This is a genomic window from Paenibacillus alba (genome assembly GCF_013204855.1).
GTDB classification, from domain to species: domain Bacteria; phylum Bacillota; class Bacilli; order Paenibacillales; family NBRC-103111; genus Paenibacillus_E; species Paenibacillus_E alba.
Map to the genome: position 1 here is coordinate 1 of NZ_JABMKZ010000033.1, position 90,295 is coordinate 90,295.

At 47.3% G+C, this 90,295-nt stretch carries 83 protein-coding genes; 63 read left to right on the forward strand and 20 right to left on the reverse strand.

Features of this window, described 5'->3' with window-relative positions; genetic code table 11:
* Window positions 1-548: 548 nt before the first annotated feature.
* The 6 genes from HQN90_RS28920 (at window position 549) to HQN90_RS28945 (ending at window position 4,845) form a co-directional block, all read left to right on the forward strand.
* A complete protein-coding gene (locus HQN90_RS28920; RefSeq protein WP_173225526.1) occupies window positions 549-995 on the forward strand; it encodes a flavodoxin in 447 nt (148 codons plus the stop codon).
* A gap of 22 nt (window positions 996-1,017) precedes the next feature.
* Window positions 1,018-1,728 (forward strand): hypothetical protein, encoded by a 711-nt coding sequence (locus HQN90_RS28925; RefSeq protein WP_173225529.1) that lies wholly within the window; start codon window positions 1,018-1,020, stop codon window positions 1,726-1,728.
* A 17-nt stretch (window positions 1,729-1,745) separates the two neighbouring features.
* Complete coding sequence (locus tag HQN90_RS28930; protein ID WP_173225532.1) at window positions 1,746-2,579, forward strand: hypothetical protein; 834 nt, start codon at window positions 1,746-1,748, stop codon at window positions 2,577-2,579.
* Between the two features lie 171 nt (window positions 2,580-2,750).
* Window positions 2,751-3,140 (forward strand): MerR family transcriptional regulator, encoded by a 390-nt coding sequence (locus tag HQN90_RS28935; protein WP_216855496.1) that lies wholly within the window; start codon window positions 2,751-2,753, stop codon window positions 3,138-3,140.
* A gap of 26 nt (window positions 3,141-3,166) precedes the next feature.
* Complete coding sequence (locus HQN90_RS28940) at window positions 3,167-4,120, forward strand: aldo/keto reductase (protein ID WP_173225535.1); 954 nt, start codon at window positions 3,167-3,169, stop codon at window positions 4,118-4,120.
* A gap of 65 nt (window positions 4,121-4,185) precedes the next feature.
* Complete coding sequence (locus tag HQN90_RS28945) at window positions 4,186-4,845, forward strand: hypothetical protein (protein WP_246362896.1); 660 nt, start codon at window positions 4,186-4,188, stop codon at window positions 4,843-4,845.
* 47 nt (window positions 4,846-4,892) lie between these two features.
* On the opposite strand, the gene HQN90_RS28950 is transcribed toward HQN90_RS28945, so the two are convergent.
* Together HQN90_RS28950 and HQN90_RS28955 are read right to left on the reverse strand one after the other, a co-directional pair.
* Window positions 4,893-5,417 carry a DUF2812 domain-containing protein gene (locus HQN90_RS28950; protein ID WP_173225541.1) on the reverse strand — a complete coding sequence of 175 codons (525 nt, stop codon included), beginning with the start codon at window positions 5,415-5,417 and terminating at the stop codon, window positions 4,893-4,895.
* Window positions 5,404-5,742 carry a PadR family transcriptional regulator gene (locus tag HQN90_RS28955; RefSeq protein ID WP_173225544.1) on the reverse strand — a complete coding sequence of 113 codons (339 nt, stop codon included), beginning with the start codon at window positions 5,740-5,742 and terminating at the stop codon, window positions 5,404-5,406. The genes HQN90_RS28950 and HQN90_RS28955 overlap by 14 nt, the downstream gene beginning before the upstream one ends.
* A gap of 243 nt (window positions 5,743-5,985) precedes the next feature.
* On the opposite strand from HQN90_RS28955, the gene HQN90_RS28960 reads away from it, so the two are divergent.
* From HQN90_RS28960 to HQN90_RS28975, 4 genes are all read left to right on the forward strand, one after another.
* Window positions 5,986-6,573 carry a hypothetical protein gene (locus HQN90_RS28960; protein ID WP_173225547.1) on the forward strand — a complete coding sequence of 196 codons (588 nt, stop codon included), beginning with the start codon at window positions 5,986-5,988 and terminating at the stop codon, window positions 6,571-6,573.
* A gap of 117 nt (window positions 6,574-6,690) precedes the next feature.
* On the forward strand, window positions 6,691-7,197 hold the full coding sequence (locus HQN90_RS28965; RefSeq protein ID WP_173225550.1) for a GNAT family N-acetyltransferase: 507 nt from the start codon (window positions 6,691-6,693) through the stop codon (window positions 7,195-7,197).
* Between the two features lie 535 nt (window positions 7,198-7,732).
* Complete coding sequence (locus HQN90_RS28970) at window positions 7,733-8,446, forward strand: ABC transporter ATP-binding protein (RefSeq protein ID WP_244208945.1); 714 nt, start codon at window positions 7,733-7,735, stop codon at window positions 8,444-8,446.
* A 16-nt stretch (window positions 8,447-8,462) separates the two neighbouring features.
* Window positions 8,463-9,683: an ABC transporter permease gene (locus HQN90_RS28975; protein ID WP_173225553.1), complete on the forward strand. Its 1,221-nt coding sequence runs from the start codon at window positions 8,463-8,465 to the stop codon at window positions 9,681-9,683.
* Between the two features lie 56 nt (window positions 9,684-9,739).
* On the opposite strand, the gene HQN90_RS28980 is transcribed toward HQN90_RS28975, so the two are convergent.
* Both HQN90_RS28980 and HQN90_RS28985 read right to left on the reverse strand, forming a co-directional pair.
* The gene (locus HQN90_RS28980; RefSeq protein WP_079411412.1) at window positions 9,740-10,717 is read right to left on the reverse strand and encodes an aldo/keto reductase; all 978 of its coding nucleotides are present in this window, start codon (window positions 10,715-10,717) and stop codon (window positions 9,740-9,742) included.
* Window positions 10,718-10,855: 138 nt separating this feature from the next.
* Window positions 10,856-11,563 carry a GntR family transcriptional regulator gene (locus tag HQN90_RS28985; RefSeq protein WP_173225556.1) on the reverse strand — a complete coding sequence of 236 codons (708 nt, stop codon included), beginning with the start codon at window positions 11,561-11,563 and terminating at the stop codon, window positions 10,856-10,858.
* Window positions 11,564-11,936: 373 nt separating this feature from the next.
* Between HQN90_RS28985 and HQN90_RS28990 the strand changes: the two genes are divergently transcribed.
* The 7 genes from HQN90_RS28990 (at window position 11,937) to HQN90_RS29020 (ending at window position 19,584) form a co-directional block, all read left to right on the forward strand.
* Entirely contained in the window at window positions 11,937-13,271 is a 1,335-nt protein-coding gene (locus HQN90_RS28990; protein WP_173225559.1) for a hypothetical protein, read from the forward strand.
* A gap of 41 nt (window positions 13,272-13,312) precedes the next feature.
* Window positions 13,313-14,428 (forward strand): ABC transporter substrate-binding protein, encoded by a 1,116-nt coding sequence (locus HQN90_RS28995; RefSeq protein ID WP_158082047.1) that lies wholly within the window; start codon window positions 13,313-13,315, stop codon window positions 14,426-14,428.
* Between the two features lie 99 nt (window positions 14,429-14,527).
* Complete coding sequence (locus HQN90_RS29000) at window positions 14,528-16,174, forward strand: ABC transporter permease (RefSeq protein WP_173225562.1); 1,647 nt, start codon at window positions 14,528-14,530, stop codon at window positions 16,172-16,174.
* A 12-nt stretch (window positions 16,175-16,186) separates the two neighbouring features.
* The gene (locus HQN90_RS29005; protein ID WP_173225565.1) at window positions 16,187-17,269 is read left to right on the forward strand and encodes an ABC transporter ATP-binding protein; all 1,083 of its coding nucleotides are present in this window, start codon (window positions 16,187-16,189) and stop codon (window positions 17,267-17,269) included.
* A gap of 36 nt (window positions 17,270-17,305) precedes the next feature.
* The gene (locus HQN90_RS29010) at window positions 17,306-18,250 is read left to right on the forward strand and encodes a ComEC/Rec2 family competence protein (protein WP_173225568.1); all 945 of its coding nucleotides are present in this window, start codon (window positions 17,306-17,308) and stop codon (window positions 18,248-18,250) included.
* Between the two features lie 39 nt (window positions 18,251-18,289).
* Entirely contained in the window at window positions 18,290-18,733 is a 444-nt protein-coding gene (locus HQN90_RS29015) for a DMT family transporter (RefSeq protein ID WP_173225571.1), read from the forward strand.
* A 32-nt stretch (window positions 18,734-18,765) separates the two neighbouring features.
* On the forward strand, window positions 18,766-19,584 hold the full coding sequence (locus HQN90_RS29020) for an inositol monophosphatase family protein (RefSeq protein WP_173225574.1): 819 nt from the start codon (window positions 18,766-18,768) through the stop codon (window positions 19,582-19,584).
* A gap of 424 nt (window positions 19,585-20,008) precedes the next feature.
* Here the strand turns inward: HQN90_RS29020 and HQN90_RS29025 are convergent, their stop codons facing one another.
* Window positions 20,009-20,710, reverse strand: a complete 702-nt coding sequence (locus HQN90_RS29025) for an endonuclease domain-containing protein (RefSeq protein ID WP_216855497.1) — start codon at window positions 20,708-20,710, stop codon at window positions 20,009-20,011.
* Between the two features lie 386 nt (window positions 20,711-21,096).
* Here HQN90_RS29025 and HQN90_RS29030 point away from each other — a divergent pair, with 386 nt between their 5' ends.
* The 12 genes from HQN90_RS29030 to HQN90_RS29085 all read left to right on the forward strand — a co-directional run bounded on the left by HQN90_RS29030 (window position 21,097) and on the right by HQN90_RS29085 (window position 33,721).
* Window positions 21,097-22,428, forward strand: coding sequence for a hypothetical protein (locus tag HQN90_RS29030; RefSeq protein ID WP_173225577.1), 1,332 nt, complete (start codon window positions 21,097-21,099; stop codon window positions 22,426-22,428).
* Between the two features lie 167 nt (window positions 22,429-22,595).
* Window positions 22,596-23,612, forward strand: coding sequence for an NAD-dependent epimerase/dehydratase family protein (locus HQN90_RS29035; protein WP_173225759.1), 1,017 nt, complete (start codon window positions 22,596-22,598; stop codon window positions 23,610-23,612).
* 2 nt (window positions 23,613-23,614) lie between these two features.
* A complete protein-coding gene (locus HQN90_RS29040; protein WP_173225580.1) occupies window positions 23,615-24,682 on the forward strand; it encodes a dihydrodipicolinate synthase family protein in 1,068 nt (355 codons plus the stop codon).
* Window positions 24,683-24,695: 13 nt separating this feature from the next.
* The gene (sdaAB, locus tag HQN90_RS29045) at window positions 24,696-25,364 is read left to right on the forward strand and encodes an L-serine ammonia-lyase, iron-sulfur-dependent subunit beta (protein ID WP_173225583.1); all 669 of its coding nucleotides are present in this window, start codon (window positions 24,696-24,698) and stop codon (window positions 25,362-25,364) included.
* 45 nt (window positions 25,365-25,409) lie between these two features.
* The gene (gene sdaAA / locus HQN90_RS29050; protein ID WP_173225586.1) at window positions 25,410-26,354 is read left to right on the forward strand and encodes an L-serine ammonia-lyase, iron-sulfur-dependent, subunit alpha; all 945 of its coding nucleotides are present in this window, start codon (window positions 25,410-25,412) and stop codon (window positions 26,352-26,354) included.
* Window positions 26,351-27,562 carry a M20 metallopeptidase family protein gene (locus tag HQN90_RS29055; protein WP_173225589.1) on the forward strand — a complete coding sequence of 404 codons (1,212 nt, stop codon included), beginning with the start codon at window positions 26,351-26,353 and terminating at the stop codon, window positions 27,560-27,562. The genes sdaAA and HQN90_RS29055 overlap by 4 nt, the downstream gene beginning before the upstream one ends.
* 141 nt (window positions 27,563-27,703) lie before the next feature.
* Window positions 27,704-28,462 carry an SDR family oxidoreductase gene (locus HQN90_RS29060; protein ID WP_173225592.1) on the forward strand — a complete coding sequence of 253 codons (759 nt, stop codon included), beginning with the start codon at window positions 27,704-27,706 and terminating at the stop codon, window positions 28,460-28,462.
* 47 nt (window positions 28,463-28,509) lie between these two features.
* Window positions 28,510-29,229, forward strand: a complete 720-nt coding sequence (locus HQN90_RS29065) for an SDR family NAD(P)-dependent oxidoreductase (RefSeq protein ID WP_173225595.1) — start codon at window positions 28,510-28,512, stop codon at window positions 29,227-29,229.
* Window positions 29,230-29,255: 26 nt separating this feature from the next.
* Complete coding sequence (locus tag HQN90_RS29070; RefSeq protein WP_173225598.1) at window positions 29,256-29,906, forward strand: ThuA domain-containing protein; 651 nt, start codon at window positions 29,256-29,258, stop codon at window positions 29,904-29,906.
* Between the two features lie 592 nt (window positions 29,907-30,498).
* Window positions 30,499-31,152, forward strand: a complete 654-nt coding sequence (locus tag HQN90_RS29075; protein WP_173225601.1) for a FusB/FusC family EF-G-binding protein — start codon at window positions 30,499-30,501, stop codon at window positions 31,150-31,152.
* Between the two features lie 167 nt (window positions 31,153-31,319).
* Window positions 31,320-32,030, forward strand: coding sequence for a hypothetical protein (locus HQN90_RS29080; RefSeq protein ID WP_173225605.1), 711 nt, complete (start codon window positions 31,320-31,322; stop codon window positions 32,028-32,030).
* A 149-nt stretch (window positions 32,031-32,179) separates the two neighbouring features.
* Window positions 32,180-33,721, forward strand: coding sequence for an ADP-ribosylglycohydrolase family protein (locus HQN90_RS29085; RefSeq protein ID WP_173225608.1), 1,542 nt, complete (start codon window positions 32,180-32,182; stop codon window positions 33,719-33,721).
* Window positions 33,722-33,737: 16 nt separating this feature from the next.
* Here the strand turns inward: HQN90_RS29085 and HQN90_RS29090 are convergent, their stop codons facing one another.
* On the reverse strand, window positions 33,738-34,619 hold the full coding sequence (locus HQN90_RS29090) for an AraC family transcriptional regulator (protein ID WP_173225611.1): 882 nt from the start codon (window positions 34,617-34,619) through the stop codon (window positions 33,738-33,740).
* A 303-nt stretch (window positions 34,620-34,922) separates the two neighbouring features.
* Between HQN90_RS29090 and HQN90_RS29095 the strand changes: the two genes are divergently transcribed.
* From HQN90_RS29095 to HQN90_RS29150, 12 genes are all read left to right on the forward strand, one after another.
* On the forward strand, window positions 34,923-35,903 hold the full coding sequence (locus tag HQN90_RS29095) for a formylglycine-generating enzyme family protein (RefSeq protein WP_173225614.1): 981 nt from the start codon (window positions 34,923-34,925) through the stop codon (window positions 35,901-35,903).
* Window positions 35,904-35,927: 24 nt separating this feature from the next.
* Window positions 35,928-36,098 carry a hypothetical protein gene (locus HQN90_RS29100; RefSeq protein ID WP_173225617.1) on the forward strand — a complete coding sequence of 57 codons (171 nt, stop codon included), beginning with the start codon at window positions 35,928-35,930 and terminating at the stop codon, window positions 36,096-36,098.
* 78 nt (window positions 36,099-36,176) lie between these two features.
* Window positions 36,177-37,259: an MraY family glycosyltransferase gene (locus HQN90_RS29105; RefSeq protein WP_173225620.1), complete on the forward strand. Its 1,083-nt coding sequence runs from the start codon at window positions 36,177-36,179 to the stop codon at window positions 37,257-37,259.
* On the forward strand, window positions 37,249-37,677 hold the full coding sequence (locus tag HQN90_RS29110) for a ribosomal maturation YjgA family protein (RefSeq protein WP_173225623.1): 429 nt from the start codon (window positions 37,249-37,251) through the stop codon (window positions 37,675-37,677). The genes HQN90_RS29105 and HQN90_RS29110 overlap by 11 nt, the downstream gene beginning before the upstream one ends.
* Before the next feature lie 568 nt (window positions 37,678-38,245).
* On the forward strand, window positions 38,246-39,358 hold the full coding sequence (locus HQN90_RS29115) for an iron-containing alcohol dehydrogenase family protein (protein ID WP_173225625.1): 1,113 nt from the start codon (window positions 38,246-38,248) through the stop codon (window positions 39,356-39,358).
* A gap of 33 nt (window positions 39,359-39,391) precedes the next feature.
* Window positions 39,392-40,477: an ABC transporter substrate-binding protein gene (locus tag HQN90_RS29120; RefSeq protein WP_173225628.1), complete on the forward strand. Its 1,086-nt coding sequence runs from the start codon at window positions 39,392-39,394 to the stop codon at window positions 40,475-40,477.
* A gap of 34 nt (window positions 40,478-40,511) precedes the next feature.
* The gene (locus HQN90_RS29125; protein WP_173225631.1) at window positions 40,512-41,294 is read left to right on the forward strand and encodes an ABC transporter permease subunit; all 783 of its coding nucleotides are present in this window, start codon (window positions 40,512-40,514) and stop codon (window positions 41,292-41,294) included.
* 25 nt (window positions 41,295-41,319) lie between these two features.
* Entirely contained in the window at window positions 41,320-42,525 is a 1,206-nt protein-coding gene (locus HQN90_RS29130) for an aminotransferase-like domain-containing protein (RefSeq protein ID WP_173225634.1), read from the forward strand.
* A gap of 24 nt (window positions 42,526-42,549) precedes the next feature.
* Window positions 42,550-43,011, forward strand: coding sequence for a GNAT family N-acetyltransferase (locus tag HQN90_RS29135; RefSeq protein ID WP_173225637.1), 462 nt, complete (start codon window positions 42,550-42,552; stop codon window positions 43,009-43,011).
* A 16-nt stretch (window positions 43,012-43,027) separates the two neighbouring features.
* Complete coding sequence (locus HQN90_RS29140) at window positions 43,028-44,092, forward strand: LLM class flavin-dependent oxidoreductase (RefSeq protein WP_173225640.1); 1,065 nt, start codon at window positions 43,028-43,030, stop codon at window positions 44,090-44,092.
* A 502-nt stretch (window positions 44,093-44,594) separates the two neighbouring features.
* Entirely contained in the window at window positions 44,595-45,749 is a 1,155-nt protein-coding gene (locus HQN90_RS29145) for a Gfo/Idh/MocA family protein (protein ID WP_173225643.1), read from the forward strand.
* 26 nt (window positions 45,750-45,775) lie between these two features.
* On the forward strand, window positions 45,776-46,855 hold the full coding sequence (locus HQN90_RS29150; protein WP_173225646.1) for a Gfo/Idh/MocA family protein: 1,080 nt from the start codon (window positions 45,776-45,778) through the stop codon (window positions 46,853-46,855).
* 21 nt (window positions 46,856-46,876) lie between these two features.
* Here the strand turns inward: HQN90_RS29150 and HQN90_RS29155 are convergent, their stop codons facing one another.
* From HQN90_RS29155 to HQN90_RS29165, 3 genes are all read right to left on the reverse strand, one after another.
* Entirely contained in the window at window positions 46,877-47,749 is an 873-nt protein-coding gene (locus HQN90_RS29155; protein WP_173225649.1) for a helix-turn-helix transcriptional regulator, read from the reverse strand.
* 233 nt (window positions 47,750-47,982) lie between these two features.
* Window positions 47,983-48,747 (reverse strand): hypothetical protein, encoded by a 765-nt coding sequence (locus HQN90_RS29160; protein WP_173225652.1) that lies wholly within the window; start codon window positions 48,745-48,747, stop codon window positions 47,983-47,985.
* A 43-nt stretch (window positions 48,748-48,790) separates the two neighbouring features.
* The gene (locus HQN90_RS29165) at window positions 48,791-48,967 is read right to left on the reverse strand and encodes a hypothetical protein (RefSeq protein WP_173225655.1); all 177 of its coding nucleotides are present in this window, start codon (window positions 48,965-48,967) and stop codon (window positions 48,791-48,793) included.
* Between the two features lie 213 nt (window positions 48,968-49,180).
* Here HQN90_RS29165 and HQN90_RS29170 point away from each other — a divergent pair, with 213 nt between their 5' ends.
* The 4 genes from HQN90_RS29170 (at window position 49,181) to trhA (ending at window position 52,170) form a co-directional block, all read left to right on the forward strand.
* A complete protein-coding gene (locus tag HQN90_RS29170) occupies window positions 49,181-49,507 on the forward strand; it encodes a hypothetical protein (protein ID WP_173225658.1) in 327 nt (108 codons plus the stop codon).
* Between the two features lie 211 nt (window positions 49,508-49,718).
* Entirely contained in the window at window positions 49,719-50,819 is a 1,101-nt protein-coding gene (locus HQN90_RS29175) for a glycosyltransferase (protein ID WP_173225661.1), read from the forward strand.
* Window positions 50,816-51,442, forward strand: coding sequence for a glycerol-3-phosphate acyltransferase (locus tag HQN90_RS29180; protein ID WP_173225664.1), 627 nt, complete (start codon window positions 50,816-50,818; stop codon window positions 51,440-51,442). Before HQN90_RS29175 ends, HQN90_RS29180 begins: the two co-directional genes overlap by 4 nt.
* Window positions 51,443-51,525: 83 nt before the next feature.
* On the forward strand, window positions 51,526-52,170 hold the full coding sequence (gene trhA / locus HQN90_RS29185; protein WP_173225667.1) for a PAQR family membrane homeostasis protein TrhA: 645 nt from the start codon (window positions 51,526-51,528) through the stop codon (window positions 52,168-52,170).
* A 188-nt stretch (window positions 52,171-52,358) separates the two neighbouring features.
* On the opposite strand, the gene HQN90_RS29190 is transcribed toward trhA, so the two are convergent.
* Window positions 52,359-53,252 (reverse strand): helix-turn-helix transcriptional regulator, encoded by an 894-nt coding sequence (locus HQN90_RS29190; RefSeq protein ID WP_173225670.1) that lies wholly within the window; start codon window positions 53,250-53,252, stop codon window positions 52,359-52,361.
* 182 nt (window positions 53,253-53,434) lie between these two features.
* Between HQN90_RS29190 and HQN90_RS29195 the strand changes: the two genes are divergently transcribed.
* Window positions 53,435-54,844: a HEAT repeat domain-containing protein gene (locus tag HQN90_RS29195; RefSeq protein WP_173225673.1), complete on the forward strand. Its 1,410-nt coding sequence runs from the start codon at window positions 53,435-53,437 to the stop codon at window positions 54,842-54,844.
* A 900-nt stretch (window positions 54,845-55,744) separates the two neighbouring features.
* Here HQN90_RS29195 and HQN90_RS29200 read toward each other — a convergent pair.
* From HQN90_RS29200 to HQN90_RS29210, 3 genes are all read right to left on the reverse strand, one after another.
* Complete coding sequence (locus HQN90_RS29200; protein WP_173225677.1) at window positions 55,745-55,972, reverse strand: hypothetical protein; 228 nt, start codon at window positions 55,970-55,972, stop codon at window positions 55,745-55,747.
* Between the two features lie 213 nt (window positions 55,973-56,185).
* Window positions 56,186-57,034, reverse strand: coding sequence for an AraC family transcriptional regulator (locus tag HQN90_RS29205; protein ID WP_173225680.1), 849 nt, complete (start codon window positions 57,032-57,034; stop codon window positions 56,186-56,188).
* 4 nt (window positions 57,035-57,038) lie between these two features.
* A complete protein-coding gene (locus tag HQN90_RS29210; protein ID WP_173225683.1) occupies window positions 57,039-57,692 on the reverse strand; it encodes a TetR/AcrR family transcriptional regulator in 654 nt (217 codons plus the stop codon).
* 141 nt (window positions 57,693-57,833) lie between these two features.
* Between HQN90_RS29210 and HQN90_RS29215 the strand changes: the two genes are divergently transcribed.
* The gene (locus HQN90_RS29215) at window positions 57,834-59,336 is read left to right on the forward strand and encodes an MDR family MFS transporter (protein WP_173225687.1); all 1,503 of its coding nucleotides are present in this window, start codon (window positions 57,834-57,836) and stop codon (window positions 59,334-59,336) included.
* A 99-nt stretch (window positions 59,337-59,435) separates the two neighbouring features.
* Here the strand turns inward: HQN90_RS29215 and HQN90_RS29220 are convergent, their stop codons facing one another.
* Window positions 59,436-62,375: a DEAD/DEAH box helicase gene (locus HQN90_RS29220; RefSeq protein ID WP_173225690.1), complete on the reverse strand. Its 2,940-nt coding sequence runs from the start codon at window positions 62,373-62,375 to the stop codon at window positions 59,436-59,438.
* Window positions 62,372-63,928, reverse strand: a complete 1,557-nt coding sequence (locus tag HQN90_RS29225) for an SWIM zinc finger family protein (RefSeq protein ID WP_173225693.1) — start codon at window positions 63,926-63,928, stop codon at window positions 62,372-62,374. The genes HQN90_RS29220 and HQN90_RS29225 overlap by 4 nt, the downstream gene beginning before the upstream one ends.
* A 157-nt stretch (window positions 63,929-64,085) precedes the next feature.
* Between HQN90_RS29225 and HQN90_RS29230 the strand changes: the two genes are divergently transcribed.
* From HQN90_RS29230 to HQN90_RS29250, 5 genes are all read left to right on the forward strand, one after another.
* Entirely contained in the window at window positions 64,086-65,627 is a 1,542-nt protein-coding gene (locus HQN90_RS29230; RefSeq protein ID WP_173225696.1) for a spore germination protein, read from the forward strand.
* Window positions 65,628-65,665: 38 nt separating this feature from the next.
* Window positions 65,666-66,865 carry a Ger(x)C family spore germination protein gene (locus tag HQN90_RS29235; RefSeq protein WP_173225699.1) on the forward strand — a complete coding sequence of 400 codons (1,200 nt, stop codon included), beginning with the start codon at window positions 65,666-65,668 and terminating at the stop codon, window positions 66,863-66,865.
* Window positions 66,866-66,871: 6 nt separating this feature from the next.
* On the forward strand, window positions 66,872-67,114 hold the full coding sequence (locus HQN90_RS29240) for a hypothetical protein (protein ID WP_173225701.1): 243 nt from the start codon (window positions 66,872-66,874) through the stop codon (window positions 67,112-67,114).
* Window positions 67,115-67,133: 19 nt separating this feature from the next.
* Window positions 67,134-68,255 (forward strand): GerAB/ArcD/ProY family transporter, encoded by a 1,122-nt coding sequence (locus HQN90_RS29245; RefSeq protein WP_173225704.1) that lies wholly within the window; start codon window positions 67,134-67,136, stop codon window positions 68,253-68,255.
* Between the two features lie 89 nt (window positions 68,256-68,344).
* On the forward strand, window positions 68,345-68,722 hold the full coding sequence (locus HQN90_RS29250; RefSeq protein WP_173225707.1) for an IDEAL domain-containing protein: 378 nt from the start codon (window positions 68,345-68,347) through the stop codon (window positions 68,720-68,722).
* A gap of 90 nt (window positions 68,723-68,812) precedes the next feature.
* Here the strand turns inward: HQN90_RS29250 and HQN90_RS29255 are convergent, their stop codons facing one another.
* From HQN90_RS29255 to HQN90_RS29265, 3 genes are all read right to left on the reverse strand, one after another.
* Entirely contained in the window at window positions 68,813-69,595 is a 783-nt protein-coding gene (locus HQN90_RS29255; RefSeq protein ID WP_173225710.1) for a 3'-5' exonuclease, read from the reverse strand.
* Window positions 69,596-69,645: 50 nt separating this feature from the next.
* On the reverse strand, window positions 69,646-70,797 hold the full coding sequence (locus HQN90_RS29260) for an MFS transporter (protein WP_173225713.1): 1,152 nt from the start codon (window positions 70,795-70,797) through the stop codon (window positions 69,646-69,648).
* Window positions 70,798-70,892: 95 nt separating this feature from the next.
* The gene (locus tag HQN90_RS29265; protein ID WP_173225716.1) at window positions 70,893-71,687 is read right to left on the reverse strand and encodes a helix-turn-helix transcriptional regulator; all 795 of its coding nucleotides are present in this window, start codon (window positions 71,685-71,687) and stop codon (window positions 70,893-70,895) included.
* A 255-nt stretch (window positions 71,688-71,942) separates the two neighbouring features.
* On the opposite strand from HQN90_RS29265, the gene HQN90_RS29270 reads away from it, so the two are divergent.
* The 9 genes from HQN90_RS29270 to HQN90_RS29310 all read left to right on the forward strand — a co-directional run bounded on the left by HQN90_RS29270 (window position 71,943) and on the right by HQN90_RS29310 (window position 83,963).
* Window positions 71,943-73,568, forward strand: a complete 1,626-nt coding sequence (locus HQN90_RS29270) for an AraC family transcriptional regulator (protein WP_173225718.1) — start codon at window positions 71,943-71,945, stop codon at window positions 73,566-73,568.
* A gap of 135 nt (window positions 73,569-73,703) precedes the next feature.
* Window positions 73,704-74,735 (forward strand): ABC transporter substrate-binding protein, encoded by a 1,032-nt coding sequence (locus HQN90_RS29275; protein ID WP_173225721.1) that lies wholly within the window; start codon window positions 73,704-73,706, stop codon window positions 74,733-74,735.
* A gap of 98 nt (window positions 74,736-74,833) precedes the next feature.
* Complete coding sequence (locus tag HQN90_RS29280; protein WP_173225724.1) at window positions 74,834-76,549, forward strand: ABC transporter ATP-binding protein; 1,716 nt, start codon at window positions 74,834-74,836, stop codon at window positions 76,547-76,549.
* Between the two features lie 94 nt (window positions 76,550-76,643).
* Window positions 76,644-77,528, forward strand: a complete 885-nt coding sequence (locus HQN90_RS29285; protein ID WP_173225727.1) for an SMP-30/gluconolactonase/LRE family protein — start codon at window positions 76,644-76,646, stop codon at window positions 77,526-77,528.
* A gap of 155 nt (window positions 77,529-77,683) precedes the next feature.
* Window positions 77,684-79,942, forward strand: a complete 2,259-nt coding sequence (locus HQN90_RS29290; RefSeq protein WP_173225730.1) for a helix-turn-helix domain-containing protein — start codon at window positions 77,684-77,686, stop codon at window positions 79,940-79,942.
* Window positions 79,943-79,994: 52 nt separating this feature from the next.
* Window positions 79,995-80,192 (forward strand): hypothetical protein, encoded by a 198-nt coding sequence (locus HQN90_RS29295; protein WP_173225733.1) that lies wholly within the window; start codon window positions 79,995-79,997, stop codon window positions 80,190-80,192.
* 420 nt (window positions 80,193-80,612) lie between these two features.
* Window positions 80,613-81,470 carry an ABC transporter permease gene (locus tag HQN90_RS29300; RefSeq protein ID WP_173225762.1) on the forward strand — a complete coding sequence of 286 codons (858 nt, stop codon included), beginning with the start codon at window positions 80,613-80,615 and terminating at the stop codon, window positions 81,468-81,470.
* A gap of 17 nt (window positions 81,471-81,487) precedes the next feature.
* Window positions 81,488-82,366, forward strand: coding sequence for a carbohydrate ABC transporter permease (locus HQN90_RS29305; RefSeq protein WP_173225736.1), 879 nt, complete (start codon window positions 81,488-81,490; stop codon window positions 82,364-82,366).
* Window positions 82,367-82,436: 70 nt separating this feature from the next.
* On the forward strand, window positions 82,437-83,963 hold the full coding sequence (locus HQN90_RS29310) for an extracellular solute-binding protein (RefSeq protein ID WP_173225739.1): 1,527 nt from the start codon (window positions 82,437-82,439) through the stop codon (window positions 83,961-83,963).
* Between the two features lie 82 nt (window positions 83,964-84,045).
* On the opposite strand, the gene HQN90_RS29315 is transcribed toward HQN90_RS29310, so the two are convergent.
* Entirely contained in the window at window positions 84,046-85,251 is a 1,206-nt protein-coding gene (locus HQN90_RS29315; protein ID WP_420851095.1) for a chromate transporter, read from the reverse strand.
* 112 nt (window positions 85,252-85,363) lie between these two features.
* The gene (locus HQN90_RS29320; RefSeq protein ID WP_173225745.1) at window positions 85,364-87,082 is read right to left on the reverse strand and encodes a sigma-54 interaction domain-containing protein; all 1,719 of its coding nucleotides are present in this window, start codon (window positions 87,080-87,082) and stop codon (window positions 85,364-85,366) included.
* 230 nt (window positions 87,083-87,312) lie between these two features.
* On the opposite strand from HQN90_RS29320, the gene HQN90_RS29325 reads away from it, so the two are divergent.
* Together HQN90_RS29325 and pruA are read left to right on the forward strand one after the other, a co-directional pair.
* Window positions 87,313-88,227 carry a proline dehydrogenase family protein gene (locus tag HQN90_RS29325; protein ID WP_173225747.1) on the forward strand — a complete coding sequence of 305 codons (915 nt, stop codon included), beginning with the start codon at window positions 87,313-87,315 and terminating at the stop codon, window positions 88,225-88,227.
* A gap of 54 nt (window positions 88,228-88,281) precedes the next feature.
* Window positions 88,282-89,850, forward strand: a complete 1,569-nt coding sequence (pruA, locus tag HQN90_RS29330; protein WP_173225750.1) for an L-glutamate gamma-semialdehyde dehydrogenase — start codon at window positions 88,282-88,284, stop codon at window positions 89,848-89,850.
* Window positions 89,851-90,295 lie beyond the last annotated feature (445 nt).

Below are 90,295 nucleotides of genomic sequence, written 5' to 3' on the forward strand. Positions count from 1 at the left end.
TTTAATAATCGAAGTCAAGGCAAAGTATCCAATTCAACCTCTTTTAGGTTCTGGATCTATTTGCTTCGAGATAGGGATGGGGCCTAGTTCGCACATGTAAGCTTCAATGCAAAGCTATTGCACTATCGCAGGTTTTTTGAACCAGTAGCGTTTCCGAGCCCATCAAGGTCAGCTGAATACGCTGAGAAACGTGGAACTAAAGGTTATCGCAAAGAGATTTTCAAGAAATTGTGAAAAAAATAAAAGTTTTTGAAGAAAAGTGAGGCCAGCATATTGACATATTAACTGAGAATGGTTATCATTCAAAGTGTTAAATGCAAATGAAAATCATTCTCAATATAATTTCGATAAGAGGAGGGAGTTTTGCAGCATGGGCCTTCTGTATGAACTTGTGAAAAAAAAGGGCTCTGCTCGAAAAGAGCAGCGGAAGGATTCGCAAAAGCCATTACATAGCAAAAATGAACATGAACTACTGACATTATGTGTATTACAAGCGGATGAGTTGCTATTTAAAGAAACTGAAATCATAACCAATAGGGGGAAGTAAGATGAGTAAAGTAATTATCGTATTTGCAAGCATGACAGGTAACACCGAAGAGATGGCGGAGGCAATCGCTGAAGGCGTGAAAGAGGCGGGCATCGAGCCTGTTGTGAAGAATGTTATTGATACGAGTGCTGCTGAGATTACAGGCTATGACGGCATTATTCTAGGCTCTTACACGTGGGGGGATGGAGATTTGGCTGATGATTTCCTCGATTTTTACGATGAGATGGATGATATTCAATTAGACGGGAAAAAGTCAGCGGTTTTCGGATCTTGTGATTCTTCCTATTCCGAATATGGGGCTGCGGTTGATACGTTGATTACGAAGCTGAAAGAGCTGGGCTCGGAAGTGACGCTGGAAGGCTTGAAGGTAGAATTGTCTCCATCGAAGGATGACAAGGAAATTTGTCGACAATTTGGTCAACAATTCGTGCAAACGCTGGGCGTGTAGCCCAAGAAACCGAGAATTCATAATGAACATACATAGAGAAGAGAATCTTGTGACCGCGCCGCTGCTTGCCGATTATCAACTCGAAAGCTGGCTGCACGCCAGCCATTCGCAGCTCAGCCATGCTTCTACGCAGGAAACAGATTGGCAGCAGCTCACTCAATATGCCGCATATCACGTCATTAATGAATGGTATTCGCTGCCTGCCAAGCTGCGAACACAGCAGAAGCTAAACGAACTGTTTGAGCGTCGATGGACGAACAAAGTGCATGTGTTCAGCTCGCCGGAGTTTTATCGGGATGTCAAGCGCATCGTGACAGCTCATCTCTTTGGCTTTCTGTCAGACACCAACAAGTTGGAAACACCGCTGATGCTGTTCGAGAATATGAACGTCTATGTCAAGGAGCTGGATATTAGGCTGTCCATGATCATTCAAGTGATGGAGCCATCCGAGCGCTCCTTCCATATCCATAAATATGTGATGAATCCGTGCCAAGCGGCGTTGGAGTTATTTACCCATATGTCCGTCATATTCTGCTATGAAGCATTCGGGCAGCTTCCGGAACAACTGTACATTTATCGATTAATGAGCGGCGAAAGGCAAAGCCTAGCCGCAAGGGATTACAATCTGAGCCAATCAATGGATTATCTCCGACTTGTGAAAGAGGTCTATATGGAAAGCAGATCTTGTTCGTGCTGTTCACCCGCAGCTAGTTCCGGACGCATTATCATGTAACAAGTAGGAGGAGCTTCATGGATTCAAATCAGTTATGGCATTCCACGAATGATATGCTGCCGCTTCGATTTTCAACCTTAGCTGCTTCGAACGACGGTATTTTATTCGCTGGAACGTGGGGGGCGGGCGTGTATCAATATACCGCCCTTCGCTCTTGGGAGAGCATTTCCCAGGGGCTGCCTGAAGGCATTTTAATTTTGAGGCTGGATTGGGTAGACGCGCAATTATTTGCTTCTACGAATCATGGTCATTTCCGTTTGGAGGATGATGTGTGGCAGTCTACAGCCATGCGTGAACCCTGCTACCGGACGGTAAGTTGGGGAGATCGGTTTGTTTTAACCGAAAGTGGTTTAAAGTGTGGAAGTGATGGGAACTGGATTTCGGTTGCTTATCCGGGTAAGAACACCTTTGATCTTCTGGTTACGCCGAATTTTCTGTTCCTTGGCTACGAGGATGGGATCGCTTATTATGATGTGTTTATGAGCGAATGGTTGGCGATTCCCATCGATCATCCTGTTACCAGCTTGGCGGTATATAATCAAATGCTGCTAGGGACAACAGACGATGGCGGTCTGATTATGGGAAATAAAAAAGGCGGTTTTCAACAGGTATGGTTTGAAGGAAAGTTTATTCATCGTTTAGTCACCCATCAGGGGGATGTTTATGCTTGCGCAAATACTGGCATTTATAAAGTATCTGATTTCAGAGGCAGTATTTGCCTTCGATCCATGGGGATAGAGGCTTCTGTGACGGATTTCCTCATCTGGAACAATATGATGTTTATTGCCACCTTGGATGCTGGAATCCGCTATAGTACGATGAATAGATCAGGGTTTCAAAGCAATTTATGAATGCAATTGGAAGAGCCTATAGGCTTGCTAGTTTCTTGATGAAACGGCAGCTCATAGGTTCTATTTGGCTTTTGATAAAAAAAGACCGCGAGTCCCGCCATGAAATCTTCTTATTGACTTCGAGTGCGCTCTAACATATAAAGTAAGTGATAATAGTGAGGGGGCCTCTTCATGATTGAAATGGAATTAACGATTCAGCAGGTGGCGGCAAAAACGGGACTTAGTGCACATACGCTGCGTTATTATGAAAAGGTTGGCTTAATGGAGCCTATTTGCCGTGCAGCGAATGGTCATCGTTCCTATCAATCTCATGACCTTGAATGGATCAACCTGTTGATGCATTTGCGCACGACTGGCATGCCGATCGCCGATATGCAGCGTTTTGCGGAGATGATGCGCCAAGGGGATCGAGGGATTGGACAACGAAGACAATTGCTGGAAGAACATGAACAAAAGCTGCTTGTTCAGGTCAAGGAGCTGCAGGATACTCTGAGCGTACTGCGGGATAAGATCACCTATTACAGAGCTTGGGAGGATCAGCAGCCTCACTTGGCCGACTAGGAGATATATTGGAGGAGGTTGGTTCCATGCTTCAGCTGCCTTTAGGAATGACAGGCTTGAAAGTAAGTGCAATCGTGCTGGGATGTCTAAACTTTGAATCACGAACAGATAAATCTACATCGTATCGTTTGCTGGATCAATATCAGGATGCTGGCGGAACTTCTTTGGACACGTCGAATAACTATGCTTTCTGGAACGAAGGCTGCCAAGGTGGAGAGAGTGAAAAGCTGCTTGGCCAATGGATGAAGGAACGCGGCAATCGAGACCGTATGTTTGTGGCGACCAAGGTGGGAGCAAAGCCATCTTTTCCAGGCGGAGGATTTGAAAATATGGAAGGCTTAGGCCATAAAACGATTGAAAAAGCGATTGATGAAAGTCTGTTGCGGCTGGGAACGGATTATATTGATTTGTATTACAGCCATATTGATGATGGAGAGACGCCGTTAGAAGAAACGTTAGAGGTTATGAACCGCCTCGTACGAGCGGGTAAGGTTCGGGCGCTCGGTTGCAGCAATCACCGATTGTCTCGTTTGCAAGAAGCAAGGCGCATTAGTCAAGCTCATAATTGGGCGGCCTATTCTTGCATACAACAACGTTATACGTATATTCGTCCGAATTCGGCTGCTGATTTTGGCGTGCAGGTAAGTGTGGATGAAGAGCTGTTAAGCTATTGCCAAAGCACACAGGATGTTTCGCTGCTTGCCTACTCCCCATTGCTGAATGGGGCATATACTCGAAGTGAGGCGCTTCTCCCTGCTCAATACCAAGGACCTCAGACAATAAGTAAACTAAAGGTTTTGAAAGAAGTGGCAAGCGAGACGGAGGGAACTGTGAATCAAATTGTCCTAGCATGGATGCTTCAAGGAGCCCCTACGGCCATTCCGCTAATTGCGGCCAGTAATCCGGGGCAATTGCAGGAGAATTTAGGTTCACTGAACATTCGTTTGACGCAGGATCAGCTGGAACGGCTAAATGCGTGACATAGGTGGAACGTGGAGAAGACTATAGTTCGTTCAATGAAAGGAGCAGTGCGCTTTTGAAAAGAATGATATTTCGGGCACAGTGGAAAGAAGGGCAAGAAGATGCGGGCTTGAAGCAGTTAAAAGATACCTCTGTGGCACAAAAGCTAATTGATGATGGCGATCTCATGACGGTGGCAGCGTTCACCTGGCTTAATCATATTTTCCTTTATTACGAATGCATACAGCAAGAATTGCAACCCGAAGCGCTGTTTGAAACGCTTGGCGCTTGCCTCGAGGACTGGCCTGGGAAGTCCAGCAAAAGAAAATGGATGCCGATGATCGACGTGTTTCATTTCAACGAGCCAGTCAGCTATGAGCATTGGCTTCGTAAAGAGCCTGTGGAACGCAGGGTGGGTAGAGTTGCCCATCTCAATCCGGACATGATTCCAAGTTATATGTATTATCATTATCAGCTGCAGGAAGAGCGGGCATTCTTGGGGGATAAATATGAGATTATTGCGCTGCATGACAATCTCATGTTCGGCTATCAAGAGTTTCCGAAGGTTATCGAACAGCCGCTGACGACGCCCAAATTAACTACGTCGGGGACGCCGGAGAACTGGAACGACTCCCGGATGGATCTTCATTTCCAGCCATGGGCGGACGGACATCTGTATTTCAAGCCTATTGAAGCTGTGTTTGCGCTATATGGCGGCGGGTCCAAGAGACCAGCAGCTTTGTAAACCGCGCATGTTGTTCTACGACGGAACGAGGCTCACGAGTCCTCGTTCTATTTCACACTCTCGCTGCGATCACGCAATTTCCGATTCGTTTTGTTTAATTGAACAATGCCATAGAAGAGAAGTCCGAATAAGAGGGCATACAAGACCATAAAAGTATAATGAATAATATGGTTATTTAAGTTAATGATAAATATCGGAATTTGAGCAGTCATAGCTACAGAAAGTGTGGCAATCTGTCTTTTATTTCGATCAATGAGAGAATCTACATCCGTATAAATCGCAGGACGCTCCGTCGTATAAGGCATGCTCCATATATACCAGCCATTGGCGGATAACTCGCATTTCCAGCCTGTTTCTAGGCAAAGGGCTTCATAGGCTTTATCTTTTTTGCCCTGAAAATCTACACAATACCTTACCTTTCGGGGAACCCCCTTCTTAAAATGCATCCGGTAGCCGTGATATTTGATCTTCACAAGCTGCCAGCCTTGAGCCTCCATGCTCTCCAGCCAATCCTCAATCTTGTCACTGTCCCAGCTTGCCCAGATCTTCGTTATTTTCTTAATGTCCTCCATGTTGGTCATCCTCCATAGATTTGGAATTATGAAACAATTCACTTAATCGTGCTATCTCTTGTGTCAAAATGTTGCGGCCAAGAGCGGTTATTTGGTACACTTTTCGGCGATCTTCTTCGGCAATAACATGAATCAAAGCATCCTTTTCCATCTTCGAAAGACTTCCGTACAAGGTGCCGGGTCCTAGCTTGATTCTACCTTTCGTAATTTCTTCCACATGCTGCATAATCCCATACCCGTGGCGGGTTTCTATAAGGGAAAGCAAAATATAATAGGCAGTTTCTGACATTGGCAAGTAGTTGCGTTGGATCTTATCGTTATTCATGGCGTTTCTCCTTCTAGACGGCCTGATGCTTCAGTCGGTCAGTCACGGCTCGTTGCATCGCGTTGCGATATATCATATAGTGAAGTATATCGCGACGCGATGTAGCTGTCAACACTCAGAAAACACATTTTGTCACAGTAAAGATGCTCTGTACGGCTTGTTCAAGCAATCTGATCTCCTTGTCATAAGTTTGCTAGATTTCGAATACATAGTAATAGAGTGAATAAGGAGGAGCGCTACTGCATGCTAACTTTAAAATCATGGGCAAGTTTTTTTAACAGAGACTCAGTTGATGTTTACCATACGGTTAAAGTTCGCGCGCCTCGTGACTTTTTTAACCGGGCTGAAGTGTTTATTGAAGACATGAAATACACAACCAACGAAGAACTTGTCGGCGTGAATGTAACGTTCATCGTCAAGCTCTTATTTGATAATTTTCTGGATCGCGTCCGCCAAGGAAATGATTTGTACGATTATCTGCTCGATTTGAGAGAAAACTACAGTCACTTTTTACAAACAAACTCTGTATTAGCAGACAAGGATGTACAACCCGTACGCAGTGCTCCTAAGTTTCAATGGACTCTGACTCATCGGATGGGGGATCGAGACTATTTGACTCTCAACATCGGTGTTCATCCTAGAGAAGTGAATCGGATTGCCGTGTTTTTCGCGGATTGGGATTGTAAATATGAGATATCGCTGGACATGGACTTGAATGAGCTGGTCACTTTATTGTTTATTGAATTCATCAGCGAACTGAGAAATGGATTCGAGGAAGAGACGAAAAAGGACATTATGACAACCATCCTTGCCAAATGGGAAGAAGATTAGTATGCTGGACAGCATCGCCAATAAATTGACAGGCAGAAGATGACGATGGTAAAATTGGGTTTATATGCAAGTTTGTCAATCTGAATAGTTAGTAAACGGAAATTTTGGAGGTTCATCATGTTAAACGAGATAGACATCTTAGAAGCCTCCCCCTCGCAAGTAGACGAGGTTCTTTCGTTGTGGCTGGAAGCAGCACATTGGATGCTGGACAACGGAATTGATCAGTGGCGGCCGGAGTATTTTAATCGCGAAACCGTATTGGCCTATTTTCATAACAGGCAAATCTTCCTCGTGAAGATGAACGACGAAATTGTAGGAAGCTTTGCTCTACAATGGTCTGATCCTAGCGTGTGGGGAGATCTGCACAATGAGGAATCAGGCTATTTGCATCGGTTTGTGGTTCGAAGAACACAAGCAGGGCGCAACATTGGCCAATACATGCTGAAATGGATTGAGGAATATGTGAAGACTCAGAACAAAAGATATGTGAGGCTTGATTGCATGGCTACGAATGAGGCGTTGAATGGCTATTATCGCAAACAGAATTTTACATATAGAGGCACATTCCAATTGCAGTCTGGGGAGATTAGCTGGCGAGGCAGTTTATATGAAAAGGAAGTCTAACTAGCTAGGCTTCAGGTCCATCAAAGATGCATATTCCTGCAAATATGCATCCTTTTCCTCTTGGAAATGGGGGAAATCGGGAAAAGCCTGCGATAATGCATCCTTTGGAGAGCTTTTTCCGAATTCAGGAAGGAAAAGCTTTATAAGCCTGCATAATCGCAGGCTTTTTGATGATTCCACACGATTCGAGCGAAAAAGCCTGCACTTTTGCACTTTTGCAGGCTTTAGCTTGAGGGCGCTGGCTGGCTGGAATCTTGCTGAAGCTGGAAGATTGCTCCAAAGGGTGCTTTGTTAGGCTCTGTTAAAGAGTAGCTGCTATTAATGAAGTAGGCTGCATCCGCGGGAAAATCAGCTGAGCCTGCCAAAAAGGATGTCTCTCATTAGTAAAATGGAGGTACTACCAACCCCATAGTTTCTTTTGAAAATGCCTATTTTTTTATCTGACATTCATGTTCCACACGAGCAATTCATGATACGATGTTGGAATGTGAAGGTTCGTGATATATGATGAAGGTAGAAGGGTAGGCGACCATAAGTGTCAGATGAACGATTAGCAGTGCTCAACGTACATATTGATCAAGCCGGCTATGATGAACAGCCGGATACGATTAAGCAGATTCATTTTGATGTGAAGCAAGGAGAATTGGTCGGGCTGCTCGGGCCCAATGGAGCAGGGAAGAGCACGACGATCAAGAGTATCCTTGGCTTATTGAAGGATTTTAAAGGCAAAATATCGTTTATCGGCGAGCGAAAAAGCTATGCTTATATTCCGGAACATCCGATTTTGTATGATGAATTAACACTTTGGGAGCATATGGAATTCGCGGCTTCCGTTTACGATCTGGATCGAGAGGTTTTCCTTGAGCGTGCGGATGATCTTCTGCATCGGTTTAGGCTGCTGGATGAGAAGCATCAATTGCCTGGAAAGTTTTCCAAAGGGATGCAGCAGAAAATTATGCTGATTCTTGGCTTTTTGAACAAGCCGGATGTGTATATCGTGGACGAGCCTTTCATAGGCTTGGATCCCAAAGCGATCAAGGATTTCTTAGGCATGTTAGAGGAAGAACGTAAACGCGGCGCAGGCATTCTGATGAGTACGCATGTGCTCGATACAGCAGAGCGTATATGCAGTTCGTTCGTGCTGCTATCAGGCGGCAGATTGGTAGCAAATGGAACACTGCAGGACATTCAACAGCAGTGCGGTATGCCGGACGCTCCTTTATTCGATTGTTTCCATTCCTTATTATGAGAGGGGGACATCGTAAATGAAGAGCAGCTTTCAGCTATTTAGTCGAAGAGTACGTTCTGATTGGCATTTCCAATATCGCGCCTTGCGAATGGCCGTGGATTGGATCATCGCGATTTATTTTGTAATACCGCTGATGATTGTGGCCGGTTATCAATATATTTCTTGGTGGGGGACTCAGCCATCTTGGTTTAGTTGGATACCGTTAGGTTTGGTTACCGCGGTTTTCTATGTGTTCACGTGGCTTGGAACGATTCGTTACTTTGTTGAGGAGGGAGATCAGCTTTTCCTTCGGCAGAATCAGAAGTGGTTCCAGCATCTCATGCATCTGGGATATCGGTATTCGCTTGTTTTGCAAGGCGTTACTACGTTATTGCTAGTGCTTGTATTCCTACCTCTGCTGGTCCAAGCCGATTCCTTTAACCTGACGCAAGTGATTTGCTTGTGGCTGCTGACCTATCTTTTGAAAATAAACCTTGGTCTGCTACGTCAATTGCTTTCTCTGCGCATTCATGGGATTGTTCAATGGCTGGTACGAATTGTACTATTTGCGGGTCTTTATTTCCTGTATTACACGTTGGTGACGGAATTGACTGCTCAGATCTGGTATAGCTGGGTGGCTAATCTTGTTTTGCTTGTTCTGTTTATTTTCTTAAGCAAAATACGCATGCAAGAGAAGGGGGCTTTCCTGGCGGATATCGCCAGAGAGCGGGATGCGCGGTTTAGAATCGTCTCGCTGATGCTAATTCGTGTCGTCGAAAGAAAACGGAAATCAACGCGGAAATATCCGCTTTTCTTCGGAAGGTCCCAACGCTTGTTCAAGGGCAGGGGGGCGAGCAACGGTATCGCGGATTTGTTAACGAAATCGTTTTTCCGAAACGGTACCCAGTGGAAGCAATCGATCCAATTCGTCGTTGTGATCAGCGGTGTCATGTTTGTCCTGCCAGGACCTCTGAAAATTACGATCTGGATTTTGGCAGCCTGTCTATTAGCTTTTTGGAGAAAATCCTTCTGCAAGGGTGAATTAACAACACCGTTCCTGACCTTGTTCACACTGCCCGATACAGTGAAGCATCAAGCCCTGCAAACGACAATTCCGGTTCTCGTCTTGCCAGCGCTTATCCTCATCAGTTTGTTTACGGGAATTTCCTTCTTCACTTGGTGGGGACCTATCGTGATGGTTGGGGCAGCATTCCCCCTTGCGTACGGGACTTCTAATGTGTTTACAAGCTGGTATTGAGTTCTAACAGAGAAAAAGCCATTTCATCTACGTTCAGATGAGATGGCTTTTTTGTATTACCAAGCGTAAGCTTGCGGCGCTGAACCGGGACCAGGGAAAATCTCGTCTAGCTTTTTCAATGTGGATTCATCCAGTACGATGTCCACTACGCGCAGTGTATTCTGGAACTGTTCAAGGGTTCGAGGGCCGATAATTGGAGCTGTCATCGCTGGGTGGACAAGTGTCCATGCCAAGGCTACATTCGCTTCGTTCTCGCCGAGCTCCTTGCATAACGCCGCGAAGGCTTCCAGCTTTGCACGGTGCTTATTCACATTCTCAGCGTTGCTTGCTCTTCGGGAGCCTGGGACAGGGTTCAAGGCATTGCCGCTTAACAATCCGCCATCCAGAGGGCTCCAAGCAATGACGCCAATGCCGAGTTCTTCCGCGGCTGGCAATACTTCAAGCTCCGGCAGCCTGCAAAGCAAGCTGTATTTGTGCTGCTCCGAAATAAGGCCAAGGAAATGGCGGGCTTTAGCTTCATATTGCGCTTTCACAAGATCGCGGCCAGCGAAATTGCTTGAACCGACATAGCCGATTTTGCCTTGGTTGAGAGGAACTTGGAAGGCTTCCCAGAGCTCATCCCACGAGACATTACGATCCACATGATGCATTTGATACAGCTCAATATGATCCGTTTGAAGACGGCGCAAAGAGGCATCCAAATGGCGGCGAAGCTTATAAGCGGACAGACCGGCATCCCGATTGGGACCGTCGTTCGCATCATGCATATCGCCATAAAACTTGGTGGCTAGAACCGTTTTCTCCCTGCGGTTGCCACCTTGTGCGAACCAGCGGCCGATAATTTCTTCCGTGCGTCCTGCATTCTCGCCCCAACCGTAAATATTAGCGGTATCGAAGAAGTTGATGCCTGCATCTAGTGCGGCATCCATGATGCGAAAAGCTTCCTGTTCATCTGTATCTACACCGAAATTCATCGTTCCTAAACATAATTGGCTGACTTTCAAGCCTGAGCGTCCCAAGTAACTGTACTTCATAGTTATCTCCTCCTGGTACAAGTTTCTATCCATTTAAATATAACCGATAAGAAGGGGCATCAAAAGTACGCACTTTTGATGCAGATAGTATGGAAAGTGTTATCTACTTACCTGGAAGTTAGTAAGCCTACTGGCTATCTATTCACGCTTAATAAAAAATTTAAAGACGCTATTTTTCAAATAGTCCAAAGAATAAAAAATAGGCTTATCGTTATCATCAAAATGGAGCTGTTTCAACAAAATGATCTCGCTGCCAAGCACCTCTATCGCGTTCTGATCCATTTCTTGGGAATTGTTTAATGCACAGATTTCCGTCATGGCATAAGCAATATGAATGCCCATCTTGCTTTGGAGAAAATCAAAAATAGCGCCCGAAAACTCCCCATCCAAATGATCTTGGACCAAGCTTTGTGGAAAGATATTATAATAAAACGCCACTTTGTTGCCATTCGCTGTACGCGAACGCTCCAGAATGACAACGGGTTCGTCAATGAGCAGTTGTTTTTTCCAATCTTCCTCCGGCTCACGCGTGTAGAGCTTGATGTCGGATTCGCTTTCCAGAAAGCCCTGATTTTTGATCATCTGACCGACACTTTGCAGTTTGCTGAGCGGATGGATAATGAATTCAGATCGCGTGTTGACATAGGTTCCAACGCCGTTTTTGCTGATGAGAACCTTTTCACGTTGAAGCATCTTAAGCGCTTCGCGAAGCGTTGGACGGCTTACTGCGAATTTCTTTGCCAGCTCGGGCTCGGAGGGAAGCTTTTCCCCTGGCTTGAGCTCGCCTTCGTTGATGCTTCTTTCGAGTTCCTCTTTGACCTTGAGGTATAGCAATTTCTTTTCCAAATTTCAGCGATTCCTCTCCGTAAATGTGATCGAATTCGGGTAAAGCATGCTCTAAATCTAATGCTGTCTGACAACTCAAGTGTATCACAACCTTGTTTTTTTGAACAACTATTATCTTGTCCTATTGCCCGAATACCTTGATAGACGGCGTTATCTACACAATTATTTAACATTAGATTCATTGACACTGCGAAGCGAAAGTCCCTATAATTTGAGATGTCAGACAGCATGAACGATATGCGGAGATGAGGAAAGGAGGCTTTCGCAAATGATGCGGAAATGATTCTGTACAGTCGATTTTCTGGCAGATGAGGGTAAGCATGACGGCTATTCTGAATTGAAAATAACTTCATTATCGGAGGGACATTATTTTATGAAGAAAATAGTTCTGAGTGTTATGACCGCACTTACATTGGTCGTTCCTTTCTTAAGTGGTGGCACCACGACACAAGCCGCAAGTTATTCGGATTTGGCTGCTCACTGGGCTCCGCAAATTTACCAAGATGTGAATGCCGATCTTGATGTAAGAGCTGACTTTATTACGAATTTCAACTACGACGGTGATTATCTGGCTCGAAACAACTGGGATAATCTGAACAACTACAATGAAAATGCCTATGTTTATTACAAGGTAGCAGAGACAACTACGCACTATTTTATTGAGTATGATTTGTTCCACGCCAGAGATGATGCTTACACAAGACCGCTTGATGCCCATGAAAATGATCTTGAAGGCTTGTTCCTTGTCATCAAAAAAGACGGATCTACCTATGGAACGTTCCAGTTGATGGAGACAATGGCGCATAACCAATGGTACGACTATACGAATGATCCAAGCATTACTTCGGGCTCAGACAACGTGGATGGCGGCGTGCTTTTTGACGGAAGTCACCCCAAAGTTTTCTGCCAGGCGAACGGACAAAGCCCAAGCGGCGGACATGGCGTGAAGGCCTATGATGGATCCAGTGCTCCCGGCGGGGATGGCATCGTCTATGACTACACAGGTACTGCTCAGTTTCCGACAGCGACATCCGGCAGCTATACGAACCACTATGGATATGCCTTAATCGAGTGGGGCGATCTTTGGAGCCGAAGAAATGATCCTAACATTTTTGCTTCATGGGGAACCTTTGCCGGTGATAATCACACACCTAACTCGGCCAACGCACCGTGGGGCTGGGATGATAGCGACGATGGTCCAGCTTTGCAAGGGATGAACTGGTCCGATCCGGCTCACCAAGTCGATGTGCATCTGAACGGTTTAGGCAATTTCTCACATAACTATGTGTTTAATCCCTACTATTCTCATAAAATCGTTCTGACCAACGCACAAAGCTTGGAAGACCGCGATCCGTTCGGCGGGAAAAGCGATATTTTTATCAAAGCCTATGTGAATGGTCAAGGTCAGACGGATGCAAGATTCTGGAAGAAAAATGATGCGCCGAAAAATCAATCATACAACATCATTTTTGGGGCTAACGATGCAGAGTTCGGGCCTAACTTCTCTGAAAGCTACAACACGGTTTATGTAGCCAAACCATCCAACACCAATGTGGAAATTCATGTTTATGATTCAGACGGAACCTCTGGTGATGATGATATGGGCTATGTCTCAGCCGTGATAGCACCGGGTAATACAATGACTTGGAACAATGCCGTGACCAGCAATGGACAGGCCAAAGTAACGGCAACCGTGACAGCTCAATAAATTCAATAAATAAGAGAGATAGATCTAATAGGAGGATGGACATGTTTTTTCAGAAACCAAAAGCGCGCGTTATGAGTTTATCCATGGTCACATTATTCGCAATCACTACCGTCTTATCGGGGTGCGGGACTGCCAAAAACACGCAGACAACGGCAGCATCAGCTGCTCCTGCAAGTGCGGCAAGCAGCGAAGCTGCCAAACCCTCGAAAGCTCCAGAGTCCAAAAAGCTGGTAGTCTATGCGGCATTAAATGAAGATGATATCGTCCAAATTAAAAAGAAGTTTCAAGAAGATACAGGGATTGATATCGAATATATCCGTCTAAATGGCGCAGGTGATGCCAGTACCCGCATTCAAGCTGAAAAAGCGAATCCGCAAGCAGACATTTTCGTCGGAGGGTCCGTTGAGTTTTACGAGCCTTTGGCTCAGCAAGGCTTGCTAGAGAAATACAGCTCCCCGAATGCCAAGGATATCGATGCGAAATTTAATGATCCGAAAGGCTTCTGGCAAGGCTGGTATATGGGCGTTCTGGGTATCGTGCTTAACAAAGATAGATTTCAAAAGGAGCTGGCTCCCAAAGGCGTCAAAGAACCAGCGACTTGGGACGATTTGTTGGATCCTAATTACAAAGGTCTTTTCCTTACATCCAATCCAGCGACAGCGGGTGGCGGCTACATTTTTATAGCGGATCAATTGTTCCGATTGGGTGAGGATAAGGGTTGGGATTATCTCAAGAAACTAAATGCGAATGTGCATCATTATACGCCGGCTGCAGGCGATGGCATTACGCTTACCGCTACAGGAGAATTCGTTGCCGCCATGTCTTGGGCTCATGATATTGTGAAATCCGCCAAAAAAGGTTACCCGATCAAAGTTATCGTTCCTGAGCAAACGGCGTTTGAAATCGGTGGCGTTGGTGTTGTTAAAGGCGGAGCGAACACGGAAAATGCCAAGAAATTCGTTGATTGGCTGTTAACGAAGCCGGTTGGAGAAATGAATACACAAATGTCCAATCGCTACTCTGTTAGAAAAGACGTTGCGCCTCCTGACGGCATGATCAAGATTGAGGATGTAAAGCTTGTTAATTATGACAGAGACAAGGCATCTTCGATGAAAGCCGATGTTGTGAAGAAATTTACAGAAATGACAGGCAAGTAAACCATTAAGTTTAAGTATCCAACAAAACATGACACCTCCTCTTGCCGCAAATCGGCCAGGGGCAGGTGCATGTTGATAACCGAAAGGTGTGGGGAGTGCTTGATTTCAACGACTATCAAAGACACCTGGGCAGAAATGAAGAAGTTAAGAAGCGAGCCTGTCTTAGCTATAGGTGTGGCAATTATCGTTCTAATTGCTTGTTATTTTGTCATTTGGCCTATTGTGAAGGTCATCAGTTTTTCTAGGTTAGAGGATTATTTGAAGCTCATTACGTATCCAAGGTGGTATCGCGCTGCCTGGCATAGTTTATTCATGACCGTGATATCGACGGTTTCCTGTACGATTGTCGCTTTTGTTTTTGCCTATACGATCACAAGATTGAAAGTTCCGTTTAAACCGCTCTTCCGTTTTATCACGCTGCTACCGATCGTGTCACCTCCGTTTATTGTAGCTTTGTCTTACATCCTGCTCTTTGGTGGACAAGGTATTATTTCTAAATATATTTTGCACGTTAAAATTGATATTTACGGCTGGCACGGCTTATGGCTGGTTCAGACGATGACCTTTTTTCCTTATGCGTACGCGGTTATTCATGGCGTGATGAAATCGACCTCCGTCAATTTGGAGTATGCGGCTTATAACATGGGAGCTACCCATTTCCAAGTATTCAAAAATGTTTTTCTGCCTTTGTGCAGACCGGGCTTGGCAGGCGGAGCACTGATTGCAGCAATGAACGTGCTGGCTGATTTTGGGAATCCAATGATTATTGCCGGCAATTTCAATGTCCTGCCAACGGAGGCTTATATGCAGATGTCCGGGTTATTTGATTTGAATTCGGCTGCCGTTCTTTCAACCGCTCTTTTGCTGCCGGCATTAGGCTTGTTCGTATGGAACCGAGTATGGGTTGGCCAACGATCCTACGTTACCGTAACGGGGAAGGATACATCTTTGGAGCATTATCCAATACCATCTGCGGTTAAATGGGGATTGTTTGCATGCTGCATGCTGATTACACTCATCGTACTTGCTGTTTACGGCGTGTTGTTTTATGGCGCATTTACGAAGACGTGGGGTTACGACTGGTCCTTCACCTTACAAAATATCCATTACGTTGAAGCGAAGGGCAGAGAGATTTGGAATAGCTTAAAATATGCTCTGCTCGCTTCATTGGCAGCTGGATTGTTTGCCCTTCCGCTTGCTTATATTGTTCAAAGAAAACGTATTGGCATCAACCGTTTGCTTGATTTTCTGGCTATCTTGCCTGGCGCTGTTCCGGGAATCTTTTTAGGACTTGGCTTCGCCATGGCTTTTAATGAGAAACCGTTCCTGCTTACGGGTACTTCACTTATCATGATTCTGGCGCTTATGTTCTGGAATTTACCTACCTGCTATAGTGCGAGTCTTGCAGGACTTCAACAGATCAGCGGAGCACTCGAAGAGGCATCGCTTAATCTGGGCATGAACAGCTTGGCAACGCTCAGAAGGATTGTGCTTCCGTTATTGAAAGGACCGTTCATTTCGGGAATCGTAGTGTCGTTTCTTCGATCAGTAACTTGTCTAAGCGTTATCATTTTTATTTATTCAGCGAAAACCTCTGTAGGCACAGTGTCTATACTTGGCTTGGTTCAGAACGGAGAATGGGGGAGTGCCTCGGCATTTACCGTTGTGCTGATTTCCATCGCCTTTGCTGTGTTGTGCATAGCTCAGTATTTTTTCAGGAAACAAGGGAAATCGATAGAACTTTAAGCGGAGGAAATCATGAAGACAGAAGAACCGATGATCCGAATTTCAAATGTATCCAAACGCTTTGGTGATTTCGAGGCGATTAGCCAAGTGTCGCTTGATATTCCTGTCGGCAGCTTCACTACGCTGCTTGGGCCAAGCGGCTGCGGCAAGACTACACTTATGCGTCTAATTGCCGGATTTTATGAGCCGGATGCCGGATCTATTTCGATACAAGGCAAAAACGTGAATGGATTGCCGCCGTTCAAGCGGAATACACCGTTAGTTTTTCAAGAGTATGCGCTTTTTCCGCATATGACCGTTCAAGAAAACATTTCATATGGCTTGAAATTGCAGAAGCTGTCCAAGCAAGAGGCCAAAGAGAAAGTAGAGGCTATGCTCAGCATGTTCGGGCTTCAGGGCTTGCAGGATAGACTGCCGAGAGCACTAAGCGGTGGGCAGCAGCAGCGTGTTGCCTTCGCCAGAGCGCTGATCATGGGGCAGCAGGTCCTGCTAATGGATGAACCCCTCAGCAATTTGGACGCCAAGATGAGAGTCGAAGTCAGGAATGAATTGAGAGAGTTGCAGCAGCGTTTAGGGATAACCGCGATTTTTGTCACACACGATCAGGATGAAGCTTTGTCGATCTCGGACCGGATTGCTGTATTCAACAAAGGCCGTATCGGCCAAGTCGGCGATCCATGGGACATTTATTTCAAGCCGGAAAGCAAGTTTATCGCCGATTTCGTGGGGACCGCCAATTTTATAGATGGTGAAGTAACGGCTTTTGAAGATGAGGATTTGATTGTAAAATGCGGTTCGGACGTGTTCAGGGTGCATCAGAGTCACACTTCCTTTCGCATAGGTGATCAGGTGACCTTAGTGATTAGGCCGGAATGCATCACAATCAGTGAAGATCCGGTTGCTGGGGACAATGTGTGGAGTGGCGAAATACAAAGGAGCAGCTTTTTGGGACGAATGATTCGATATTGGATTAACGCATCACCGCTGCAATGGATTGTAGATGATGCTAGTCCAAGCGTGAGAGGTTATCTGAAAGGGAACGTGTATGTGGGTTTGGATAAATATAAAATTCATTTACTGCCTTTCGAAAAATAGAAACATGCAAACTTACCCAAAAGAGGAGATTGGTAAATGAATAAAGCCAAAGTTCAGTTTCTTAATGTCGGTTGGGGTGACGCTCATCTGATTCAGCATCCTTCAGGCACCGTTTCATTAATCGACGGAGGGGATGGCACATTCTCAGATGAACAGGATCATCCCTTATTATGGATGAACCGGAATAAGAAGGATTGCTTGGAATGGTTGATCCTGACCCATATTCACAATGACCATCTGCAAGGACTCCTGGATATTGCGAAGGTTAAAATAGTCAAAAAGGCGATATTGCCCTACAAACCGTTCCTCCTTCCGCCAAAGCAGCTTGTTCAAGAGCAGGATGACAGCTTCGCAATGAGAGTTTATCTGATGTTAGCTTCCTATTTGGAGTTAATTGAAGTATTAGCCGAGCAAGGGACTGAAATAAAATGGCGTGACGAGTACGGATCTAACGCTGATTCCGTGATATGGTCGGAGGACGGCATTAGGCTTTCGCAGCTTTATCCGTGGAAAGGTGATTCATTGCCGGCTTACGAACGTTTAGCGAGCATTCTTCCTCATTTTAGCGCTGAAGGTAAAGAAGTGTGTGAAACCCTCATTGATTTCTTTGAATTATCGAACCATGATAGCTCGGTATATCGGCTCAGCGATGAGCAAGATTTGAAGTCGAGCGTGCTTTTTGGTGGTGATCTGTTGGAACCAGAGTGGGAGCGCCTCGCTCAGCGGACAGATATCAGCAGCCTGATATGGAAAGTATCGCACCATGGCATGCAGGACGGCTTTAATTCCCGCATTCTAGCCTGGATTAAGCCTGAGCACTGCATCATCCCTATTAGTCTGGAGCGGTCAATCCCTTTGCAAGAAGAGTGGAATGAACTTCGTTTGTGTACGAAGGCTACCCTGTACATGACAGGCAGCTTCGCTTCTGGGGAAAAACGCCAAATACATAGCGAAGGTATCTTAGTTGAAGTTGGTAATTAATTGGTGGGAAATGGAAGCTATGAGACTGGGGCGCAATCTATGCTAGGAAATAAATTCAGCCTTTTGCTTGCTTTTTCAGCGGGCTTGTTAGGTGTTACACAAGGAATGATCAATGCTTATATCGGCAAAATACAGGGCCAATACGGCATGATTATCGGTGTTTCGGCTGCGCAAATTGCGCTTGCCACTTTTTTATTATGGCGGGTCAAATCGGCTCCTCCCTTGCAGCAGCAGGTGATTCCATGGATGGGAATTGCAGGAATTATGGGAGTCTGCATCATGTTTGGGGTTTCCTATGCCGCAGGGAAAATTGGAACCCTTCCGGTTTTTGTTTTGATCATGGCCGGGCAGTTAATTGCTTCAACCGTTATCGATCATTTTGGACTCATGGGCGTCCCTCAAAGCCCTGTTAACTTTGCTAAATTAAGCAGCATACTGCTTATCATGACGGGGGTTTTGTGCTTAATCAAATCATCCCAATAAACCCATTTGACAGCTTGATGAGAGGAGAACATATGAATGAACAACTAGCGTACGAAGATGCTATCATGCAGGACGCAATCCGGTATGTCAAAGCAGCCGGTGGATTAATCATGGAACTCATGAAGAAACCTTTGCAAATTCAGGAAAAAAAGAACCAAGCCGATCTGGTGACCAAAGTGGATATGCATAGTGAACATTTCCTTCGCGATCAAATTTGTCGGGATTACCCGGATCACTGGATTTTATCGGAGGAAACCGATGGGGGGCGGGAGGATTCCCATCACATGCTGCTGGAGCCGCGCCAAGGATACGGATGGATTATTGACCCGATAGACGGCACAATCAATTTTATCCATCATCTGTCCCATTTTGCCATTTCCATAGGCGTCATGAAAGACGGGTGCCCGTTAATCGGAATCGTGTATAATCCAGTGACAGATGAGCTTTACTCGGCTCGGAAACACGGAGGCGCTTTTCTGAATGATCATCCCCTTCATGTCGGGCAGGAACAAGACATCTGCGAAGCCCTGTTGGCAACAGGATTTCAGGCCAAAGACTGGAAACCGAACTCCGTCGTTGTGGAGCAAATCGGACGGATGACAGGCAAGGCTCGGAGCGTGCGCATTTTGGGGGCAGCCAGTCTGGATCTTTGCCTCGTCGCGTCCGGAGGATTAACCGGATTCTGGCATGATGGACTGTATCCGTGGGATGTCGCCGCAGGTCTCGTCATCTTGCAGGAAGCGGGCGGCCAGATAACCAATGCGGCAGGAAAGCCTTTTGAATTAAGCGATACCACCTTGGTGGCATCGAATTCAGTGATTCATGAGGCTTTGATTTCTATTTTGCTTTGAAATGTTGGGGGGCAGCGAGCCGGCTAGAGAGGCAGTCTCACTGGCCAATCCGCCCCGGCGCTGCCCCGAGCGGGCGAAAAAAGCAGTCTCAGCTGCGAAAAGTGGCCTGGGTTGAGGGATAGAAGAGCGAGGCTGCCGAAAAGGCAGTCTCTTTGGCTTGCCTGCCCAGGACCCGCCCCGAGCGGGCGAATAAAGCAGTCTCAGCCACCAAAAGTGGCCTGAGCCGCGAAAAAGAAGAGCGAGCCTGCCGAAAAGGCAGTCTCAGCGGCGAATCCGCCGCCTCCCGGCCCCGAGCCGGCGAAAAAAGCAGTCTCAGCCCCCAAAAGTGTCCTGAGTCGCAAAAAAGAAGAGTGAGCCTGCCGAAAAGGCAGTCTCAGGGCGCAATCCGCCGCGTCCCGGCCCCGAGCCGGCGAAAAAAGCAGTCTCAGCCACCTCTAAACTGATTTTGCTCTTCCCAGATGCCTTGTGTATGCTCATGCAAACGGTAGCTCCTAATACACTTTGTTCCGCTTCCGGCGGGCTTGAGTAATCGTTTTTCAGTCATGGCTTTAAGAATGTCACATGATTTTTTTATACCAAAATGGAGAAGGTGGCTCACATAACTTGGTTTAATTACGCCGTTGCCAGAGAGAGCTAGGCGGATAATCTCGCTCTCAATGTGGTTGATGGTTATATCTGCTAACGTTCGTCCACTAAGGAATCGTCCCATAAATTGCTGCAGGATTTGTTCGCACATTCTGGGACGATCTTTAACGTCGTCGAAGGAAAAACGGAGGATCTTCCAGCCATCGATGATGAGATGGTTTTGGCGAATCCACTGATCAGCAAATTGGGTGCGGGTTATTTGTGTGGAATGAGGACCATAACCATCAATTTCGATAGCTAGCTTTAAAGCATGATGAAAAAAAGCGAAATCTAGAAATCGGGTGCCATCTCGGAAATCCTTGATTTCATACTCAGGATGCAGGTTGTTAAAGTTGCGGAATGCCGGCCACCAAACTTGTTGCAGAAATAGTTTTTCTCCGTGACCTAACCCTTCTTTAAGCTTCCGTAATCGTTCTCCTTTCCGCACAGCGAGATGCTGCACTAAGAAATTTTCAATAGCAAGTTGCCTGGCTTCATTCAACGGACATGCCTCCTTTAGAAATAAATAAGCCGCTCTTCGAGTTAAACAGCGAATGCTGACTCGAAAAGCGGCGTGTACTTCACAGCCGAATGATTCATGATATTCCTTTTGATCCTTAATTGAAAAAAAACATATCACAAGAAACAATTTAAAGATAGGTGCTTTTGTAAAAAATGGATGGATTCCATAGAAAAAAGAAGGTTTATATGGACTGTTTTTATGGAGTCAATAAGTCTCCTTGTAAGTTTTCGCTGCGTTGACAGAAGAACCGCACAACGATCTGGAAAGTTAATCTGGATCAGCTTCGCAAAATGAAGCCCTTGTCCACCAGCCTGACGTGTGGTTATAATGGGTTCACCAAGCCTATAAAGGAGTTACTTGCTGTTATGGATACTGCAAATCGGATCGCGATAGGGATACTCGGGCCAGAAGCGCTGGTGAATAAGGTACTGCATGTCATCACCTCATCATTTCCATCTTTTCATCCTGTAGCTAGAATATGCTCTGTAGAAGAAGCTTCAGCGGCAGCGGAACAGCTGTTAAGAGAAGTAGAGGTGCTCCTGATTACGGGACCGACACTGTATCGCAGGGTGAAGGAGCAGGTGATCACACCGCTGCCCGTGCATGTAATTCCACTGACAGACACCGGGCTGATCAGTGCGCTTTATCGTCTCAAAAGCGAACATTGGCACAGCCCCAGCGGGATTGTGTTCAGCGTTGATTCCTTCACCTCTTCTGCGATTGGGAGAATCGTTGCTGAAATTGGCGAGAAGCCCGCGAGCTTCCTTGTGTATGACGGACAACCTTATCCGCAGGCGGATGAGCTCGTGAAATTTCATGCGGAAGCTTATCGAGGTGGAAGCTCGCAAGCCGCGCTTACAACGGAAAGCGAAGTTGCGGAAGCACTGACCAGAGACGGAATCCCCTGTGAATGGATTAAGCCGACGGACCAGAATATCACCGTTGTGCTCGAGCGGGCCTTGTTGTCTACGGAAACCAGACGAAGCAAGGAAGCACAGATTCTCGTCGGAATGCTTAATGTGGATGATTTTGGCAAACGGCTGCAATTAAAGGGCTCTGAGCACGATATTCAGCGGTTTAAGCTGGATATTCACAGAAAGCTGATTGATTATGTAGAATCGCTGGATGGTTATTTGACACATCTGGGAGCAGATGAGTATTTATTTTTCACGACCCGGGGCATCTTCGAGCGGGAGACGGTTGGCTACAAAACAGTGCCATTAGCCCGAGAGATTTGGAAATCGCTGGGTTTGTCGCTAAGCATGGGGATTGGCTTTGGACGTAGTGCGAATGAAGCGGGCACACATGCGCGTTTGGCTCTTAGACGATGTAAGGAGGCTGGAGGCAACACTTGTTTCATTGTTCGTGAGGATAAAACGCTGATCGGACCGCTGGAAATGGCGGATTCGCTAAGCCGTGACTTGTCGGTAACCGACCCCGAGCTGCTGAAAAAAGCCGAAGATGCAGGAATGACCTCCGCCTATTTAAGCCGGCTGCTCACAACTGTGGCGAGGACAAGCAAGCTGGATTACGAGGTGCATGATTTAGCAGCTATTCTTGGAATTACGGTGAGAAGCACGCACCGCTTGCTGCTGCAATGGATGGATCATGATCTAATTACCATAGCTGGTTCTGTGAAAGTGCCCAAGGGAAGGCCGAAGCAGTTGTTTCATCTCTCTTTTTTGGAAAATGTGTAGCCCCAAAAGCGCAAGTCGATACCGCTAATGTCAAAAGCCCGAGCTAGGACAGAGGCGGTTTTTATGCCACATTTAAAGACGATTAATAGATTTGTCTTTTATATATTTGGCAAGTTATACTTTCATCAGAATCGATTATTTGCAATGGATGAGAGGGGTAACAGATGATGAGAACATTGGCAGATTTGGAACAAGTAATGGCGGAGCCATCGGCCGAGTTAATAGCATTTATGCAGGAATTGGACGGGGATATTATGCTTCTGGGCGTTGGTGGCAAAATGGGACCGAGCCTCGCAAAGCTAGCTATGAATGCAATCTCAGCGGCAGGCGTCAAGAAAACCGTCTATGGGGTGTCACGTTTCTCTGAAGCGGGATTAAAAGACGAGCTTCAGTCCTATGGCATACAAACCATTGCCTGCGATCTGCTTAACGATCAAGCTCTACAAGAGCTTCCTGATGTCAAAAATGTCATTTACATGGCAGGTACGAAGTTCGGTACGACAGGCAAGGAGCATTTTACATGGATTATGAATGCGTATTTGCCAGGGCGGGTAGCGGAGAAGTTTCGCGACTCCCGTATCGTCGTGTTTTCGACAGGCAATGTCTACCCATTCACCCCAGTATCTTATGGCGGAGCGCATGAAGCAATTGCTCCAGCACCAATCGGAGAATATGGTCAATCCTGCTTGGGTCGTGAGAGAGTGTTCGAGCATTATAGTCAAAAGAACGGAACGCCAGTCCTTGTGTACCGCTTGAACTATGCCATTGACCTGCGTTACGGAGTTCTGCTGGAGATTGCAAAGTCCATTAAAGAGGGGCGTGCCATTGATTTATCCATGGGGCATTTCAACTGTATTTGGCAAGGGGATGCGAATGAAATCGCGATTCGTTCCTTGCTTGCGACACAAAGCCCAGCCAATTTCTTGAATGTGACCGGACCTGAGACGGTTTCTGTGAAATATGCAGCACAGCAGCTAGGGCAGCGCTTGGGCATTGAACCGCAGTTCGTTGGCGAGGAATCCGAAACCGCATTATTGAGCAATGCTGCGAAGAGTATGAAGCTGTTTGGCTACCCGCGGATTTCGCTTCTACAAATGTTTGATTGGGTTGCGGAATGGCTTCAGCATGGTGGAAGCATGATCAATAAACCAACACATTTCCAAGAAAGAGAGGGGAAATTCTAAGCATGGCGACACGACGGGAATTAACCACGCAGCAGCACATCGCGCTTCATGACGGGCTTGTTATTCCGGCACATCCCCTTGCTTTGGATGAGAACCGGCAATTGGATGAGCAAAGTCAGCGGGCATTGTCTCGTTATTATACAGCAGCAGGTGCAGGCGGCATCGCAGTAGGTGTGCACTCTACGCAATTCGAGATTCGCGAGCCGCAGCACAACTTGTTCGAAAAGGTGCTGCGCATGGCATCGGAAGAGGTTGATCGTGCTGGACTGACACGTCCTTTTATCAAGGTTGCCGGGATTTGCGGCCCGACAGAACAGGCGCTGCATGAAACGGATATCGCGATTGAGCTGGGGTATGACACAGGGCTGCTTTCGATGGGGGGCCTTGGTCATTGGAGTGAAGCGCAAATATTGGAGCGTACAGTCAAAATTGCAGAAAAAATACCAGTGATCGGCTTTTATTTGCAGCCTTCTGTTGGTGGCAAGGTGTTTAGCTTTGACTTTTGGAAAGAGTTTGCGAACATTCCAGGCATCGTTGCAATAAAAATGGCGCCATTTAACCGCTACCAAACGATTGATGTCGCTCGTGCCGTTTGCTATTCGAGCCGTCGCGATGAAATCGCCCTCTATACAGGTAATGACGATAATATTGTCAATGATCTATTGACCGTATATCGGTTCCAAGTTGCAGGCCAATCCGTGGAGAAACGCATTGTCGGCGGCCTCTTAGGCCATTGGGCGGTTTGGACACACAAAGCGGTTGAACTGCTTGAGGAAGTGAAGAAAGCTAGACAGAACGAGTCCATCTCTTTGGATTGGCTCACTCGGAATGTAGAGGTTACGGATACGAATGCTGCGTTTTTCGATCCGGCGCATGCTTTTGCAGGCTGTATCCCTGGGATTCATGAGGTACTGCGTCGACAAGGGTTAATGAAAGGTACGTGGTGCTTGAATCCGCATGAGCAGCTGTCCCCAGGACAATCCGAGGAAATCGACCTGATGTACCGTGATTATCCGCACTTGCATGATGATGCGTTTGTGAACAAGCATTTGGCTGAATGGTTGGAATAATGGAGGAGATTGCGTGCGGTTTAAAGACGTATTTTCGATCATTGGACCTGATATGATTGGACCTTCCAGCTCGCATACCGCCGGAGCTGTGCGAATCGGATTAGCTGCACGTCAATTGTTCGGCAGGCTGCCGCAGCGCGCTGAGCTTTATCTGTATGGCTCCTTCGCTGAGACTTATCAAGGCCATGGAACAGATGTTGCGCTGGCGGCTGGACTGCTCGGCTGGGGAACGGATAATGAGCGGATTCCGGATGCGTTAGCTGCGGCCGAGGATCTAGGGGTGGAACTGGTTTTTATTCCATCGCAAGGCATTGTCGGACATCCCAATACTGTAAGGATCTGCTTGAAGGCAGAAGGGATAGCAGATTTGAGTGTGCTAGGTACTTCAATCGGTGGCGGAAATATTGAAATTGTCGGAATTGATGATTTCGATGTACGCTTCTCAGCCAGCTTTCCGACTATGGTCATTACACATTCAGACCGTGCGGGAATGCTTGCTGAGATTACCTCCTGTTTTTCTCAAAACGGTGTGAACATAGGCTCTATGGATGTTGACCGCCGAAGCCGCAGCGGTGAAGCGCTGACAGTCATTGAGGCGGACAGCAGCTTTCCTGAGGAGCTAGTGCAAGCGATATTAGAAATAAAAGCGGATCTGTCCATACGTATCCTAGATCTTTCGTGATCGGTTATGACGATTAAAAAGGGATAATCAAGCCCAGGAGGTTATATGAGATTTTCCCATCTGCATGAATTAACTGCGCTTTGTCTGAAAGAAGGGAAGCCTATCCACCAACTGATGACGGAGGAGCAGGCGCAGGAATCCGGGCGTACTCTGAAGCAGGAAACCGATAAAATGCACAGCTATTATCTGGTCATGAAGGATGCCGTGAAACGCGGACTGACGCGGGATACGTTGTCGCGAAGCGGTCTCACGGGCAATGATGCCAAACGTGCGATGGCCCTAATTGAAGTACAATCCAGTCTCTTGGGGCCGATTTCCAGCAAAGCCCTTGCTTATGCGCTTTCCGTATCTGAGGTCAATGCCAGCATGGGCCGGATCATTGCTACACCTACGGCTGGTTCTTGCGGCGTTATTCCTGGTGTTTTTCTTAGTGTTCAAGAGCATTTTGGCTGGAGCGATGACCGCATGACTGAGGGATTGTTCACTGCTGGCGCACTTGGCTATATCATCGCCAATCGTTCGTTTGTGTCCGGAGCCGAAGGCGGGTGCCAAGCGGAAATTGGCTCCGCCGTGGCAATGGCGGCTGGCGCGCTGACTGAATTGCGCGGCGGGACGCCAGAGCAAGCTGTTCACGCTGTAGGCTTGGCGCTGAAGAATTCGCTTGGTTTGATTTGCGATCCTGTAGGCGGACTCGTTGAGATTCCCTGCATCGTCCGCAATGGCTTCGGGGCTGTTTCGGCAATCACCGCTTCGGAGATGGCGATCGCAGGCATTCGCAGCGTCATTCCGTCGGATGAGGTCATTGGCGCGATGCTCGAGGTCGGCGGCAGTATGCCGGACAAATATCGTGAAACCACTAAGGGCGGTTTAGCAGCTACGCCAACAGGAACTCGCATCATGCAGGAGCTATATGGCAAAGGAAAGTCCAGCCGTGAGAAATCGGAGACAGAAACGAAGCAGCCGGTTGCAGGAGAGGGTGATCTCAAATGAACAACAGTGGGAATAAGCAGCAGCAATCCCTTAAATCGCTGCATGCTGAAGCACAAGCCATTAGCTATGATATAGTGGCATTCCGCAGATGTCTGCATGAAGAGCCCGAGCTTAGTTTGGACGAGGGAGAAACAGCCCGGAAAGTAGCGGATCAGCTGCGTTTGTTAGGCCTTTCTCCACGCATGGGGATTGGTGGCCATGGCATTATCGCGGACCTTATTTATAGCGAAGACGGACCAACAATTGCTTTGCGCGCTGATATGGATGCCCTTCCTATCCAAGAAGAGACGGGTCTATCCTTCTCGTCCAAGCGGCCAGGTCGGATGCATGCCTGTGGACACGACGGACATACGGCAATGTTAGTTGGCGCGGCTAAGCTGCTGACGCAGTGGCAGGTTCCGCTTAAGGGGCGCATTCGGTTGTTGTTTCAAGCAGCGGAAGAAATCAATGCTGGAGCCAAAGCCCTGATTGCCGGCGGCGCCTTAGATGGCGTTGACGAAATTTACGGTTTGCATAATTTGCCAACGCTGGCAAACGGAATGGCTGCTACACGCCAAGGGGCGTTGATGGGCTCCGTCGACCGAATTGAGATCGAACTTACCGGCAAGGGGGGCCACGGTGCAATACCAGATCAAAGCATTGATCCGATCGTTGCGGCGTCTGCCATCGTGATGGGCTTGCAAACGGCTGTAAGCCGTGAAATTTCGCCGTTCGAGCCAGCTGTTGTGACGATTGGCAGCCTGCAAGCCGGCGAAGCGAACAACGTAATTCCCCATCGAGCTGTTCTGACGGGAACGGTCCGGACATTCGCCAAATCAACGCAACTGGGTATGGAGATGAGGCTGAGCCGAATTATTCGCTCGATTGCAGAGGCTTATCGCTGTGAAGTGGAGATTCGGTACGTGGAACAAACGCCAGTGCTGACGAACCATGATCAGTGCCTGCGGCATGTGGAATCCGTGATTGATCAAATGCTCCTTCCCGAACAGCGGGTCCAAGCTGAACCGACCATGGCTGGAGAAGATTTCTCCCTTTATCTCGAGAAGATCCCAGGTTGCTTCTTTTGGCTTGGTTCCGGTCCGAAGGAGAATGCCGATCAAGCGTTTGGGCTCCATCACCCCAAATACACACTTCATGAAGAATGCCTGCCTATCGGCGCTGCGCTGCTAGCAGGGATTGCAGTCAGCAGATTGCAAAAAGGTGTCTAGATGACCGTATCGTAAGCGTTCATATCATTCCATGTGCTAGATTGTGCATGGAATTTTTTGCTTTCGGGAAATTCATTGTATGGTAACATGGAAAGTGTTTATAGCACACTATTATAAAAGTACGTAGCTCAGGAGGCACTCATGGAATCAACTGCACGTTTGCAAGGAAAGCTTGCTCTTGTAACAGGAGCTTCAAGAGGACTTGGACGGCATATCGCTGTATCATTGGCCTCCGCGGGGGCTGTCGTCGCAGTAAACTATGCGAATAGCCAGCAAGATGCTGAAGAAACGGTAAGGATGATCACAGTTAACGGCGGCAAAGCCCAAGCCTTTCGCGCTGATGTAACAAGTGAGAAGGAGGTCCTCGAGCTTGTTCGGCAATCCGAGCAATATTTTGGCATCGGGATTGATGTGCTTGTGAATAACGCTACAGGGCCACAGCCAATGCTTTCTATCGAGGATAGTACGTGGCAAACGTACTTGGATCAGCTTGATTTTTTCGTCAAAGCACCGCTGCTTTTAGCTAAAGCGATTCTCCCCGGCATGAAGCAAAGGGGACAAGGGAGCATTATTCATATCGGCAGTGAGGTCGTTCAAATCGGCAATGCCAACTTTTCCAGCTATGTCACAGCCAAGGCAGCAATGGTCGGAATGACCCGATCTTGGGCTAGTGAGCTTGGCCCACAAGGCATACGTGTGAATCTGGTTGCGCCCGGATGGATTCCCGTTGAACGCCATGAAGGCGCTGAAATCAATGACTATCAGGCCGCAGTACCGCTGCAGCGAATGGGGGAACCGACCGATATTGCCAATGCAGTCGTCTTTTTTGCATCGGATGAGTCTAGATTCATCACAGGACAATGCTTGTCGGTAAACGGTGGTAACACGTTCGGCAGCTGACGGATCGAAATCCTATGATAGGGAAGTGCAGAAAGGAGTTGGCGATTATGGCAAGCATCGTATGTGTGACAGGAACGGATCGCGGAGTGGGCTTGGCGTTGACGAAGCTGCTGCTGGAAGCAGGTTGCTGCGTCTATGCAGGGAGTTATTTACCGGCCAATGAAGAACACGAGCGTTTGGCAGAGAAATATCCTGGAAAGCTTCATAGCTTTGTATTGGATATAGGCAGTGATGCGAGTGTAAAAGCTGCTGCAGAGCTTATTATGAAACAAACCGATGGCTTGGATTTGCTGATTAACAACGCGGGAATCCTTGGCGATATTAAGGGAACGATTGAGGATGAATTAGATTTTGAGGACATGCAGCAGGTGTTTAATGTAACTGCCTTAGGTGCTATCCGCATGGCGAATGCATTATTCGAACCGATCATGAAGGGCGGCAAATTCATCGTTAACATCTCCTCCGAAGCAGGGAGCATCGGTCAAAGCTATCGTGAGTCCTGGTATGGTTATTGCATGGCGAAGGCAGCGCTTAACATGGGTTCTTCCATTATTCATAACAAAATGAAAAAGGATGGCGGCCGCGTGCTGCTCATTCATCCGGGATGGGTGCAAAGTTATATGAGTGGCACATTGGACACCTCGGCCAGATTCACAGCGGATGAAGCTGCGGCTCATATCGTGAATCGCATTGAAAGCTGTAAGCACGTAATCCTTGATAAACCGCTCTACGTAGAGGCGCACAGCGGCAATGAAATTCCTTGGTAATCTAAATACGAAGGGAGTAGCGGAGAATGTCTACTAAACCGCAAGTCTTACTAGTAGGAGATCAAACGGATGCTCCATGGCATCCTTTAGAGCCGGCTCAACGGCAGTTAGAATCAATTCTTGGTCAGGAGTACGAGCTTGTTGGTACGGAAGATTATGAGAGTTTTGCTAAGCTGGGTCAGGAGAACCAACTGGAGGCATATAGATTCTGCCTGTCCTATACGGACTGCTGGAATCGCAGTTTAACGCGGGAACAAACGGCGGGAATCCTTCGTTATGTCGCGGGCGGAGGTGGACTGCTGGTTATTCACAACGGCGTTTCCTTGCATAACAACTATGAGCTGCTTCAAGTTATCGGCGCTAAGTTTACAGGACATCCTCCCTATCAATCATTGACCTATTCGGCCTCCATAGCGGACCATCCTTTGCTTGAAGGCGTAGAGAGCTTCACGGTGGACGAGGAGCCGTATATGTTCGAATTCGATCTGTTTACCAAGAAAACAGTCTTTCTTGAATATGAATACGAAGGCCGCAAGTACCCTGCTGCATGGGAAAGCAGCTATGGACTGGGCAAAGTCGTCTATCTTCAGCCAGGCCATCATGCTCCTTCGTTTGAACCAGTTTCGTATCGGAGACTGGTGTTGAATAGTGCTCGTTATGTAGCTGAACGCGGTTAACTCAATAAACGAGCTTATCGAAGCCGTCTCCGAATCAATTGGGGGGGCGGTTTGCGGCAAGCGAATCTACTGAATTCCAAATGAGTTCGGCTGAGAATAACTTCTTTTGAATCTACGAGAGGGAACTCTGTTCCTCTATTCGTGATCCAAACAGCTATTTAGCTAGTCAGACGGAACTGCGGTACGCTAATTTGTCTAAATTGCTGGGATTTCGCAGTAAAGTGGGGAAATAAGGGATCGTACTTCCCTTTCAGCTGCAAATATCGAATTCTGAGCCAATTAGCGGATCATAGTTCCTTTTCGTAAGGAAATGCCGAGAATCTTCTCATTCATTATTAAAAAAATTCTTTCCATTGATCTAGCAGGCTAATTTTTATTATAATAGTCGTATTCGGAACCGAGGGAGTTGGTAAAGATGGCAATGAAAGATTGCCGGATTGGCACAGTCTCATGCAAAGCCTACTTTAGAGGCGATACTTTGCATGGGCGCAATGTGAACGACAATTAATCGCCCATTACGCATATTTCGTTTCTAATAGTGGCTTTGCACCTTATTTCATTCATTTATCCATAAATAAGGGGCTGAACCAATATGTGTGATCCATTTATTAGAAACCACCAATATAATTTTATTAAAAAGCAAGCCGATTCACTGCTGAATGCTATTCGGACCAATGCCGATTCCAAAGTGCTGGCATCGCTAAGATATTTTACAGAAACTAAACTTGATGAGCTGTTTCCGCTTGCCACTGAAGGGCAGAAACAAATGCTCAATCGTATTTCCACATTAGAAAAAGCGGATGATTTCCAACAGTATATCAAGGCGTTAGAGCCCTATATCATTGGATTTCCCCAAGCAACAGAGAAGCAGCTCCTTAAACTGTTTCCCAAGAATAAGAAACTTAAGCTTCCTGACTTGTCAACCATCGACCATCGTTATGTAACCTATCTGAGTTGGATGGATATTGCTACGAATAAATTGTTCATGGTCTATCATGCCAATGGGCAATTCATTGGCATTGAAGGCAGAGCTACGCCTACCAATAAGAAAAGTTTTTGTTTTGTTTGCAATCGGTATGAGGAGCTTGTATTATTTTCGGCGACCTCCAAAATACGGCCACCCAAGTCTTCGCCTGATTATTATAAAACAGTGGGCAATTATTTATGTATGAATAGCGCGGATTGCAATAAAAATATCTCCGATATTTCAGCTTTAGAAAAATTTATTGATTCGGTCAACGGATAGACCGCTCAACCTCGAATTCCACTTTTGTGGATTCGAGGTTTTTTCATGTGTGTTACTTAGGTAATTTTAAGCAAACATTTATCCAAGTTTCAGCTTGGCTTCAAATTTTGTTCATATTTGAAAAGTAAGATAGGGGTTGTACGAAAAGAGATAGGAGTGATTATTCAATGAAGGTGAATATGAAAAAAATGGCGGGTATTTGTGTACTGGTTCCTGTCTTACTAACGGGATGCGCGAGCGGCAGTCAGCCAGCAGATGGCAAAGCAGCAGCGGCAGCGAGCACGACACAGCCTGCGCAGAATCAGGATCAAGGCACCAAAGCTTCTCCGAACGCTGCGAACAATGGGGCAAACCGGCCAGCTATGAGCACGGAGCTGCGTCAAATGTTCAGTACGATGCAGACGCTCCTTATGCTTGATAAAGCCGATGGCCTAGCGATAACGAAAGATCAAGCGCAGGTCATGCTGCCTGTAGCCGAGGAAGCTGTTACCAAAGGTGAACTCACGGATGACAACAAAACTAAGCTGCTGGAGAAACTGACAGACGCTCAGAAAAAATTCGTCGAAGACGCAGCGACACGCATGAATAACCGCGGCAACGGAAACGGTGGCAATGGTGGGCCTAATGGCGGCACGAATGGGGAGAAAGGCAACGGAGGAGGCAAACGCGGCAATGCAGCGGGAGATCCTGCGAAAACGCCTGCGGCGAGCGCGAAACCGGACGCTTCAAGCGGCAGCAGCACCGGCACAGGCAATGAGCAAGCACCTGCCAAAGGGCAAGGAGATGGCAAAGGTCCAGCTGGCAACGGTGGCGGAAACCGCGGCTTTGGCGATCCAGGTAAGCAACTGGTAGAGCTGCTGCAAACCAAGTTGAAGTAGAAGGCTACATAAGGCCGCCTCAAAGGGATGGACAAAGTTGATGATTTGTAAGTCTGGGAACTAAGATTTCTTCATGTAGACTCAGCTTCTCGCCTGTTATACTCAGCTTAAATAAGCAAGCAAATCAAGGATAAGGCGGAGGAACAGAGATGAAGCTGAGTTTACAGACGTATAGATCGAAATTGATGGGCTGCTGGATTGGCAAAAATGTCGGTGGCACCCTAGGGGCTCCATTTGAATGCAAGCGTGGCGTATTTGAGGTTGATTTTTACACCCAAGAGTTAAATGGAGAGCCCTTGCCTAATGATGATTTAGACCTCCAGCTTGTGTGGCTGAATGCTGTGGAGAAGTATGGCCGCAATGTGACGGCTTCTATATTGGGCGAATACTGGCTTTCCTATATTGTCCCGAACTGGGGCGAATACGGTGCAGGCAAAAACAACCTCAGACAAGGAATCGTTCCCCCCTTATCAGGCTATGTGGACAATGTTTACCGCGACAGCAACGGCGCCTACATTCGCTCGGAAATTTGGGCGTGTCTTGCCCCGGGAAATCCCGATATTGCGGTCAAATACGCTTATGAAGATGCGATTGTTGATCATAGCCATGAAGGCGTATATGCGGAAGTGTTCTTTGCTGCCATTGAGAGCGCAGCTTTTGTGGAAAGTGACAGAAATAAATTGATCGAGATCGGCTTGTCGTATATTCCTGCGGAATCCGGTGTTGCCAAAGGTGTGGCATCTGCGATAGATGCATATAAAAAAGGACTGACTTGGCAGGAAGCACGCATTCAAGTGATGACGGATGTGCCAGGCAGCTTCGGGATTCTGGGGATGAATACGGAGGATTTGCCGCAGGACGTTCCGATTGGCAAGATGGGTTATGATGCGCCGAGCAATGTGGGGATTACGCTCATAGGCTGGTTGTATGGCGAAGGCGACTTCGGCAACAGTATTTGCATTGCCAATAACTGCGGGGAAGACACCGACTGCACGGCAGCGACGATTGGCTCGATTCTGGGCATTATCGGCGGGGCTGAAAGTATTCCAACCAAATGGACGGATCCTATCGGGGATAGCATTAAGACGCTGTGTCTTAATTTGGGCGATCAGGGTCTGCGCGTTCCGAAAACTGTCGTTGAATTGACAGAACGGATTTTGCGTTTGGCGCCTTCGTTCTTGGGCAGTGAGCTTTGCGATGTGCTTTCAGGAGCGGAAGGGTATACGATTGCGATGAAAGAAGGCGCTCAGTTGCAAAGTCAGCCAATGCGCGTGAATGCTTGGCTGAATCGCAGCTTCGCGGATAAGCTGGAACAAAGTCCTTTCCAAGTCCCTTACGATTTCACGATCTTCTCAGCGATAGTTGATTATCAGGAAGCGCCATTTGTTCAGGATGGAACCGCTAAGAAGATTAAACTGATCATCGACAATCAGTTGTTTATGCAGCAATGGCTGCAGATCAAATGGCATTTGCCGGCTGAATGGAGCATCTCGCCAGGCCCGAAAGTTGCTTCATCGCTGGAGAACTACCACTGCAATGTCGGCAGAACAGAGCTTGAATTCACGATCTATCCTCAAGGCTTGCAGGAAGCCAGATATGATCTCATTGTCGAAATTACTTCGCAAGGCCGGCCGACGAAAGGACTCATTCCGATAGTGCTTATGAACGGGGTACCGAAGGCTAATAGTTAAGTTTTGTTGCTAAATCTCATATATCTCGAAATTGCTGGGGGCTTATGCCTTCCAGCTTTTTGAATATCCGGGAGAAATAATACGGATCCTGAAAGCCAACTTCCTCTGCAATATCGCGAATCATACATGAGGTGCTGGTGAGCAGATGCTTCGCTTTTTGGATTTGCAGTTGATGAACATAGGAACCGATGGTCGTGTTTGCGTACTTTTTGAAAATTTGGCATAAATATTCGTAATTATGATGCAGGGCCTGCTCCAAATCTTCACTGGAGGGATTGGTCGTGTACGTTTCATCCAACAGATTCACGAGCCGGCGGTAGAGCAAAAAAGTAGAAGAAACTTCGGCTTGCAAGTCCTTTTGGTCCAAAACATCTTGCGCAAGCAACTCCAGGATTTGCCCCAGCAGCAGCGTAGCGCGATAGCGGAAATATCCCTTAGGAACATGAAATTGCTGATGTATTTTCTCAAAAAGGCCAAGCAGCTCATAGCGATTAAACGGCTTGCTTTGCCGTGGGAGCAGTAGAAAGTCCATGTAACTGTCCGAATGGGATGTGCGGAGATCTTGCATAGCTGGGATGACCGCAGGATAGCGCTCAGCCGCGTCTTCTTTATGCAGGATCAACCCAGGCTCCGCAGCAAACTGCACCCAATAGAAACCGCTTTGCGCACCAATGGGCTTCCAGCAGCCATGCTTTTCCCACGGCATTAACAGGAATGTCTCACCGCTTCGCAGTTCCAGCCGCTCCTCGCCCACCTCTAAATAAACAGGTCCTTCTGTGACCATAAGCAGCTCAAAAAAAGGATTGGATTTCGGCCCGGCGAAATGTTCATTGCCAACTAATTCTGAAATCCATTTGACATCCAGTCTGGCTAATCGAGACAGCAGCAAATAATCCATACAGACACCTTCAATTTCCCAAGTTTCGTTTGAAGCCTTTTTATTATAGCATAGCCCAAGCCAGGCATTTGCCACTATCTTTCGTGGGCTGGATTTGTCGAAATTCCCACAATCATGAGAAGGTTTTTGGCCTTGAATCTTGAAATAATCAGTAAGCAAAGGTATACGAAGCAAAGATCCGAGTAGTATGATGATAAGGGGAAGATGAGACATGCCTGCAATCCAGGAGCCTATTGGCTTTTGTAAGTTATGAAATCAAAGGGTAATCCAGTTATAAATTTATGATGAGAAAGGAAGCTTACTATGGAATCCAATATGTCAGCGTGCTGCTCAGCAAGCCGCAATACAACTGCGCAGGTGCAGCAATCCCAATCCCCCGATGTTCAGATCGAGCCAAAGAATGATGCCCCAGCATCAAACAGGGACAACATGATTTTGTTAAATGGCGGTACCTTTCTGATGGGGACAGATGATCAGGAAGGCTTCCCTTCGGATGGCGAAGGTCCGATCCGTGAAGTCACGCTTAAGCCTTTCTATATAGATCCCTGCGCGGTAACGAACGCGGAGTTCAAGCAATTCATAGAGCAAACAGGGTATAAGACGGAGGCGGAAGCCTTTGGTTGGTCTTTTGTTTTTCATTTGTTCGTGTCCGAAGCAACAGCTCAAAATGTGAAAACGACCGTCCAGCAAACACCTTGGTGGTGGGTAGTGGAAGGTGCGGATTGGCAGCATCCGGAAGGTCCCGATTCCGATCTTGCAGAGCGCATGGATCATCCCGTAATTCACGTATCTTGGAACGATGCCATGGCGTATTGCAAGTGGGCTGGGAAACGGCTGCCGACAGAAGCAGAGTGGGAATTCGCTGCTCGCGGCGGCTTGGCCAAAAAGCGCTATCCTTGGGGAGACGAGCTGAAGCCGGGCGGCAAGCATATGTGTAATATTTGGCAGGGGAAGTTCCCTGATAAAAATAATAAAAGTGACGGCTATGCCGGAACTGCGCCTGTTCGGGCATTCGAGCCTAATGGCTTCGGCTTGTATAATGTATCGGGCAATGTTTGGGAATGGTGTTCTGACTGGTTCAGCCCAACGTATCATGCCAAAGGCAAGCGAGACAATCCTTCCGGTCCGCCGAAAGGAGAAGCGCGCTCGATGCGAGGTGGTTCCTACCTCTGTCATCGTTCTTACTGCAACAGGTATCGTGTGGCAGCCCGCAGCAAAAATACACCGGATAGCTCCACGGGGAATATCGGTTTCCGGTGTGCTGCTGACGTTACTATTTCATAGGGGTGTAAAGGTGGTTGGATAACGTTGATTAGATGCAAAAGTTGTTCGAAAATGACGGAGCTTCAAATGCAGCGCTGCACCCATTGCGGCGTCATTCTTTCCTATTCCGTAGCGGAGAAATTCGATATGTTGGCGGAATCTGTTGAAAATGCTTTGAAGAAGGAACTGGAAGAAAGAAGAAAGCAGAAGCATTAGGGATGCACACAACCTCAATTTTCATGACGAATGGAATTGAGGTTAAACACATAACGACTGAAAAGGGGTTGATCAAATTTGTTAGTTTCTTCGTTAGCGGCTGTACTTACTTCCGGTGTTATTTTGGTGCTCATCATGCCATGGATTAGGCGGCTGTCTGTTGCCATTGGGGCTGTAGCTGTTCCCAACCACCGGACGATGCACGACAGCATTATGCCTCGGCTGGGAGGGCTGGCGATATTCCTTTCATTTATGTCGGCAGTCGCTATATTTTACTCGAAATTAGTGCCTGCGCTTCCCGGATTCTGGGCTCTGCTCATCGCTGCTTGTGTCATTGAGCTGGTGGGGGTGCTTGATGATGTCTACACGTTATCGGCCAAATGGAAAATGTTAGGGCAGCTGATTGCTGCCGCGATCGTAGCGTTCTCGGGTTTCACGATTGACCAAATACATATTCCATTTGCTTACGATATTTATTTCCCAGGCTGGTTCTCTATCCTGTTGACCATTTTCTGGATTGTAGGATTAATTAATGCCTTGAATTGGATCGATGGATTAGATGGTCTTGCCACAGGGATTGCCGGCATTTCTTGTCTCTCTCTCGGCATCATTGCTGCTATAACCGGCAACATTCCTGTTTTGATTATCAGCTTGACGCTGCTAGGGAGCTTGGCTGGATTTTATTTGTTTAATTCTGAGCCTGCTTCGATTTTTATGGGCGAGTCCGGCTCTGCATTTCTTGGATTTGTACTAGCTGTTTTATCCATTCTGGGGTTCAAGCAGGCTGTATTCGTTTCTTTTATTATTCCTTTGCTCATACTGGGTGTTCCCATTCTGGATACGCTGCTTGCTATGGTAAGGCGCGGATTGCAAGGCCGCCCTCTGTATGAGGCAGACCGCGGCCATGTCCATCACCGATTGACGGATCTTGGCGTTAGCCGCCGGAGCACGGTGTATACGCTATATGCGGTTTCAGCCTTCTTGGGTATTTGCGCCATAATACTGACCAAAGCATCCAATTCAGGGATTACGCTTGTGATGCTGTTATTGTTGGTCGCCTTATTGATTCTTGCTGGTGCGCAATTAGTGGGAATTATGAAAGGCAAGCGTTCCTTTTATCAAGTATTTCGGAAATTAAGACGCGTTCGTGATGAGAAATAACGTTTGGGATGATCCGTTTCGTCTGAAGAAACGACTATGGTATGCAGCCCTTGTCCTGATAACGATAGGTTTGGGCTTAAGCTCTAGAAAGTTCTCGCATGTATTGCCAAGTTTCATTGCCAGCCATGCAGGTGATATGCTCTGGGCGAGTATGGTCTACTTCGGTTTTCGATGTCTATTCGTGAAGAAGAGCCTTATTTGGGCTGCTGCGTTGAGTCTGATTTTCAGCTATGCCATTGAATTTAGTCAGATGTATCAAGCAGAGTGGCTGGTTGACCTCAGGCAGACTGTCATAGGTTCCCTCGTTCTGGGAACAGGATTTCTTAAAGTTGATTTGATCAGATATGCTTTGGGCATCATACTCGCTTATTGTGTGGATATCCTTTGGTTCAAAAGCAGGGAAGATTCGTTGGCTTAACTCAAATCCTTAAAGGGGCTGCCCCTTAAGTAGACAAACCTACTTGAGGGCAGCTCTTTTTGCGCGCAATACGGTTCCCGAAAATGTCTATTTGGCAATCAAGCCCACATGTAAACGCGGCTAACCCTCTTTGAATGGCCTCCCTAGAGGGTTTCTTATGGATGTCGTCCAGCTCTAGCGTCAGTTACTTTTCGAAAACCTGCATTTGTGCATCTTTTTTACTCCACTAATAGCCTCAATCATGAAATTCCTGCAAATGTGCATGTTTTTGAGGTTGATTCTGGATTTTGGGCTGGAAAAGCGGGAAATACATGCACAATTGCAGGCATTTCCACTTTTAACCCAATTCGTCGGAAAATTCCTGCATTTTCGCAGGTTTTTGCGGTCGGTCGGGTCCCAACCAACGGTTAGCTGTCATGCCCCAGCAGTGTATAGAACAATTCTATTAAAGAATAGGAAACATCAATTAGACGAGAAGAAGGGCAAATGGTACAGTATGGAAATAAATCCGATATAAACGATGTGAATTATGAGGATAAATCCAACTGTGTGAAAGGAGATAAGAAGTATGATTTCGTTTAAAGCACCGGAGCGCTATTGGAATGAGTCGGACATTTTATCAAAAAGCGGAGCGCTCATTGCTCCATTAGGTCGGAAAGCGCTCATTATTGCGGGCAGAAATTCGTTGGAGGCCATTCAGTCTTCGTCTTTTCTCACGAGTCTGCAAACGTCAGAAATCACCTATTCCATCGCGGTATTTAGCGGGAAGGTGACAACAACAGAGATTCAGACCTACTCTAATATCGCGGCGGAAAAGCAAGTTGATGTCATTATTGGCATCGGCGGCGGCAAGGCCTTGGATCTCTCCAAAGCTGTCGCGGATCGGTTAGAAGTTCCCGTAGTGGCCGTTCCAACGATTGCGGCGACTTGCGCTTCATGGGCTGCTCTATCGGTGCTGTACGATGACTTAGGCCGCTCTTCCTCGTATTTGCTTTTGAAACGCTCACCGACCGTCGTGCTGGCAGATCTTCGTATTTTGGCTGCTGCTCCCAAGCGCTATCTGGCTTCCGGCATTGGAGATACCCTGGTGAAATGGTATGAAACGGTGGTCAATCACAATGAGGAGCCCGAAGGCTTGGATATTCGCATAGCTACGCAGACGGCCAAACTTGCCCTCGAACGACTGAAGACGCATGCGCTACAAGCCTACGAAGCTGCAGGTACAGGGGTAATAACGCCAGCTTTCAAGGAGGCTGTTGACGCTGTCATAGTTCTAGCGGGCTTAGCGGGAAGTGCGCAAGGAACAACGCCCAGAGCTGGGATTGCCCATGCAATTCATAATAGCTTGACGTTTATCCCTCAAACGAGCGGGACGCTTCATGGCGAGAAGGTTGCTTTTGGACTACTTGCACAGGTTGTGTTGGAGGGACGAGGAGAGGATGAAATTCAAGAGCTTGCTGCTCTGCTCCATCAATTGGGATTGCCGCTTACGCTGAGAGAACTAGGCATAGTGGAGGATCCCGAGCCCATTGCCACCGCAATTGCGAAAGGCGTTCAGCTCCGCAAGGAAGCGATTCAAGGCTTATCTTTTGCCGTGAATGAAGCAAGCCTCGCGCAAGCCATTCTATCAGCGGATAGGTGGGGGCAGCGAATCATCCAGTCTGCTTACGTGAAGCATTAAATAATTTATACATAAAAGGGGAGTTAACCACGCATGTCGATAGCCAAAAAGAGAGTTAGTCTAGCCATGATTTCATTATGTATAGCTGCATTTGCGGCAGGCTGTGCCAATCAAGCCGCCTCATCCGGAGATGCCAAAACGTCAAGTCCCCCTGCTCCATCGCCTTCAGCCTCAGCGAAGTCTACTGCGGCAGCGCCTGCGGTTGATTTAAGCAAAGTAAACTTGCGAGTCGGTCAAACAGGGTGGAATAGCTTGGAGATTGGCTTCAAGGAAGCTGGTCTTACAGATACTCCGTATAAGCTGCAATTCAGCGTCTTCCAGGGCGGGAATCTGCAATTGGAAGCGATGGCTGCCAACAACCTGGATTTGGGCTCAACAAGTGAAATCCCGCCTATTTTTGCTTCCCAAGCAGCGAACGGCGGCAATTTCAAAGTGATCGCTTCCTTTGAATCAACGACGCTCAACCAAGAAATCGTGATTCCCAAAGGTTCTCCGATCAAAAGCGTCGCAGAGCTGAAGGGGAAGAAAGTCGCTTACGTTAATGCCACGACAGCCCACTACTTTTTAGTCAAAATCCTGCAAAATGCCGGTCTGTCCTGGTCTGATATTGAAGCCGTTCCGTTATCGACCTCCGATGGACTTAGCGCTTTGATCAGCGGCAAAGTAGATGCTTTGGCAAGCTATGGGAATGCCATTATCTCCGCGCACCAGAATGGAGCTACGGAGCTGGCAAGCGCCAAGGATATTTTGTCGGGAAATTTCTTGTATGAGGCTACACCCGATGCCATTAACGATCCCGCCAAGCATGCCGCTATTGTAGATTTTTTAGGCAGATTGAATAAATTTTATGCATGGACACGCAGCAATCAGCAAAAATGGGCTGAAATTACGGCAGCCAATACGAAGCAGCCCGTGGAGCAGGCTTTGGACACTCTCAAAAAGGGAGAGATTCAGCGCCCCTCTAAGATATCCGCCAATTTCGACAAAGCGATTGCGTCGGAGCAGGATGTCGCCGATGCGCTCACTAGCGTTGGGCTGTTAAAGAGTAAAATTGATGTCAGTGCAACTTGGAGCAGAGCTTTTGAGGAAGAATTGAAAAAAATAACCACAGCGCCATAGGAAAAGCCAAGCTGCGAAAGGGGGTTGAGCAGAAGTGAAAGAGTCAAAGGGAAGAGAACGTTTCTATGTCGTCGCTCCTTGGATAATCCCTATTCTGTTAGTTGTGGCTTGGCATGTTCTGACGACGACGGGGATTATTGCCGCGAATGTATTGCCACAGCCTTTGAAGGTTCTTAGTGTTTTTGCGGCCATGCTGAAATCAGGCGAATTGCTGACCCACATAGCCATTAGCTCGAAAAGGGCGCTTAGCGGGCTGCTTATAGGTGGAAGCATCGGGTTCCTGCTTGGCTTGTTGAACGGTTTTTCTCGTGTCGCGGAGAAGCTGGCGGATTCGTCGATTCAGATGGTTCGCACCATTCCGCATCTTTCCTTAATTCCGCTGGTCATTATCTGGTTTGGGATTGATGAACCGGCGAAGCTTGTGCTGGTGTCCTTGGGTGTCTTCTTCCCCGTATATCTCAATACGTTCCATGGGATTCGTTCGATCGATGCGGGTCTTATTGAGGTGGGCAAAGTGTATGGCCTCAGTCGCCTCGCTTTGTATTGGCACATCATTTTGCCGGGGGCGCTGCCTTCCATCTTGGTTGGACTTCGATACGCCTTGGGGATTATGTGGCTTACGCTTATTGTCGCAGAAACGGTTGCTGCCAAATCAGGGTTAGGCTACATGGCGATGAATGCACGGGAATTTTTTCAAATGGATGTCATTGTGTTAAGTATTCTGATCTATGCTTTGCTCGGTAAATTATCGGACAGTGCAGCGAAATTATTGGAAAAATGGTGGCTGGCGTGGAATCCCAACTACGTCAGACCCTAAATACAAGCAGGTGGAGGAACAAACGATGTCCCAAACAGTAGACTCCTTTTCTTTTGCCAAACGGATTCCGGCAACGCCATCCATCGGCAGCACGACGGTCACGAAGCAGGATCATGTACATTTATCTTTTGGCTTCGCTGCGCCGCATTTATTCCCCATCGAACAGCTTTCCCAATCGGCCGCAGAGGCGGTCACGCTGCATGGGAGGAAGGCACTGCAATATTCAGGCTCTGTTGGTCCTGGGCAAATCCTGAAGTGGATTCAGGCACGCTCCCAAGTGCATGGCATTCATGTAGAGCTTGATCAAATCTTGGTGACTTATGGTTCAACGCAGGGCATAGATTTGGCGACGAGAATTCTTGTTGAGCCTGGGGATCATGTCTGGGTGGAATCTCCTTCTTTCTTCAGCGCGCTGCAAGCCTTTCGAACGGCTGAGGCGGAAATCACGTCTTTTCCGATTGATGAAGAAGGCGTCCGTGTAGATTTGATTGAGAATGCCTTGCTGAATGCCAAGCAGAATGGCAAACCGCTGCCCAAGTTTCTATATACGATGCCAACCTATCATAATCCCGGCGGTGTCACGTTATCCGTTGAGCGGAGAAAGCGTCTTGTGCAGCTGGCGGAAATTTATAATTTTTTTATTTTGGAAGACGATGCTTACTCCGAATTGAATTTTACAGGCAACCGGTACCCTCCGCTGTATACGTTGTTTCCGGAAAGAGTCATTTATCTCAATACGTTTTCCAAAATCATTGCGCCTGGGCTTCGTCTCGGTTGGATCATTGCAGATTCCCGTGTAATTGCCAAAATAAAGCTGCTGAATCTAGGCGGCAGCATCGGTGTATTTACTCAAGAAATCGTCGCGAAGCTATTGGACGGTTTTGCTTTTCAGGAACATGTGGATAGCTTAATCGACCATTACCGCCAGCAAAGGGACGTTATGGCCAAAGCGGTGAAGAATAGCTTCGGCGAGCATGTCACATTTCATCTTCCGGAGGGAGGCTTCTATATCTGGCTTCGTTTCGCGGATGAAGTGAATACAAGCGACTTCTTGGAGGATGCGGCCCATCGAGGCGTGAGTTTCGTGGATGGCAAGAGCTTCTATGTCAATCCGGAGGGCTTTCAGTATGCTAGGCTCTGTTTCAGTTATGTGAGCGAAGATCAGATTGTTCGCGGGGTGCAGAGCTTCGCAGATGCTTATTTTGCTTACATCAATAAAGCTGTTTCCTAATTTTAAAAGAGGTGAATGTAACCGATGATTTCTACCATAACGGCTGCCAAAGAAGATATCCGAGCAAGTGAATCCGAGCAATTAATACGCGAGCTAAGCGCAGAATTGGGTCGGCTCTATGATTCCGACGGGACCGCTGGCTTCCAAGCTTCCGATGTGGAAGTGCCTCGATCAGCTTTCATCGTGGCGCGTTCGGAGGGGCACCCTGTAGGCTGCGGTGCTTTGCGTCCGATCGACGAAACGACGGTTGAGGTCAAACGCATGTACACGCGTCTCGATTTCCGCCGTAAGGGCGTAGCTCAAGCTATTTTGGCCGAAGCGGAACGGCTTGCACTTGAGTACGGCTATACCAGCATCAAGCTGCAGACGGGTCCCAAACAACCGGAAGCTGCTGCGCTCTATGAACGAGTGGGCTACTATCGCGTGCCTATTTATAGCGGGAATTGGGATTTAGTACTGGCTTACCAAAAGGATTTGAATCGCTGAAGGGAGATAACCGATAATGAAATTCGCTTTATTCAGTCTTATGATGAATCTCCCGAATGCCTTAACTGGTGAAACACTGACAACACGTCAGAAATTTGAAAATGTACTCAAACAGGCTGAGCTTGCCGAGGAGCTGGGTTTTGAAGCCTATGGCGTAGGGGAGCGGCACGGAGAACCATTCCTGTCCTCTTCGCCCCCTGTTGTTTTGACAGCGATTGCTGCGAGAACCTCAACGATTCGGCTGCTGACGACGGTAACCGTGCTCAGCGTGCTCGACCCCGTCAGAGTCGCGGAGGATTATGCGACATTGGATCATCTATCCGACGGCCGGTTGGAGCTCATCATCGGGAAAGGGAATGATCCTCGCCACTATCCGCTATTTGGAATTACCGAGGAGGAGCAGTGGGACTCGCTCGCCGAGCGTTATGCGCTGCTCAAAAAGCTATGGGAAGAGGAAAATGTCACTTGGGAAGGACGGTATCGCACCCCGCTTCATGGCGTGACGACCCAGCCAAGGCCGTTTCAGAAGCCGATTCCCATTTGGCATGGCAGCGCGTCGAGCCAGCTTTCTACAGAGCTTGCGGCGAAATATGGCGAGCCTATTTTCTCCTCGAATACGTTTCACCCACAAGCGAAGTATAAAGCGCTTATTGATCATTATCGCGAGCGTTTAGCTCATTATGGGCATGATCCGGCCAAAGCCGTCGTAGGCTCAGGTTTCGGAAGCTTATATTTGGCGAATACTTCGGAGGAAGCCATAAAGCGCTACCGCCCTTATTACGATGCCTTCCGGGCAACCGCTTCAGCTCAGCATAATAACTCGCCCTTCAAGAATTTGGAGGACAATATTCAGAATGGTCCTGTACTCGTTGGCAGCTCGGAGCAAGTGATCGAGAAGATTCTGAACTACCAAGCCGCCTATGGACATCAGGTGCTGAGCATCAGTGTTGACGGGTTAACCGAGGCAGAGCAGCGCGAGCAGGTCGAACGGTTTGCGACGGAAGTGATGCCGGTGCTGCGTCGTGAGGTGCCCAGCACGGTATGGGAAAATCGGCCGGCACTCGTGCAGGCGAGAGGCTGAGCTGTTTGCCGCATGATCGTACACGAGATATAAGCTAAAACCAGACCCCTGAAACCCGTCTATGGAGCAGCGCCGCTGGCGCGTACTCCGTGAAACGTGGATTCGGGGGTTGTTTGCCATGCGAAAATATGGCGAAACGGAACTAGGGTCCGCTAATTGCCAAATAATAAGCAAAATCGGAGTGAAGAGGAACTGGAGTCCGCTATTTCCATGTAAACTGCCTACATGCAGGCAGAAACGGAAAAATAGCGTATCCTAGTTCCTCTTGTGCATCTATTTAAACCAAATGGAGTTAAATAGCGTACTCCAGTTCCGTTTCAGGTAGAAGGGGCATACCGTTATCCCTAGTCTTAGGGAATGCGCAGTCCCAATTGCATCCTAGTCTGATGGCTGACGTTGAGTGAAAAACCGCAAAATAGTGGTATTTTTGCACAAAGTCACGTCACTTTTGAAACCGTATTCTTGATACACTGGTACCAAGAAGCCAAAGGGGGATGAAGAGATGCTCAAAGTAGCCATAGTTGGTTCCGGAGCGATTGCCGCCGCACATATTGAAGCTTATTTGCAATTCCCGGAGCGCTGCACGATTGTTGCGATAAGCGATATCTATGAGGATAAAGCGCAATCGCGCATCGAGCAATACAAGCTGAATGCGAAGGCCGTGAAGGATTACAAGGCCTTGCTTGTCGATGGGATTGATCTCGTTTCGATATGTACGCCTCCTTATACACATGCTTCTCTGACTGTAGAATTTCTTGAAGCGGGGTCTCACGTTATCGTGGAGAAACCGATGGCATCCTCTCTGGAAGAATGCGATCTCATGAATGAGGCAGCTAAGCGGACAGGTAAATTCGTATCAGTAGTCGCGCAGAACCGGTTCAAGACGCCGATGATGAAAATGAAATCGGTCCTCGAAAGTGGTCTGATGGGCAAAGTTTTGCATGTTCAAGTGGATTCCTTCTGGTGGCGAGGCCACTCGTACTACGATCTGTGGTGGCGTGGCACTTGGGAAAAGGAGGGCGGCGGACCTACGCTGAATCACGCGGTGCATCATATCGACGCATTGCTTTGGATGATGGGCAGCCCGAGCGAAGTGCAGGCATTCATGAGCAATGTTGCGCATGACAATGCGGAGGTCGAGGATATTTCCATCGCGATGCTGCGCTATCCAGACGGTTCGCTGGGCCAGTTGACGAGCTCGGTTGTGCATCACGGCGAAGAGCAGCAGTTGATATTCCAAGGAGCGCATGCCCGTGTCTCCACGCCTTGGAAAGTTAAAGCTTCCAGCGCGTTGACCAATGGGTTTCCAGCAGCAAATCCTGAACTCGAAGCTGAACTGCAGGCTTATTATGAGGCATTGCCTGATGTGGCATACGAGGGACATGCGGGTCAAATTGACAATGTGCTGGCAGCGATTGAAACCGGTGCTGCGTTATTAATAGACGGCTATAGCGGTCGAAAGACGCTTGAATTCATTACGGCCATTTACAAATCGGCCAGTACCGGACAGCTTGTGCAACTGCCGATTGGACCGGAGGATGCTTTTTATACACGTGAAGGTGTGCAATTAAATGCCACACATTTCTATGAGAAGCAAACGTCGATAGAAAATTTCACAGCAAACAGTCCCATCTCAACAGGAAGCAGCTATAACTAATAACATAGAATAGGGGATTAATGATTATGCAAAAAAGTGACGGAATGAATTATGCGCCCATCGGTACCTTCAAATCAGTGTGTCAGCCTGGAGAATTTATTTTCGCGGCAGCAGCCTTAGATCATGGGCATATTTATGGGATGTGCAATGGCTTGAAAGAAGCAGGCGGAGAATTAAAGTGGGTCTATGATCCTGATCCCGCTAAGGTGGACAAGTTCGTGGGCATATATCCGGGCGTGCGTGTTGCCGCATCTTTGGACGAAATTCTGCAGGATACAGATGTCAAGCTTGTGGCCAGCGCTGCTATTCCATCTGATCGAGGACCGCTTGGATTAAAAGTTATGTCCAGCGGGAAAGATTATTTCACGGATAAAGCGCCGTTCACTACACTAGAGCAGTTGGAGGCGGCTCGTTCCAAGGTTGCGGAAACAGGACAGAAGTATGCTGTGTACTACAGCGAGCGGTTGCATGTTGAAAGCTCGATCTACGCGGGTCAATTGATTGAGCAAGGGGCGATTGGCCGAGTCCTCCAAGTCATTGGTCTTGGACCCCACCGGATTAGCTTGTCTAGTCGACCGGATTGGTTTTTCAATCGGGAGCAGTTTGGCGGCATTTTGTGTGATATCGGGAGTCATCAAATCGAGCAGTTTCTGTTTTTTACAGGGGCCAAGGACGCCAAGGTTGTTCATAGTAAAGTCGCGAATTATAGCTATCCGCAGCATCCTACGTTTGAAGATTTCGGCGATGCAACTTTGATCGGAGACAATGGGGCGACGGGGTATTTCCGTGTGGATTGGATGACGCCGGACGGGCTCAGCACATGGGGGGATGGGCGTTTGACCATTCTAGGAACAGAAGGCTACATTGAGCTTCGCAAATACGTAGACATTGCCAGAGATGAGACGGGTGATCATGTGTATCTGGTCAATAAAGACGGGGAGCAGCATTTTGCGGTAAAAGGCCAAGTTGGTTTCCCTTATTTCGGCCAACTGATTCTTGATTGTCTGAATCGCACAGAGCTTGCCATGACGCAGGAGCATACGTTCAAGGCAGCGGAATTATGTTTAATTGCGCAGCGCGATGCGATCCATCTAACACAAAGATAGCCTAGGTGTCTGACGTCAAGCTTACTTTTGACGTTGATTGCGAAACTGATGGGGCGTGCTGCCCATGTGGTTTTTAAACATTTTGCAGAAGTAAGAAGTGTTGCTTAAACCGATGGTTTCACCGATCTGGGCAATGGACAGGTCCGTTGCGTTCAGCAGCATAACAGCTTGCTGGATGCGGCGTGCCGCCACATAGTCAGAAATGCTGCCGCCTGTGCATTCTTTGAATAAATGGGACAGGTGGTGGGGGGATAAATGAAGCTCGCTAGCCATAACTTCCAGGCGCAGCGGCTCCGTGTAATGCCCCTCCAACCAGCTGAGTATGCGCTCAGCTTGATGCTTAATGCGTGTCGGACCGGCGACGCTTCGCTTAATTTCGCTGCGTTCCCAGATCGTTCTAAAAGCGCGGAAAAAAGCAATTAAAAATAAGGAAAACTCCTCCAGATAATCTTGCCTGGGCAAATCAGGCAGCTTTTCCTCCAGACTTGGAAACAAAGATAACAACGGCTCGGGCTCGCCTATCGCATAGAGGCAGGGCGCGGGCAGTTTGTTCGTATACATATGCTTGAAAAAAGCGAGCAAGCTGGGCCATTTGTCGAAATAGGGCTCATAAAGCGATGGCTCGTAATGCACAATGGAACGAATAAAAGGCTGCTCGGCGTTCATTTGAATATGGTGAAGCTGGAACGGTTGGAAAATACATAACATGCCAGCGGTAACTTCGTAGCTCTTCTGATCGACGATCAATGTCCCTTGTCCTTCATGGATGAACAAAATTTCAACGCCCTGATGCGCATGAAACGTCCCTTGGTATTGGGCACTGCCGATCGTTTGCCGGCGATGCGTAAAATAAAGCGGCATCTCGTTTAAACCCAGATTTTGAATATATGTCATAAGAGGCACTTCCCTCTAGCCTTGATAGGAGCATATTTATTATACATGAAACCTCCGAGTAAGCTCTAGAGATTCCACACAGGCAGGATAAACATCAGGTAGAGTCATGGCTGGGGGGATGCCAAATACTAAAATAACCTTCAATGCCACGGTAACGTGAGATTGAAGGTTATGATGAAGGCCACACATAGGCATAAAGCTGGTTTAAAGTATGCCTAGAGCATGCTTTGCTTTTATTCGGCAGTTACTTTTTGCATTTTAGCCGGGTTGTTGATTTTGTAAGGCACGGGATGTTTGGACAGCTTTTTGGCGACTATTTTACACTCGAAGGTGAGGGTGTCGCCGATGGCAAGCTCCAACTTTTTCAGGGTATTGCTGTGGCTGGACCACGCAGTATCGACAATGAGCGCGGGCTCCAAGATGGAGACGGCTTCGTAGATCACGACTTCATCTTCCGTATCTGAGAAATTGTTCGGTACCGTTGTAAATTCTTTGACGGTTGCGATCATCTTCACCTTGTCTTCAGGGAGCTCCAGCTTGGGAGCTTTTTCTTTTTTAGCTTTGCTTTTGGCAGAAGGGGGCTTGTCCGCTTTTTCTTGTTGAACGTTGTTCACTTCAGCAGGCACATCGTTCGCAGCCAGTTCAGTTACAGCGGAGATTTCTTCTTGCTGAACCTCACCCTCGGCAACTTCAGCGGAAGTAGCGTCTTCAGCCGTTGCTGTAAGCCTTTGGCTGTAGTTAGCAGCCTGCATTTCTTTCAGGTAAGAGGGGTGAATGCAGTGCAGCTGTTCGTTGTCGAAGGCGATGACAGCTGTCATTTTGTCGACGAAGCCTACGATGCGGCAAGGCATGTTCATGCCATTTCCTTTGTAGAAGAAGGCTTTCGTTTTGGTCGCTTTCTCTGAAAGCAAGCCCCAATCTTTGCATTGGTCCAGCTGTTCGGTTTCGTCTTCGAAGGTGTTATAGGTTAGGGGCTGGACGGTAAAAGTATGTTCCATCAGGTCTCCGCCTTTCAATTGTAGCTATGCAGCTCTCGTGTATTCATTCTTCTAACCGGTAATCATCGGTTTTCTCTCCGTCTTCCCAGATCTCGACGAAAAGGGCTTCACAGTTATCGAACTCTGCCGGCTTAAGCGACAGCGCTTTCTCCTCGTCAGGACCGACATACACATTTTCCATGGTCTCGCCGTCGAAGGAGAGAATGACGTATATTTTCATGCCAGAATGCCTCCAGTAAGTTGATATTGACCATTATAGCATAATCCGGGAAATGTTCGTACGCAGGAAGATGAGGGCCATGTTAACGCATGAATTCTAAAGAATTCATAAAAAATTCTTTGTTGAAATTTTAGAAATGGATGACAGGGAAATGTTGGATGTTGTCGAAACTTTATCATTGCAAAACATGATAGATAGAGGGGGAACAAGTTGTTGGTAATTTGGAAAGGTTGGGGAATTTTGGCGGTGTTTATGGCGATGGCAGGTTTCGTCATTGGCATGATGATTGAAAGTGCGATTTATGGGTCTTCTAAAGGCATCCTGCATGGTTGGCCATACACGCTTACCTTGATTGCGGCAGCCGTGGGCATATGGTTCAGCGGCAAAGCATTGAATAAAAGCGCCGGACGGGTGCTCGTAGATCCGCAAACGAATCAGCAATTCAAAATGGGGACGCCTCACACCTTATTTTTCATTCCGATGCAATATACGTCGTTTGTTTTAGGCTTAATCGCTATACTGATGTTATTTTCAAAATAGGCTCGTTCAAAAGGCCATTCATTTTCCCGCTGTGGGGGAGTGGATGGCTATTTTTGTCCATTCGGAAGGATGATGGAAGGTGCTGCCCGGCCAAAAGGATGGGTTTAAAATCATGCCAAAGTTCATATATATCAATACAAGCTGGCTCTCCAGACGTAGCAGTCAGCACTTAAAAGGGGCGTGCGAGTGAAGGGAAGAGGAGGTTTCGTGGATGGCGATATGGATCCTATGTCTATGTGGAATCGGATGTCTCTCAGGATTCCTGTTGTTTCGCAAAAACGTGCTTAAAGTCAGCCAAGAACTGGACTTGAACAAGGTAACGCTGTCTGTCATTATCCCTGCTCGGAATGAAGCGGGCAATTTGCCGCAGCTTCTTCATGCGCTAAAGATTCAAACGCTGGAACCGTATGAAATTATTGTGGTGGACGACTTTTCGGAAGATGACACACAGGCTATTGCCGAAAGTTATGGGGCAACAGTGATTGCGAATCCTAGTCTTCCCGAGGGATGGACGGGCAAGAACTGGGCAGTTTGGAACGGATATTTGCAGTGTTCCGGCAATCTTATCGCTTTCCTTGATGCCGATATTAAGCTTGCACCGCGGGCGCTTGAAACATTGGTTAAAGTTCGACATCAAGCCGGCGGGGTTATTTCTGTCGTTCCTTTTCATTTTACGGTGAAATGGGTTGAAAGGTTGGCGCTCATATTTAATTTTTTAGGCGTATTCGCCTTTACATCGCCATTTGAGAAAAATAATCCCCAAAAGGGTCTTTATGGCTCCTGCATTCTCACGACAAGAGAAGATTACGAAACAATCCAGGGACATGCGAGCATACGCTCAGAAATGTTAGATGATTTGAACCTTGGCGCGGCTTTTGTGCGGGCAGGCATTAGCGTCACGAATTTTCTGGGAAGCGGCCTTGTTTCTTTTCGCATGTACCCAGAAGGGATGAAAAGCCAGATTCAAGGCTTCGGCAAAGGGGCTGTATTAGGTACGTCCAAGTTGAGAGGCGGTACCATCGCACTGGTAGCTGTTTGGGTTATCGGGCTGATTGTGTCAGATTCTTTTTTTCTATTTATCCCTACCTCATGGGGGCTGCCGCTGTTCATCGGGTATTTGATGTACATGCTGCAATTATTTTATTTTATTAAATACGTCGGTGTTTTTGGAGTTCTTATGCCGGTGCTGCATGTCCTATCAACCTTGTTTTTCCTATTTGTCATGTTGTATTCCGCCTATCAAGTTGTATTCCTGGGCCATGTATCCTGGAAAGGAAGGAAAGTCAAAGTAGGAAGCAGGCGAGCACTATGATCATCGTTTGGACGTTATGCGCTTTTGTATGCGGCTCTTTGATGTTTTCTTATTGGCTTGGCCGCATAGCTCGGACAAATTTGAAGGTGGTTGGAGACGGGAACCCTGGAGCATTGAATCTTTGGAAAGCGGCGGGCTTCAGATGGGGGATTATGGGAATCGTGCTCGATTTTCTAAAAGGTTATCTGATCCTCGTGTTGTTGCTTGGCAGCAGCCGAATAGAGGGCTATGCGATGATTCCCGTTGCGCTGGCGCCGATTGTCGGGCATGCCTTTTCGCCTTTCCTTAAAGGCAGGGGAGGCAAAGCCATCGCGGTGACTTTTGGCGTTTGGAGTGCTTTGAGCGGATTTGAGGTTTCACTTGCTCTTGCCATCATTTTAGCTGTTTTTTTAGGTGTTATAAAGCTTATCAACAAAGGCAAGCCCACATCGCCGGTTTCAGATGGCACGCAGGTTGTCATTGGCTTGCTGCTTGTTGGCATTTATTTGCCTCTAAGAGGATTCAGCGGCGCGGTCATTTGGGTATGGGTTGGTAATCTGTTGTTAATTGCCTACACACATAGACATGAACTGCGAGCGAGTTGGAGGCAGCTTTTCAATAGAACCGTTAAATCCATGAAATAACGCAGGGGTCGCTCCTATCTGATTACATACTAGTCCCGACTGTGGGAAAAACTAGGATGGTCAGAAAGGAGTGACCCCTTGTCATGGAAACCGGTCTTCATTTGAGGGAAGAACGTTTAAATGCCATTAGTCATGGTATTGGCGTGATACTAAGTGTTATGGGGCTTGTGCTGCTGCTTCAGCGTGCCGCGATGTTCCAAGATTGGACTTATACGATTAGTAATTTCATCTATGGCACCTCGTATTGCCTTGTGTATCTGTCCTCCACACTCCTGCATAGCTCCCGCTCCCGCAAATGGAGCGAACGCTTCGAGAAGCTGGACCATGCTTCCATTTTTATCGCGATAGCGGGTTCATATACCCCATTTCTTCTCATTACGCTGCCAGGATTCACTGGTTATACGTTATTAGTTGTGATATGGGCGCTGGCGCTGGCCGGTGTTCGTTATGTTTCTTTTATTATTAAACGGTTTATGCCATGGGGGCTGATCTTTTACATGGTCATGGGAGGCTTCATGATGTCGTTAATCCTTCCGTTGTACCATCGGCTTCCAATGATCGCTGTGATCTGGATTGTGCTTGGCGTTATCGCTTATTTGGTCGGATTGATGTTTTTTCTTTGGCGAAATTTAAAGTATCATCATACCATTTGGCACTTGTTTGTGCTTGCCGGAAGCAGTTGCCACTTCATCGCCGTGTACGGGTACGTCATGCCCTCGCTCCTATAAGCTGGGACCTATCCGGTTAATGCTGAATTTCCTGCCAAATGTGCTCGCCGGCTTGCTCCAATTTATAAACCTAGACTCTTTGAGCGATGGGAGCAATTGCGACCTTGTGTCCGATCTAGAAGGGAAGCAGCCTTGAATAGAGACTTTTCTCACGAAGTTAGCACAAGACTAAGATGATGTTGGATAAGTTACTGGGAGGACAGTCTTCGTCGTGCTTCTGAAGGCGGATATTGCTTATATTTCTTATATAGCTTTGTAAAATAGTTGGCATTTCCGCAGCCGATCCGCTCAGAGATTTCCGAGACGGTCCACTCCGTTTCCCGGAGCAAGCGATCGGCTTCCTGAATGCGCAGCCAATTGATGTAATCAATGAAGGTGCGTCCAGTCAGCCTTTTGAATGTTTTGCAAAAATGGTAGGGATTCAAGTTCACCATCCGGGCTGCTTTTTCCACGGTAAGTGGTTCTGCGATATGGGATTCCAAGTACTGAATCAACGGTTTGAAGGACTCCGAGTGACGCTTTGGAGCGGGTTTAGCTGCGAATTTATCGGCAAGGAATTGCCGCGAAAGCCGTGTGAACAGAAGCTGAAAGTTATGTTTAATGACCAGCTCGTAGGCAGGCTGCTTCTGCTCAAACTCGGTCGTTGATCCGCGAATTAAGTTCCGGTAAGGGGCTGCAAGCTCATCATTTGCCAGCAGCTTCACCGGAATATGAGCACGCCCATCAAGAAAAGGCAGAATATGCCGTTCATAAACAAGGTCAGGAGGTACTACGCGAAGCAGCGCAGCGTTAAAAACAATCGCGACATACTCCATTTCTTCATCTGCGGTACTATAGCCAACATGCAGCGCACCGGAGGGAACGAACAAGAGATCCCCGGCTTCAACTTCGTAAGGTTGGCTATCGATAAGGAACAAGGCTTTGCCATACTGCATGTCAATGATTTCAAAATGCTCATGCCAATGAAGATAAAGGATATTGGCATCCTTACTCGCATTCGCAGGGCGATTGCGATAAAACCAGATGGGGTAGCAGTTGTCCCACCGCGGTGTTTGTTCCATTAGATCCTGTGGGTATGTCATGGGTGGCCTCGCTTTCATAGGCAGATCGATGAGCTCATTTCATTCCGAATCGGGAGAAGGAAAGGGCATCTTAGTTTTGTGCTACCTCTAATTAAGATCGTCTATTATTTGTTGGCAGCGTCTTTCTTATAATAAGGATATTGTTACTGCAATTATACTAATGCCAAGGAGGCTGGAACAACATGCAGGAAAATAACCTTTTATTATTGACAGACGAACAAATGAGAACCTTTATTACGAACGGGTGCCTGTTGCTCAAAACGGACTTCTCCCCCGAGTTTCATGCGAATCTGCTGGAACAGCTAAACACGGTGTACACAGAAGAAGGTAACCCTGGAAATAATTTATTGCCTCGCATTCGGGATCTGCAAAAAGTGTTTGATCACCCGGTCGTAACTGGCGCACTTACGAGCGTGCTGGGACCCAACTATATGATGCATGCGCATCGACATGGACACTTCAATGCCTCTGATAAAGCCGGAGGCTGGCACAAGGACAGCTATTGGGGCTATGATCGCATGCGCAATCACCATCCCAATTGGGCAATGATTATGTATTTCCCGCAGGACACTCCCGTGGAATTGGGGCCAACTGGCATCTTGCCAGGCACGCAAAATCACCAATCCCGCAACTTTGAGTCGAGTGAACAGGCAGGCGAAGTATTGGCAAACGGGGAAGCAGGCACCTTCGCGTTGATTCATTATGATATTTGGCACCGTTCTACGCCGAACATCCTTGGGCAGCCCCGCTACATGCTGAAGTTTGAGTTCATGCGAACCGAGATGCCGCAGCAGCCAAGCTGGAACAACCAAGAGCGCGCTTGGAAGAGACCAACAAATCTCCTTGCGCCGATCGCTGAGCATGACCTCATGTGGGAGGAAACGTGGAACTGGTTATCCGGGGAAATCGGCAGTTTGGCCGAAACCGCTTCGCCGGATGCGGAGCACATTCAGGAGCTGGCCAGCCAGTTGGCTGGTTTTGAGCCTACGGCCATTAACGCTGCTTATGATTTGGCACGCAGAGGGCAGCTGGGGATTGAAGCTTTGCTTAAGGGACTGAACAGCGACAATGAGCAAGTGTCCCGTGTATCTACCTACGGATTGTCTGTTGCCGGAAGTGGTGCGGTTAAAGGGTTAACAGCAGCGCTAACCCATGAAAATAAGGACATCGTCGTGCGCGCTGTATTTGCTCTTGGTGAATTAAGAGGCGTGGCAGCTGAAGCTGCTCCGGCTTTAGTTAAGCTGTTCGAGCATCCAGCTGAAGAGGTCCGTATCGCTGTCGTCGATGCGCTTGGTTTCGTAGACAGACCAAGCGATGAGATTGTGGCTAGCTTGGCAAAAGCGTTGCAAGATGCGAACGCGCAGGTCCGCTTCATGGCGAGCTTATCCTTATCTCGCTTAGGTGCTTCTGCCGAAGCGGCAGTGCCGCAGCTGGAAGTTGCGCTGGATGACGAAAACCGCTATGTGCGTGCACATGCCGCGGAATCCTTGCACTACATCGGTACAGAGCGGGCTAAGAATACGCTCATTAAATATTTATTAAATTCCCGCTGGTGTCCAACTACGACGAAAGTTAACGCGTTCTATCCTTAAAAAAGTGTGGCCTGTGAAACTGCTTGTTCCCTATCGGAACGGCAGGTCACAGGCCGCTTTTTTGTTCTTGTGTGCTCGAAGCGCGGCAAGTGCGCTAGGATGCGCCGAGTGGGGGCAGGTGACCGAGTGCTAAGTGCCCCAAGCACCTCCAAGCACCTGGGGTACCTCCAAGTAGCGCAAGTAGCCCAAGTAGCGCAAGTAGCCCAAGTACCTCAAGTACCTCAAGTAGCCATGTAGCTCAAGTAGCTCAAGTAGCTCAAGTAGCTCAAGTAGCCCAAGTAGCTCAAGTAGCCCAAGTAGCTCAAGTAGCTCAAGTACCTCAAGTAGCCATGTAGCCCAAGTGCCTCAAGTAGCTCAAGTAGCCGAAGCATCCTAAGCATCCTAAGCACCCCAAGTACCTCCAAGTACCTCCAGTCACCTCAAGTGCCCCAAGTACCTCAAGTACCTCAAGTAGCCATGTAGCTCAAGTAGCTCAAGTAGCTCAAGTAGCTCAAGTAGCTCAAGTAGCTCAAGTAGCTCAAGTAGCTCAAGTAGCTCAAGTAGCTCAAGTAGCTCAAGTACCTCAAGCACACCAAGCACCTCCAAGTACCTCCAAGTACCTCCAGTCACCTCAAGTGCCCCAAATAGCCCAAATAGCCCAAGCCCCGCAACCCAGACGAAACGGAACTGAGATCCCTTATTTCACTGAAAACTACCACTAAACCTGTTCAAAGGGAACTGAGATCCGCTATTTTGCACATTTCAGCCTCAAATTGGCGATATTTCATCAAATAGCGTACTCCAGTTCCTCTTCACATGAGAAACTGCTTGATTTGTCCAAAATAGCGTATTCTAGTTCCGCCTGAGTTAGCATATGGAGCAACAAGGAGCCAAACCCAGCCAAACTCTAGTTGAACACAATTAAAAAGCAAAAAGAGAGAAAGAAACAAGTACCTCAAGTACCTCAAGTACCTCAAGTACCTCAAGTACCTCAAGTACCTCAAGTACCTCAAGTACCTCAAGTACCTCAAGTACCTCAAGTACCTCAAGTACCTCAAGTACCTCAAGCCCCCCAAGCCCCCCAAGTATCCCAGGCGCCTCAAGCCCCCCAAGTATCCCAGGCGCCTCAAGCCCCCCCAACCTAGACAAAACGGAACTAGGATCCCTTATTTCACTGAAAACTACCACAAAACCTGTTCAAACGGAACTGAGATCCGCTATTTTGCACATTTTAGCCTCAAATTGGCGATATTTCATCAAATAGCGTACTCCAGTTCCTCTTCACATGAGAAACTGCTTCATTTGTCCGAAATAGCGTATTCTAGTTCCGCCTGAGTTAGCATATGGAGCAAACAAGAGCGCTCACTCACCCAACTGCGGTTTCAGATCGCGAAAAGCCGTAGGCTTGAAGCCAGTATGCTCACGGAACATGCGTGAGAAGTACGATAACTCCATGCCGAGGGTGTCGGCGATTTGGGAAACATTTAAATCCGTCATCATCAAATAATCCTTCGCCTTCTCGCAACGAAGATGATTCATATATTGAATGGGGGAATAACCCGTAAATTGTTTAAATGCATTGATAAAGTAATTCGGATGGTAATGGGCGATGCGAGACAATGTATCGACAGAAACATTTTCAGCTAGATGTTGTTCCATGTAGAGCAGCACGCTGTTCATTTTCTCAAAAGTTGGTGTTGACGCCAAATTAAGTTTAACTTTGTCGCATTGATCAATGAAATCAGCGATACAGCTCATCATAACGGCGTTGAGTCTGAATTCTGAGGTTAGTTCATCGCTCTGACGGTAAGTAATGAGCTGCTCAAAGGTTGATTGCAGGGCTTCCGGGTCTTTCACCTTAATGAAAGGGGAGGTTTGCAGAATTTGGAATAAGTCCAAATCTCCGATTTTTGCTGTGAAATGGACCCAATATTTGCCGAAAGTATGCTCGCTGATCGTGCCGTAGGCCTGATCGCTTCCGGCCGGGAGCAGATAAAGCTCGTCTGGCTTTGGATAATAGGTGCGATCGCCAATACGGACGTAGCCTTCGCCCTCACGAATGTAATAGAGTCGATTAAAAGGACAAGCGTCATTCTCATCTTGCCAGGCTCGAGATACTTTGGTATAGGCCGCATAGGATAAATCAAGCTTAGCCTTGGCGATGTATTTTTTCCAGAAAGTACGTTGACTTTCATTCATATCTGTCTTCATGCTGTTAAATTCCTTTCACAAACAATCGGCAGATACCTTCAATGAACTGCTCTTTCGTGTATCCAAGTATTTCCCTATGGTACATATATTGATCAGGCATGAGAGAGCCAAGTATGGTATTTACGGTCAGGGTAACATCCAGCGGTTGAATCTCCCCTTGTTGAACAGCACGTTCCATTAGGGGGGCAAGGATATTATGCAACCGAATGAAAATCGGTTTCTTGTGCAAATAGAAGCTTCCCTTATCGTTATAAGTCATATTGACCGAAGAGAGCAGGGAGGCTTTATCATCGATGAAGTCGATAATCAGCTTGATCGAATTGGATACTTGACTCATCGCCTTGATCTCTGGAGCAGGATCGGTCAAACTTCTTTCCAAAGATTCGATGAACTGGGAAGTTGTTGAACGCAATAAGTCGCTGCAAACTTCCCCAATATGCGCATATCGGCGATAAAGTGTACCTTGACCTACCCCTGCTTCTTTGGCGATTTGGTGCATGGTCACGGTTTCAATGGCATGTGTTTGAAAAAGGTTTCGGGCCGTTGTCAGAATACGTCTCCGATACTCGGAATCCTTTTCTTCACGTCGACCACAAATTGTATGGGCTTCGAACTCTAGATTATACAACGAATCTTTGGGGTCATCGGTATGGTTCATGCGTGTACGCCTCCTGAAAACAATCCTTAACAAAATAATAATTTGACATTACGGACAATTGTCCGTAATATGGGGTTGCGGACAGATGTCCGTTACAATTGTAACATAAAAAGAGAGCGATTGTCGAAGGAGGAGCAGGAGATGAGTCAGAAAACAATATCCGGTGAAACCGAACCGGAATTTAAGATCAGCAGTATATTGGTACCGTTGATTGCTATTATAACAGGTATTTTTATGGTTATCCTCGACTCCACAGCGATGAATGTGGCCTTGTCGAAATTGGTAGTTGATTTTCAAACGGATTTGCCAACGATTCAGTGGACGGTAACGGGGTATATGTTAGCGACAGCCGCGGTTATTCCATTGGCAGGATGGTTATCCGATCGTTTCGGAGCCAAAAATGTATTCCTCACTTCCGTTCTATTGTTCACGATTGCCTCGGTCCTATGCGCAACTCCAAATAGTGCCGAATGGTTAATTATTTTCCGCGTTCTGCAAGGTTTAGGCGGCGGGTTCGTGATGCCGGTTGCCATGGCCTATGTGTTCCGTCTCAGTCCTCCTAGGAAAATCGGTCAAGTCATGGGTATGCTCGGTGTGCCAATCCTGTTGGCGCCTGCCATCGGACCTATTTTGGCCGGTTGGTTGGTGGAATACCATTCCTGGCATTGGATTTTCCTGATTAATCTGCCAGTCGGTATTTTCAGCTTTATTTTCGGACTGTGGAAACTGCCTGCGGTAGCCCGCAAGAAGATAGCCGGCTTCGACTTGCCAGGTATGATTCTTGGACCTATTGCTTTTGCCGCCTTATCCTACGGCATTACACAAGGCGCGGAAAGCTGGACTTCTGCTAAAACGCTTGGCGGAATTATTATCGGAGCCGTTGCCCTGATCGCTTTCATCATTGTTGAATTGAAGGCTAAGATTCCTTTATTAGAGCTGCGCGTGTTCAAATCGGTAGATTTCTCCTTTGGTATCTTTGTGCAGTGGGTTTTGCAATTTTCCTTATTCGGGGCCATCTTTCTGCTTCCGCAATTTCTTCAGCAAGCCCGCGGCTATGGCGCTTTTGATACAGGCATGACGTTATTCCCGCAAGCGATCGCGTCCGCTGTTATGATGCCAATTGGCGGCTTCTTATTTGACAGGATTGGTGTGCGTTGGTTAGTCGTAGTTGGACTGAGCTTAGTTTCCGGTGCAATCTTTCAATACTCGCATGTCGACTTAACGACAGAAGGATCTGATTTGATTCTGCCGCTCATTATGGCAGGCGCAGGTATGGGCCTCATGATGATGCCGCTGAACTCTCACTTGATCAAGAAAGCTCCACAAGATTTGGTTAGCCGCGTAACTTCGTTAACAAGTGCGATGCAGCAAGTTATCAACTCCTTCGCTGTGGCGACACTGGTGACTATTCTTTCTTCGCGAGTGACGTCAACGATTGCGGAGAAGAACATCCCGATCACGGGTCCGGCTGATATGCAGAAAGCTATGCTGGCAGTGGCGCCAGAGGCCTTCGGCCATACCTTCCGTGTGATGCTGTTTATTGCTGTCGGAGGGATTATCCTTGGTTTCTTCCTGCGTCGCGGCAAAGAACATTCCTCGGAAGCCGTGAAAAAAACAGAGGTCGTGCTAGAGGGACTTCACTAAAAGAGAATAAAAAGTGCAGGCTGCTTCTTAGAAGCAACCTGCACTTTTTGTTTACAGAGAAATACATTCTTTGCACTGACGCGGGGAGCCAGTTTCCGACTACCAGGATTTGCGAAGCGCGAACAAGTCGCTAAGCTCTTCATTCGACAGTTCCGTAATCCAGCCTTCGGAAGTGGAAATGACGTTCTCGCTCAGGCTCATTTTATTCTCGAGCATCTCGTCGATTCGTTCTTCCAAGGTACCAAGTGATATGAACTTGTGCACGAGAACGTTGCGTGTTTGTCCCATGCGATACGCGCGGTCAGTCGCCTGGTTCTCCACGGCGGGGTTCCACCAGCGATCGAAGTGGAACACGTGATTAGCTGCGGTCAAGTTCAGCCCCACACCGCCGGCTTTCAGCGAAAGCACAAAGATGCCCGGGCTGTTCTCGTCGCCTGCTTGGAACGTATCGATCATCCGGTCGCGTTCCGTTTTGGACGTGCTGCCGTTCAAATAAAGGACAGGTTCATTCCGCTGGGCCCGCAATACATCAGCGAGAATTCGGCCCATGCCTACGTATTGGGTGAAAATCAGGCAGGATTCGCCCTCGTCGCGAAGCTCGCCAACCATAGCGACGATCCGCTCGAGCTTAGCCGAACGCAGGATGAAGGCCTCGCGGCTGATCTCGGACAATAGGGATTCCTCGGAGAGCATCGCTTCCTTCGTTAACAGAAGAGGATGATCGCATAATTGCTTAAGCTGGGTTAGGGCTGCCAGAATCGCACCTTTGCGCTCCATGCCTTCCAGCTTCTGCATACGTTCCATCAGGTTCTTAACCGCTTGCTCATAGAGTGCGCCTTGCTCCGGAGTAAGGTTGATATAGACTTTCATTTCCTGCTTGTCCGGCAACGCGAGCTGGATCGCCGGATCTTTCTTTTTGCGGCGCAGCATGAAAGGTTTGACGAGCTTCTGGAGCTGAATCGTTCGTTCTTCATCCTGATGCTTCTCAATGGGATTCGCGAAGCGATGCTGAAACCCGCGCTGATTCCCAAGGTATCCAGGATTCAAGAAATCATAGATTGACCAAAGCTCGGATAAGCGATTCTCAATCGGTGTTCCTGTCAAGGCAATACGGTGCTTGGCCTGGAGCGAGCGAACGGCTGCTGATTGCTTGTTTTGAGCGTTTTTGATGTTCTGTGCTTCGTCCAGACAAAGCGAACTCCAGAGCGTTTCCTGCAACGTTTCTTGATCCATTAAAGCTGTTGTGTAGGAGGTAAGTACGATATCCGTACCTTTCAATAAGCTCGAGAAGGCTTCGCCGCTTAAGCGCCCTTTGCCGTAATGGAGAACGACGTTTAATTCCGGAGCGAAGCGGGCTAACTCCTTTTGCCAATTGCCAAGGACGGAAGTAGGACAAATGAGCAGGGCGGGCTGCTCCGCTTCAGATTGATGATGCAGCAAGTAAGTGATGAATTGGACGGTTTTCCCTAACCCCATATCATCAGCTAAGCAGGCACCCAATCCGAACTTTCTCAGGAAGCTCAGCCAAGTAAAGCCTTCTTTTTGGTAGTGGCGCAGTTCGGCTTGCAGTCCCTTGGGAATGTCCAATAAGTTCAGTTCAGAAGGCGAACCTAATTGATGCAGCAGGGCGAGGAGATGCGAATTTAACTCAACTTCCAGTTGAATTCTTTCATCTTGCGCCTTTGCTTCTTCTTCTGTTAGGCTGTCGGATGGCGATGCGTCTTTCTCCGATGCTTGGAGGAGATGCAGTTGGAAAATATCCTGCAACGATAAGCCTTCCTCCGGATTCACACTGGACATCAGCCTTCGAATCTGCTCAAGCAGGGCAGGGTCGAGGTAGACCCACTGTCCGCGGAACCGGATAAGCCGATCGTTGCGGCTGAGCAAGGCAGCGAATTCGGCTTCACTGAGATCCGAATCGCCAATGGCAATTCGCCAATCGAAGTTGACCAAGGCGTTCAGGCCAAAAAGCGATTGAGCTTTGCCGCCGCTGCCGCCGGCTTCGCTTGACACTTTGGCGCGCAACCGGGGTTTTCGCTTCGAGGCCGCTTCCCACCAGCCAGGCAGCATGACATTCCAGCCGTCCTCCAGCAGGCGCAGGCTGTCGGTTGTAAGGAAGGTCCAAGCCGCTTCATTGCTAAGCGGCTCAGCCAAAAGTTCGCGGCCGTCATGCAGGCCAGGCAAAGCTTCTGTCAATCTCGTCACCCAGCCGGGAGAACGTTCCTTGATGGAGGGACTCCAGTTGCTATCCCAAGTTCCTGATGCCTGTCCATCCAAGGACAGCCGAATCGGCGTGACCAGAGCGCCTTCGTTCTTATCCTGCAGGACAAGCCGAATTCGCCAGTCGTCGTCGTCTTCGTCCGGCTCCAAGAGCTGCAGCGCCGGGCGGAAGGGGGTTGTATCCGGCTTCCAGCCCAGAGATTGAAGCCACTCTTCCTCCGTGAAAGCATCTATGGCTGAAGGAGCGGATTTGCGCCCATGAAACAGCGCCGGATATTCACGCCGCAGATCAGCAAGTGAGGCTTCGCTCTTATAATGTTCAGTGGCAACAACCGCAGAAAAGGCGGCCTGTAAGCCTGCTATCTCCGAATCAAAGCCATGGCGGCCTTGAAGCGTGTCCCAATCCAACTGCTGAAGCTCTTCGGACTCCGTATCCCAGACCCACTCGAGCTTCCCCTCGCGAAAGGCTTGATAGCTCGGTACGTAATGGCCGTCTTTGGCAGCTTGATATAAGATCGGAGCTGCTGCAAGCAGTCCATTGGCTGTGCCATTGCCGCCTTCCCAACGTAGAATGTCCATGAAGCCTGGGGCTGCAAAGAATCCAAGGACCATATCCACAGGTAAGATGGCCACAGATACTTCACCTGCTGCTTGTATGTCCAAGGTTGTGCCATAGTAAGAGGGCTCATGCCACGCAAACAAAACTTTGCGCAGCATTTCCCCTGGCAGATCCCGTCCGTCCTGAGTTCCCCAGATGAGGGCATCTCCTGATTTGGATAGCGTCGTATATATCGTCATGTCATGCAATTTTGTAATCATCCCATAAGCTTTCCTTTCCTCAGCTCCTCCTGCAAAGCACGAAGTCGGCTGTATCGCTCTACGAAGCCGGCGAAGAAAATATCCCATCGCTCTGGCTGCTTCATCTTTTTGTACACTTTTTCCAATCGTTTTAGCAGCTTGGTTGCTGCCTTATAATCATGACGATTTTTCAAGCTTACATAATGATCGACGGCTTGATGATAGTAGGGAAGCAGCAGTACCGGCGATTCTTTCTCAATCGGCTGCAGAACACTCACGCGATGGTAGAAAGGGTCATGTCCCAGAACGATCTGCATTTCCAACCAAGCCTTCCATTTCCCTTGTTCATACAAGATAGCCTCGATGATGGCAAGTGAATGCGGTAAAAATTGCTCGAAAATATGCCACATCTGTTCTTCGGCGTGAGGCTCATAGCTGACAGCTAATTTCCAGAAGTCGGCATAGATCTCAAGCTTCTTGTTTTGTCTCATATTGAAGAAAGGCGCTGACTTACGAAGCCATGTCACTAGTCCTGCCCATTGTTGAGCTTCAGCCAGCTGATTCAATAAAGTAAGGAATAATGCGGCAGGCAGCTCCTTAAAGGAAGAACTCGTTGCCAAAGCGTCCCAGGCTTCATCACTTTTACCTTGCAGCAGCAGGATGTAAGCTCTCGCCGCCGAGACGGAAGGGGATGGTGAAACTTCGACCAAGGTCATAAGGTTGTCTTGTTCCTGTATAAGTAAGCGGTCAGCTTCGGGAAAAGGTGCAATCCAGTATTTCCAAAGTGCCGTATACACCCCGAAATCATGATATTTTTGACCGGAGTCTTCAGACATTTGCTCTCTCAAATAGGCTAATGTTTGATCAATCCGCTGGCTGGAGGCGGCGGGATTTACGGTGTCTGTTTTCGTCTTCAGCCACTCCAGCATTTCGTCTGAAAAGCGATAGATGGTGGAAGACGTGTAATAAGATGAAGTGGTGAGCGTCATCTGCTCTTTGATTTTACGGAAAATAAAAAGCCATTTGTGCAGCTCGAAAAAAAGCGAATCTATCGCTGGAAAATCAGGCGTTACTTTATTTAAATTGTTCAAGTGTTGTCGGAGTGCTTCTACATAGATGCCTTGATCGTAGGATGGCTTAATGGATGAAGCGTATTGATTCAGAAAATGCTGCCACCCCTGCACATCCATATTGGGCAGCTGTTTAAGGCTGGAATCGATATTGGAGTCCGCCGCCCGTTTGAGATACAGCTTCGCGTTCATAATTTGGGTCGCCGGATATCCTAGACGATCAGCGAGCTCCATCATCACCGCCGCCAGATGCTTGCAAGAACTTTGCATAGGACATGCGCATTGACTCAAGCTAAACGCATCCAGGTTCAGAGCTACCTTATAGGTCTCAGCTTCTTCGACAGTGGCTTGCACCCTGCGAGCCTCAGCCACGTTAAGTGCGGTGACCTGCTGCTGCTTGAACAAAGTAAACCCTCGACTCAGCGTAACCTCATTGTAGGCTTCAGCAACATACTCGAGCAGCTTCGGCCATTGGCTATCAGTTAAAAGGGGAGAATTGCTCATCGGAAAAGCTCCTTGTTGAGAAATAATAGTAACTTACAATCTTCTAAGTATAAATAGTGATGGCAAGAATGTAAATTTGATCATTTTGCAGGGATGTATATACCAGAATTTAGAGGGGATAATGTAGGCATGTCATATTGTTCTAGGGGAATCCAACATGTTTGCTCATTGGCTGCGTCCCAAAAAGAATATAGAACCACCGCAACCTGTCAGTCACAAAGTGGCAACCACCACGCCAATCCATTGCAGCCTTAAAGACAATATAGCCTATATCGAACGAAGCGTAGGATACAGCGCAGATATCATTTTTCGCGAAAGCACGTTTCATGCCATTGGAAAGCCGATTGTCATTATTTATACAGACGGACTTGTTGACGTAACCACGATTAATGATTTCATTATGAGATCGTTGATGACGGACTCTGTCATTGCAGATCCTGAGGATGATCCATTAATCGTTATGCAATCGTATACGCTTGCGATCGGTGAGATCAATCAAGTATCGGATATGGAGAGTTTGCTAAATCATGTATTGTCGGGTGATTCCGTCATTTTAATAGAAGGGTCATCGGTTGGCATTGCGGCAAACACCAAGGGCTGGAAGGACCGTGGTGTGACAGAAACGAATGTAGAGACGGTCATTCGCGGCCCGCGGGAAGCATTCTCAGAGTCAATAAGAACGAACACGGCTTTGATCCGCAGAAAAATTAAAGATCCTAATTTGTGGCTAGAGTCCTTTCAAATTGGTCAAGTTACGAAAACGGATATGGTTCTCATTTATATCCAAGGCGTGGCCCGCGAATCGCTGGTAACGGAAGTGCGCGACCGCTTGAAGAACATTCAGATTGATGGCGTATTAGAAAGCAGCAATGTGGAAGAAATCATTCAGGATCAACAGATAACAGTTTTCCCCACCCTGTACAATTCGGAACGCCCGGATGTCATTGCGCTTGAGCTAATGCGTGGGAAAATTGCCATTTTGGTAGACGGGACGCCCTTTGTACTGATTGCCCCGGCCTTATTTGAAACGTTCCTGAAAGCGTCAGAAGATTATTATCATCGAGTTGATATCAGTACTTTGATTCGAATGCTTAGATACGCCGGATTTCTGATCGCTTTATTGGCGCCTTCCTTGTATGTGGCGATTACCACATATCATCAGGAAATGATTCCAACCTCTCTTCTGATTAGCTTAAGCGCGCAAAGAGAGGGGACGCCGTTTCCAGCCTTTATTGAAGCTTTGATGATGGAAGTCACGTTTGAGGTGTTGCGGGAGGCTGCGCTTCGGATGCCTAGGAGCGTTGGCTCGGCGTTGTCTTTTGTCGGCACATTGGTAATCGGTCAAGCGGCCGTGGAAGCAGGTATTATATCGGCTGCCATGGTTATTGTAGTATCCATAACGGCTATATGCAGCTTCGTTTTTCCGTCGTATGACTTGTCCAATGCGATCCGCATTTTGCGTTTTCCGATGATGGCACTGGCAGCTTCTTTTGGCTTGGTGGGCATCTTTATCGGACTACTTGTGCTTGTCATGCATTTGAATAGTTTGCAATCCTTCGGTGTCCCGTATTTAAGTCCGTTCGCTCCGCTCCAGTTGGATAAGCAACGGGATGCGTTATTTCGCTTACCTTTCCAAGCGACCTTTTCGCGGATCCGCGGCATGCACTCTAACAAGGATACCAAGCGTAAGCCCCTCTAACAAAGGAAGCCAAGTCATCTGAGGTAGGTGCTGTTGAGATGGGTGTAAGAAGCAGAGTATGGCTCCTTGTATGTTTAATAGCAGTGATGCTGCTGACTAGCGGCTGCTGGAGCCGTAAAGAATTGAATTCCCTCTCTATCGCGCAAGGCATTGGGATTGATCTGGAAGACAATCAGTACGTACTCACGGTACAGATCGTAAATCCGGGAAGCTTTGTGAAGCAACAAGAAAGTATGAACACTTCGATAGTCGTGTACTCGGCGAAAGGCGCGACCTTGAATGAAGCGGTTCGCCGACTGTCGGCTTCTGTGGCAAGGAAAATATTTTTTGCTCATATTCGCATCGTAGTCTTCTCTGAGCGTGTTGCTAAGCAAGGGATTGCGAAGCCGCTTGATTTTCTGATGCGGGATAATGAAATTCGTTCTGATTTCAACGTTGTCATTGCAAGAGACAGCACAGCGAAGGAAGTTTTGAGCGTCCTTACACCGCTGGAGAAGATTCCGTCCAATTATTTGTTCAATGCGTTGGAAGTGGCGAATAAGGAATGGTCCCATGTGGTATCCGTTAAAATGGATGAGGTAGCCAACAATATTTTGGGAGAAGGGATGGACCCCGTGCTCAGTGGAGTTCGCATCCTAGGGGATAAAACCAAAGGGAAAGAAACGGCAAATCTGCAACTATCTGCGCCCTCGGTCAAGTTCGAACATGCGGGCATTGGGGTTCTAAAGAAGGACAAGCTTGTAGGGTGGCTGGATGAAAATGAGTCGAGAGGTTATTCGCTTCTCACAGACCGTGTGCAACGAACAGCACTTCATATCCCTTGTCCCAGTGGCGGCAAACTAGGCATAGATATTTCTCATGTGCACACGCAGATGCGGAGCAAGGTGACGAACAATAACCCGGAAATATGGGTGGATAGCAGTGTGAAGGGGAATATTTCAAGTGTTGAATGCCAAATTGATTTGTCGGATCTAGCAACGATTGAGAAGATTAACGAACAAGTGTCAGCGGCTGAAAAGTCTCTTATGGAGCTGTCCATTCAGAAAGCTATAAGCCTTGGAACCGATATTTTTGGCTTCGGTATAGCCGTTCATCGTGCTGACCCTAAATTCTGGAAGAAGAACAAAAGCAATTGGGACGAGCGCTTCGAGCAGATGCCGATCCATATTGAAGTCGTTACGAGCATGAGCAACACAGGAACAATCGGTAAATCGCCTGTAACGGAAAAAGAGGAGTAGGAAGCTATGATCTTGGGAATCAGTGTGTTTGCGATCTCGGTTCTCGTAGCTTATTTTGAAATTCCGAAGCTTCGTAATTGCGGAACGAAAGGGAACGTAAGCGTGTATCTCGCCTTTTTGGCAATAGGAAACTTTCTGGTGATTTGGAGGACGCTGGGTCTGCCTTTCCTTAATCCAGGGGATTGGATCGAGATTGTCATGCGTCCTCTCACGAAGCTGCTTCTTTCTTTGGGTTTCATAAAAGCATAACGGAAGGAGGTGCCTGAAGATGAATGAAATGCTGTCATCTCGCCAAATCATGATTCTTGTTCTCCTCTTTATGGTTGGAACGACGATATTGGTTGTTCCATCTGCGTTAGCTAATGAGGCGAAGCAGAATGCCTGGATATTGCAGATCGTGGGGACCAGCATCGGCCTTTTGTTTTTGGCTCTTTATATCCTTATTTTTAAGAGAAATAAAGGGCTGAACCTCTTTCAAATGAATGAAAGGCTGTTTGGACGCTGGTTCGGCAAAGGGGTTAGCTTGTTGATTGCTTTTGCGATTATGATTATTTGTGCCCAGGTCTTATTTTATATCGGCACCTTCATTACGACACAAATCATGCCGGATACGCCAACTGAAGCTATTCACGTTTTATTTATCCTTACCGCTATGCTTGGAGCGAATTTCGGAATTGCCAACTTGGCGCGGACAGCGGAAATATTTTTCCCTTGGATTATTCTTTTATTTGTTATGTTTATCTTATTGATTATGCCGGAGGTTAAACCGGAAATGCTGCTTCCGATTGGCGAGCTGGAGGGGATGTCGCTCATTCGAGGTGCTTTGCAGGTTGTTAATTATTCCTACCTTCCTTTATTTATTACCTTTGCGGCTTTTAATTCAACACTTGTATGGAAGCCTGGAATAGGAAAAGCTTTCGTAATTGGAGGCTTATTGAGCGGCATTTTCCTGATGATTTTGGTTTTGGTCAGCACGACGGTTTTGGGGCCAGCCAATTCAGAAACGCAAATATATCCGACGTACGTGTTAGCGAGGAAAATCAATGTTGGCAATTTTTTGCAGAGAATTGAAGTGATTGTTGCCTTCCTTTGGTTTATTTTTGTGTATTTCAAGCTAACGCTTTATTTTTATGCGATGATGACGGGGTTCGGTGAGGTGTTCCAATTGCCCAATCAGGGGAAAATACTTTGCTTTCCTCTAGGGATGATTACCAGCGTGCTATCGTTGGTGGTTTACCCAAATTTTGTTTATAAAACGAAATGGGATACGACAACCTGGACATCGGAAGCGATCTTGTTGGGACTTCTGTATCCACTGTTGATGCTCTTCATGACGGCGTATAAAAATAAAAAGGCCAGTGTCATCACCGCGGCTGGACCGAGTAAATAGGACGCAGTCCTTAGAAGCACCCCTTGACAATACATACTGTAATAATTATAATTACAGTATTAAGTTTTTACTAATAAGAAGTGGCGGTGATGATGATGAATTTTACAATCAGCGATTGGGTAATGGCAGCAACGAACGAAGATGAATTGATTCATGGCTATGTGGAATCGATCGATACCCAGCAGGGAGTGGCTCGCATTTATGTCATCGCATCCGATCATGACGCTGCGATTGGAAAAGTGAAAGAGGTTGTTCATCATGATGTGAAGAAATTGCCTATAGCTGCATTTGATATAGAAGAACAAGTCAAAAGTTTGATTGATGTAGCGCTGGCGGCAAGAGACAAAGAATGGTTCATGGAGCTGTTCGAAGATTTGATTCATATTAAACACAATGTGTCGAAGCGCGATGAACACCTTTTGGTGCCAACAACTTACCACAACCGTCTAGGTGTTGATCAGTTTTGATCCATTGGACGAAGAAAGCCAATTCATTAGACTTGTCCGAAAGGAGGTCTAGTGGATTGGCTTTTTATATTGGGGATGAAATGATTATGCTTATATTTTCTGTGTAGGCGCTTTGGCTGGACGCTGATCTTTGGTCATCTCCACGGCAAATAATGCTTGCAGCTCAGCGAGCTTTCTTGGATCCGTAATGGCCATTTTCTCTGTAAAATAATGCTCGACAAGCAGTTCCCAGGTTGGAACGACTTTCTGAGCGGTAATCGCTCGAATGGCGGTCTTGACCAGCCTTCTTTCCTTCGCATTCGCATAGACGTCGACGTACTGCTGCTTGCGCTCGAAATCAAGCTCGGTAAAGATCGCTCGGAAAACATCGCCTGTCATTCGGGCATCATCAAGTGCTCGGTGGGCCGAACCCTCGGAGGTGATATTCAAATCGAGCAGCGCGCCTTCGACACTCACATCATTCGTTACATTTTTGTAACGGGTGAAACCTTTCAATAAATCGAAATAAAAAGCTGACATCCAGAAGCCATCATCCATTTTGTGCATCCGTGTGTCAAAGACGATGCGTTTGAGATCCTCGCCACCCCAGGTAATGAGAAGGAATTCCCCGCTGCGATTCAGCCAGTTCATGAAATTCGTAATGACCTTGGGAAAACCTTCGGCTTGATCAATATCTTCTTGCGGAATGCCGGTCTTTTTCTTAATAAATCCGTTCAGCTTGGAGAAATAAACCGGTTTGATCAAAGCGGAGAACTCGTCCACAGGCTCTAATGAAGCATTTAACCTGACAGCCCCAATCTCGATGACCTCCATCGGCAATTCACTCGCAAATTTACGGCCGTTGAATTCGATATCCAAAATAATGTAGTCCATGTTGTTTGCCCCCGTTCGATCTCTGTGCTTTCCATTTTAACAGAAAATGCTTAGGATACCATCTTCCTTTTTCCATAGATTGCACTTAAAACCAGACTAAACAGCAGGCCGATAAAAGACATTCCTGAAATCCATAGATATAAAGGTTTCCCGCCAAAGCTTTCATAGAACCATCCCCCCAAGTAAGAGGCGACGATTCCCGAAACGCCGAAGAACAGCAAAGCGAGTACGGTTTGTCCCGTTGCGCGCCATTCCTCAGGCACTATGCGGTACAGATATTGAATAGCCGCGGAATAAAAAATCGGGAAGGTGAAAGTTTGGAATAACTGCAAGTATACGAGAACATGAGGCTCTGTCACCCAGGCAGATAGGAAGAAGCGAATGAAGTAGAAGAAAGCCGAGAAACCAATAATCGCTAATTCTTTTCCTTTGCGAAGCCACCAGAAGCTTAATGCGAACACGAGTATCTCGCTGCCCGCTGCCAGAAACCAAGCTTGCCCGACCAATTCAGGACTGCCGCCTAATTTACGAATATAAACACCTAGAAAAGTATCATTGATCCGCTGCGGTACAGCAATAATAAAGATGAGCACCAAAAACCAGATCGTTTCTTTATTGCTAAGGAACGTTTTTAGGCTCTTCAACGTAATCGGCTTCCCGGTTACTGGAGCATCCGGCAAGGGCAAGCAGATCAGAATGCTGATAATGCCGATGCCTGCAAAAAGGAAAGCAAGGCTATTGATGCCTAAATATTGAATCGCATAACCAACAGCGAGTGACATCACGGCATAGCCAACGGCGCCAAACGTTCGGATAGAACCATAGCTGACTCCGTTTGCTTCTGCTGTCTGGAAGTTCAGACTTTCTGTCAAAGGGTCCAAGGGCATTAAGAAAAAGTATAACAGCATCGTAAACAGAAGCAGGATAACGAAGCTGTTGGAGGCATATAAGAAATAACCAACGATTGTGGAGCACCCCAAGAGAAGCAGCATAATTTTTTTAATCGTTTTGGTTCTGTCACTTATCATTCCCCATAAGGGCTGTGAGAAAATCGTAATGATACCGCCTGTTCCGATAATCAATCCAATTTTGGTCGCAGGAAGCCCTTGCGCATCCAGATAAACGGGAAGGAAGGAAACGAACATGGCAAGGAGTGCGAAATACAAAAAATTAAAAGAACGCAATAAATTTGAAGAATTCATAATGATGATGACCTATACCTTCCTAATTAAATGGCAGAATACGTTGGTAAAACTACATTCTATCACGCTGCTTGTCAGATTTCCAAAGAAAATTCTCAAGAGCGCAGCTTGGAAGGGTTCATCCCCGTTACTTTTTTAAATTGCCGACTAAAGAAATAAATGCTTCGATATCCTAAAGCTTCCGCAACTTCCCCCACATTCATCCCAAGAGTCAGCAAATACTTCGCACGTTCAATTCGTTTCTCGATGATAAACGATTCAATGGTTTGTCCCATCTGTTCTTTGAATTTGAGGGAGAAGTAACGCGGCGAGAGATGAGTGAGCTTCGCTAATTCTTCGATGGTGTGCTGGTGTCCGGGATCCTGCAGAATATGTGCGGCGATGTCCATCATGATTTTATTCATGGAATGCTGGGTTTGATCTTTATATGGGAAATGCTCAGGTTTCTGACGTTCATAAAGCACCAGCAACAAGTGAAGCAAGAGAGCAGCCTCATCTTCATGCCCGAACGCTTGGTTCAGTCTCACCTGGATGAAACGCTGCAAGTATATTTCGTGAGCGTCAGCAGGGTTGAAGCGGATGTAAGGGGGAAGGGACAAGATCCAGGATAAGTCGCCTGTGGCATCGAAGTGAATGAAGGTAACGGTCAAAGGGCGTGCAGGATTATGTTTGGCACTTGCAAAGTCTTCTGGACGAAATAGAAAACAATCGCCTTGTCCGATTTCATAACGATTGCTGTTCAAAGTAACTTCACCTTCTCCGCTCCATACATACCAGAAGTCGAAGTCATCGAAGGGGTCATGCTCTCGGCTCCATCGCCAGTTCGGCTCACAAATGACTTTGCCGAATTGTTCGGACGGAACGAGTCCCCAAGACGTAGATAAAGACAAAATACACAGCCCCCTTATATGTAATATAGTTTAAAAAATATATTCATTCATATGGCTATTTTACTGCATATTATTTTAATGATAAAGATATGACTCGTTAAATAAGTCAAATGACATGCTTTGAATGCCGGGGGCCGCGCAGCTGGAGAATGAAATGTCTTCGGCAGCTATTCAATTTACTCATAGACACTGAGAACGATTATCACTTAAAATGAAGAGTAATGACTTACTGTGCAGGATGGTGATAGAACCGAGATGGATGAACGAATCATAAGAAAGACGGGCTATGACATGCTCGATCATATATGGATTAAACTGCGTACACTGACTTGCATTGAGGATAAAGGCTGGCGTTTGACGCTGGATTTCGTGCAATCACATACCCTCATGATTGCAATTAGCAGCAAGCTGAAGGTGGTTGTAGATGGCCGCATCTGCTTCCTCAAGCCGGGCAATGCTTATATCTGCTTGCCTGGACAGCTTGTTGAGGCTTCCGCTGCGGAGGAGCATGAGGGCGGCCTCTTTCTTTTTCAGTTTGATGCGGTTGTGGAAGCGGGCAGCACGGAAGGCGGATTGGAACTGAGCAGGCAGAAGAGTGTGTTCCCAATTAGCGGGGAAATCAGCCTTGCTGATCGTTCAAGCATAAGCAGCCTATGTTCCACGATTAGTGGGAATATGCAGTCAGCCAGTGCGCTCGATCGAATGCGAGGACAAGCAGCCTTTCAGGATTTGCTTTGCCGTCTGCTGCAGGATGCGCTGCCTGCCGCTGTTCAAGATCAGGATAGCGAGGCGCTGATGGATCGGACAAGAACCTATATGGAGCAGCATTTTGCCCAAAATATTACAATTGACGAGCTGGCCGAAATGGCCGGTGTGAGCCGTTACTACTATATGCGTACGTTCAAGCTGCAGAATGGCCGAAGTGCGATGGATTATTTATCTGAGCTACGAATTAATCAGGCGAAGGTACTCATGGAGAAAACCAAAATAAGGCTGCGTGACATTGCAAAGCAAGTGGGCTACAACGATGAATATTATTTCATTCGCAAATTTAAACAGCAAGTGGGAATTCCGCCTGCAACTTACATCAAGAACCGACAGCGCAAGGTCGCGGCTTATAGTTTTCCCAATATTGGGCAGCTGCTCGCCTTGAAAATTGTGCCTTTTGCGGCTCCGATGGATCATTCCTGGACGGATCTGTATCGCAGGAAGTACCAATACGACGTGGTTACGAAGCTTAGCCATGATTATGAGTTCAATCGTGAAGCGCTTCGGACAGCCAGGCCGGATTATATCATTGGGATTGACCACTTCGTGCCAATCGACGAGCAGGAGAAGCTGAAACAGGTCGCTCCTGCCTTTTTTGTTCCATGGCTGAAGCATAATTGGCGTGAGCATTTGCGATTGACCTCGGAATTTCTGGGGATTTCATCAGCAGCCGAACAGTGGATCGAAGATTATGAACGTAAAGCCAAGATCATCAGAGATCAAGTAAAAGGCGTTGTGAACAGCGATACGGTCATGATTGTCCAAATAACGGAAGCGGATTTCTACGTATACGGCGAAAGGTCCATCGCTGATGTGTTGTATTCGGATTTGCAGCTTAACTGCCCACAGCAAGTGAAGGGCATAGACACTTATCAGCCAGCTACCCTACAGCAATTAGGCGACTATGACGCGGATCGGATACTATTAATGTTTACGAATGAACGCAGTTTACAAGAAAATTGGGAAATATTGCAGCGAAACGAAGCGTGGAGAGCGCTGAAAGCCGTGCAGAATCATGGAGTCGCGCTGATCTCGCCATGGATGTGGTTCGAGTATTCGGCTTACACGCAAGAAAGGTTTCTCAGCGAGGCTTTGGCGGTATTCAAAGCATGATTGTGCATGAAAAGTAAGCACCATCGTCTATTTTCGAATCCAGAAGAGATCGGTTATACTCCATTAAGTGATAATGAGAATCATTATTATATATGAAGCGAACATAAGGGATCGCAACAATAGGAGGATTTACCGATGCCATATAAAAAATTCAATATCGTTGTATTAGGGGTTATGTTGTTGTTCTCGACGCTCCTAGCCGCTTGCGGTACGAAGGCGAAGGAAGATACAGCGGCCAAAGGCACGCCGGCTGCTGCGGCAAGTACACCAGCTGCCAGTGCCAAAGCGGCAGACGCGGCGCCAACTACGCGCGTGTTCAAAGATTTGCTCGGACATGAAGTGACCATTCCTACGAATCCCAAAAGAGTGATTGTAGACCAGTTTATGGGGCATCTGCTGGCGCTGGGCGTGAAGCCGGTCGGAGCTGCCTCTTATCAGTTTGATGCTGCTTTTCTGAAAGAACCTGCCGCAGGCGTAGAGAACATCGGCAATCCGGTGTCGAAGGAAAAAATGCTGGCGTTGAATCCGGATCTGATCATTTTGCAAGATGAAGGCGCAGCGGTCAAAATGTATGACGATCTATCCAAAATTGCTCCGACAATCGTCTTGTCTTACGCGGGTGCAGACTCCCAAAATGTGCTGGAGCAGCTTCGTCAGATTGGCGACATCGTTGGTAAAAAGCAGGAAGCCGAGCAGTGGATTACCAAATACGAAGCCAAGGCGAAGCAGTATCGAGAGCAAGTAGCCAAGGTTATTGGTCCTGAGAAAACGTTCTCCATTGTTGAGCTATGGGCGAAACAAACGGTAGTTTACGGCAAAAACTTCGGAAGAGGCGGCTATAACTTATATGACGCACTTCAATTATCTCCGCCAAAAGCTGTTAAAACCGAAATGTTTGATCAAAATAAAAACTGGCTGGAAGTAACGATGGAAAGCTTGCCTAAATATGTAGGCGACTATATTTTCTTAACGGCTAATGCCGGAGAAAACAGCGCGGCCCGATTAAAGGAGCTTATGGACAATCCGGTATGGAAAAGCCTTCCTGCTGTGAAGAACAATCATGTGTATCAAATGAATACGAGTGAAATTTTCCCAGGGGATCCGATCTCGGTCGATAAACAGCTGGATATTCAAGCGAAATTACTGCTGGAGCTTACTGCAAAGTAAACAAGCGCCTTGAGCGATTACCCATAGACCTCAATCTATCCGGATTGAATGTCTGTGGGTAATCGTGTTGTGGACGAATAAGAACGGAGTGAAGCCTTATGCTTAGAAAGTTTTTCGCTTATTACAAGCCTTATCGAACGTTATTCCTTATCGACTTCTGCTGCGCCGTATTTTCTGCACTGCTGGAGCTGGGCTTTCCACTGATTGTCAATCGGTTCGTCGACGACCTTCTACCGAAGGGCCAATGGCAGATGATCATGTGGGCATGTCTGGGACTGCTTGCCATCTATGTTTGCAACAGCGCTTTGCAATATGTCGTTACTTATTGGGGACATCAACTTGGCATTAACATTGAAACGGATATGCGGCGCAAGCTGTTTAATCATGTGCAGAAGTTATCCTTCCGCTTTTTTGACAACAATAAAACGGGGCATTTGATGGCTCGCATGACGAGCAATTTGATGGAAATTGGTGAAATGGCGCATCATGGACCAGAGGATCTGTTTATAGCGGCTATGACCTTAATCGGTGCCTTCATTCTGATGATGATGATTAATTGGAAGCTGGCGCTGCTGACCGTTATCGTCATTCCGGGGCTCATTTACTTAGCCCTGCATTTTAACAGAAAAATGATGCAGGCGTTCCGTCGAATGTTCAAAGATATCGCGGAATTCAATGCGCGCGTAGAAGACAGCATCGGGGGGATCCGAGTCGTACAAGCTTTTACGAATGAGCAGCATGAAGCGGGGCAATTCGCTGAAAATAATGAGCAGTATCGCCAAACGAAGTTCCTTTCGTATAAAATACAGGCGCAGAACTCATCTGTGAGCTATTTATTGATGCGGCTTATCCTATTGTTCGTGCTCGTTTGCGGCACATGGTTCGTCGTGAAAGGGGAGATGACATCGGGGGAATTTGTTGGCTTCCTGCTGTTATCCAATGTATTTCTGGGCCCAATCAACAAAATTAATTCGGTTATCGAAAGCTATCCCAAAGGCATCGCTGGCTTCAAGAGCTATCTCGAATTGCTGGAAACCGCGCCGGATATCGCGGATGCACCTGATGCGATTGATCTGCATAACTTGCGTGGTGATATCTGTTATAAAGGAGTTACGTTCGGTTATGAGAATGAAGGTAAGGTGCTGCAAGGTATCGACCTGACGATTCACGCCGGTGAGACTATTGCCTTCGTTGGCCCTTCCGGAGCGGGCAAGACGACCTTATGCAGCTTGCTGCCGCGTTTCTATGAGGTGGATACCGGAAGTATCACTGTTGATGGAACCGACATTCGCAAAGTGAAGCTGCTATCTTTGCGCAGCCAGATCGGTATCGTTCAGCAGGATGTTTTCTTGTTCTCGGGTACGATTCGCGATAACATTGCTTACGGCAATTTGAAGGCAAGCGACAGCGATATCTGGGATGCGGCGCGCCGCGCGAGACTGGAGGACTTCATTCGTTCGCAAAAGGACGGCTTGCAGACGATCATTGGCGAGCGGGGCGTGAAGCTGTCCGGCGGTCAGAAACAGCGGTTGGCTATCGCGCGGATGTTTCTCAAGAATCCGCCGATTCTGATTCTGGACGAAGCGACATCAGCGCTTGATACGGAGACGGAGAAAGCGATTCAACTGTCGCTGGCCGAGTTGTCCAAAGGGCGAACGACACTTGTCATTGCCCATCGACTGGCGACGATCAAGAATGCGGATCGGATCGTCGTCGTTACCGAGCAAGGCATCACTGAGCAGGGGAGCCATCAGAAGCTGATTGCTGCTGGCGGCGTATACAGCCAACTGCATGAAGCGCAATTCGGCAATTAGTTGAAGCACTATTTGCAAACGAATGCCATAATTCCTGCATCTTCCAATCTCGTGGTATTCGGTTTACTATTGAGAGAAAGGAGTTGAATAGAAGATGAGTGCTGATCACGTGAAACTTGTACTGGATGCCAAGGCAATATTAGGGGAAGGGCCCAGCTGGCATGCTGCCCAGCGAAAGCTGTATTGGGTTGATATTGTGGGGAAGACGTTTCATCAATTCGATCCTGCCACAGGCCACAATGAACAGTTTCCTGTCGGCGAATATGTGGGTGCTGTCGTCAGCGCCGGCGCGAATAAGGTGATGTTGGCAACGCAATCCGGATTTCAAGCCTACGATTTGGTGTCGCGTGAGCTTACTCCCTTGGTAGACCCGGAGTCGCATCAACCAGGCAACCGTTTTAATGATGGCAAGTGTGATTCTAGGGGGAGATTCTGGGCAGGAACGATGGAAATAGCAGAAACAGAGGCAACAGGTGCTCTTTATGTATTGGATAATGAGGCTAGCTGCCGCAAAGTCGTAGACAATGTGGGCGTTTCCAACGGTATTGCTTGGAGCTTGGACGAGACAGAAATGTATTACGTAGATTCGCTGAAAAAGCTGGTTTATGCCTTTGCCTTTGATGCAGTGAAGGGGGAAATCAGCAATTCGAGAGTCTTGATTGATTTTCAAACGGAACAAGGCTTTCCGGATGGTATGACCAGTGATGCAGAAGGCATGTTGTGGATCGCACATTGGGACGGTTGGCAGGTGTCCCGCTGGGATCCCAAAACTGCGCAGAAGTTGGCAAGCATTCCAGTTCCAGTAGCCAAGGTCAGCTCCTGCGTCTTTGGTGGAGAAGAGTTAGACACCCTGTATATAACGACGGCCAGCAAGGGAGTTCAGCCAGAGCAAATGGCGGAGCAACCGCATGCCGGAGGGATTTTTGCAGTGAAGCCCGGAGTCAAGGGTACGCAAACATATGGTTTCGGAGGCAACTGAAACCATAAGGCTCAAAGCCGCTTCACACGGGGAGTATTCCGTGTAAGCGGCTTTTTCTTCGAAAATCCATTTGGCGGCATCTGCGAAATGCCTGTCCTCAAAATCGCATGCATATGTTACAATGGGAACCATTAATTCTGTTGATGGAGGATGCTATGCCCTCGCGATACTCATTCCTAATCAAGCTTTTGGTATCTACTACGTTAATTAGCACAGTTCCGCTTTTATTCCTAGGTGTATATGCCTTCTTCCAATCCACTTCGACCGTCCAAACGAAGGTGAATGAAGCGAATGTTTTCATTTTGCAGCAATCGCAAAGCCGCGTTGAACAGATTCTTAAGGTCGTCGATCAGGTATCCGGAAGATATGCGGAGACACCGTTTGTCGTCAATTCGGTAGCGAAAAAAATGGAAATAGAAGATTTTCAAGACATTGATTTGTTGGCAAAAGGTCTTTTGGGTGTACAAACCTATGAGTTGGGTGTCAAAACAGCCGAGCTCCACAGCATTCAGAACAAATGGTATATCAAAGATGGCGGTTTCTATTTTGGAACAGATACAACTAAGGCAGCGATCAGCCAAAATTCGGCTTACAACTCTCGCTGGCTGCCGGATTCGGATCAAGCTTTTGCTGGCATCAAGTTAGTGAAAGCGATTCCTTCCTTGGCCGCTGAGCCCAAAGGCTACTTATTTGTCCGAATGTCGAGCACCGAGTTGGCTAAGTTGTTGACCGGTGGTTTCTCGACGAGAGAAACGATGATTGTTGACGACAAGATGACTATTATCATCCACAGCAATCCCGACAGAATCGGCCAAAACATCCTCTCCGAGCCATGGTCCCAAGAGCTGCGGAAAGCCGATAAAACACAGGGGTATTTCAACAGCACTGTGTCAGGTAAACCATACAGTGTGATTTATAACCAATCTCGGTACAATAATTGGACTTATGTCTCAGTCATTCCACTGGAGGAGGCCAAGAAAGAATCGGCCTCTATTGGCTGGGCTACCTTAACAGCGTGTGTGCTTTTACTCCTGTTTGCTGCGCTTTTGTCCTATTGGGCATCCAAGCGGATTTATTTTCCGGTACGAAGCCTGATGGAATTTACGATGCGTCACAGCAAGCCGTCTTGTGGAGGCGTTGTTGTCAAAGACGAGCTGCATTGGATCGGGAATCAATTCGCATCCCTTCATCAGTCCAAGGAACAATTGGAAGGACAGATGAAGATTCAGTCAGGGCAGCTGGTTGATTACTTCATGTTGAAGCTTTTTCAAGGCGAGTTGTATCGCAGTGAAATGGAGGAGAAAGCTGAGCGCTTTCAACTGCCTGTGTGGCAGAGGTACGCCGTGCTGGTGCTGCAGATCGATGCGCTAGCCCAAACACGCTATAGTCTCAGTGAGCAGGATCTTTTGTTGTTTGCGATCAATAACATAGCCTCAGAGCTTATTCCTATCCCGCAGCGAATTCAGGCGATGCCGATCGGAAACTATCAAGTTACACTTGTTGGCAGCAATGCAGACAATCACATGGAGCTGCTGAGCGAGTGGAGTGCTTTGGCCATGTCGGTCCAGAACGCTGCCGAGGAATTCCTGGGGCTCAAGGTCAGTATAGGCATAAGCCGGCCTTATACGCAGTTGTTTGCGACGTCTCAGGCATTTCTCGAAGCCAAAGAAGCGTTGCAATATCGGATTCGACTCGGCGAAAAGGCGATTCTGCATTTGGATGACCTGAAGCCGAAGCAGGCTGCCCGGCAATACTACCCGCATCACTTGGTTTCAGAGCTTACCCAGGCGATCGTCTTTCTGGATAAGGATAAGGCAGAGGAGCTGCTTCACCAATTTATTCAAGATGTGCTGCGAGTAGAATCCGATCCTAATCTGTACCGCATGTCCTTTGCTATGCTGCTGACAGATCTGATCCGCGTCTTGTATGAGATGGGGGATACCGGGGGACTGTTCGCTCAAGATCATCGCAATGAGTATGAACAAATGTTTGGACTAAAGACGCCGCAGGAAATCGAAGCGTGGTTCAAGTCGCAAATGATTTCTCCGATGATCGAATTGACACGCAAACGGCATGAATCGTCGGGCAAAAGCATTTCTCGCTCGGTGATGGATCTCATCCATGAGCATTATGACAGTGATTTGACACTTGAGCAGTGCGCACTGCGATTGAATTACAGCACACATTATATACGCCGGATGTTCCGCAAAGAATCGGGCATGAATTTTAGTGATTATTTAGCTGGCTACCGCCATGATATGGCGAAAAGTTGGCTCAGTGGAACGGAAATGAAAATAACGGAAATTGCTGAACGCCTGCAATATACGAATGCGCAAAATTTCATCCGTCAGTTCCGTAAGCTGGAAGCAATGACACCCGGTCAATACCGAGAACAGAAGCGAGCAGAGCAGTAGCTGCTTGTAATCAAATGAGCAGATCAAACCTTGGCTAAGGGGCCAAGGTTTTTTGCTATACAAGAATTTAGATGATTTGGAGCGCGATGGGCTTACCTCTTATTTATTTGCTACTGCGGATGAGGATGAGGATGAGGATGAGGATGAGGTGAGCCAGTTGTGGGGTAGTTGCGACCTGATAGGTAACGAACCCCACGAATGGGAACTACGTTCCCTTATTCATGAGCCAAACAGCCATTTGGCTAGTTAGACGGAACTACGGTACGCTAATTTGTCTAAATTGCTGGAATTTCTCGCTAGCGAGGTGAAATAAGGGATCATACTTCCCTTCCAGCTGTAAATATCGGATTCTGAGCCGATTAGCGGATCATAGTTCCTTTTCGTGAGGCAATTGCTTCTTTTGGTGTACACGAGCTTTCAATGATTATTAATAGGGTCGCTAATGATTATAAAGTCTGGATTTACGCTGGTTTTGCCTGTTTTGGGCAGATGGAGCGCTGTTGATTATTGAAGGCAATTTCAGGCTTCGATATGCTAACGCTGTCATAACAAACAAGGAGGACGATGAACAGTGGAACTGACTTCCAAGCCGTTAGAATCGGATACGGTTACACGGAGCGACGCCCGCCGAAGATTTAACCGTCTATTCAAAAACAGGTGGCTGTATCTGATGGCACTTCCCGGCATGCTCTACTTTATTATTTTTCGCTATTTCCCGATGTGGGGGCTGCTGATTTCCTTTCAGGATTATCAACCGGCTCTGGGCATGCTGCACAGCAAATGGGTCGGGCTTAAGCATTTCGAGCGATTCTTTTTTGATGCCTCCTTCGCAATGCTGTTCAAGAATACGATTATTTTAGCCATTTACAATCTGTTCTTCTTTTTCCCGCTGCCGATCATCTTGGCCCTGCTATTAAATGAAATTCGCAAAGAGGCCTTTAAGCGAACCATTCAAACAATTGTGTATATCCCGCATTTTGTGTCATGGGTCGTTGTGGTGGGGATCTCCTACATTTTTTTCACAACCGAAGGCGGGATTGTCAATGATGTATTGGCTTCCATGGGTCTTCCCAAGCTTGAGTTTCTGATTTCCAGCGAATGGTTCCGAACGATGATCGTTTCGCAGGTTGTGTGGAAGGAAACCGGTTGGGGGACGATTATTTTCCTCGCAGCCTTGGCGGGGGTTGATCCGCAATTGTATGAAGCTGCGAAGATTGATGGAGCAGGCCGTTTCCGTCAGGTATGGCATATTACACTTCCGGCGATACGCAGTGTGATTGTCATTTTATTCATCCTTCGACTCGGTTCGTTCCTGGATACCGGCTTTGAGCAAATCTTCTTGATGCTGAACGCGATGAACCGCGAGGTAGGCGAGGTTTTCGATACCTATGTCTACAATGTCGGTATCCAGCAAGGTCAGTTCAGCTACAGTACGGCAGTCGGTTTATTTAAATCGCTAATCGGACTGGTGCTGGTCGTGAGCGCTAATCGGTTGGCCAAAAAATTCGGCGAAAGCGGTCTGTACTAAGAAGGGATAGGTGCAAAATGATCCATAAAAGCTTGGGCAGCCGTATTTTTGACGGCTTCAATTATACGTTTTTGCTTGTTTTCGCGTTAGTCACGCTGTTGCCGTTTGTTTACATTTTATCGGTTTCGTTCGCAGAGCCGGCAGAGGTGCTGAAACGTGGCTTTATCCTTTTCCCAACCTCCTTCTCCTTAGAGGGGTATCGCTACATTTTCTCCACGCAAACGATTGTGAACAGTCTGTTCGTTACGATTGGAATTACCGTCGTTGGGACATTTATTAATCTGTTGTTCACTTCACTTTTGGCCTATCCGTTGTCCAGATCGGATTTTGCCGGGCGCAAGCTGTTTATGATGATGATCGTCTTCACGATGCTGTTTCATGGCGGGATTCTGCCAACCTTTCTCGTTGTGAAAGCGCTTGGGATGCTGAACAGCTACTGGTCGCTGCTCATTCCGAATGCGATCAGCGCATTCAATCTGATTGTGGTCGTCAGCTTTTTCCGGCAGCTGCCGGAGGGACTAGAGGAAGCGGCGAAGATTGACGGATGCAGCGATGTTGGCTTGCTTTTTCGGATCGTGCTGCCGTTATCAGCGCCGGTATTGGCTACGTTCGCACTCTTTTATGCCGTAGGACACTGGAACACTTTTTTCAATGCGATTATGTATATCAATGATTCCAAAATGTGGCCAATCCAGGTTTGGCTGAGGCAGATCGTGATTCTCTCGCAAGGCGGAATCGGCGACTCCACCCAGTTCGATCAGAATTATATTGCTCCTCCGTCGCAAATTATTAAGATGGCCGTCATCGTCATCTCTACGGTGCCAATTTTGATTGTGTACCCTTTTCTGCAAAAGCATTTTGCCAAAGGGGTCATGCTTGGTTCCGTAAAAGGTTAAAATGTGTCCCTTTTGTATTGTGATTGGGATTCATTCATATAAAATAAGCATATAGGGAGGCATTACCACGATGAAAAAACATACGGGAATGAAGAAAGCCGGAATTGCGGCGATGGGGATGTTGGTTGGCGCTGCTGCTCTACTCGCCGGTTGTGGAAGCGAGAAAAGCCCAGCAGGGGGAAGTGCTGGAACGAGCAGCAATCCCGAAAGTAAAGAGCCACTTAAGCTTAGTGTCATGACATTAATGTACGCGGAGCCGCCTAAAGCGGACAGTGACGTACAAAAGAAGATTGAAGAATATACGAATACCAAGCTGGACATCTCTTGGGTGCCCAATTCTTCCTATAAAGAAAAAGTGAATGTTACGATTGCTTCTGGTGAGCTGCCGAAGGCGCTTCTCGTGCAAAATAACAAGGATTCGAATATTTTGAGCGCCGTGCGTGCAGGTGTATTTTGGGAGGTTGGTCCGTATTTGAAGGACTACCCGAATTTATCCAAAATGAATAAGTCTGTGTTCGACAATATTAAAGTAGACGGGAAAATTTATGGCTTGTACCGTGCCCGTGATTTATCCACGTACGGCATCATTTTCCGCAGCGATTGGCTGAAAAATGTAGGTCTAAGCGAACCGAAAACGATTGACGAGCTGTACAATGTGTTAAAAGCGTTTACTTTGAACGATCCAGATAAGAACGGAAAAGCCGATACGGTGGGCTTGACGGAAGAGAAAACGATGGATGGCTTCGGCGTTGTAGCGTCCATCATGGGTGCTCCGAATAGCTGGGAAGTGAAGGACGGCAAGCTGAGCCCGGATTTCTTGGCGCCTGAATATTTTGAAGCGATGAAATTTTACAAAAAGCTGTATGATGAAAAGCTGATCAAGCAGGATTTTCCTGTATTAAACAATCAGCAGAAGAAGGATGACATTAACCAAGGGAAGGCAGGGGCCGTCATTTCCAATATGATTGATGGTGCTGGTTATCAGGCATCGCTTGCCAAGACGTTCCCAGGTGCGGAAGTGGATGTTGTTAGTCGTCTCAAAGGACCTAAGGGAGAAAGGCTGCCAGGCGGAGTTGGGTACAATAGCGTATTCATGTTCCCCAAATCGAGCGTGAAAACAGAGGCGGAGCTGAAGAAGATCCTTGACTTCTACGATAAGCTTTCTGATCAGAAGATGCTGGATTTGCTAGGATGGGGAGTCGAGGGCAAGCATTATAAAGTTGAAGACGGCAAGCCGGTATTTATTGATCAAAAGCTGCAGGATACCGAGGTTGGTTCCAGTTACCTGCAATTGCAAATAGCCAAATATACAGCCAAAACAACAGGCAAAGAAACGCCGTTGATGGAGAAATATGGCAAGATGATCAAGGATAATGAAGCCATTGCGGTGAATAATCCGACCAATCCCTTAGTTTCCGAAACACAAACGACCAAAGGCAGTGAGTTAAAGCCAATCATTGATGATGCCCGCACGAAATTTATTTTGGGCAAATTGGATGAAGCTGGCTGGAAACAAGCGATTGAGCAATGGCGCAAAGCCGGTGGCGATAAAGTCATCCAAGAGTTTACGGAGCAATATGCGAAAAGCGGTCAGTAAGGACACTTGAATACCCAAAAGAGGTTGTCTCACAAGTCGAAAATGACTGCGAGGCAGCCTCTTCTGTTTTAGCGGCAATTTTTTATAGATAGGATATTGCTTCGCCAGCTGCAGCTCCTAGCAGCACAATGATCCATGGCGGCAATTTCCAGAAAACCAACAGCCCAAACAGCAAAAGGGCGACAATGAAATCAGAAGTCTGGAGGATGGCCGTTGTCCAAAGCGGGTTGTAAAGAGCGGCAAGCAGTATCCCAACCACAGCCGCGTTGATGCTGACAAGTGCGCCTTGAATGCTAGGATTGGATCGCAAAGCATTCCAGAAAGGCAGCGCTCCGACAATGAGCAAATAAGCAGGCAAGAAAATGGCCAGGGTGCCGACAATGGCCCCTTTGATGCCGCTGAACATCGCGCCCAGGTAAGTGGCAAATGTAAAAAGCGGGCCAGGGACTGCTTGCGCAGCGCCATAACCAGTGAGAAAGACTTCTTTGCTGGTCCACCCTTGCGGGACCATCTCACGTTCCAAGAGAGGAAGGACGACATGTCCGCCTCCGAACACGAGGGAGCCCACCCGATAAAAGGAATCGAACAAGGCTAGAAGCGGAGAGTGTCCCAGCCCATTTAGAATCGGTAGAAGGAAGAGTAGAAGTACGTACGAGAGTAAACAAGCAATAGCCAAATAACGATGAACGTTCACTTGAATATGGCTAGTTTCCTGTGCAGAAGCTGTTTTGAAAGCCCATACGCCCAGCAATCCCGCTAAAACAATGATCAATACTTGACTGAAAACTGCTTGCCAGACTAAGGTGATTGAAGCCGCTGCGATGGCGATCGTCGCTGTACTTTTCGTAGAAGCGAGCTTTTTGCCCATACCGAATATGGCTTGTGCAACGATGGCGACAGCAACAATTTTGAGGCCGTGAATCCAGCCGGAATTGCTGACATCAATCGTTTTCATTACAAGTGAGAAAAACAATAGGATGAGTATGGAGGGCATTGTAAATCCAAGCCAGGCCGCCGCACCCCCTAATAAACCGGCACGAAGGGTACCGATTCCTATGCCAACCTGGCTGCTGGCAGGGCCTGGGAGGAATTGACAGAGAGCAACGAGATCTGCGTAGCTCTTCTCATCCAGCCATTTTCGTTTATGAATATATTCATGATGAAAATAGCCTAGATGAGCGATTGGCCCACCAAAAGAGGTCAGTCCTAGTTTGGTAGAAACAAGAAGTACTTCCCATATTGCTTTTCCTTTATTAGGATGCTGTTTTGGAGCCGATTCCAAGCGTATTCCCCCCTAATCTCATCGACAATTCTATGATAATCGCTACTTTCAGTTTATCCGAATTATCTCTTCTCGACAAACACCAAAAAACCCGGCAATCGAGCTGCCGAGCTGAGGTTCATTCTAATTGATACTCTTTGATTTTATTATACAAAGTGCCGCGGGAAACACCCAGCAGCTTGGCTGCTGCGCTTTTGTTTCCAGCTGTTTTGAGCAAAGCTTCTTCAATTAAGGTGATTTCTTCATCTTCCGATACTTTGGCTTTGAGAATTACAAGGGAATCCGCTTCTGTCGCAATGAGACTAGGCTGCAGCTCCTGCAGGACGGTTGGCAAATGATCAAGAGTGATGATGTCTTCATCGCTAAGAATGATGCATCGTTCAATGACATTTTTTAATTCCTGGATATTGCCTGGCCACGTGTAATTGGTCAAAGCCAAGATAACCTCTGGCGAAAGCGTTGGAACCGGCTTCTGATATTGCGCGGAGAATTGCTTGAGATACATCTGCACCATGGCTGGAATATCTTCAATGCGATCACGCAATGGCGGGATGCGAATGGAGATGACATTAAGCGCATAATAAAGATCGGAGCGGAACTCCTGATTAACCAGCTTGCTGGCCAAATCTTCCCGCGTTGCAATGATAATCCGCGTTCTTAAGCTGATCGGAAGGCTGCCGCCGGAGCGAACGATGGTTTGCTGCGTGATGTAATGGTAGAGCTTGGCTTGCAGATCAAGCGGAAGCTTTTCGATTTCATTAATAAATAAGGTGCCATCCTTGGCTTGTTCCAATTTGCCGGCCTGCCCGCTGTCACTGCCGCTGAACGTACCGCCTTGGAAGCCAAATAATTCAGTTTCAAGCAATCCCGCGGGCACGATGCCGCAATTAACCGTCAAAAAAGGTTGATTCGCTCGTGGACTGGATTGATGAATAATATGAGCAAGCTGCTCTTTGCCAACACCCGATTCTCCTATAAGGAGGACGGGTGTTTCTGTTGCTGCAACCTTCTTGGCCCATTGGATAACCTTGCCGATCGCGGGGCCTTTTCCTTTGATTAAGGTAAATAAATCTTCCGAGTGCTCTTTGTGCGGCAAGCCGTAGGAATCTGCGGTCGTTAATTGTTCATTCAATCGCACTAATTGGGTGATATCTTGTTCCGTAGCGATGCCGCCGATGATAAGACCATTATCGTCTCTGATCGGCGAGGCATTGATTAAGACATGGGTATCTGGTCGAGGGCGGTGATACGTGTTACGAATCACACGGCCTTCGTCTAATATTTTCAGAACCATCAGCGTTTCGACATCAAAATGCTCGCCAATACGCTTGCCCAAAATATCTGCGCTCGGCAAATGATAAAGCTCTTCGGCGACGGAGTTCCAGCAAATCACTTCGCCATTGCGATCAACGACAGTTACGGCATCGGTAACCGTTTCGGCAAGTGCTGAGAAATAAGAGGACCATTTGTGCTGCTCGGTCATTACGGCCTGCAAGCAAGCTGATAAAGGGGAGTATCCCCGAATCTGTCCAGCCTTATCCTTGAAGAGCAGCGGGCGATGCGTAGTTTGATCTGTCTGTGAAATCAGGCCCGTTTCGTCCCAAGCTGCCCAATGAGCAGCAAAAAAATTGGTTTTGGCCAATACCTCTTGCAGGTTGTGTGCAGAGAAGATGGGCAGGAGTGCTGCATCTTCCGGTATGAATAGATGTATCTCGCTGCTCTGTGAAGCAATTACAGCAGTTCCTTGATGTAAATAGGAAGATAGCTCTCCCAGTGTTGTTTCCAATGGCAATTCGACAAACTTGCTGTTCAACGGAATGTGTTCATTTTTGAACATAGTTGACCTCATTTATGTAGCGTTCATTTGCTTTAAATTTACCATGAATACTTAGGCGATTCAACACGCTGGACGATGGATGTGAGTATGATGAAGGATAGCCGATAGAAGTGTTTAAAGTTAATCGAAATATATTTTTGAACAAATAGTGTTCAAATTATTGTTTATAGTGTACAATTAAGTTAATTATTAAACACTATTGTACAAATTCCTTTGGAGGAATAACACATATGGAACTTATCATGAAAAATATGTTTCAATCCTTGGGCAAAAGTCGCACAGCCAACCGATTAGCCAAAAAATATGGTTTACGCTTCGGCGCAGCACGTTTCGTAGCTGGAGAGACGATTCAACAATCGATTGCAGCAGTTCGAGGCCTTAATCAGGATGGCCGCGTTGCGACGCTGGATCATTTAGGCGAATTCGTTTTTAGTGAAGATGAGGCTTTGGAATCTGCCGCGATGTGCATACAGACGTTAGATGCGATTGCTGAGTCCGGCGTGAAGTCCAATCTTTCGTTGAAAATGACATCTCTGGGTCTTGATATTAGCAGAGAGCTTTGCGTAACCAGCATGAAACGGATTCTTGAACGTGCTCGCTTGCATAACAATTTTGTACGGATTGATATGGAGGACTATGCGCACTGTCAAATCTCATTAGATATTTACAAGGAACTTCGAAAAGACTATGACAATGTCGGTATCGTTATCCAAGCTTATTTGTTCCGTACGATGCAGGATATCGACGATTTAGCTTCTCTTGGAGCTAATCTGCGGCTTGTGAAGGGCGCTTATAAGGAGTCTCCGCAGGTAGCTTTCCCGGATAAAAGCGCTGTCGATGAGAATTATAAAAAAATCATTGAAAAACATTTGACCAACGGACATTACACCGCTATTGCCAGTCATGATGAAGCCATTATTAAGCACACCAAGCAATTTGTCAGCGAACACGGAATTTCGAATGATCAATTTGAGTTTCAGATGCTGTACGGGATTTGCGATGAGCTGCAAAAGCAATTAGTCAGAGAAGGCTACCGAGTACGTATTTATGTGCCTTACGGAGTAGACTGGTTTGGTTATTTCATGAGAAGACTGGCTGAGCGTCCAGCAAATGTCTGGTTTGTTCTGAAAAATATGTTTAAGTAATCAAAACCTGAGATAGGTACAATTCAGCTTGCCAAATTTGAGAGGAGAGATCCCATGCGTACTTTTACAACTGCTAGTCCTTATGTTAATGAGCCATTTACAGATTTTAGCCTTGAGGTGAATCAAAAAGCGCTGCAGGCAGCCATTGCCAAAGTGAAGGATGAACTAGGGCGTGAATACCCGCTTCGTATTGGTGCTGAAAAAGTGATGACTGAAGCCAAAATTACGTCCATTAATCCGGGCAATCTAGATGAAGTAATCGGTTATGTGAGTAAAGCGGATCAAGCTCTCGCTGAGAAAGCGATGAATGTGGCGCTGGAAACGTTCGAAACGTGGAAAAAGGTGCCTCCGCAAGAACGCGCGGAATATTTGTTCAAAGCTGCGGCTTTAATGCGTGCTCGCAAACATGAGTTTTCTGCTTTGATGATTTTGGAATCTGGTAAAAATTACGTGGAAGCGGATGTAGATACCGCAGAAGCTATTGATTTTATCGAGTTCTATGCGCGAGAAATGATTCGTTTAAGTGAAATCAATGAGACGCAGCCGTTGGTGAAAATCCCCGGGGAAAACAATCGCATTTCCTATATTCCCTTAGGCGTTGGCGTTGTGATTCCACCTTGGAATTTCCCGCTTGCGATCTGTGTCGGGATGACGACAGCAGCGGTTGTTTCCGGTAACACGGTTCTTCTCAAACCTGCTTCAACAACACCGGTGATTGCGCATAAATTTGTAGCGCTGATGGAGGAAGTAGGTCTTCCCGCAGGTGTTATCAACTTTATTCCCGGCAGCGGGGCTGAAGTGGGAGACTACCTAACGACGCATCCGAAGACGCGTTTCATCAGCTTCACAGGCTCCAAAGAAGTTGGCTTGCGCATCAATAGACTTGCGGCGGACACGGTTCCAGGGCAAATCTGGATCAAGCGTGTTGTCGCTGAAATGGGTGGCAAAGACGGGATCATCGTAGATGAAACGGCTGATCTCGACGCAGCTGCTGCTGCGATTGCAGCTTCGGCTTTCGGTTTCCAGGGCCAGAAGTGTTCGGCCGGTTCTCGTGCTGTCATCGTAGAATCAGTCTACGATCAAGTCGTCGATAAAGTGGTCGCTTTGACGAATAAGCTGCAAAGCGGTCTGCCTGAGCTTAACTTTGCGGCAGGTCCTGTTATTGATAAAGCTTCCTATGATCGAATTCTGGATTACATCGAAATTGGGAAAACAGAAGGAACCCTTCTTGCCGGCGGCGGGAAGGCAGAAGGCAATGGCTACTACATTCAGCCAACGGTGTTTGGAGATGTAGGCGGTAAAGCGCGTTTAATGCAAGAAGAGATTTTCGGGCCTGTTCTGGCTATTGCCAAAGCCAAAGACTGGAAAGAAGCAATCGCGCTGTACAACGATACAGAATTCGGATTGACGGGTTCTTACTTCTCAACCAATGAGGAGCGCATTGCTGAGGCTCTTGACACCGTACACTGCGGCAACTTGTATATCAACCGCAAATGTACAGGAGCTTTGGTAGGTGTTCACCCATTCGGCGGCTTCAACATGTCGGGAACGGATTCCAAGGCAGGCGGCTACGATTATCTGCTGCTGTTCACCCAAGCGAAGCTGACTTCGCGCAAGGTTTAATGGTTGAGATAGAGAAGGCGGACGTGAGTCCTGCCTTCTTTTTTGTGCGCTGCTGCGGTTGGCGTGCACAGCTACGGTTGGCGTGCACAGCTACGCTTGGCGTGCACAGCTGCGCTTGGCGTGAGCCGCTGGGTGAGAAAAGCGTGGCTCTTGTTTGATTTCGCTCAAATCAAGCCCTTAACGACCGAGAGGGAACTCTGTTCCCCTATTCTTCATCCAAACAGCCATTTTGCTAGTCAGAGGGAACTACGGTACGCTAATTTGCCTAATTTGATGGAATATTACCCTTTAGAGGTGAAATAGAGGAGCATACTTCCCTTTCAGCCAATAGCTTTGCATCAAACCTAACATGGAAATCCGAAAAAAGTATCGTCTAAATAATTTATAATTACTACCTAAATATGGGATTAATTGATGTATTTATCTGGACGATGCACAAAAAAAC

Coding starts and splice junctions, on each gene's coding strand:
- HQN90_RS29085 (WP_173225608.1), top strand. CDS start 32,180: ATGAAGCTGAGTTTACAGACGTATAGATCGAAATTGATGGGCTGCTGG.
- HQN90_RS29180 (WP_173225664.1), top strand. CDS start 50,816: ATGATCATCGTTTGGACGTTATGCGCTTTTGTATGCGGCTCTTTGATG.
- HQN90_RS28980 (WP_079411412.1), bottom strand. CDS start 10,717: ATGAAGTACAGTTACTTGGGACGCTCAGGCTTGAAAGTCAGCCAATTA.
- HQN90_RS28965 (WP_173225550.1), top strand. CDS start 6,691: ATGTTAAACGAGATAGACATCTTAGAAGCCTCCCCCTCGCAAGTAGAC.
- HQN90_RS29060 (WP_173225592.1), top strand. CDS start 27,704: ATGGAATCAACTGCACGTTTGCAAGGAAAGCTTGCTCTTGTAACAGGA.
- HQN90_RS28945 (WP_246362896.1), top strand. CDS start 4,186: ATGATATTTCGGGCACAGTGGAAAGAAGGGCAAGAAGATGCGGGCTTG.
- HQN90_RS28995 (WP_158082047.1), top strand. CDS start 13,313: ATGTTTTTTCAGAAACCAAAAGCGCGCGTTATGAGTTTATCCATGGTC.
- HQN90_RS29245 (WP_173225704.1), top strand. CDS start 67,134: ATGAATGAAATGCTGTCATCTCGCCAAATCATGATTCTTGTTCTCCTC.
- HQN90_RS29010 (WP_173225568.1), top strand. CDS start 17,306: ATGAATAAAGCCAAAGTTCAGTTTCTTAATGTCGGTTGGGGTGACGCT.
- HQN90_RS29005 (WP_173225565.1), top strand. CDS start 16,187: ATGAAGACAGAAGAACCGATGATCCGAATTTCAAATGTATCCAAACGC.
- HQN90_RS29055 (WP_173225589.1), top strand. CDS start 26,351: ATGAACAACAGTGGGAATAAGCAGCAGCAATCCCTTAAATCGCTGCAT.
- HQN90_RS28935 (WP_216855496.1), top strand. CDS start 2,751: ATGATTGAAATGGAATTAACGATTCAGCAGGTGGCGGCAAAAACGGGA.
- HQN90_RS29255 (WP_173225710.1), bottom strand. CDS start 69,595: ATGGACTACATTATTTTGGATATCGAATTCAACGGCCGTAAATTTGCG.
- HQN90_RS29190 (WP_173225670.1), bottom strand. CDS start 53,252: ATGACATACCCACAGGATCTAATGGAACAAACACCGCGGTGGGACAAC.
- HQN90_RS29285 (WP_173225727.1), top strand. CDS start 76,644: ATGAGTGCTGATCACGTGAAACTTGTACTGGATGCCAAGGCAATATTA.
- HQN90_RS29065 (WP_173225595.1), top strand. CDS start 28,510: ATGGCAAGCATCGTATGTGTGACAGGAACGGATCGCGGAGTGGGCTTG.
- HQN90_RS29270 (WP_173225718.1), top strand. CDS start 71,943: ATGGATGAACGAATCATAAGAAAGACGGGCTATGACATGCTCGATCAT.
- HQN90_RS29110 (WP_173225623.1), top strand. CDS start 37,249: ATGAGAAATAACGTTTGGGATGATCCGTTTCGTCTGAAGAAACGACTA.
- HQN90_RS29195 (WP_173225673.1), top strand. CDS start 53,435: ATGCAGGAAAATAACCTTTTATTATTGACAGACGAACAAATGAGAACC.
- HQN90_RS29115 (WP_173225625.1), top strand. CDS start 38,246: ATGATTTCGTTTAAAGCACCGGAGCGCTATTGGAATGAGTCGGACATT.
- pruA (WP_173225750.1), top strand. CDS start 88,282: ATGCGTACTTTTACAACTGCTAGTCCTTATGTTAATGAGCCATTTACA.
- HQN90_RS28920 (WP_173225526.1), top strand. CDS start 549: ATGAGTAAAGTAATTATCGTATTTGCAAGCATGACAGGTAACACCGAA.
- HQN90_RS28950 (WP_173225541.1), bottom strand. CDS start 5,417: ATGGAGGACATTAAGAAAATAACGAAGATCTGGGCAAGCTGGGACAGT.
- HQN90_RS29120 (WP_173225628.1), top strand. CDS start 39,392: ATGTCGATAGCCAAAAAGAGAGTTAGTCTAGCCATGATTTCATTATGT.
- HQN90_RS29165 (WP_173225655.1), bottom strand. CDS start 48,967: ATGAAAATATACGTCATTCTCTCCTTCGACGGCGAGACCATGGAAAAT.
- HQN90_RS28955 (WP_173225544.1), bottom strand. CDS start 5,742: ATGAATAACGATAAGATCCAACGCAACTACTTGCCAATGTCAGAAACT.
- HQN90_RS29155 (WP_173225649.1), bottom strand. CDS start 47,749: ATGACATATATTCAAAATCTGGGTTTAAACGAGATGCCGCTTTATTTT.
- HQN90_RS29090 (WP_173225611.1), bottom strand. CDS start 34,619: ATGGATTATTTGCTGCTGTCTCGATTAGCCAGACTGGATGTCAAATGG.
- HQN90_RS29325 (WP_173225747.1), top strand. CDS start 87,313: ATGGAACTTATCATGAAAAATATGTTTCAATCCTTGGGCAAAAGTCGC.
- trhA (WP_173225667.1), top strand. CDS start 51,526: ATGGAAACCGGTCTTCATTTGAGGGAAGAACGTTTAAATGCCATTAGT.
- HQN90_RS29040 (WP_173225580.1), top strand. CDS start 23,615: ATGGCGACACGACGGGAATTAACCACGCAGCAGCACATCGCGCTTCAT.
- HQN90_RS29260 (WP_173225713.1), bottom strand. CDS start 70,797: ATGAATTCTTCAAATTTATTGCGTTCTTTTAATTTTTTGTATTTCGCA.
- HQN90_RS29305 (WP_173225736.1), top strand. CDS start 81,488: ATGATCCATAAAAGCTTGGGCAGCCGTATTTTTGACGGCTTCAATTAT.
- HQN90_RS29135 (WP_173225637.1), top strand. CDS start 42,550: ATGATTTCTACCATAACGGCTGCCAAAGAAGATATCCGAGCAAGTGAA.
- HQN90_RS29175 (WP_173225661.1), top strand. CDS start 49,719: ATGGCGATATGGATCCTATGTCTATGTGGAATCGGATGTCTCTCAGGA.
- HQN90_RS29320 (WP_173225745.1), bottom strand. CDS start 87,082: ATGTTCAAAAATGAACACATTCCGTTGAACAGCAAGTTTGTCGAATTG.
- HQN90_RS29095 (WP_173225614.1), top strand. CDS start 34,923: ATGGAATCCAATATGTCAGCGTGCTGCTCAGCAAGCCGCAATACAACT.
- HQN90_RS29225 (WP_173225693.1), bottom strand. CDS start 63,928: ATGAGCAATTCTCCCCTTTTAACTGATAGCCAATGGCCGAAGCTGCTC.
- HQN90_RS29075 (WP_173225601.1), top strand. CDS start 30,499: ATGTGTGATCCATTTATTAGAAACCACCAATATAATTTTATTAAAAAG.
- HQN90_RS29145 (WP_173225643.1), top strand. CDS start 44,595: ATGCTCAAAGTAGCCATAGTTGGTTCCGGAGCGATTGCCGCCGCACAT.
- HQN90_RS28990 (WP_173225559.1), top strand. CDS start 11,937: ATGAAGAAAATAGTTCTGAGTGTTATGACCGCACTTACATTGGTCGTT.
- HQN90_RS28930 (WP_173225532.1), top strand. CDS start 1,746: ATGGATTCAAATCAGTTATGGCATTCCACGAATGATATGCTGCCGCTT.
- HQN90_RS29035 (WP_173225759.1), top strand. CDS start 22,596: ATGAGAACATTGGCAGATTTGGAACAAGTAATGGCGGAGCCATCGGCC.
- HQN90_RS29240 (WP_173225701.1), top strand. CDS start 66,872: ATGATCTTGGGAATCAGTGTGTTTGCGATCTCGGTTCTCGTAGCTTAT.
- HQN90_RS29235 (WP_173225699.1), top strand. CDS start 65,666: ATGGGTGTAAGAAGCAGAGTATGGCTCCTTGTATGTTTAATAGCAGTG.
- HQN90_RS28940 (WP_173225535.1), top strand. CDS start 3,167: ATGCTTCAGCTGCCTTTAGGAATGACAGGCTTGAAAGTAAGTGCAATC.
- HQN90_RS29275 (WP_173225721.1), top strand. CDS start 73,704: ATGCCATATAAAAAATTCAATATCGTTGTATTAGGGGTTATGTTGTTG.
- HQN90_RS29215 (WP_173225687.1), top strand. CDS start 57,834: ATGAGTCAGAAAACAATATCCGGTGAAACCGAACCGGAATTTAAGATC.
- HQN90_RS29140 (WP_173225640.1), top strand. CDS start 43,028: ATGAAATTCGCTTTATTCAGTCTTATGATGAATCTCCCGAATGCCTTA.
- HQN90_RS29070 (WP_173225598.1), top strand. CDS start 29,256: ATGTCTACTAAACCGCAAGTCTTACTAGTAGGAGATCAAACGGATGCT.
- HQN90_RS29160 (WP_173225652.1), bottom strand. CDS start 48,747: ATGGAACATACTTTTACCGTCCAGCCCCTAACCTATAACACCTTCGAA.
- HQN90_RS29030 (WP_173225577.1), top strand. CDS start 21,097: ATGGATACTGCAAATCGGATCGCGATAGGGATACTCGGGCCAGAAGCG.
- HQN90_RS29020 (WP_173225574.1), top strand. CDS start 18,766: ATGAATGAACAACTAGCGTACGAAGATGCTATCATGCAGGACGCAATC.
- HQN90_RS29205 (WP_173225680.1), bottom strand. CDS start 57,034: ATGAAGACAGATATGAATGAAAGTCAACGTACTTTCTGGAAAAAATAC.
- HQN90_RS29150 (WP_173225646.1), top strand. CDS start 45,776: ATGCAAAAAAGTGACGGAATGAATTATGCGCCCATCGGTACCTTCAAA.
- HQN90_RS29300 (WP_173225762.1), top strand. CDS start 80,613: ATGGCACTTCCCGGCATGCTCTACTTTATTATTTTTCGCTATTTCCCG.
- HQN90_RS28975 (WP_173225553.1), top strand. CDS start 8,463: ATGAAGAGCAGCTTTCAGCTATTTAGTCGAAGAGTACGTTCTGATTGG.
- HQN90_RS29310 (WP_173225739.1), top strand. CDS start 82,437: ATGAAAAAACATACGGGAATGAAGAAAGCCGGAATTGCGGCGATGGGG.
- HQN90_RS29230 (WP_173225696.1), top strand. CDS start 64,086: ATGTTTGCTCATTGGCTGCGTCCCAAAAAGAATATAGAACCACCGCAA.
- HQN90_RS29015 (WP_173225571.1), top strand. CDS start 18,290: ATGCTAGGAAATAAATTCAGCCTTTTGCTTGCTTTTTCAGCGGGCTTG.
- sdaAA (WP_173225586.1), top strand. CDS start 25,410: ATGAGATTTTCCCATCTGCATGAATTAACTGCGCTTTGTCTGAAAGAA.
- HQN90_RS28960 (WP_173225547.1), top strand. CDS start 5,986: ATGCTAACTTTAAAATCATGGGCAAGTTTTTTTAACAGAGACTCAGTT.
- HQN90_RS29290 (WP_173225730.1), top strand. CDS start 77,684: ATGCCCTCGCGATACTCATTCCTAATCAAGCTTTTGGTATCTACTACG.
- HQN90_RS29280 (WP_173225724.1), top strand. CDS start 74,834: ATGCTTAGAAAGTTTTTCGCTTATTACAAGCCTTATCGAACGTTATTC.
- HQN90_RS28925 (WP_173225529.1), top strand. CDS start 1,018: ATGAACATACATAGAGAAGAGAATCTTGTGACCGCGCCGCTGCTTGCC.
- HQN90_RS29080 (WP_173225605.1), top strand. CDS start 31,320: ATGAAGGTGAATATGAAAAAAATGGCGGGTATTTGTGTACTGGTTCCT.
- HQN90_RS29250 (WP_173225707.1), top strand. CDS start 68,345: ATGATGATGAATTTTACAATCAGCGATTGGGTAATGGCAGCAACGAAC.
- HQN90_RS29210 (WP_173225683.1), bottom strand. CDS start 57,692: ATGAACCATACCGATGACCCCAAAGATTCGTTGTATAATCTAGAGTTC.
- HQN90_RS29220 (WP_173225690.1), bottom strand. CDS start 62,375: ATGATTACAAAATTGCATGACATGACGATATATACGACGCTATCCAAA.
- HQN90_RS29130 (WP_173225634.1), top strand. CDS start 41,320: ATGTCCCAAACAGTAGACTCCTTTTCTTTTGCCAAACGGATTCCGGCA.